This is a genomic window from Photobacterium panuliri (genome assembly GCF_059920555.1).
Genome location: NZ_CP197193.1, coordinates 173,014 through 288,356 on the forward strand (window position 1 = coordinate 173,014; position 115,343 = coordinate 288,356).

The following is a 115,343-nucleotide window of genomic DNA, read 5'->3' on the forward strand; positions in this document are numbered from 1 at the left end:
TGTGGTTATTTGTGATGAGGGTTTGTGTGCTAAATCGCAAGTTGGTCATGTTTATATTTTAAATATATTTATTAGACGTAAATAATGGTGCTTAATCTATGTAAGAGGCAACACATATTCTTGTGTGGATAAAAATTATTAATATTGCTTGAATAAATATACAAAATAAAAATGTGGCTAGACTATGCAGGATGTAATGTGCCAAGTGAAAAGTGTTTTTTTTCATCATGCTTTAGATTCTATAAAATTTGAAAAATCGTGGGTTGGCATAGTAAGAAAAGCATTAATAAGCGCGAAGTATTATGTTGATGATTGTCAATCCCCCCGTTTGTACCTCATCATTAATAATGATTCAGAAGCTATTGTTTTTGGTGAATGTACTGATAGCAGAGTGATGAAATGTCTTGTTAACTTACTTCAATATCATCAAATCATGATAATCATGGCTGATGAAACTATGACAGAAAAATTATCTGCAGCATCATCTTTTTCCTTACTGAGGCGACATTGTTTTGAATTAGTTAAATATGACCCTGATATGGGATTGAAGTTACCGAATGGATATACCGTAGAGCCGATTGGGTTGGCGTTAGCACAGCGTATATCAAGTGAGATTGATCCTGATTTTTCGCTCTATTGGCCTATACCAAAGGACTTTGTAGACGCAGACGGTGATGGGTACTGCTTGATGCGGGGTAATACGATTATTAGTTGTGTGTGGTCATGTTACCCATATCATCAATATACAGACATGATGGTTGCAACTAGACGTGATGAAAGAAATAAAGGCTTTGCTACCTATTTGAGTCAGTATTTTATACTATCAATGCTCTTTGAAAAAAGGATACCATGCTGGAGTTGTTATGATAATAATGACGCTGCAATTTATCTTTCTTATAAACTTGGGTTTAAAAAGACACAAAATTACTATTTTTTATTTCCAGTGTAGCTGTTAATTTAATATATTCTTCTGAATTTATAAAATCTGTAACTACATAATAGTGATTAAAAAGGTATGCAGTAATCTTACAGTGTCGACTGTTTGGAGTGTATGATGTTGTAAGTTGTTGTATATGCGGTTTTTTTGTATGCGGCTGTACTAACTTTTACTGTTATTGATCATTTTATCAAATACTGTGCTAGTATGAGTTTGTGGTCAGATTATTTTGTTGTGTTATTTTAATGACCAAATATGTGGTTCTTTATTTTTCATGAGACGTATCTCGCATAAGTTATGCGTGCATTTTACATGGCAGAATAATTTACATTTCTCTGTCATTTAACTGTCCATATCGTGATTGAATATCTTAGGTGGTTGTTTTTATTATTGATTAAATCGATGACCAAGGAGAAGGTATGAAGGATCATAAGCATATTCGTGCTATCGTAAAGCAGAATTCAATGCGTTTAATTGCCAAAACAAAGCGTAAGCATCTGAGAAATATGACACCTGTTTCGGTTGTACATCCACAATAATCAGAATGTATTTCAACAGGAAAAGTAAGTTTATTTGGCACAAAATATAAGTATTTTGTTTTGATAAAGAATTCATCTGTCACATTTTTTGTCTGACAAATACCGTAGGATACCTCTCCCTAATTTACCTCAAGCCGTCGGATTCAGAGAGTACGAAAACGAGTACTTTGATAGTGCTTGGGGATACATTTTGCTCGATGGGATAATGCTACCAATGAACAACAACACACAGACACTTTTATTCATTCTTAATGATGCCCCTTATGGCTCTGAGCGCTCCTTTAACGGCTTGCGCCTCGCAATCAATCTCAATGAGCAGGATGAGGCCAAAACAGAAATTAAGATATTCTTAATGTCGGATGCGGTGGGCTGTGCTTTGCAGAAGCAAAATCCCAGTGAGGGGTACCATATTCAGCAGATGCTGGAAATTTTGTTGGCCCAGGGGGCGGAAGTCGTGTTGTGTAAGACCTGCTGCCATGCAAGGGGTTTAAGTGACTTGCCATTAGTGGATGGGGTGCAGATTGGTACGTTGGACGATCTGTCACGATGGACGTTGCAGGCTGATAAGGTTGTGACATTTTAGGCCTGGCCGATAATTTTTGAATTATTCACTGATAAAGAGGAGCACTGGCTCCTTTTTTTATTTTTACATTCAGTGATCTGTGATGCTTCTTATGGTTTTGCTGACAGAGCGTATTAACATAGAAAAGCATACTTAACATGGCTATTACCTGCGTCATTGAGTAGAAATCACCCGCATACCCGTAATAAAAGCCCCGAGGGGCTTTGGGGTAATATAATTAACAGGCACATAGTTCAATTCTGATGCTTGGAAAAAGGCACTATTTCTTTTGTCAATGCCTCATAGATATGCTTTGTTTGCCAAATATTATTGGCATTTTGGATGTTAAGCCAAAATTCAGCCGTGTTATTAAATGCAGCTGATAGCTTGGCGGCCAACTCCGGCGTCAGTGCCGTTTTGTTGTTAAGTAGGTTGCTAATAGTGTTGCGGTGAACACCAAGTCTATCAGCCAATTCACTGTTTTTGATTCCCATAGGCTCTAAGAATTCAATTCTGAGGATTTCACCTACAGACTGTGGCTTACGTTTCGTGGTTCTCATGATTCGAACTCTTTAATAGTGATGTACGTGTGCAGTTCAACGTCGTGCATCTGATCCAGTAATATCGACCTCGTTGTACAGCATCATTATTGTTATTGTCCTAATAGGAGGAGTGGGGGATATTCCAACTACCAGCATAAAAACAGAGCCACTTTTTATCAAAGATGGCTCTGTACATATGGCACGATTTACTCTGGCAATAATCCCATAATTTCGTCAGTAATTTCCCGTGATGCCTTATTGCTGACATTGTACTTTTTCATTATCTGCGGTAATACAAATTGTAGCATGTAACGTGCGGCTTTCTTTGGTAGCTTCTGCCTTCCATCCTGCCATTCATTTACACGGCTGTTAGTGTACTTTGCACCAAGAGTTTCATTCATGGCTCTAATGCCGTCAGCAAGAGAGCCATGGCTTTCAATCTCTACTCGCCATATTTTTACGAGTGATTCACTCATGCTTTTACCTTTATGTTGATGAATGGTCGCCATAATGGAAACTGATATGCGAAACGTACGTTCTCGCCAGGTTTCATGTTCTTAGGAACACCAATGGTAACCTCCACATTGTCGTTAATGCGTATATAGGTGTTACTCATAACAATGATGATACCAACGGCCAATGCTGCCAACTTCAGCCAATCCAATATACTTATTTCCAATTATTATCACCTCAACGGTTCCCTTCCTTTGCGGGAGGGGGGCTGTTAGTTTTAGCTAATTTCTATTTCGAGTTTTTCTCATGGCTGTATCGAACTCTAATTTTAACTTTGAGTGCGAGGAATAAACCGACTAAAACCCAAACGGAATCGACTTTGCCACTACAGTTTAAACCACCAGTAAAAAAACAGAGCTACCTATATAGAAGGAGGCTTTGTTTATTAACATGTCGAACCGATAGTCAAAGGAGACCTGCAAGCAAAACACCCGCTCCAACGCTAATGATTACAGCGGCGATATCGACACCTATTGTATGATCTGCAATATACTAGAACATCTTCAGTCTGTTTCCTTAGTCAATTAACTGATCAACACTAACATCCAATGCTTTTGCTGCTTTTTTTAGCATTTCATGCTGTGGATTTGAGTCAATATTTTCCATTTGGCTAACGGCTGCTTGTGAAATACCCATGCGCTGCGCTAACTCTTTCTGACTAATATTGAGGTGTTTACGCCATGCTGTAATGTAGCTGACATCATTAACTAACATAATTTCAGCTACTTCGTGTGGTAGGTACGTTTTGCTATCTGCATCCGTTTCTTGTTTCACCAGCTTTATGTATTCGTGGTATGGGATAACAGCAAAGGCAGGCTGCCCGTCTTGGTGAATGATGCGCACGTTTCGCTTGTCTGTTTTCATTCGCTTTCTCTATTTATCAATAAGATGGCACAATCAAGTAGTAAAGCATGCCTAGGTAAATTCTTATTAACGCGGATATGGGCAATTTCAATGATACTATCCGGATTAGCTGCTTTTGGCGTAGTATTTTTAATGATAAAGCACTTTGTATTCAAGGCATTTTGTTTCCTCCCACACAAAGGTGAGAGAATTTTTATCCATCGAAAAAAGAATCCAGCCATCACATTTTTGCGGCTTAGTTAGGCATACAATTGAATCTACCATTAGATAACTTAGGTTGTTAGGCCATAAGTTTAACGCAATATACCCAAATAACTTCAAGCCACTTACCAAAATTGAACCCTGCACCTTGAAGTAAGGTGGGCATATAAAAAAGAGAATGATGTAGACCAATAACAAGACTGGAGGAAATGATGACAATAGGGAAATATTTGCGCTGGAAAGATGAACACGGCAATGAATTTCGGCCTGTATCATTAACAGGCACCGAACTGTTAAATGATCGGACCCTCAATAAAAGTACAGCGTTTTCATACGAAGAGCGAAAAGCATTTCTGCTAGATGGACTGCTGCCTCCTCGCGTACAGACGTTCGAAGATCAGTTAAACCGGGTATATGACGGTTTTAAAAGTGCTTCGACAGACATTGAAAAATATCTTTTCCTAAGGGCACTGCAAGATCGTAACGAGACGTTATTTTACGCATTGTTATCACGTCATATCGAAGAAATGACCCCGATTATCTATACCCCGACAGTCGGCAAAGCATGTCAGGAATTCAGCCATCGCTATCAAAAGGCGAGGGGGCTGTATATCACAGCTGACAACGTTAAGAAAATGGGGCAATTGGCGCAGCATTTCACCGGCAAAGATATCAAAATTATTGTGGTGACCGATAGCCAAGGTATTTTGGGTATCGGTGACCAAGGCGTAGGCGGGATGGGGATCCCGATCGGTAAGCTGTCACTTTATACGCTCGGAGCGGGTATTCACCCTGCCCATTGTTTGCCTATTGCGTTAGATGTTGGTACGGATAACCAAGATCTGCTTGATGACCCAATGTATTTGGGTGTACCACGTCGCAGAATGCGCGGCGAGGAATACAAGGCATTTATCGGTAAATTTGTCCGTCAGGTTAAGCGTCATTTCCCTAATGCGGTATTGCAATGGGAAGATTTCAGTAAATCTAATGCCTTCGATAACCTGACAGATTATGAGGACACCTTGCCGTCATTCAATGATGACATTCAAGGTACAGGCTCTGTTGTGTTGGCGGGTATTTTGGGAGCTTGTAAGATCAAAGGCGAGTCGTTGGCTGATCAGACTTACGTGGTATACGGCGCTGGCGCCGGTGGGGTGGGTGTCGCCGATCAAATTTATGCTGGCTTGCTCAAAGAAGGGGCTTCGCACGCCGCGGCTCGAGATCGTATATTCATCCTCGACTCACAGGGGTTGGTATTTGATGACCGTCCTGAACTGGACGAATACAAAAAGCGCTATGCTAAGCCTCGTTCGTTGGCCGAAGGCTGGAGTGTTGCGCAGGAAGGTAAGGTGTCGCTGGCTGAGTTAATTGACAATCATCCAGTCACCGTGCTGCTGGGCACTAGTGGGGTCGGTGGGGCGTTTAATGAGAAGCATGTCCAGAAGATGATGGAATATACCTCGCGGCCAATGGTGTTCCCGTTGTCTAATCCGACGGCGAATTGCGAGGCCGTACCGGAAGATATCTATCGCTGGAGTGATGGTATGGCGATTGTTGCAACAGGCAGCCCATTTGCCAATGTTGAATACAATGGTTATGAGTATCGTGTCGGGCAGGGGAATAACGTGTTTATTTTTCCTGGCGTTGGTCTAGCGGCGATTGTGTCGCGGGTGCCGAAAATTAGTTTGGATATGTTTACAACGGCTTCTTATGCGCTGGCGGATATGGTAAGCGAAGAAGATCTGGCTAATGGTTGTATCTATCCGAAAATTAGTGAGCTAAAGACAGTTTCTATTGCTGTTGCGCGACGTATTTTGGAGATGATTCAAGCAACTGAGCCGCATAGCCACCTTGTCAACAAAGATATCAATAAAGAGCTGGCTGAGCATATTTGGGAGCCTGTTTACCTGCCTTACCGTCGAGTGTGACGGCCTTATAAATTAGCCCGGCATGCCCGGGCTTTTTTCTCTTCAGAATATGCGCTGGATCCTTACTTATTCAGTGTTTGATTGTTAAAGTATTCCTATACCCAACTAACCTTAAGGTGTTGGATACAGAACGATTTCTGTATATTTAACACATGGTGAATTTCTGACGCGATGGCTCTTTTTCAAGGATTATTGGCCACGAAGCGAGGGCGCTAAATCGCTTTGTTGTACAAAACGTTGCAATAAGTATTGGTAGAGGCTTGGGTATCATGGTTATCGGAACATTTTGAACAACTGACAGCCCAAATAGGAGGCCGGTTATGCTGATGTCCACTTTGTTAGCCAAAATAAAGCAACTCTTGGTGTTTTCGCTGTTTGCCATTTGTGGTGTTACGTTATGGCTTGCCATGATGTACCACATCTTCCATCGGGCCGCGTAATTGGGAGAGATAGTGGGGTATGCACTGAACTATTTTGAAAAAGCCTGAGTATAAGTTTCAGTGCTATTACGATTGATAATGGTGAAGTATGCCCCACAGTAAAACTTACCTGCCGCGAAAGGTCTGTGAGGTATGCTCACGTCCTTTTACATGGCGTAAAAAGTGGAAAAATTGCTGGGACGAGGTGAAATACTGCTCCTTGCGTTGCCGACGATCCCGTCACGGTAGTAGTTGACAGGGATAGATGTCTCTTTATGCTGTCGTGACTCTATTGAAAAGTAAGTACAGCATGTTAGTCATATCCAACAACGTTACTCTCAGTGATTGGGAAATCGAATTGACCCCTATCCGTGCCCAAGGGGCCGGGGGGCAAAATGTCAATAAAGTCTCTTCCGCTATCCATCTCCGGTTTGATATCGGGCGATCTACCTTGCCTGCTTTTTACAAGGAGCGCTTGTTGGTGCTCAAGGACAGCCGGATCACCAAAGACGGGGTAGTGATAATCAAAGCTCAGCAATATCGAACTCAAGAACAAAACAGGGAGGATGCCCTTGAGCGTCTGGCCGAGTTGATTCGATCTGTTGCACAGGTACAAAAAAAGCGAGTGGCAACTAAACCTACTCGTGGTTCGCAGCAGCGAAGAATGGAGAAGAAAAGCCAGCGCGGGCAAACTAAAGCGATGCGTGGAAAGGTGAGTTGGTAGCTAGAGAATGAAGGTTTTGACCGAGTTAACATTCTGCTAAGTCTTCACTGAGTCTTCATCGAAACTGGCGGTAAAGTAAGGGTTTTGGTAAATCTAGTTGGATGAAAAGGATGTCGGACAAAAAAGCCAAGCAACTTCTGCAATTGTATTACCGTGAATCAGAACGGGTGCGTTTGCTCCCGCTTGATGCCTTGCCAGAGCCAGATAAGAATGAGCAGGCTGACTTTGATGTTTGGCTTGGTATGAAGCGTTCTTTCAATCGCGCTGAAGTGACAGCGCAAGTGTGGATCAAATCGTGCAGTGCCGGGCATGTTACGGAGTTATATTTGTATCCTGATGGTAGGTTGGAAGAATACACGTTGTTTAAGCGGATACGAACCATTGGCCGGTGGGCGTTGGTGCAAGGGATGATAGCTTTGGATATCCAGAGTGGGGATGATCGTTACCAAAGTTGGATTGTCGCCAACCGAAATAGCCGTATTCATTCTGCCATAGAGTACAAGAATGGCGAGTTATATGCCTATCTAAAAGTGGCACAAACCCATCCGATATAATTGTTATGCAAAATTTCTGGAAAAATAAGCAGCAAGCTGGTATCTGTTTGGGTATCTACCACAATAGAGTGAGCCCAAGCTGTGATTACAAGGACGAATAAGATCAAGACTGTTGCCATTGTGGGGGGAACCCACGGTAATGAATTTAGTGGAATTTATTTGCTACGCAAGTGGCAGCAGTCATCGGCATCGATTATTAGGGATAGCTTTGCAACAGAAACGGTATTTGCTAATCCTAAAGCCTATCAAGAGAACAAGCGTTACCTTGACAGTGATATGAACCGCCAGTTTAGCCATACCGATTTGACAGACCCGTTACTGACAAATTACGAGCAGAGTAGGGCAAAGGTACTCAACGCCCAACTTGGGCCAAAAGGCGACGCTCGAACCGATTTCATTATCGATCTTCATAATACGACCAGTAATATGGGACCGTCGCTGATCTTGCTGCAATCTGACGCCTTTAACCGAAAACTTGCCGCATATGTTGTTTCAAAAATGCCAGATGCCGTGATTGTGTTGGAAGACCAAATATCGGTTGCCGAGCATTATTTTCTTAGTTCTATTGCCCCGCAGGGGGTAATTGTAGAGGTGGGCCCTCAGCCGCAATCGGTGATCCGCCAAGATATTCTTGAGTGGATGGAAGAAATGACTGGCCATATTCTTGATTATATTGATTTGTATAACCGGGATGAGTTGCCTGTGCTGCCGTCGAGTTTTGAGGCTTATAAATACCACGAAACCTTGAAGTTGCCTGAAAATGAGCAGGGGGAGCGCATCGGTATGGTCCATCGCAATGTGCAGGATGCTGATTTCAAGCCCCTGCATAATGGGGATCCGATTTTTACCCTGTTTGATGGTTCGATAATTTGTTGGGAGGGAGAGTATGAAGCCTACCCGCATTTTATCAATGAAGCGGCGTATTATGATAATAACCTAGCCATGTCGCTGGCGAAAAAGGTGGTCGTTGAGGTTTAGTACAACGCTGCCGTGACAAGGTAAATGATAAAACGCACCCGAAGGTGCGTTTTTTTGTGGTAGGTAAGTAAGCCGCTCAAGCGTAATGCATTAAGCGTAAGATGAGCGGTAGAGTGACAATTCGCTACGCATGCCAAGTACAAGGCTGACACACATTGCCAATAAGATGAGGGTAAATGGCAAAGCGGTGGAAATAGTACCTGCCTGAAGAGCCTGTATGGCTTCCGTACCGCCTACCCAGAGAAGAACGGCCGCAATAGCGCCTTCGATAGTCGCCCAGAATACACGTTGCGGGATGGGAGCATCGATTTTCCCGCCTGCTGTAATACTATCGATAACGAGCGATGCAGAGTCGGATGAAGTGATGAAGAACACCATGATCAGCACAATTGAAATGACAGACAAAAATGTGCTCATCGGCAGTGCATCGTACAGATGAAACAGCGACAGTGTGACATCGGTGAGCCCGTTAGTGCCCAATTCCCCCACTTTGTTGATGATCTGATCTATCGCAATGCCACCGAAGGCAGACATCCATACCAGTGTAATGAAGGTCGGTATGAGGATAACGGCACTCACGAATTGGCGTACCGTACGCCCTTTGGAAACACGCGCGATAAACATGCCGACACATGGTGACCATGAGATCCACCATGCCCAGTAGAAGACGGTCCAGCCGTGCATCCATGTTTGATCATCCCGGCCGTACGGGTTACTCAATGGCAAAATATTTTCCACATAGCCGATGATCGTTTTGGGTAGGGTTGCCAAGAATGTGGAAAATCCTACGATGATGACAAAGAGCAACAGTGCACAGGCAACCAGAAGATTGGTATTGCTGAGCACTTTTACTCCGCCGTCGATACCACGTACAACTGAAAAAATGGCCAGTGTCGTGACAAAGCCGATCACGATAAGTTGTAGGCCGATGCCTGTTTCGAACCCAAAAACATGGCTGAGCCCGCTCGCAGCTTGTTGGGCACCTAATCCCAGAGATGTGGCTAAACCAAAAAGGGTTGCGAGTACGGCGAGAACGTCAATTACATGGCCAAACCAACCCCATGTACGATCTCCTAGAAGTGGGTAGAAAACCGAACGGATAGACAGAGGGAGCCCTTTGTTAAAGGCAAAAAATGCCATTGCTAATGCAACAACAGCGTACATCGCCCACGGATGCAATCCCCAATGAAACATGGTTGCCCCCAAGGCAACGGTTAGTGCTTCGTCGCTATTGGCGGTGACACCGAGGGGAGTCTCGTACCATCCGGTAAAGTAGGCTACGGGCTCTGCAACACCCCAGAACATCAGTCCGATCCCCATGCCAGCGGCAAAGAGCATGGCTATCCATGAGAGGTTGGAGTGTTCTGGTTTGGCATCTGCCCCGCCGATGCGTATTTTCCCGAAAGGCGAGAGTACAAGCGCGATACAGAAAACGAGGAATAGATTTCCGGACCACATGAACAGGTTGTCAAATGAGTTGATGATTTGCCATTTGATGCCATCAAGCATTGCTTTGGCGGAGGTTGGGTCGCTGAGTAGAAGGGTGATTAAAAATAGAATGATGAGTGCGGCGCTGGTGCCAAAGACTGGGTTATGAACATCAAATCCCCATTTCTGAATGTTGTCCTGACCGACGGTATAGTCGGTACTTTCTATACTGTACTTATCCTTAGTAGCAGTCATTTTTCCTCTCTAGATGTTTAGAGTTCAAATTATTTCTCGGCCGCAATCCTAGCAAAAATAATTATAAATGCCAAATAACTGGTTAATTTTCCGCTTAATGTCTTTTGGGGTGATTTTGATTCACATTGCCTATGCTATGTGTTCAAACTAAATATTGTGGCTGCTTTTATTTCTCGGTTTGATGGGGATATATTGCTATGGAATAGTGCATCAATGTGGTATACCCAAGCTACTTTAAGGTACTCGTTTCAGCGTTCCGATCTTGGTATCAAATACCTGTGATATCTCTTTTTAGGGGCGATTAGGGGGGCTGACGCAGTGATTTCACGGGAGCAAGTATCTTTAGGTCATTCGGGTACACAATAAAATACAGAGTAAAAGGGAGTTATGCATGTCGCTCGTGATACCAATGGTGATTTTCATGCAGCAGCGTTTGGCCGATGCAGGAAAGGCTGAAGACGCCAAGGCAATGCAAGCCTATATGAAAACCACGCAGCCGTTTTATGGTGTAAAAGCCCCAGAGCGAAAGGCGATCTTCAAGCAGGCTCGTTTGCACACTAAAATTAACACGTTTATTGAATATAAGCGGTTGGTACTGTGGCTGTGGTCAGGCGAGAATCGTGAAGAGCAGTATCTTGCGATGGATGTCGCCGAGTATTATCGGCATTTTCGAACTCTAGATGCCTTCCCCGTTTATGAAGAAATGCTTGGTGAAGCGAGCCATTGGGATACCTTGGACAAGATTGCCTCGAATTTGATCGGCCCGTTGGTGGCCGAGCACCGTGAGTTGGAAGAGAAGGTGCGACAGTGGCGGTTGTCGGAAAATATGTGGCTGCGCCGAGCGTCTTTGCTGGTGCATTTGAAACACAAGCAAGCGACAAATTTACCTTTGCTGGAAGAAACCATTTTGATGCTGGCCGAGGAACGTGAGTTTTTTATCCGAAAAGCCATTGGCTGGGTACTGCGTGAATATGCCAAGACAGATCGTGACTATGTGGTTTCTTTTGTGGCTACTCATAAAGATTTGCTCTCTGCGCTAACTTGCAAAGAAGCATTGAAAGGTTGTAGGGATTATAATGGCATTCTTCTTGGGAATGCTACCTCGAAAATAGGGGATGATTGCTAAATGTTATTGAAAGAAAAGTCTCTGTGGGGGACATCAGTTTGTCTGTTCTTGGCTCTCTCTTGTGGTTCTGTCGCGGCAAAAGAATATTCGTCATCAGATATGTCCGGGACATCGACCAAAGCTATCTTTAAGCCTAATTTGACATTAGAAGGCCAGTTAGGACCACAGCGCGTGTGTTATTACAATGGGCAGGCATATTCGCTGGGTTCAGTACTGGCTGTAGAGGGCATTGTATTAGAATGTACGCCCGAGAAGACGTTTGAGACCAATGGTAAGTTGAAATGGTCGAGAATAGAGAAAACGTCGTCTAACTAACATGTTGGTTAAAAATATAAAATGCAGCCATTGGCTGCATTTTTTACAGGCGAAGAATAGTGTGATGCGTTAGCGAACGAGCCTGCCCGAATCAGCACCAAGTTTCCCTGTGCCTCCTTCGTGGTGGTCTCTTTTCGCCCCCATTTCTTGCATCAAGAATTCACGCATAGCTGCAGATTCGCGATCGTTAGACGGCTTCCAATTTGAAATCACGCGCGCTTTGTTGCTTTGCATAGAACGGTTCCTTTTCAGTTCATGGCACATTGTGTGCCTTGTGATTCATATCATGGTATTAGTTTTATACAAAATGCGCTTAATTTCTAGTCCAAATTAGAATAATAGAGATGCTTTGTGTGCATTGTCTTGTTGTGTGCAGGAAATCCGTGTGTATGTATGGCGATATAGCCGGACTTCTTATGGGGAGGTATTTGTTTGCGGGTAAAAAAAACCAGCGAATAAGATTCGCTGGTTTCATAGGCAATGGACGAATTGTGGTTAAATGACAATTCGTACCATAGGAATGAGTTAGCTCATCAGAGAACGTGTTTTCAGTTCGTAGATCAGCTTTTCTGCGCTGCATTCGAACTGGATACGAGCAGTCAACTCTGTGCTTTCTTCTGATAGCGGAGAGATTTCATGTTTGAAGTTTGCATTGACTTCTTTCGCTAGGGCAAGGTATTTATCCAACTCGCTTTCTAGGGCTGCTTTGTTGCCACCGAAGATTTTTACTTCAGCAACATCATCACCTTCTTTGATGATGAAGCCCATCTCTGCAGATACACCACATGCTTCGCAAGTTTGATATTCTTGGGTTTCGTTTGTCATGGCTTTAACTCTTTCTCCATTTATATTCTGCAGATATTCTAAAACGTTGTGACCAAGATCGCTATGGCTAATTGGCATTGGGCTCGTAAAGGGGCGACTTGTAGTTATATCGGTTATGGCATCAGCGACGGATAGAGCTTACAGATACGCTGATGGGTCGATTTGAACGGAATGTGCTCCATCTGGCCGAACCCGCTCATTTGACGGGCCTTGATTTGAACATGGATAGGCATGGCCATGCCGCACAGAAAACGGGTGATTGCTTTGGCACTCGGAGTAACCTGATTCGCAGCGATAAAAGGATCGCACCATGCTTTTAGCATGTTGTCTGATACCTCTACTGGAATTGGCAACTCGGGAAGCGTGGCGGGTCGCCCTTGGCATACTGAGCAGTGGCCGCATTGGACCGGGGCTTTATCATCGGCAAAATACTGCGCTAGCCGATTGCTGAGGCATGTTTGGCTTTCGAAAAATTGCAGCATGTTGCCAAGGCGTTCGATTTCACTCTGCTCTTTGTTTGTGAATAGCGCATGGATATAGCTCGCCCGTTCTTGTAGGTCAAAATGGCTCTGTTTTACCCGGAAGACATCCGTCATTTGTTTGCTTTCAAGGCTGATCCAACCTTTTTCGCTAAAGTAATCGATGGCTGCCACAACACGTTTTCGTTCGGCGCGGCAGGTATGCCACAGTGCATCGAAGTCGACGGTGTGCCACGTGCGGGCTTTGGCTGAACAAGCAAAGATGTTTTGGACAAATGCTTGCCGTTCGCCCTGAAATTGGTTGGTGATATAGTTTTCATCAGCGAGCAGTTTGAAGCGGTAGTCGGCGAAGTAGCTGTACATCGGCTCGATGATGCCGGCAATTTCCAAATAAACCAGCAGGGTTTTGAGCGGCAGCATTCGGATGTTGCTCTCTTTCGAGAGCTTGTTGAGAATGACCTCCCATTGCGGCGAATTGGCTTGGATCTGCTGAAGAACCGCTGTTATGGCCTCGAGATCCGGAGTGTCACCATAAACAAAATTCTCAAGCACCGTGACCCCTGATTTTCCGGCGAGGAAAATGCAATCGGATGCGTGTCCGTCTCTGCCTGCTCGTCCAATTTCTTGGCTGTAGTTTTCAATCGACTTTGGCAAATCAAAGTGGATCACCCTGCGAATATCTGATTTGTCGATGCCCATGCCAAAGGCGATGGTGGCCACAATACAATGTTGCTGCCCGGTCATGAAATCATGTTGGATACGAGTGCGCAGTTCGTTGTCCATTCCCGCATGATAGGCCAGGGCGGGGTACCCCTGATTGGTTAGCCAAGCAGCCAATTGTTCGGCGGATTGCTGCAAAGTGACATAGATAATGGTTGGGGAATTGGCCGATTGGTTAAGAGTATCCAACAGGGCCTGCTGGCGGTCCTTGTCTGGTTGTGGCCGAACCTCAAGGTTGAGGTTCGGACGGTAGAATCCCGTTACAACGATGTTTTCTTCTGGGAGTGCAAACTTAGTGCCCATATCGGCTATAACCGCTGGCGTCGCGGTGGCCGTCAGTAGAAGTACCTGTGGGATATTTAGTTGTTGCTTGTATTGGGGGAGCTTTAAGTAGTCGGGCCGGAAGTTGTGGCCCCACTCAGAAATACAGTGGGCCTCGTCAACCACCAATAATGAAATCGGTATTTGACTGATAAACTGGCGAAAACGTTCGTTGTTTAGTCGCTCAACGGAAATCATCAGTATTTTGGTCTGCCCCTGTCGAATCCGCTGCATGACGGATTGGCTTTCCTCCCAGCTCTGTGTTGAATCGATGGTTGCAGCATCAATGCCTTTGCTGTGCAAAAAAGCAATCTGATCCTTCATCAGAGCAAGCAAGGGAGAGATGACCAATGTGAGGTTCGGCAACGATAGCGCAGGTAATTGGTAGCAAAGAGATTTGCCCGAGCCTGTCGGGAAAATAGCGGCGGCTGACTCGCCGGCAATAACTTTATCGATGACTTGCGCCTGGCCGGGGCGGAGGCTGTCAAAGCCAAAATATTGTTGAAGGTGTTGTTGGTACATGCTGCTATACGCTGAAGGAAATGATGCAGTAATAGTACGTTGAAATTGAAATGGGGAACAGGCGGGTTTTGTCACATTTGTGCTGAATGCGGATAAAACGCTTTCGCAGCAAATTCACAGCACAAGGAGGAAATCTGCATACCCGTTGCAGAGAATGGCACTCAGGTATGCAGCAAGATGGATGCCGAGTATTTAGCGCTATTTGCTGAAGCGGTCAGCGAGTTGGTAGAAGTCGTTGACGTGGGCTTTGAGCACAGTGCTGCTGTGTTCGACGTTGGCAACCTCGGCAAGGTTAGTCTCTGAAACTTGAGCGATTGCATTGACATGCTGGCTAGTCTGTTGAGATTGCTGTTCTTGTTGGGTTGCAGCATCCGCCATTTGCTTTGTTAGGTGGTTGATTGCCTCCATATGATGCTCGATGGTTGCGATGGCCCGAGCTCCTTCGCCAGCCAGTTCGACGCAAGCCTGGGTATCATCACGGTTGGCCTCGATAAGTTGCTGCCATTGCCCAATTGTTGTCTGTATATGGCCGATACTCAGCTGGATTTGCTCGGTAGCTTTTTGGGTGCGGGTTGAGAGTGCCCTCACTTCATCAGCAACGACGGCAAACCCTCGGCCATGATCGCCTGCTCGGGCGGCTTCGATAGCTGCATTAAGGGCGAGCAGGTTGGTCTGTTCGGCTATGCCACGGATCTCGACCATGACATCATTAACTTTGTCAGCTTCCTGCCCAAGTTGATGAGTGGCTTCGGTGGCTTGTTCTGCTTGCTGTGCCAACTGAATGAGTTGTGACTCTGTTGCGCTTAGTTGCTGGTGGGTGTGGCTGCATTGTGTTTTGGTTTGCACGAGTCGGCCTTGGCTTTCCGCAACGTGGTTAGAGACATCTCGCGCGGCCTGTGACATGGCATCCATAGCGGTCGCTATATGCTGGATGTTTTCATTTTGGTCGATAATGGCTTGGTTGACCCGGCCAGCCGCGTTGTTCAGTTCATCGGCGAGGTGGTATAACGGCGTTGCGGAATCGGTCATTCGTCCCAATACCGTGCGCATTTTTGCCGATGCCATCTGCTGGTGGTAATCGGCAACAGAAAAGCTATCCGAGCCGGAGAATACAACCCTGCTGACACTGTCATACTGTTGTTGCCATTGCTTGATGCGTGCCGGTATGGAAAACAGTTCATCTCGAAAACAAAGAGCGAGTGCCGCAATGGGAGCGAGGCTGGCTAAATATGCCGACATTGGGCTGAAGGCGAAGTAATGGCTTGCTACCGGCATACAACCACTCACAGCTAGCAGGCTGTACTTCAATGAGGGGGGGCAGACCCACTGATAGTTCCGTCCTTTTTGTTCTGCGTTGAGCAGAGAGTGGTATATGTTCGCCGCTTTATTTATCAGTGCTGTTTTGGGTTTAACCCGTACTGATTGGTAACCCGTGATTTGGCCATTTTCGTAAATGGGGGTAACAAACGCATCAACCCAGTAAAATCCGCCACATTTGGCTTTGTTTTTTACAATTCCCCGCCAAGCTTTTCCTTCCTTTAGTCGTGCCCAAAGATCGCCGAACGCCCCTTTGGGCATATCAGGATGGCGGATAATGTTGTGATTTTGGCCAAGTAACTCGTGTTCTTGGTAGCCAGCGACACGGCAAAAGGCCGGATTACAGTACGTAATTACACCGGTGAGATCCGTAGTTGAGACTAATTGTTCGCCGTCAGGGAACACAATTTCATGTGCAGCATCGCTTCCGACAGTGTTGAGCGTTGTTGATGTAATGGCCACGATGACTCTCTAATGATTTGATTATTATTTTGACTGCATAATAAAGCATGAAGTTAACAATTATTTCAATATGTTAGTATTTAATTTCTGCTTTTTTGATAGGGCACGCAGTAAAATTTCACGGGTCTATTTTGATTTGGGTGTGATTGTACATTTTTTTTTTCGTGAAATAGCCATGCATTTTGTTGGGTTATTTGTGACTCAATGGCGTGATGTGCGTGGGTGTAATTTGTTCGCAGTGGCTATTTTTTATCAATACGCATCAAGTTTATTAAAAGGTATTTGTTAATTGTTCGAACTATCAAATAAGTTATGGGGCAACGCTTTTGAGCTTGGCGGTCGGTGGAAAATGTTTTTTGGAAACGAATGATCGTGAGGGTTGTTTTTCTTCTCTAATGGGTATTGTGCAATATCACTGAGATGAATTTAAAATCTTTGGATAATTCTTGAGAGTTATTTTAAGTTGTTGCTTTGGAATAACTTTTAATTTCTTCCTGTCACTGCCAGTTAGACGGTTTGGCTATGCTTTTCGCATTTAGGCAATCGACCTTTGAATTAATAAAAAGTAGAGGATGCTGGATGTTGTGGTTCCATAATTTGAGTTTGAAATGGAAGTTTGTTGCCCCATCATTATTAATTGTCATTATTTTTTCATGCCTTTCAGGTTTAGTGATCAAAGTATTTTCGGAGCAGGCTCGCATAGACAAAGTATTGAACCAGCAGTTAGAGCCTGTTCAGGAAAAAATCGCTGAAGGTTATCGTGATCTTTACCAGATCATTACTGCTGGGCAGGGAGTGTTACTTACTCAGGATTACAGTGAGCAACAGGCTCAGTATATTGCGTTATATCATGATGATGAATCCAAGGCGTTAGGGAGACTGACATCGGTAAGTGTTTTGCTTGATGACGGGGTGATCGCAAGGCAGCATCAGTCTATTTTGGATGAGATTAGGCAGAGCTATCAGCGTTGGGTTGAGCACTATGCATATATTGTTGCAAATCCTGTCTCTGCCGAAACGTATTTTGTGAATAACAAAACTCGAATTGACCAAGATTTTTCGGCATTGACTAGTGCGCTCGTTGAGATGCGACAAGTGTTGGCGGACAAAGAAATTGCGCTGCAAGAAGAAGTTAATCAGCAGGTATCGGTGGTTACGCTTATTCTCGAGGTGGGTGTTCTGCTTGTGGCTATTACTTCTTTCGTCTTGGCATGGTTGTTGGCTGGGATCATATTACGTCCGCTCAATCAGCTGTCTAACTCGATGGAAGAGCTTTCTAAAGGTGAAGGGGATCTTACCCAGAGAATTGATATCACCGTGAATGATGAGGTGGGGCAATTGGGTAAATCGTTCAATGGTTTTGTTTCAACTATTCATCGAACAATTCTTGAGGTTAGCAATACGTTGGAAAGCGTTGTGGCCGCGACAAAACGCATTGAAGCGGAGTCGGAAGATGTCATAGCGAAAGTGGTTGATCAGCAAGAAGAGAGCGCGTTGGCAGCTACTGCTGTGAATGAAATGAGCGTGACCAGTGATAATGTGAGCAGTCATGCCAATGCGGCTGCCGAAGCAAGTTTGAGTGCAAGTGCTGAATCATCGCAGGCTAAACATCAGCTTAAGGATGCTGTGTCATCAATGAGTCAACTGGCCAAGGATATTGATGCGTCCAGCCGCGTAATTGGTGATTTGGAACGTGATGTCGATAATATTGCGTCCATTTTGGATGTGATTCGCGGTATCGCGGATCAAACTAACCTATTGGCGCTAAATGCTGCGATTGAAGCTGCACGAGCAGGAGAGCAAGGTCGGGGCTTTGCTGTGGTTGCCGATGAGGTGCGTTCGCTCGCCAGTAAGACTCAAGCAAGTACCGGCGAAATTCAGTCGATGATCGAGCGCTTGCAACATGGTTCAAGGGAAGCCGTACTGGCGATGGCGAGCAGCCGCGATAGTGGTGATCACACAATGGTACTGGCAGAAACCGCCAATGGTTCACTGGATGCCATCAGCGATGCAATTTCGGTGATCAATGACATGAACCTACAGATTGCAACGGCGGCGACTCAACAGAGCCAAGTTAGTGATGAAATCAATCAAAATGTCCAGCATATAGCGAGTAATAGCGAGCAAGTTGTCGGGCAGGTATCGCAGATGGGGACGGCATTCAGTACGTTGACGGGTCAATGCCAGCAGCTACAGCGTCAGTTAGGACGGTTTAAAGTTTAGTAACATCCGTTGAGATGATGGATCTCATTTTAGTAAAAGCCAGCCGTGGGAGGCTGGCTTATTTTTTATGGCCTACGATTGATGTGGATATCAACGAAAATAGGAGGCCATTGTGAATAGTTTGTTGAAAGGGCTTGGTGGACTTGCATTGTTGTTATTGGTTGGCTGTGAGCCGGTTTCTCGGGGCAATACGGCTTCATTCACATTACCTCCCGGTGATGCCAAGCGGGGGGAAGCATTGTTTTTAAAGTATCAGTGTCTAAGCTGCCACAGTTTAGAAGGGTTTGAACGTCCGGCTGAAGTCGATGAGTCAGGCGTTGATGTCGCCCTCGGAGGGCGGGTACCTAAACTGAAAACGTATCAGGAATTGGTTGTTTCGGTAATTAACCCCTCGCATCGGATAGCTAAAGGTTATGACGAGGAAATGGTGAGGCGGTCGGGTGAATCAATTATGCCCAGTTATAATGATGTTATGACAGTGACTGACCTGATCGATTTGATCACGTTCCTTGAAAGTAAGTATGAATTGGAGCCGTACCAATATACGGAATACAGTCTTTATCACTGACGCACGGTGGTCGTACTTGGGTTAGCCATAAAGAAACGGCTGAGATAACCCTCAGCCGTCTGGCGTGGCCGTGGAAGCTATACTTAGAACTTCTGTGGGGCGTAGCCTGTTACTTCAGTTAGACCCATGCTGCGGCCAAGTGCAGTCATAGGGTGAACAACCACCAAACCTTTGACAGACTTCTTCAGTTTGCCCATATCAGCCTGTTCTTGTTTAGTTAGTACACGGTGGAAAGCCATCGACTTTACATCTTTGCTTTCATTGCTAACTTTGGTTGAGCGGCGGTGTTTAACGTTCTGAATCTTTTTATGAAGCTTCTCGATTTCTTCCCTAAACTGCTTGACGATAAGGTCATCATTGCGATTCATGGCGGCGGTCAATTTGCGCTGGCATGTATCCATGCGGTTGTTTAGGTTTTGAAGCTCTTTGTTTAAACTCATTCGATTACCTTTTGCTTGGAATGCTACCTGTTCTATAGAGCCAGATAGAATCTTCATAGTATATCCCAACTTTGAGAGGTATATAACAAGTTGCTGAGTTCTGAGTAAAAGAATCGTACTGAAAAATCTGTGATGAGGTTTTGATTTTTTAGTTGTGATTGGGTAGAAAGGAATACTCATCCGATTTTCTCGGGTTGCACGTGAAGCGATTCGGGAAGATCACATGTTTCAGGGCGTGAAGCGTAAGGTGATGAGAGTAAAGGCGTTTGCCTTTTGGACTTTACTTAGACATGGAAGTAGCTATGCAACCTTATATGCAGTGCCCGGCACACTTATCCCAAGAGTCGGAATTACGCGTTCGTTATAATGATGCCACCCGTGGTGTTTATTTTATCGGCACCACGCCTCCCAAAACCAGTACCGCCCTTGCTGATGTTGCGGGGATAGCCGACAAGCTTGTTGAGCGCATTCAGGATCTTGCTTTTGACGGCCTGATTGTTTACGACATTCAAGACGAAGGTTCGCGTACGAGCAAGCCAAGACCTTTCCCGTTCAAGACGACACATGACCCGCGCTACTATTCGTCCTTGCTCAATCAGAAGACGGGCAGGCCAGTGATCACTTACAAGAGTGTGGTGCAATCAGATGTTGGTGAGTTTGATCATTGGCTCTGTGAAGCGTGGGAGCAATATAACGTTAGAGATATTGTGTTAGTTGGTAGTCCTTCAACTCAGAACCAGATCTCATTGCCGTTGAATCAAGCCTACCAAGCATTGCTCGATAATACTCATCCGTTTTTTACCGGCGGGATTATGATTGCAGAGCGGCATGCAAAAAAAGGCAATGAGCATGAGCGCCTGATAGATAAATATCAGAAAGGGTGTAATTTTTTCATTTCCCAAGCTATTTATGACACTCAGGCAACAATTGATATCTTGACCCGTTATGCGCTTGAATGCCAGTCTCAGGGCATTAAGCCCCAGCGGATTATTTTGACTTTTTCACCTTGCGGCAGCGCCAAGACACTGGAGTTTATTGAATGGCTTGGTGTAAGCGTACCGGAGGCAACCAGTTTACGTATTTTGAATGCAGAAAACCCGCTGCATGAGTCTATTCGCATGTGCTGTGCCAGCCTTAATCAGATTTTGGAGGCCGTGATTGAATATGATTTGCCGCTTGGTTTGAATATCGAAAGCCTAACGAACCGCCGAGAGGAAATTGAAGGTTCTATCTTGCTCTATAAGTTACTGCGTTCAACGATGGACATGTATCTTGCTCAGCATGAGTTTCGTAAGTTGCAGGGCGTCGATAAGGTATTTTGATAGAAGGCCAGAGCAAGCTAAGGCCAGCTCTGGCTTGATCATCAAGGAAAAGCCAGCGGGTCGCAATCACTAACGAGCGCTTTGATTGTCTCTCGTAGCCAAATGGATTTGGGATTATGCTTATTACGCTTGTGCCACATTAGGGTGAAGGGGATCGCAAGCTGGTTTTGTGCCTCTTCATTTAGGGGAAGCGGAAGAGCGACCAGTTCAGGATAGTGGTGCCGGGTAAAATGGCGACAGTAACTGGGTGCTGTGGTCATGAACATGTGTTCACTTTTTGCTGCCATAAAAAGAGATTGCTCAAATGTTGATACAGTGAGGGCAATACTTCTACTACAACCCATGCTGGCTAGTACTTCATCAAGGGCCCAGCTCTCTCTTTGTTCCCATACGATCCCGATATGCCTATAGGCGAGAAAAGTATCGATATTCCATGTTTGCGTCAATGCCGGATGGCTATGGTGCATAAATACCATAGGTTGATCGGTGAACAGGATTTCATAATCAATGTAGTAAGGAAGCAAATCCAATGTTTCTTGTGAACGAGGATGGCTTTCCCTGCCGCTGAAACCAATATCGGCATTGCCATTTATTATCGCTTCAATGGAGTCATAGTCCCAATTGCGAATACCGACGGTTGCATCTTGGTATTGCTGGTGGATGCGTTGCGACAGCTTTTCGAGTGTGACCATATGCAGCGGGGACTCCATCATCAATTGAAAATGGATTCCTTTGGGTGTATCTGAACTGCGTTTTGCTAAGATCTGCGTTGCAACTTGGAACCATTCCGATAGCTCCTTCTCCATACTTAAAGCAAGTGGAGTGGGTTGCAGTCCCTGCGGAGTTCGCACGAAAAGAGGATCATCAAACCACTCCCTTAGCTTATAAAGTGACTTACTCACGGCCGAAGGCGTAACCGACAGTTTTTTTGCTGTCTTGGTGACGCTGCGTTCATGAAGTAGAAGCTGCAAGGTGAGCAGTAGGTTTAGATCTAGGCGATGCAGGGGTCTGCTCATACTTATTGGTTCTCTAGTGTCACGGGCTGGTGGCAAGTCGCGGCATTGATCTCACCAGCGCTGGGGGCTTTTATGGCGATGATCAGTCCGATATTAATCATTCCAGCCGTTACCAACAAGACAATTTGCATACTGGTGGCACTGAGGCCTAGAAGGCTGCTTAGCCAGATGAAAAGTGCTGAAAAGCTGACTTGGCATACCCCAAGAATAGAGCTGGCAAGGCCTGCCCGCGAAGAGTAAAGACTCAAGCCTTGGCTCATCATTGTACCAAACCCCATTGAAAATCCAGCGCAGATAGCGGCGATTGCAAACAGATAGCCATGCTGGCCGTATGCATCCAGCTCAGCTCCAATAAATATGACGGCTGCACATAAGAGCAGGCCTTGAGAGAGCAGGGCGACATTGCGCTGCCCCAGTTTTTCAAGCAAGAGAGGCGTTGTGAAGGATGTCGCCATACTGACCCCTGCCATACCTGCCATTGCAGTAGAGTATTGACCGGTTGTGAAGCCAAGCTGCCCCATAATCAATATTGGCGATGTATTGACATAGGTCAGGATAGCGGAAGCACACAGTGAGGTCATGACAACCCGACTGATAAAATAGGGTTGATTAAAGGACTCTTTCGAGAGGTGTGGCGTTGATTGCTGCGTAGTGCTTGTATGTGGTGGTCGGGTTTCTTTTAGGCCAAATAGGCAAAGTAGGGCGATTAGCACGGCAATAATCAACATTGTGTAGAAAAGGCTCGGCCAGGTAAAGCCTAGTAAGATTAGGTACCCGATTCCCGGGGCTAAGACGGGCACAATGCATGTAATACCGTTGATCATTGAAAGTACTTTGGCTCTGCGCTGCTCGCTGAGGGTGTCGCGCAAGATAGCAAAGGCCACGACATAGCAAAAGCCGGCCCCAATGCCCTGCAAGAAACGGGCTATAAAAAAGATTGTCGTTGTCATGCTGATTGCTGCTAGCCAGCAGCCGACGATAAAAATGCCACATCCCAATAGCGTGATGGGTTTGCGGCCGATTTTGTCAGAGCTATAGCCGCCTGCAAGCATAGTGGAAGCCATGCCAAACAGATATATTGAAAAAGCAAGGTGCAAGGCCTGCTCGTTGGCGTTAAGGCTCTGGGCTATTTCGGGTAATCCCACAAGGTAAAGATCAATTCCTAAAGGGTAAAACAGAACGAGCGAGAAGCAGCAGATAAGAACGAAGGGCATGTGAAAACCTGTAAGTCATGAGATTGCGTGACTTTACGGTGTGGTAGGGGATTTAACGAGTTTCCATTTGGACAACAGTCATTTCCTAGTAGGAAACTAGGGGGACTTGATTATTGTATTGAACGGGTAGGTGATAAATTGACGAAAGTAGATAAATCACAAAGTATATAATGATTATTATTTATAATTGATTTTCTGGTGTTAATCTATTCATTCATAATCTCATTATACTCAATACAATAAAATATCAATAAATAGATAAATTGAAGAATGCCTTAGGTTGTCGATGATAATTTTAATGCCATTAAACCAACGAGCGTATTATACGCTCGTTGGCCGGGGGAATTAAGGCATTAACTTAATTTTGGGTTCGCACCAAATCGGTTACTATCCTGAGTGCCGGATAGGAAACCACATTCAATTATTAGCCAAAAAGAGCCAATCAAAGGAATTAACCCTACCAACATCCACCAACCACTCTTGTTACGGTCATGGAAGCGTTTTACATACAAAGCAGTACCTTGCCATATAGCAAGAATGAACATGACTGCTGTAATTGCAAGGCTTGCTGTGGTCGGGGTATAGGTTTCTGTATTAAAAGTCATCGCCATTAGAGCAAAAAGAATCGCGAACTCAACCATCATTGCTAATGTGCCAAGCCAAAATTGTTTTCTGCTGATTCGACCTTTGAATGAAAACAAAACATGTTTCATGAAATATACCTAGCTATCTTATTGTTGATTTTGAAGTTGCGGATTATAGATTATTATTTTGCTGTTGGTCTACTTGTTTATTGTTTTAATTATATTTAAGTATCTTATTATGGTTGCATTTTTTGGTTTTTAAGTTTCTAAAAATAACAACTTAATATATTAATCAGTATCTTTGAATAATTATTTGCATCAAGGCGTAATCAGAAAATGGTAAAATATACCTATTAAATATAAATAAAAGGGTGGATCTTGAGGTGTATACACTCAGGGTGGGGTTGCTTTTGTTGTCTATGTGATAGTGGTATTTTTAAATATAAAGGCAGAGTATCCACTTCCACGTAATGCATCGATATAGCAGTTATAACGAGTTTGCCCAAAAGGAAAGGAATGAGGGCTCAGGCCGTCTGATACCGCAAGGTGGTTGATATTGGTGATTGCGGTTTGAACTGGCTTTTCCCACAGTCCATCAGGGCTGGATGCCAAACAACAACGAAATAATATTTCACTACGATGGACATGGATGGAGGCACTAACCAGTGTTAAGACGGTGATATTGTGTCTGCTGACGATGTGGAGGGAGTAGCGGGCATTGTCGATGGTATTAGTCGCTTGATCTTCTTTTATGATTCGTTGTGGATCTATTCCTTGCTCTATCAGCCAAGCCTTCATTTGCATGGCTTCTGTCTTACCGTTTACTGCCATTCCCCCGCTGACAATGAGCATGCTTTGGGGATGATTATTCGCGAGCGATAATGCGGTAGCCAGCCTTTGTTCGAGCATCGGGGAGATATTTCCCGTTGGTAGGAGCTTATGCCCGAGTATGACGATAGCGTGCTGTGAGGGGGGAATAGTATTGGGTACAGAAGGGATTTGATAGTTAATTGGAGTATGGATAACCCGTTCGATAGTTGTGATTAATTGATGTGTTCTTGAGGCTTGTAGGGGGAAATCACGCTCTAAGGCATTTAAATATGTGGTGGTGGCTAGATTGTCGTTATTGGCGTGATGCCAGACGGCTAAATAGTTTAGGAGCAACGCGCGTTTGGGATGATTGGCGGGCAAGAAGGTGAGTTGTGTTTGGTATTGTGTGAGTGCGCCTTTGATATCACCTGTGAATGTCATCAGGTTGGCCAAGGTGATGTTGATATCAAGTTGTTCCTCTGGGCTTGCATAGCGATGCGCAGCCTTGAGGTAAAACCGAGCCGCTTCGAGATTGCTAACGTATCTGCCTTGCAGCGGATAGTGCGTGCGTTGTGGGCTGTTATAGGCTTTGATGGCTTGGCTGATGAGGGGGGCTGCGGTCGTATCCTTGACCATGAGTTGTCTCCTTATGAGGATGGATATAGCTCAAGGTAACGTATTCATTTGAATATGGGTAGAGTTATAAAAAAACGCCGGTGCAATACCGGCGTTTTGTTTATTTGATACAGCGTAGCATGTAGTCGATGATCGGGTCGTGATTGTCCTTCATCGCCAAGGCTTTTGGCATGTAACCTGGCTTGTTGAGGATTTCGCGGGCGATCAACTCATCAAGTAATGGCTTGAATTCAAAGCCTGTTTTACCGATGAACAGCGAAGTAAGATCTTCGTTGGCATAGGCATGCAGGGCATCTTTCAGTCCTTTCAGGTACAAATAGTCCTTGGTGAAACCACCCCCACGATACGCTCGCGCAGTGATCGTGAAGGCCAGATCATTGTCCAGTCCGTAGTCATGCTTCAGAACATGGAATGTTTCGTTGAAGCTTTCGCCACGAACCATCATGTCTACCGCAATCACACGCAGGGCCAGTGTCTTCAGGCGATGCAGCGGGAAGCTGCCTGACAAGTGCTCACACAAGATAGCCAAGCCTTCTTGGGTATGCGTATTGCCTGGCAGGCCAAGCTGAAGCACTTTCAGTGGCTGCATTTCTGCGTTGGCGCTGGTAACTAGGTGGACACCAAGTTCGTGGTGGATCAGAGCATTTAGATCCATCTGGTTGAACTTAGCGCCTAGGTTCACCTTGATATTTCGGCCACTGACCATAGCTCGGGCGATAAGCTGCTTCGAACCGGCAATTTTACATTTTACGCCATAGTCTTCAGCCGCTACCTTGAATGCCTGAATAGCCTGCTGCGCAGTGATGGTCTCTTCTTCCGGTGCATCGTATTCACATGCATGCAGAATAAAGTTGGCATTGGCAATATCTTGCTGATCCGGCTGGCCGTAGTAACGCAGTGAGTTATACAGGAACTCATCAGTACCGATGCTGGTTAGCAGGTCGATACGAACAGCTAGCTGATCAATAACCCGGCGGTACATCTGTTGGATATCGGCGTCACGGATTTCCTCTACCGGCAGGCGGTAGAGTTGCTCGCGGAACTTGTACGGGTCCAGATCCAGCTGGCGATACGTGAACGATGGCTGGTAATCATGCGGACGGTGCAAGAAGCGACGCTTTTCCTGCTTGATATTCAGTGGGTTGATATAGCTAAGCGTATTCACACCACGGGCAATCTTGTACAGCTGGCGGTCAAGCTTGAGTACTTCACGAGGAAGCTTGGAACTCAGAATGTCGCTGCTGGTCAGTTTCTTGACCTTGGTTCGGCGCAAAATGGTTTCTGCAGCATGTTCGCTCAATACGGTCTTCATTTCCGCTTTCATCTTTTCGATGACTAGCGGGTAGCTCTCACCACGGAGCTCATCCATGTAGACCTTTTTGATTTCCAGCGGCATGATCAGGGTATTGGCAAAGTTGTTTTTAACAAACGTTGCCTGATAACCCATACCTTGGAAAATATCATTGACCTTGGCTGTCACATCGATGTTTGGTAGCTCGATATTGGACAATTTATCCATCAGGCTATCGATTTCTTTGCGCCAGCGGCGGGTATTCACCTGCTTGGTGCCAAGGTTGAACACTGGTACTTCGCGTTCGTGGCGCTGGTGGTTGTACGAATGCATATCGTACATCAAACACAGACCGAAGCGGCTTTCTAAACTATCGATAAGACAGCCAAGAATGCGGTAGTAGGTGTTGTGTTTTTCCAGCGAAACGGCACGTTCATCTTCGGTAAGGGCTTCTGTCCAAACCGGTTTGCCCCAAGCTTCATCGTAGATACAGTTATCCGGCCCACGGTTGAGATCATACTCATAGCGTGAGTCTTCGCCCTGCAGAACGATAGGCAGAGAAGAAATGAAATCACCGGTAAACGGATCTTCCTCGAAGTAGCGTTCTTCTTCTGTCAGCAGACATTTCGGCATCAGGTCACCGCGTAGGCGGTGACCATGATGGATTGCCGTGGCAATGAACGGCTGAAATTCGCTGATGCGAATTGTCAGGCTGCCGTCATTGAGCTGAGCTTCAAACGGGATCCCTTCGCGGATATTCTCCAGGATCTGCTGTTCAGATAGCTGTAGCATCGGCAATTACCTGACGGAATTCATTTTTACGTGCGATGCTAACTTCTTTTGCTTTAACAACAGTTTCTGCGAAGTCAATCACTTGTGCCTGTAGCTTAGTGCGGTTCAGGCGGTTGATACGGGTAATGCCGCCAGGGCTTAGTACGTTAACTTCAACCAGTTTGCCGTTGATTACGTCTAGACCTACGAAGTACAGACCGTCGCGTACAAGCTTAGGACCAATGTGCTTACATAGACGTAGCTCTTGCTTAGTCAAAGTGTGCTTAACTTCTTTACCGCCAGCGTGGATGTTTGAGCGAACGTCACCCTGTGCTGGTACGCGGCGCATTGCACCGATAGGCTCACCGTTTAGCATCATGATGCGAACGTCACCTTCTTCGGCACCTTCGATGTAGTCCTGAAGGATTACATAGTTCTGGTTGTCGCCGATGTAGAAATCAAGTAGTGACTTAACGCTTGATTTTGCGCTCTTCTCGATCAGGATAACGCCTTTGCCGCCGTAGCCGTTTAGTGGCTTCAGGATCATGCGGTCGTTGGTGCTTTCTTCCAGAACGCGCTCTAGGTAATCACGGTTTTTAGAAACGTGAGTCACCGGGATGAATTCGTTATTTGGATCAGGCAGCGATGTTGTGTATAGCTTGTTGTTTGCTACGCGTAGGCCATCGATATCGTTCATGATGAAAGTTTGATCACGAACAGAATCAAGGAAGTTCAGCGCCATAGTGTCTAGCGGCGGGTTGGCACGCATAAAGATCACGTCGAAACCAGCTAGTGGTAGTTGAGCGGTGTTGAACTCTGCCTTGCGGTAGAAGCTAGGGATGTTTTGTGATACTTCGCCTTGTTTCAGTACGTGACAGAATGCGATAGCTGTGCTGTGGCGCATAGTCAGGTTGTTTGGCGTTGTAATTGCAACCGTGTGACCACGACTTGCTGCTTCGTGGATCATGCGTAGGGTTGAGTCATTCTCTGGCTCAACTTTGTCCCACGGATACATAACAAAACAAATTTTCATATTTACTGTGCCCAATAGCTGTCATTTTGACAGGGTGAAAAGAAGTAAGCCATCACACTCTCGTGGATGGCTTACTGGGTATGGTTTATTTTTTTGGCTGCACCGCAGCACTTTTTTGTTTTTAGATATCCAGATCCGGATCGGAATCTGAATCATCATCTTCGTCATAGCTGCCGCCTGCTTTGCGTTGAGATACGCAAAGGGTGTAGCTACGAACTTTGTTCGAGGTTTTATGGATGTATTTCATCCAACATTTGGCGTAATTGGACTGAAGTTCCGTATCGCCCTTTACTTCGGCAACGAATTCTTGCTCTGCTGGTGTCTCTGGAGACAGAGAACCCTCAGCAAGTCCACGCATTGTGCGGCCATAGTTTTCTAGCAGTTGAGCTTCATTGACGGTGAAGACACCTGAACGGTTGAAGCCTCGCGGGAAATTTTTATCGTCGTAAAATTTGCCTACACTTCTCATTTAATATGCTTCCGTATGAGATTTGCGCTGATATTCTTTCACAGATGCAGAGATGTAAAATGAATTATTTTTCTTTATACGATAAAAATAATTGATTAAGTGATCTTTAATAAGGAATGTATTATCGTTGCTTTACCTCCCCCCAAACTTGTTGAGAGTTAATGTGGATACTGAACTACTCAAAACCTTTCTTGAAGTAACAAAAACTCGCCATTTTGGCCGTGCTGCAGACAACCTTTTTCTGACTCAGTCTGCGGTCAGTTTCCGGATCCGACAGTTAGAGACGCAACTTGGTAATGACCTATTTTCACGACAGCGTGGCAATGTTCATTTGACGCCTGCCGGTGAGCGCCTTCAGCCATACGCTGAAGCCATTTTGCAAACGTGGGGACGAGCAAAACAGGATGTTGCTTTAACTGAGGCTCTGAATCAGCAGGTGACAATAGGTGCATCAGCGCTGATTTGGGAGTTCGATGGGATTGCCGATTGGATCAGTCGTATTTACCAGAGTGTAGATGGGCTGGCCTTGCGTCTTGAATCAATGCCTCGGCAGAGTTTGGTTAAACAGCTGTTTGATAAAACGATTGATGTGGCAATTACGAGTGAGCCGCCGAAGATTGAAAGCCTGCATGTTGCGAAGGTGCGTGATTATCAACTTCAACTTGTTACTCGTGAACAAGGCTGTGGGTTGGAAGACCTGAAGAACAAGCCGCTTGTGTATCTTGATTGGGGCACGCGTTTCTCAATGGAGCAAAGCCGGATCAGTGAATTGCAAAAAACACCGATTATGCATACGCACTCTAGCAAGATGGCACTTGAATTTTTGATCAACCATGACAGCACAGGCTTTTTGCCAGCACCTGTGGTTGCGCAAAGTGTGGTTGAGGGAGTGCTATACACGGTGGATAATGCCCCTGTGATCGAGCAGTCGCTGTACATGGTTTGGCGAGAAGATAGCGAGAAGTATGAGATGCTAGAATCGCTTTTGGCTGTGCCATTTAATCAGGTTGTGGAAAGCATCTAAAAGTAGAGTAATTTTCATCGTAACAAACAAGATTACTTGATTGACAAGGTGTTCAGGTATTCATATTCTCGGCCTATCCCTAGTGTCAGGGATAGGTTTGAGAAAGGCTTGATACCCATCACAAAGTAGTATTTTACTTAGTTGATTGTAAGAATTTTCTTGCTTTTTTATTGGTGGTTGGTATTACTGCTGTATGCAACTAGTTTGCTAAAATTTCTAATTGGTGATGTTCTGGTCGTTGATGCACAAGATTATCACCGGTGTTCAACCAAATTGTACTTATTACATACTCTGGAATAGTTTCAGGAAACAATCATGGCTAAATTAGATCAAAAATTCGCAAAAGGGTCTAAGTCAAAATTTAAATCTGATTTCGAAGACGATTTGCATGACTTCAATCAGGGTTCAAGGAAGAAAAAACGTCGTGTTGCCCGCCAACGTGATGCATACCCGGAGTATGAAGATAGCTTTTAAGACAAAGTAGAAATTCTGTGAGAGGGTGCCTGATGGCACCCTTTTTTTTATTCATCTTAACGTTACATTTATCCTATTTTGTATATTTAGTCGCCTATCGAGTGGCGGTAAGCCAATATCTATCCAAAACGCTCTTAAGTATTGTTTTCTGAATTAAATATTGATGAAAAGTATCAGGTGTTTCTCATGCTCGAAGATACGATGTGCATATTGAGCTTAACATGGTGACGCAATATAAAAATTCACGGTGATCATCAATCGGGCACAGTTGCGGCATCGAGCTTATTCTTTAGGAAGGGGATTGCCATCGTTTAGGTTGGAGACTTAGGAGGTGTTAGATGAATCCACTGTCTATGAAAAACATCCAGAAGCTGATCGGTGAAGAAGTTCAGTTATTTGATAGGGATGGGAGGCGCGGTGCATTTACGGTTGCCTCTGTCGAGGCATTAGAGCGCCATGGTTATGATGATCTAGGTCGGTTTGTGGAGCATTTTTCCATTAAGTTCGATGGCGATGGTTCGACTCATTTCCCTGACGGCCATTATCACTTCAAGCACCCAAAACTGGGTGAAATAGAGCTCTTTGTCTTTCATAAGCATGGTCATGAGTATGAAGTGTTGGTGGATAGTCAACCCGTTGGATAGTTTGGTGTTTAGCTTGAATGGGAATGATAGGTGGCGACTATCTGCATACTGAAGCGAGCATTTTGAGTTGGCTTGGGTATAATGTCGTTTTGGTTAAATTTGATGAGAACGTTTAATGCTTGATAACCTGACCATTCCTGATGATATTGAAAAAGAACCAGAATTGGCGATTCCTTCACTGGAAGAGCAACAGCGTATTGTTGCAGAGCTGAAGCGCTTGGAAGAGGCTGGCGAGCTGACCCCTGAACTACTAGAGGCATACCTGACTGGTAAGCACTCAAGTGTTGCAACAACCACTGAGTAAGTGTGGCTGCAGATTGAATAGGGTATAAGGCTCCGTATGGTGCCTTATGCCCAATCGATGATAGGTTGCGTGTAATTAGAGCTGGATCACCTTGTATCATAGGTTGTTTGCTTTTTCTTAAAGAATCTTGCTGTTTTGGATCGCAAAAGTCGGGTGAAATTTTTACCTAAATATTTATGCGTTATTTTTTCAGTGTTATTGTCATTTCAATCTAATTATCAACCTATGGATAGTTACGATGAAATTGCATCTAAATTTCTCTACACGTAGATATCGCTATAAAATTTCAAAAGAAAACTCCAAATATTATTTATACAAAAGATATTATTTTTGTTTATGGATCAGTGACGGCCGTTATTACGATACAAAGCTCGAAGCCATGAGTACCATCCCTTATATAAACGTTATGAACTGACTTGCTAGATATTAAGCTATTGTTTATAAACGATTTTATTTGTTGCGGCTCGATTGCTCCATCATCTCCTGTCTTATTAGCTATACTCAAGAGTATGGTTATTGAGTCGGGAGTTTGTCGTTTTTAAACGTCGTGTCGGTATATGATGGAGTAATATTAATGGTTGACGAAATTCTATTTTATGAACCTAATAATAAATATGGGTTTTTATCTAACTTTGCGGTATCTCCTATTACTATTGGTGGTTTTAGATGGAAAACCAGTGAGCATTACTATCAGGCGCAAAAATTTACTGATGTTGCTATTCAACAATTGATTATGGAAGCAGAGACTCCGGATGAGGCATTTTTACTAAGCAGGCAATATGAGGCTTTTGTCAAACGTGACTGGGAGGACGTTAAAAATGCTGTTATGCGTTACGTCGTGTTTGAAAAATTTAGGCAAAATGCACGCTTGACCCATTTGCTTGTCAGTACGGGTAAGAAAACGCTGAGAGAGCATTCTCATAGAGATGCGTATTGGGGCGATGGTGGTGATGGTAGTGGCCACAATGAGCTCGGTAAAATACTGATGGATGTACGCGACTATTTTTCGGGGCAATCACCATTTAAATGGGTGAAGTTTGTAGACAGTGCTAAGCTGCCGACCCGGTGGGGAATGTTTAAGATGTATGGTTTTACTGAGACGGCAACGGGAAAAGAGCATCTGGCGCTTGTGTATGGTGAACTTGACTCTGCTACTCCTTCCCTGATTCGCCTGCATTCGGAATGTCTGACAGGTGATGCCTTGTTTAGTGATCGTTGTGATTGTGGCTATCAGTTAGCCAGAGCAATGGAAAATATTGTTAAAGAAGGGAGTGGTGTGCTGTTTTATTTGCGCCAAGAAGGACGAGGGATTGGTCTTATTAATAAAATACGTGCTTATCATCTTCAGGATGATGGTGCTGATACCGTTGAGGCAAATGAAGCACTAGGTTTTTCAGCTGATATGCGAGATTACTCATTCTGTATAGGTATGTTGAGTTTTCTTGGTATTTCTCGAGTCAGACTTATGACAAATAACCCTCGTAAAATTGAGTCTTTAAAACAAATTGGAATTAATGTGATTGAACGAGTTCCGTTGCAGGAGGGAAATAATCCTTATAATTCGAATTATCTTAAGATAAAGGCAAAAAAAATGGGGCATATGTTTGATGAATCATTCATAAAGTGATAAGAGATGAATAAAGCCGCTTTGCGGCTTATTTTTCAAATGGAAATGGTTATTAACGATATTTATCCAGGATTATATTTATTTGACCGTTGTCTTTGATTTTCGTTAGTTTTTTATTGATAAATATTTGTAGGTCATGATCCATGTTTGGTGAAAAGGCAAGATAGATAGGATAGTTTGGAATCACATTGCTAAATGATTGTATGTTATATTGTGATTTGTTCTGATTGGATTTTTTTAGATTGTAGTTAATACGCGATTCCATTTCGACGAATGCTGTATCTTCTGGAAGTTTTTGGAGTACACGAAATGCAGCATCATAGTCTTTAACGCGAAGTTCTTCGATTTTACCCTGATTAAGATAAGGGGCAAGTTGTGGATAATCGAAGCCATGTAACAAAATGATAATTTTATTCTCTATGTCTTCAATATGATTAAATTCGAAGGTTGAGTTTGAATGACTGACTAGAACATGATTGACGGTGTATATTGGTATGTCGGAAAGATTTTCAGCCTGAGGTCCCCCCCATCCAGGGCTCCCATAGGTGATCCAATTTGTATCGTTATCATTTTCTAAAATACTGATCATACGATTGAATGGATAAGTATGGTACTGCAATTTATAGTTCGAGTCTTCGAATATGGCTTGGATGATATCAGTAACAATACCACTATGTAGGTTATCCGTTTCTATCTGAAAGGGGGCTGCTTGTTTTGCGATCACATAATAGTTGACGTTATTGTCATTAGCTGCGAATGCACTTGAAATGAGAAATACTGATGTGGTTAAGTGTGCGATTTTTAACATTTTAAGCCTTCCCTAATATCTTCCCTTATCTAGCTACTATTATGATAGTAGAGATAATCGAAAAAATGAGTTTAGGGATGATAAAATCATTAGATAAACATAGGAATAATAAAAGATTTAGCCTTACTAAGCAGTTGGTACTGGTGATTACAGCTGTAAGTGTTGTGTTTACCTTATTGACGACTGCTATTGGGTTATATTTAGATTATCGGCAAGAGCTATCAATGCTTGACGGGGACTTCCAACAAATAGAAGAGAGTTACTTGTCTAGCCTTACAGCAAGCCTGTGGGTTGAAGATCGTGACCAATTAAAAACACAAGCATTAGGAATAATGAATTTGCCTCACTTGTCCTATTTGTCAATTTCTGACAAAAGTGGTGAGCTTATTAAATTGGGGTCACCACTTGAATCACACAGGATCGAGAAAACATGGCGTTTAGTTTATGAATTATCTGGAAAGCAATTTGAACTTGGACATCTGATTATTCAAGCTGATTTAGATACAGTACACAAAAATCTTCAGGATAAGTTTATTGTATTGTTAGCAGGTCAATCACTGCAGATATTCATCATTGCAATTGTCATTTTAATTTTTGCGTTTAGATTGATAGTCAAACCATTAACTATTATGGCTGAAAGAGTAACTCAGTTCGATAGTAAAAAAGTCCCTAAACAGATAGTTCTGCCAACAAGAATATTTGATGATGAAATTACGATATTGGTGAACCAGTATAATGAAACAGTTGACCATATAAGAGCAAATTATTTGTCGCTAGAGCAGGCTCGTAAACAAGCAGAAGAGGCAAGCCTAAAAAAAAGCGAGTTTTTGGCCAATATGAGTCATGAGATTCGAACGCCAATGAATGGCATTATTGGCCTCTCTGGATTAATGAGAGATATGGATATGAAGGCAGAGCATAAAGAATATGTAAATATGCTTCATACTTCTTCGTTATCACTACTTGATCTGATTAATGATATTCTTGACTTTTCAAAGATTGAAGCAGGCCGGCTTGAGTTGGAAGTTATGCCGCTTAATGTCTTTGAGTTAAGTAAAGAAGTTGAATCGCTATTTATGGTGCGTGCTGCGGAACAAGGGTTGTCATTAAGGTGTACCGTGGATGGGAAAATCAGTCCTATGTTATTGGGGGATGCAACGAAGGTACGTCAGATATTGGTGAATCTTGTTAGTAATGCTTTGAAGTTTACTGAACGAGGATATGTCCATTTACATCTACAGTGCATGGAGGACTTGCCTGAATCGGTTGTTGTTGAGTTTGCTGTTACTGATAGTGGTATCGGTGTTGAGTTTGACAAACAAGATGCGATATTTGATAAATTTCAGCAAGCGGATGGCAGTACGACGCGGAAGTATGGCGGTACCGGATTGGGATTGGCCATATGCCGAGAAATGGTTGCATTAATGGGTGGGAAATTAAAGCTCACGAGTCAGATTGGTAAGGGGAGCCGTTTTTATTTTTCTTTGCAGTTGGATAAAGATGTTATGCACATTGCTGCCCGTGAACAATTGTCGTTGCAGGGATTAAATGTTCTGTTGGTTGATGACAGTATGTTGAACATGCGTATTACAAGTTCGCAGTTGAATGCGCTTGGTGCGACGGCAACTCAATGTGACACCCCGTCAGCAGTACTGTCTCAGATAGAGAAAGCAGAATTGATGGGGCAGCCGTTTGATATTGTTATCGTTGATAAAGTCATGCCGGAAATTGATGGATTTCAGCTTGCTAGCCATTTGCAGCAGCTTGGTTCAAGTTGTCCGAAAATTATGATGATATCTGCTGCCCCGGATGTAGGGGATGCAGAAAAAGCACAAGCATTAGGCATTGTTAGCCTGATCACCAGACCTTATAAAGACAGTACCTTGATAAGAGCGATTGCAAAATGTACCACGGCTCAGCAACCCTGTAGGGTATTGAATGAGAGAGGGGCTGAATTTCAGTATGACCCGGTTGGGGAGGAACGACCTATGGTTGTTGGTTCCGAGTGTCGAACCAACCCTGAGCGGGGATCAAACGAAATTGACGCTGCGGTTCACCAAGGTGAACAATATGAAAATTCAATGATGGACAAGCAGGACAAGCATGTTCAAGAATCAAAAGCGCTGAATATTTTGGTCGTAGAGGATACGTTGATCAACCAAAAAGTATCGAAAATGATGCTGGAAAAACAAGGCGCGACTGTCATGATTGCTGAAAATGGCCAGATAGCTGTTGATCTATTTAGCCAGTATCATTTTGATATGATCTTTATGGATTGCCAGATGCCTGTTTTGGATGGCTTTGAGGCTACTCGGGCGATAAGGTCGCTTGAAGCGAAAAGCGAAAAAGGGGGGCATATCCCCATTATTGCATTGACGGCAAATGTCGTTAAAGAGGAGAGGGACAAATGCTTTGCTGCGGGAATGGATGATTTTGTCTCTAAGCCTGTATCTTTGCAGATTTTACGTGAAAAGGTGCAGAAATACAGGCGTACATTTTCTGATGCCTAGACACTGAAGCGCATGTCAAGTGATGGTTGGCGATATAGGCTCACAATAATTGTTAATGTGTTATTGAGGGTGTTTTCATTCATATCTTGAATAACATAATAATCAGACATCTTGTTCTTGAGCGAACGGTAGACAAGCTGTGATGGGCTGGCATTAATATCACCGGTAATTTCAATTTTTTCGACAAACATATAATTTCCGCATGAAAGCTCTCCCTCAGTTAAATATGATGGAGATGCCTTTGCTTGGCTTACGGATAATAGTGTTAAAGTGAATAGCAGGAAATATAAAGAATGTTTGTTCATGATAGGTGAGTGCGCCAGTTTCCAATAACATTAAGATCTCACGATTATTTGCTTTTAATGTCAGCGAAAGGTAAAAAGCCCCCAGACCAAGTTCAAGGGGCGAATAAAACATCATTTCTTATTAATTTTATCAATGTCTGCTTTGCCGGTTACGGCACATTGGTGAGTTTGCTTCAAATGTTGTGTTTTTGGGATTGGTTTTCCTGCTGCATTTAGGCAAACAGCAACGGTCATGAATGGCGTTGTTGGGATCGGCACGCCTCCAAGTCCATCAGCATGCAGTGTTGAACTAAGTCCTAGCAATACGACGATCAGTATCGTTTTCATCGGTGACCTCACTCTTCGTTCGGATAGCGACTCAAGCTATCTTTAGTTAGATCAATTATTGGTGATGATTGCTAGGTTTTCTAGGTTGCGTGTTGTCGCCGCGAGAGAGCAAGCAGAAGCCTGTGAGCGAGGTAGTTAGTAATCACCCATAAGATCAGTTCCCTGTGTGAGGGACTGATACTATGGGTGGGAGAGGTTAGCGCAAAGAGAGTTTAGGCTGAGGCTTTTAGTGAACGTTTTTTTTCTGCACCGCGAAGCATGGCATGAATAAGCTCATTGGCCTCAAACTTTGTTAGTGCTTCATTCGCACCGACTTGATGAGCTTGAGAGACGCTAATTTCACTCGACAATGATGTGTGAAGAATAATATAGGCATCTCGGAGTTTAATGTTGTTCTGCACTTCGAAGGCTAATTCGTAGCCATCCAGTCCCGGCATTTCGATGTCGCTGACGAGAATATCAAAGGGTGATTTAGCATCGGCGGCATGGATCAGCATATCGAGGGCATCTTGCCCATTGGTGGCAATAAAGTATGGGATTGAGATGCTATCGAGTGCTTGCGATAACTGTTTGCGCGCAACGGCTGAATCATCAACAAGCAATATCTTCAGTGGTCGCAACGTCTCACGTTGGATATCCGTGAGTATAGGTTGCAGGCTGCTTGGATCGTCAGGGAATACTTTTGAGAGTAGTAATTCTACATCAAGCAGTTGGATCAGTTGGTTCTCGACGGTGGTGACACCGGTGACAAAAATATTTTGGCCCAGAGTGCGAGGTGGTGCCTCAATATTGTGCCAATTACATTCGATGATCTTATCGATTCCCCGAACCAAAAAGCCAACAAGCATACGGCGGCAGTCAGTGACCACAATAAAACATTGTTCCAATTCACTGGCAGTCAATGGTGGGTAACCGACGGCTTTAGCCATATCGATAACCGGGATGGTATTTCCGCGTAAGCTAGTGGCACCCAATACCGTTGGGTGAGAGTGAGGAATAGCGGTGAGCGAGGTATAAGGAACGATCTCTTTAACTTTGAGTGTGCCTATCGCAAACCGTTGCAGAGCTGTGAGCCGAAAAAGCAGCATCCCTTGTGATTGGTTCGTCGCATTTTTTAACATCAAGTCTATCCGTATTGCGAAGTCATAGCGCGTAGTTTATCTATATATGGCGGCGGTGCGAAGCCTTACCCGTAATATTTGGTAATTTATTGATCTTGTGCAGGAAATAATTAGATTCCACATTATCGGCATCGCTATATTTCCCACAGTTTAAGGGATGAATAATTAACGTTTATCCTCTTTGTCGAAAGTTATCAAAAATAAAGGATTGGCTAAAGGAAAAAGGTCATAAATGGGCCATATTTTTTTATGCGTCATTTCGGTTAATCCTTGCTGATGAGGGAGAATTTTGAACCGAGAGCTAATTCCGCTGGATTTTTCACACCGTTGTTACATCCCTTTTTTGCACCGTTTTCAAAAATGGTCACGCTCTCTTCGCGAAACAAAAAAACTTGGCTAACACTAGGTGTGCTCGAGTGAGCTAACAACTAGTAAGCATCATTCTTATCGACATTATTTCAACCATTACGTGGAGTAAAAAATGCATAAGGGATTACATCTTAGCAAGATAGCAGCCGCTATGGCTGTTACGCTGATGGCAGGGATGTCTACACAGACAATTGCTGCACCAACCCATGACAAGCAAGTTATCGGTTACATTACCCAGTGGGAAGCATGGAAAGGCACCGACGCGGGTTTCAGTGTGAAAGGTGAAGCAACTCACCTGAACGTAGATATGGATATTTACTCGATCCTAAACTTCTCGTTCTTCGGCGTTGCAAAAGATGGTTCGTTACACAGTGGCGATTTGCGTAACAAAAATATCTACCAGCCTAACTCTGTTCAGGAGCCTGGTCCGCTTCTTCACCCAGATGTTTACTCTAGCTGGGATCTACACATTCTATGGGGTGAACTAGAGTACGTTCATGAGTACCCAGGAAACGAACCGTGGCAAGCAGACTTGCTGGCAAAAGTTCAGGCACAAGGTTTTGTTAAAGATGGCCGTGGTTGGAAACATGAACCAACAGGCGTAACTGGCCAGATGCCTATTCCGCTTAAGAAAGAAGGCGGTGCACCTGGTTTGATCGACCTTGCTGATCAGAAAGGCGTTAAGGTGATGGCATCTATCGGTGGTTGGAGTATGTCCAAGCACTTCCCAGAAATGGCTGCCGATCCGGTTAAGAAAGAGCGCTTCCTGAAAGATGTAGACCGTTTGATGGCGTTGGGTTTCCACGGTATCGATATTGACTGGGAATACCCAGGTTCAGGCGGTATGAACTTCTCCGGTACTGACGCTGACTATGCAAACTTTGAGCAGCTGATGGATGATATCCGTAAGCGTATTGGTCCAGACAAGCTACTAACTGCTGCATTCAAGGCTGTTCCAGCGGCACTTGAAGGCTTCAACTGGGAGCGTCTGTCTAAGTCGATGGACTACTTCAACATGATGACTTACGACCTGAATGGTGGTTGGTCTAATGTTGCAGGTCACAACTCACCGTTGTACCCATATCCAGAAGAAGAGTTTGAAGGTTTGAACCTTGATACACTGAAGAACTGGATGGTTAATGTTCGTGGTATCCCTGCGCATCAGATCAACTTTGGTGCTGCATTCTACGGCCGTGGTGTTCAGACTACAGAGTCAACCGCTTATCTTGGTGCGCCAACAGACAAGCGTAACGTGAACTTCTCAGTTGATGGTCCGACACTTTCAGCGGTTGACTTGGACAACTGGAAAGCATTCGAAGGCCAGCCTAACTACAACTACCTGAAGAAGCAGACTGGCTGGGAGCACATGTGGGACGCTAACGCAGAAGTTCCTTATGCTGTTAAAGGCAAGTACTTCTTGAGCTATGACGATCCTGCGTCAATCCGCAAGAAAGCTGAGTACATCCGCGACAATAACCTAGGTGGTATTATTGTTTGGCAGGTACACGGTGATATCGAGTGTAAAGGCCAATTCATCAACCACGGCACCAAGCTTAAAGAGTGTACAAACCTAAGCTCGCCATTGGCTGAAGAGATCGACAAGGCATTCAGTGCTAACACTGGCCCTGTAAACCAAGCACCAGTTCTGACTGTTCCTGCTGCACAGACTGTAGAAGCAAGCAAAGTGATCAGCTTTGAGGTTTCAGCAACGGATGCAGAAGGCGATGCTCTGAGCTTCACCGTGTCTAATAATGCAACTATTACCGATAATGGTAATGGCAAGGCGACCGTAACGTTCAAGGCACCAGCTACTGATGTCGATCTGCAAGAAACAATTACTGTAACTGTTTCTGATGGCAAGAAGAAAGCGACGAAGACAGTTGTTGTGAATGTTAAAGCTGTTGCAGGCCCAGGTCCAAACCCTGGTGATAACACTGCGCCAGTTCTGACTGCACCAGCAACTGCAACTGTTGATAGCGGTAAGACTGTTGTTATTTCTGTATCTGCTAAAGATGCAGAAGGTGACAAGCTAACTTATTCTGCTTCTGCAGGTACGGTAGCCGCTACAGCAAACGGCGCTGAAATCACATTTACAGCACCGACTGTAACTGCTGATGAAGTGGTTAACGTTGTGGTGACAGTCACTGATGGCAAGCTAACTGACGAAGCAACTGTTGCTGTAACAGTGAAAGCTCCGGAAGTGGGTGGCAATACATGGGATCCAAACAAGGTTTACCATGCTGGTGATACCGTTGTATTTGATGGCGTAACTTATACGGCTAAGTGGTGGACTAAGGGCGAACAGCCTGGAACCAGCGCTGTATGGGAAGCTAAAGATGGCGGCACTGGCCCAGGTACTGGTCCTGGCGAAGGTGGCGGTACAGGTAGTGACTGGTCAGCAGATAGCGTTTACAACAGCGGCGACGAAGTTGTATTTAACGGTGAAAAGTACCGTGCTAAATGGTGGAACCAAGGCGAACAACCTGGACAGCAGTGGGGTGCTTGGGAAAAGATCTAATCCTAAGTTCTGACTGATATCCTTCGAAGCCCGGTGATATTCACCGGGCTTTTTTCATCTTTGTGAGATGACGCTATAGTTATATAGACGCTAAGTCAGTAACTGGGTAGGTAGACGGATATGGAACTACGTAATAAAACAGGTGAAGTTGCTAAATTAGCTGACAACCTGACATTGAAAGAGGTCGTTGATATGGGGTTCTCAATCGATATCTGCGATGAAGCTTACGATCCAAAAGAACACTGGCAGGTGAGTGGGAAAGGAGCGAAGCAAAAAGCTGGAGAGTATCCTGAAAATTAAAGCGAGCTATTACTAACCCCAAGCAATTTCAATCCGTTCGCTATCTGAATTTTGTACATTGACGTTGCTTGGGTATCCGATCCTGTTGAATGATTCCTACCTTTCTTCTTAGTTGTAAATCTCCCTTTTCGGAACAAATGCCACCAAAATAATTGTTAATATTTTGCTCTGGTTTTGATCGTTAATTGTAGGTTTGACGTATACATCATTATGCATTTGTGTGCCTATAATTAATGAAAAAGGGAGGAAGAGTGATGAGAAAGTGGATACTGATCTTGACGCTGTTACTTTCTGGTTGTGCTAACAGTCTGTTCTTTTCTCCGGCGATTATCACGGAACCGCCACCCTCATTCTCTATGCTTTCTTCTCGCTCTGGCAACAACATAGCCTACCAGTGGTTGCCTAGCCAAACCCGTGAAGTAAAAGGTGCTGTTATTCATTTTCATGGCAACAGTGGACATATGGGGAAAACTCAGGAAAAAGTTGATTGGCTTACCGAGCATGGTTTCCATGTGATGGTATTTGATTATTCTGGGTTTGGTGCGTCTTCAGGGGGGGCGACGGATCAAACCGTTTATTACGATGCCATAACGGTGTTGGAGTATGCTCGAACAGTAAAAATGACAAACGATATTCCGATTTATGTTGTGGCGACATCGACTGGCGGGAACATATTTTTACGTGCATTGGTCGATGCTCCTGATTCCGTTGACGGCATTGTGATTGATTCTTCATTTACGAGTTATATTGACACGGCTGAGTATGTGGTCGAGCAGGGGGTACTTGGTCGGTGGTACAGTTGGATAGCCGGTGTTGTGATGCGAGATACCTACTCGTCTAATCAGGTTATCGAAGAGCTTGTCGTCGAGGTACCTACGTTAGTGATGCATTGTGAGCAAGATGCTGTCGTTCCTATTACTGCTGGGAGAGAGCTATTTTCGCAGCTCCAGGCAAAAGACAAGGTTTTCTGGCAACTCAAGGATTGTGCGCATGCCAGAGGGATGACGAAAGCGTACCCTGAAAATCAGCGTAATATCCTTACTTGGTTGGGAGAGGGAGCCACCCCGACAAGTGAGGTGGCTGTTAATACCCAGTTTGAGTGGTTACCTTAGTTAGGGATTATGCGGCTCGCAGTTCAAGCAGGGTATGACCAAGACCAATGTCATCAGTGCGGGTCGCGACTTCGAAGCCTGCTGCTGCAACAATTTCAAGGAAGTCTTCACTGCGGTAAAAACGGCTGTTGCCATTTGCTAGGCAAGTAAAGTAGAGAGACGTTGCATTTAAGCTGAATGCTGCTGCGTCATAGCGTTGGGCATCCCAAAATAGTTCCAGTACGTACACTCGAGCATCATCACTCATGGCGGCGCGAACGCGTTTGAGGATGCTGAGAATTTCCATTGGCGAGAAACAATCTAGGAACTGGCTCATCCACCAGATGTCAGCTCCTTGTGGCAATGGCTGGTTTTGGTCAAGCATATTGGCAGGGTAGCCGTTGATGCGGTCTGCAAAACCATTGGCTTGTGCATTTCCCATCGCCATTTCAATTTGCTGTGGCAAATCGATGATTGTCATTTCAACATCATTGTCGTACTGACAGCATTGAAGCGACCATTTACCCGTGTTGCCGCCGATATCAAAGATTTTTTTAGGTTTAGACTGGAAGATACGCTCAAGCAGAATAGGGAAGGAGCGATCTGAGTAGAAATGGTCGAATTCAAACCAGCTCTGCTTGGCTTTTTCCGGCAATTGGGATAGGCCTTCATAAATAGTTGGCCACGGACCAAGCTCTTTCAGACCAGCAGGCGTACCTTCCTTGATGGCTTCTGTCAGGTGCATCATCGCTGCGTAACAGACATCAGCAGTGAAATCGAGATTGGCGCGTGTCATGCCATCATTGTTCAAGAAATACCCCAAGTTGGCCAACACATAATTAGGGTTGTGCCAAATGACGATATGTGCGCTCAAGGCCATATCAAGCAGGACTTTGACGCCGTATTCTGATACGCCGGTTTTTTCTGCAATTTCACTCGCTGTCAAACCGATTTTTCCTGCGTCATCAAGTACCGACAGTATTCCTAAATCACGTAAAGTACGTGCTGTATGGAAGACGATTGGGGCAAATGCGATTTTTTGCGCTTCGGTTTTTGCTTCTAGAGCATTGAATGGATCGGTTTGATATGATGTCACAAGAAATTCCAACTTTTGAGTGGATAGATCATTAGAAATGATCCTCGTTTGTTTGGAGCCTATTCTGTATAAAACCCTAAGGTGTTTCAAGTAAAGAAGGGAATTGTTTAGTCTTTCATGTGGCTTGAAGAGGGATAATCTGAAAATAGATGTAAAACTTCTTTATAAGCAGTAACTTTGCTAAATAATAGAATATGGAAATATATAAAACATTAGGCGAGGTTTATATTTCTCAGGCATATATTGTATCAGGTAAAGGTATACGACTGTTTGTATATTTCATGTCTTCATCAAATATGTTATTGGTGAATTATATAAGTAACAACTCAGCGATCAATCTGTACACTGTTCTGTTTGTGTTTTGGCAGAGAGTTGAAAATAATATATTTTCTGAGTTGATATTAGCACCAAAGTCGAAACTTACCCGCTGTGCCCTTTGATATCAATGCGTTATGTGGTTGGCTTATTTGATGGAAATCAGGGTAAGGTTGATGCTAAGTATTTGTTGTTTGGAAAGTAAACGCCAAAATGTGAAGTTTGTTGAAAAATTAGTCTAATTGAACTCGAGTTTTAATATTTGATACCAAAAGTCTAAAATTAATATTATCCTAGCTCGATTGGATAGAAGCGAGATGCTGGGAATATGTCAGGTAGTCATCAGTTAACGACTAAACGAATGAATAAAATAAGATTCAATATTGACTGCTGGCAAGCATTATCGCCAGGTCTGTTGACGAAAAGTGACTGGCAGGTATGGGCAGCAAATAATCACGTTTGGCCCCAGCAACTTGATGGCACACCTGCAAATCATATTCCACCGATGCAGCGAAGAAGAATGAGCTCGCTAAGCAAGTTAGCGATTCAGACTGCGATTGAGTTGGTTAACGGTAGCCAAATAGATTTCATTATTTTCTCTAGTCGCCATGGAGAGTTGCAACGCACGGTTAGCTTGTTGAGCGATATTCTTAGTGGCGAAGACGCATCGCCAACGGCTTTTTCGCAATCAGTGCACAATACGGCTGCGGGGCTCTATACCATAGTGACCAAACAGGCGGTGCCGGTGACATCCTTGGGGAGCGGCGATCAAACATTGCATTCAGCATTGATTGAAGCTGCCGCTTATCTATCTGAAAACCCTGAACATCGTATATTAGTTGTGGATTTTGACGAGCCGCTTCCTGCGCCTTATTGCCAATTTGAAACCGGGCAGTATCAGCCTTATGCGTTGGGACTGGTGCTTTCAAGCGGAGACAGTTGTCAGATTTCGTGGAGTAAGTCAGAAACTGACGCGGTGGTTGATATGCCGCACGCCTTTGAGGTCGTGAGTAATCTTGTGAGCAAGCAGTCTGCCTGGACAGTGGTCGGGAAGCGAACCCAGTGGCAGTGGGAATGTGAGTGAATGGAACAGCGAGCTGTGAGCCGAATGAGTCTGTGGCGGCAGGGAGTTCGCCAATTAGATAAATGCTGGCGCGTTTTCGCAACGGGTTTGTGTTTTAGTATTTTTGGGGTTGGTGCGCTGGGATTGACCTTCGTGGCTATTCCGCTTATCGGCTTGCAATCGAAACAAGAAAGAGAAAGGGAAAAGGCTGTACAACACGCAATACAACGCGCTTTTAATTGGTTTTGTCAGATGATGCGCTTTTCCGGCGCGATTGACTATAAAATCGTTGGTGCGGAAACCCTCCGTTCAGATCGTGCCTGCCTGATAGTCGCCAATCACCCAAGCCTTATTGACTATGTATTGATTGGGTCGTGTCTGCCGCATTGTGACTGTCTGGTGAAAGCGGCTATTTGGCATAATCCATTTATGAAAGGGGTTGTCAAAGCTGCGGGGTATATCCCTAATACCGATCCTGAAAGCCTGCTTGAAAATTGTAGTCACCGGTTAAATGATGGCAATGTATTGCTGGTTTTCCCTGAAGGGACACGCACAACGCCGGGGGTAGAGCCTACGTTACAGCGTGGTGCTGCGCAAATCGCGGTACGTACCGGGATGGATGTGCGTGTAGTACATATCACGGTAAGCCCTGATTTCTTGACCAAACAGAAAAAATGGTATCAGGTTCCGGATACAAAGCCTTTTTTCCTTGTCGAGGTTAAAGATAAAATCGACATTAACGGTTTTATTGCGAATTCTGATTCACTATCGGCTGCAGCAAGGCAGCTTAATCAACATTTGGCAGACGTGATATTTCCGGCCAAAGAACATTAAAATTTAATCCAAATAAGAAGGTTACCGTGAAATCATTACAAGACGAAATCAAAACACTGATCATCGATGCGCTGAACCTAGAAGATATCACAATTGATGATATCGAAACGGATGCGCCATTATTTGGCGACGGGTTGGGTCTGGACTCCATTGACGCACTGGAGTTGGGTTTGGCAGTCAAAAAACAATACAATGTCGTAATTGACGCTGATGATGCCAAGGCTCGAGAGCATTTTGCTTCAGTAGCTAGCCTTGCGGCATTTATCTCTAGTAACAAAGCATAACACTGGATAATTGAATAATGAGTGACGTAAAACGCAGTGACGTTTTTGAGCAGGTAAAGTCTGTTTTGGTTGAGTTGTTTGAGTTGAACCCTGACGATGTCACCGCTGATGCTAATCTGTACCAAGACCTTGATTTGGATAGTATTGATGCGGTTGATCTAGTTGTTCACCTTCAAAACGAAACGGGACAAAAAATCAAGCCAGAAGAGTTCAAAGCCGTACGCACTGTTGATGATGTGGTAGATGCGGTAGTCACTCTATTGCAACAAGCATAAATGAACCGGTTTCTCACCGTTCTTTCCGCGACTGCGCTGCTTGCATACCCATTTGCGGTGTATTTTGGTTTACACCGCTGGGGGATCGGCTCAGTCGCCATTTTTTTGGCAGTATTATTCGCACTCCGGGTATTTGTAAGCCGGCAGACTCAGTTGCGAGAACTGCGTAATGTCGCCCTGATCACCGGGGGGGCTGGTATCTTTTTGGCCGTGCTCGGCAGTGTTTTTAAAGAGCACGGTTGGTTGACGTTTTATCCGGTAATCGTGAACGCGACAATGCTGATGGTTTTTGCTTCGAGTCTGACGCAAGAACAAACCTTGGTAGAACGCTTGGCTAGGCTACAGGATCCTGATTTGCCGCCCAGTGGCGTACGCTATACGCGTAAGGTCACGATTGTCTGGTGTGTCTTTTTTATTGTCAACGGCTTGATAGCTCTTGGAACCTGCTTCGCGCCACTGACTGTGTGGACATGGTACAACGGCATGATTAGCTATTTACTGGCTGGTTCGTTGTTTGCCGTAGAATGGTTAGTTCGGCAGAGGGTACAGAGAAAACAAATCAACCAATAAGCGGAGTGCAGTGTTGAATCCAAAACCATACAGTCTGGAATATTCACAACGGTTACCGGAACCTACGCTTGATAATGACGAGTTTGTGTCTCTGTCGAGCTTGCTTTTGGCGAACCGTAGCGGGCAGGCTATTGTAGCCGGTCTGGATAATGATAGCGTTTCTTGGTCCTGTTTCCAGCGTGATGTTCTGGGTCTTGCGGCAACGTTAAAAACGTCTTCTTACATGAAGTGGGCGTTGTGTTTTGACGATAGCTACTATTTCGCCGTTGCTCTTTTCGCTGCTGCCCATGCCGGTAAAGAGATTGTTTTACCGGGTAATCATCAGCCATCTGCACTGGATGAACTGCAAGCGCATTTCGATGCTCTGCTGCATGACAGGCAAGAGCTACTTGGTTTTACCTGCCCCCAGTTGGCGTTGCCATATGACGCGCAACAGCCCGCCCCATCATTTCAGCTGGCCCCATTACAGCCCGGCATGGTTAAGATAACCTTGTTTACGTCTGGCTCGAGTGGCAAGGCCAAAGCCATTGCAAAAACCTTGGTCCAATTGGAAGCAGAGATCACCCAGCTTGAAGCTAACTGGGGGAGCCAGCTTAAGGCCAGCCAAGTAGTTAGCACGGTTTCCCATCAGCATATTTATGGTTTGTTGTTTCGTGTGTTGTGGCCGCTGTGCAGCGGGAGGGTCTTTGCTCGACGTGATTTGATTTATCCTGAGCAGGTTACAGCAAAAGCCGCTTTGGATACCGCATTGATTACCAGTCCGGCGCTTTTGAAGCGATTGGCGGGGGAGGAGACGGGGGATAGCTATCGTGCGGTCTTCTCTTCTGGTGGACCGTTGTCTGAATCGGCAGCCCACGATGCTTTGAAGATACTCGGGCACTTGCCTATCGAGGTGTTTGGTAGCACGGAAACAGGCGGGATAGCATTTCGCCAGCAAGTTGCCGCGACCACGCCGTGGGCATTGTTTGACGTTATTGATGCATCGCTTAACGCTGAAGGGTGTCTAAAAGTTCGTTCGCCGTTTGTTGATCAGGAAAATGACTATCAAACCACTGATCAATGTCAGTTTGTCGGGGATCGCGACTTTATACTTCTGGGACGCACCGATCGCGTAGTTAAAATTGAAGAAAAACGTATATCGCTAACTGAAATTGAACGGCGATTGTGCCAGCTTACATGGATCGAAGAAGCCGCAGTATTGACCCTTGAGCAGGGGGGACGGATCGTCATATCTGCGGTTGTGACCTTGACTGATGATGGCGATCGACATTTACAAGCCTGCGGAAAAGGCAAGTTCTGGATTGAGCTAAGGCAGCAGCTCCGCCGCTGGATTGAACCGGTGGGTATTCCTAGGCGCTTTCGGTTTGTCGATGAGATACCGTTAAATAGCCAGGGGAAACGGCTGGTTAGGGAGCTGGAAGCTCTTTTCGCACAAGATTGAACAGTAATACACAAGCAGAAAAGAACATGATAACAACTAAACGCAAGCCGACAATATTACGTCAGGAAGTTGATGGAAACCATGCTGTTCTCAGCCTGATGGTCGACGCTGATATCGTTGACTTTAAAGGGCACTTTACGTCTCATCCGTTGCTTCCCGGGGTAACGCAAATTCATTGGGCTGTAGAGTTCGGTATCGCACTGCTTGATATCCCTGCGCAATTTGGTGGGATGGAAGTGATCAAGTTTCAGGCTCCGATTCTTCCGGGCGCCGAGATTGAGTTGGAACTTGAATGGAACGCCGAGAAAGAAAAGCTACATTTTTGCTACCGCTCAGTAGATAGCGACGGGGAGCAAGCAGCGGTACATTCGTCTGGCCGTATTAAGTTGGATATGGCTCAATGAGCACCTTCTTTCCCTGTTTCTTGATCCCTTGTTACAATCACGGCAGTACGATAGGTGCGGTATTGGATTCTCTGCAACCTTATCCCTACCCTGTGATTATCGTTGACGATGGCAGTGATGCGAATACCAAAGCGATATTGGCAGAGCAAAGTCGCCGCAATAATGTCACCTTGGTTACGCTTGATAAGAACCAGGGGAAGGGTGGGGCGATGATCGTTGGGATGCAAGAGGCATTTCGCCAAAGCTATACCCACGCCATCCAGATTGATGCCGATGGCCAGCATGACATCAAAGCCTTGCCTAAATTGATCGCGACATCGGCCGAGCATTTGACATCTTTGGTGTCGGGGCAGCCGGTGTATGATGAATCCGTGCCAAAGTCGCGTCTATACGGCCGCTATGCCACCCATATCTGGGTCTGGATCGAAACGTTGTCGTTTGCTATCAAGGACAGCATGTGTGGTTTTCGTGCTTATCCGGTTGCCCGTGTTATTAAAGTACTGGATCGCAATCCGAGGATCGGCCGTCGGATGGACTTTGATACTGAAATCATGGTTCGGATGTATTGGGACGGCTGTGATGTCCGTTTTGTCGATACTCGCGTGATTTATCCTGAAGGTGGTATCTCCCATTTCGATGCACTGTGGGACAACGTAAAAATCAGTGCCATGCATACCAAACTATTTTTGGGTATGTTACCGCGTATACCTGCGCTGCTAAAACGTAAGAACCCTGAGGCTGCGCATTGGTCCTCGCACCGTGAGCGCGGCACGATCCTCGGTATTAAGTGCCTTCTTGCCGTTTACTCTTTGCTTGGTGCGAAGGCGTTTCGTGCTTTACTGAAGTTGGTGATGGCTTACTACCACCGTACCGGAACCACGGCTCGCGATGCTTCAGAGCTGTATTTGACCCAACTTAAGCATTATGCCGACAGCAATAATATAACGCTGCCCGTTGAGGCGTCCTCCCTGACCAGCTACCAACACATGTATTCATTCGGTCTTACGATGCTCGACAAGCTGGCGGCTTGGCGTGGTGATTTTAGTTTTAAAGACTTGACGATTCATGGCCAGGAGCACGTCGATGCGGTATTGGCCAAGCAACGTGGGATCGTTATTCTAGGTTCGCATCTGGGTAATCTGGAGCTGTGCCGAGCCCTGAGCAGTCATTATAAAAATGTGAAAATCAATGCTCTGGTTTTTACCGAACATGCCGAGCGCTTCAATAATGTGATGAAGGCGGTGAACCCCGATTCTGCGCTTAATCTTATTCAGGTTGCTGATATCGGGCCTGAAACGGCAATTCTCCTCGAGCAAAAGCTTGAACAAGGTGAATGGGTGGTGATTGTCGGTGATCGTACTTCCGTGACCAAGCAAGAACGTGCAGTTTGGGCGGATTTTCTCGGCAAACCAGCGCCGTTCCCCCAAGGCCCGTTTATGTTGGGGGCGATATTGAAAGCGCCCGTTTACCTATTGTTTGGCCTGCGTGATGAGAGTCAGCAAAAGGTGCGGTTTAACGTATATTTCGAACCATTCTCCGAACAAATCAAACTGCCGAGAGGGCAACGACAAGAGGCACTCAATGCAGTTGTTGTCCGCTATGCCCAGCGTTTGGAAGCCTACACGCTAAAGGCTCCTCTGCAATGGTACAACTTCTTCAATTTCTGGCGATTGAGTGAAAAAAGTGATGCAAAATAACCAAGAACAAACTGTATTATTCGGTGCAGGGCGACTGACTATCGAAGATGTTGTCGCTATCGCAAACGGTGCTTCGGCTGAAATTAATAGCAGCCCAGAGTATCAGGCAAAAATCGATCGTGGGGTTGCGTTTCTAGAACGCCTACTTAAAGAAGAAGGCGTGATCTATGGGGTTACAACGGGTTATGGTGATTCGTGCACCGTTGCAATTCCGACAAACTTGGTTGACGAGTTGCCGCTCCACCTGACGCGTTTCCACGGTTGCGGCTTGGGTGAAAACCTTGATCACCAGCAGTCCCGTGCCGTTCTCGCAACCCGCTTGTGTTCATTGGCTCAAGGTGTCTCAGGTGTTTCACATGATTTGCTTAACCAGATCATTGCCTTGATCAATCATGATATTTCACCGCGAATCCCGCAAGAAGGGTCAGTAGGGGCAAGTGGCGATTTGACACCGCTATCCTACTTGGCTGCCGCATTGATTGGTGAGCGTGAGGTACTTTACAAAGGGGAGTTACGCCCAACCCTAGAGGTGTTTGCCGAGTGCAATATCACCCCAATCAAGCTCAAGCCCAAAGAAGGTTTGGCGCTGATGAATGGTACTGCGGTCATGACAGCGTTGGCTTGTCTTGCCTATAAGCGAGCGGAGTATCTGGCGCAGCTTTCCACGCGGATCACCGCGATGGTATCTGTTGCGATGAAGGGCAATGATTTCCACTTTGACGAGGCGTTGTTTGCGGTGAAGCCGCATCCAGGTCAACAGCAGATTGCTGGTTGGCTGCGCGCTGATCTGCAAGCTGATCAGCCGCCAAGCAATAGCGACCGCCTTCAGGACCGCTATTCGCTACGTTGTGCCCCGCATGTGATTGGGGTGCTGCAAGATAGCCTGCCTTGGCTGCGTCAGCTGATTGAGAACGAGCTCAACAGCGCCAACGACAACCCGATTATCGACGGTGATAACGAGCGCGTACTGCATGGCGGTCACTTCTATGGCGGCCATATCGCGATGGCGATGGATACCCTGAAGACGGCCGTTGCCAATATCGCGGATTTGTTGGATCGCCAAATGGCACAGTTGATGGACTATAAGTTCAACAACGGGCTGCCTTTCAACCTGACTGGGGCTCAGGGCGAGCGGATGCAGATTAACCACGGTTTCAAAGCGGTACAGATCGGTATCTCCGCATGGACGGCTGAAGCTCTTAAACATACCATGCCTGCGAGTGTCTTCTCTCGCTCGACCGAATGTCATAACCAAGACAAAGTCAGTATGGGGACGATTGCCTCGCGCGATTGCTTGCGGGTGCTGGAGTTAACCGAACAGGTTACGGCTGCATCACTGTTGGCTGCGACACAGGCGATAGAGCTTCGCCGCCGTCAGGAAGAGCTCGATGACAGGCAGATGAGCTTTGCATTGAAGACGATGAACGAAATGGTACTGAGCGAGTTCCGCTTTGTTGAGGAAGATCGTCCACTAGAGCCGGATCTACGTCATTTTGTATCACGGATCCAGCAGCAGTACTGGACACTGTATTAAGTTGTAAAAGGCACACCATGTTAGATAACAAGACATTATTGAGCGCCGAGGTGACCATGGTCACCGCATTTCAGGATGCGGACCCGATGGGGGTGGTTTACCACGGGAACTATTTCCGATTTTTCGAGGAAGCCCGGCGGGTGATGATGGACAAAATTGGCTACGGTTATCGCGAAATGCAAGCATCGGGGTATGTGTGGCCGATTATTGACACCCGGGTTAAGTACGTTAAACCGATCCCGTTTAACCATGAAATCAGAGTGGTTGCTACCTTGACGGAGTGGGAAAACCGGTTGCGGGTGGATTATGTTATCTATGATGCAGAAACGGGAGGGCGAATGACTAAAGCCCATACCATGCAGGTGGCTGTGACTATCGATGGCGGTGAGATGTGTTTTGTCTCACCGACTGCTTTTACCCGTAAACTAGAGGCATGGTATGACAGCCAAGCGTAATCGCTGGCGCGTTATAGCACGCGCCTATATGAACCAGCTAGGCTGTGCTGCAGCCTTGCTGGTTGGTTCTTGCATGATGCCTGCTCATGCCGTAACACTTGATGATATCCAACAGCAGTTAGCTGAGCATCCTGTGGTGAGGGGGGATTTCGAGCAAGAGCGTAAGATGGAGATGTTCAGTGCCCCCTTGGTGTCATCGGGGCATTTTGTTTTGGCCAAAGAGTACGGTTTACACTGGCAGCAGACCCAGCCGTTTCCCGTATCTCTGGTACTGACCCAAGACAAGCTCAGTCAATCCTTTGGTGGCGCTGCGCCAGAGGTCATGGCTGCCGAGCAAAATCCGATGGTGTTTTATTTTAGTCATCTGTTCCTCGATCTTTTCCGTGGGGAAACCGCTCAGTTGAGCGAGCAGTTTGAACTGACATTCAAAGGTTCTGCTGAGACTGCCGTGACAGAGAGCGTTGGCAAACAGCAGTGGCATTTGGTCTTGACGCCTAAAACTGCACCGTTAAATGCGGTATTTACCTCGATTGAGCTCGAAGGGCATGATTTCATTGATCGTTTGGTCCTAACCGAAAAGCGCGGTGATATTACCGTATTGAGTTTTACCAACCAGTCCGCCCTGCCGAATACATTGACCAAAGACGAACAACGTGCTTTTGATTTCTAAACGTGCGGTCTGCTGGCTGATCATCATGCTGGCGACCTTACTGCTTTTGGGTAAGCAGTTCCTCTCTGATCGGCCGTTGCCGATTGAAACAAATATCCTTGCGCTGCTGCCTGCCAATCAGCAGCAACCCTTAGCTGATGCGGCGTTTGAGCAAATTGCCGGTAGCTTGAGCGACAAGGTTATATTTGTAGTTGGCAGTAACGACAAGTCACACTTGTTTGAGGCTGGTCGTGAATTTTCACAGCAAATCGCTTCCATTGGCTTGTTTAAGCAAGTGACCTCGACGGTCAGTGAATCTCAACAGCAGGCTTGGGGGAAACTGTACTTCCCGCATCGTGCGCAGTTGTTGACGACAGAGCAGAGAAACCAGCTGGAAAATACGCCCGAACAGCGTGTGCAGGCAGTCTTGCAGGCGCTTTACAATCCGTTCTCCGGGGTGACGGGGCAGGAGCTGGCCTCCGATCCGTTTTTGCTGTTTCGCGGTTATCTTGGTGAGTTGGGCAAGCGAAGTGGCAATGTGCGGATAGAACAGGGATTTTTGACGACAGATTACCAAGGTAAGCATTATCTGTTGATCACGGCAGATCTATCAGGATCCGCCTATAGCCCAGAGTTGCAGGTCAAGCTTCCGGAATTGGCAGCCATCGAGCATTCCGTTGAAAGCCAGTTCGAGGTGAGCCTGCTGCATACCGGCGTTATCTACTATGCCGCCCATGGCACTAACAGCGCCAAGTCAGAAATCAGTACTATCGGGGTGGGCTCGCTCATCGGAGTGGTACTGTTGCTGGTGGTCGTCTTTCGCAGCCCGTTGCCACTGGTCTTGTCTTTGTTATCGATAGGCTGTGGCTTGTTGGTCGCCTTGGCGACGACGGTTGCCATCTTTGGTAAGATCCATTTGTTCAGTTTGGTGTTCGGAGCCAGTCTGATCGGGGTTTCGATCGACTATTCGCTGCATTTTCTTACCGAGCGACTGGCTGCTGGCAAACAGTGGCAGGCGAGTAAGGGATTGTCCCAAATTTTTGTCGCCATCACGCTGGGTATGCTGATGAGCCTTGTCGGCTATTTGTGCATGATGGCAGCGCCATTTCCCGGCTTGCAGCAGCTCTCCCTCTTTTCTGCGGTGGGCTTGGTCGCGGCTTATGCAACGGTAGTTTGTTGGTATCCTATCCTTGCCGCCAAGTCTGGTGGTGACAGGTTGCTGCCACTTCGCGGGGCGATGGCGGCATGGCTGGCTATCTGGCAACGACCAAGCGTGCGTATCGCACTGCCTGTTTTTTGTGTAGCGATATCAGTGCTAGGGACATTTCGGGCCGGTTATGATGATGATATCCGCCAGTTGCAGGCGCTGCCTGCCGATCTGAAGCAGCAGGAGCAATCGGTCAAGGCCATCACTGGCATGGATGGCGGCCAGCAGATGTTGTTGGTGACAGGCAATAAGCCAGAGCAACTTTTGCAGGCGCTGGAGCGGGTAGGCCAATCGCTTGATGGTATGGTGCGGGATAAGCATCCAGCATTAGCGGGTTATCAGAGCCTTGCCCAGTATGTGCCGTCGGCAAAATGGCAGGAAGAAAATTATCAGTTGGTCAGCAACCTCTACCAGCAGTATGGATCTCAGCTTGCCAACAGTCTGGGACTGCAGAAAACCGTGGAGTTCAAAGCAGATTTTAAACCGCTTACGATGGATGATTTTTTACGTTCACCGGCTTCGGCTCCCCTGCGTTTTTTGTGGCTGGGTAAGCAGGGTGATCTGTTTGCCTCGGTGATTTTGCTCAAGGGCGTTACTCAGCCAGACGTGATTATCAGTTATGCGGCTTCCCAACCGAATGTCCTATATCTGGATAAAGCGCGAGAGGTGTCGTCGCTATTTGGGATCTACCGGCAACATGTTACAGAGCTATTTGCTTTGGCGGCGTTGGGGATCCTGCTGATCCTTTTTTGGCGTTATGGTGTCGTCAAGGGGATCCGTGTGATTTCAGCGCCGGCAATTGCATGTGTTGTTGGGGTGGGAATTGCGGGATTTACCGGTGTGCCGCTTAATCTATTCAACTTGCTGGGGCTGTTTTTGATCCTAGGGATTGGCATTGACTATTCGCTGTTCTTTGCCGAGCGCTCGCAGGGGCAGACAACCTTGCTGGCGATTACCTTGTCTGCGGTAACGACAATATTGTCTTTTGGGTTGTTGTCTCTCAGCGCAACGCAGGCGATACACAGTTTTGGGGTGACGGTGCTGACAGGGATACTAACCGCATGGTTATTGGCACCACTCGCCCGGGATCGCGTGGTCGGCGAAGATACGGCGGGAGCAACAGCCGTGATGGAGAAAGTATGAACAAGCACAGCGTGTTGAAGGCAATCATTCTTGGTTTGCCACTGTGGCTATCAGGGTGCGGTTTGTTATCATCAGAAACGGTGTCGGAGCAGGAAACCGATATGGCCGTGGTCGCCAATAAGGTGGAAGTGGTTGCGGGCAAGTCCGTTGTTTTGCCGCAGCCCTTTCAGTATGGTGCCAATTTGACGGCCAGCCAATTGATCACGGCGACTTGGCAGGAAGAAACGCATCAGCTGCCAGTACAGCTGGAAGTGACACCTGCAAAAATCGTCTTGGCTGGGTTTTCATCTTGGGGGACGAGGTTGTTTAGCCTGGCCTACCAAGATCATCGGTTTGACAGTTATATAATGCCGGGACTCGCGGCAAGCCTGCCGCAACCCGAACAGGTGCTATTTAATATCATGCTGACACTGTGGCCGGTAGAAGCGTGGCAGCCGTTACTGGCTGTACAGGGGATGTCCTTGGTTGATACGCAGGGACGTCGCCAGTTGCTTGATAGCAACCAGCAGGTTGTGATTGATATCCAATATCGGGCAGTACCGCGCCTTGACGGTGAAATTATTTTTAAGAACATGCAGTTAGGATATGTTATTTCTATAAAAACATTAACTTACAGTCAGAATAACGTAGAACAAGGTAATGACTGAGACTATGAATACTAAATATCCATCACCTGTGTACATACATGGATGCGGGTTTAACTCGGCGCTAGGTATCGATGTGCATACCATTCATCACCGCCTTGGCCTAGGTTGTTCACCTGATATGCATCTTGTTTCAAATTGTCTCAATAATGGGGGAGAGACGGTGATTGGCAAGGTGACATCGTCGCTGCCATCAATGCCGGAGAGGCTGAAACAGTATGACACTCGCAATAATCGCTTGGCGATGAGTGCGTTGGCGCAAATTGAAGATAATGTCACCCGTGCGGTCGCCAAGTATGGCACAGATCGTGTAGCGGTCGTGGTCGGTACCAGCACGTCGGGTATTGCCGATGGTGAATTGGCATTGTCGGAGCAGCTCAAGAGCGGCGAGTTTCCCAATCATTACCATTATCAGGTTCAGGAAGTGGGGAATCTTGGTGAGTTTATTGCTGACTATTTTGGTTTAGAGGGGCCGGCATATACGGTTTCAACCGCCTGCTCGTCGAGCGGTCGGGTTTTTCTCTCTGCGCGTCGTTTGCTGAAAGCCGGGCTGGCTGACGCGGTGATTGTGGGTGGTGCAGACTCGATTTGCCAGCTGACTCTAAATGGTTTTAATGGTCTGGAAGCGCTTTCTTCTTCGTTGTGTAACCCTTTTAGCGCAAACCGCAATGGCATCAATATCGGCGAGGCGGCGGCATTTATGTTGCTTTCTTTGGCGGCAGAAGACTCTGAAGAGCAAGGCCCACGAATCGCCTTGTTAGGTGCCGGAGACAGCTCCGATGCTCACCATATTTCAGCGCCCCATCCTGAAGGTAAGGGGGCGGTGGAAGCGATGCAAAAAGCCCTTGCCGATGCTGGCATGACAGCAGATGACATTGGTTATATCAATGCCCACGGTACAGCCACCCCCTTAAATGATGCAATGGAATCCAAGGCGATCTGCCAAGTATTTGCTGATAGGGTGCCGGTAAGCTCAACCAAACCGATGACCGGGCATACTCTTGGGGCTGCCAGCGCCGTTGAGGCGGCAATTTGCTGGCATATCCTGCGCTATGGGCTGCTGTTACCGGTTCAGACCAATGATGGCGAGGTTGATCCTGAATTGGCACCTATCCAGCTAGTGGCAGAAGGTACGGTGTTAGCGAAAAATGCCATCCTCAGTAATTCATTCGCGTTCGGCGGTAATAATATCAGTTTAATTTTTGGGTACGCCAATGACTAACATTCCACACCTTCACCAGTTAATCCCCCATGAGCAACCGATGATTTTGGTTGACGACCTCGTGGCTGTGGATGAGCTGACAGTTCATTGTCGAGTGACGCCAAGCCGTACCGACTTGTTTTTCGACGAGGCAAAAAATGGCGTTCCCGGTTATGTTGGGATCGAATATATGGCTCAGACAATCGGGGGCTGGTCTGGCTATCATGCGTGGCTCAAAGGCGAGGTGTCACCGATAGGCTTTTTATTGGGTAGCCGACGTTATCAAGCCCATTGCCACCAGTTTGACTGTGATGTAATGCTTGATGTTTATGGCGAGAAAGTAATGGAAAACAATGGGATGGCGGTATTTAGTTGTCGAATTGAGCAAAATGGTACGCTTTTGGCAACCAGTCAGTTGAACGTTTTTGTACCCTCCCAAGACAAATTAGACGAAATGCTTAAGTAGGAACAGCGATGATGCGACAGGTACTAGTGACAGGGGCAAGCAAAGGCATTGGCCGTGCGATTGCCAAACAACTTGCTGCAGATGGGTTTACTATCGCGGTCCACTACATGAGTGATGCGGCAGGGGCGCAGGCAACCCTGAATGACATTGAGAGCAGTGGCGGCCAAGGCCGCTTGATTCAATTTGATATTAGCGATCGGGCGCAGTGCCGCGAGGTGCTAGAAGCTGATATTGCCGAGCATGGCGCTTATTACGGTGTCGTGAGCAATGCTGGCATCACCCGTGACACGGCATTTCCTGCGATGACCGAGGAAGAGTGGGATGGCGTGATCCATACCAATCTCGATAGTTTTTACAACGTGTTGCACCCATGCGTCATGCCGATGGTAAAACTGCGCAAAGGGGGACGCATTGTGACCCTTGCATCGGTATCCGGCATGATGGGGAACCGAGGCCAGACTAATTACAGTGCAGCAAAGGCTGGGGTTATTGGTGCCACCAAGGCACTGGCTCTTGAGTTGGCCAAGCGTAAAATTACCGTTAACTGTGTTGCACCGGGCTTGATTGATACCGGAATGGTTGATGAGCATGTCAAAGAGCATGCGTTGCCGCAGGTGCCGCTTCGCCGTATGGGTGAGCCGGAAGAGGTAGCGGGTTTGGTAAGCTACTTGATGTCGGATATTGCAGGTTATGTTACCCGTCAGGTTATTTCTGTTAATGGAGGTTTGATATGAGTCGTCGTGTTGTTGTTACTGGAATGTCAGGTGTGACAGCGTTCGGTAATGATTGGCAAACGGTCGAACCGAAGTTGCGTGCGTGTGAAAACGCGATCCAGTATATGCAGAGCTATGAAGAGTTCAATGGCCTCAATACTAAGCTGGCATCCCCGATAGAGAACTTCGAGCTGCCTTCGCACTATACCCGCAAGCAGGTTCGGGGCATGGGGCGTGTCTCCCGGCTGTCGACAGTGGCTACGGAAAATGCGTTGGCCCAAAGTGGCTTGTTGGGCAGTGAAGTGCTGAACGATGGTTCAACGGGTATTGCATACGGCTCATCAACGGGGAGTACCCCGGCAATTGGTGCATTTGGCGTGATGCTCAATGAAAAAGATACCAGAGCCATTACTGCGACGACTTATGTTCAGATGATGCCGCATACAACGGCGGTTAACGTGGGCCTGTTCTTTGGCTTGCGTGGGCGGGTGATCCCAACCAGCAGTGCATGTACATCAGGCAGTCAGGCAATTGGTTATGCGTACGAGGCGATCAAGCACGGCTATCAGGCGGTGATGGTTGCTGGTGGCGCAGAAGAGCTTTGCCCGACAGAATCGGCGGTGTTCGATACCCTTTTTGCAACCAGTTTGAAAAATGACACCCCGAAGGCCACGCCGCGTCCGTTCGATAGTGATCGTGATGGCTTGGTGATCGGTGAAGGGGCGGCAACCTTGGTGCTTGAGGATTACGAGCATGCGGTTGCACGAGGTGCTAAAATCTACGCGGAAATTGTTGGCTTTGCCAGCAACTGCGATGCTAGTCATGTTACCCAGCCGACAATGGAAACCATGCAGCGGTGTATGGAAATGGCGCTTAGGGATGCCAATTTGCCAGCTCAAGCCATTGACTATATTTCTGCCCACGGTACAGCGACAGAAAAAGGGGATATCGCCGAAACTAACGCTACTGCCAATATCTTCGGTGATAATGCGCCAATTAGCTCGCTGAAGAGCTATTTAGGCCATACTTTGGGCGCGTGTGGTGCTATCGAAGCATGGCTGGGCCTAGAGATGATGCATGCTGGTTGGTTTAACCCGACATTGAATCTGGACGAGATCGATGATCGTTGCGGTAACTTGGACTATATCCGAGGTGAAGGCCGTGAGATTGATTGCCAGTATATGATGAGCAACAATTTCGCATTCGGCGGGATTAATACCTCGATTATTTTCAAACGCTGGCAAGAATAAGCGTCATTATTGAAACAGTAAAAAAGCCCCTAATGGGGCTTTTTTTCGCGGTATTACCAGTTATAAATAACCGTTCCTATAATATTTTGTTGCGGAACAAATCCCCAGTAACGGCTATCTGCGCTGTTGTCGCGGTTATCTCCCATCACAAAAAAGTGGCCATCAGGTACTGTCCATCCTTCATGTTGTGGGGTGTTTGGCGCAAAGTAGCGGTTAGTCAGATCTCTTCGGGAGCTATTTAATAGGATTTGGTACTGATTCGAACCGTTATTTTCAATATACAGCGAGTTTATATCATCGATTTGTTGTGATTTCTCTTTGGGTAATAGTTCGAAATCAGAACACTCTGCTGAGTTGTTATGACACGCCTTTTTTAAGTAAATGTTTTTATCTTTATAGACGATGGTATCGCCTGGCAGGCCAATGATACGTTTTAGGTAAGTGATTTCAGGTTTTGGCGGATATGAGAATACGATGATCTCTCCTCTTTTTAGAGTTGCTGCCGTGTTCTCTGGGGAGAATTTGTATCCCCACTTGTTAACCATAACATGGTTGCCAGGGTTTAGAGTGGGAAACATTGAACTGGCTGGTATTTGGAAAAAATCAAAGAAAAAAGTTCTGAAAGATAGAATTAACGCAGAGGTGAAGACGGCACAGAATAATGTTCTCCACCCATTGGCATACCACATTCTTTTTTTGTTGGTATTATATTTTCGTGCTAACCAAAATGCATGCGCCGGACAAACGAACACTAAAATGAGAAGAAGCGGTGCATGAGTAATCGCTATCCCGACAAAGAGGAAAAAGTAAATAGTAAAAAATAAAATATTGTTTACATATAAAAACGCAAATGGCTGCAAAAATAGCCCAAAGAGAATAGCAATCCACCCTTTAGGTTTCCAAGTATTGTTCAAGAGAGCTCCTTAATGATATTTTATCATTAAGTATTATAAATACATTTGTAATTTATGAATATGATTAATTTGGCCGTTATACCCCAGTTACTTTTTTGTTCTGAACACCAATAAGCTGTAACTGGGGAAATGACGATTAGATGTCGAGTTTATCCCTCATAACATCGGCATCGGTATAGCCGCCAAAGTAGTCATTGATGATTTCTCCACGAACGTTGGTTACCGCGAAATAGGGCACCCCTTTTAGTTTCGCTTTGCGGTAAAAGCGTCCATCATGATCTGTGAGTACATCGAAAGGGTATTTTTTCGCATAAGACTCTACTTCATTGATGCTATCTTTGCCGACGACAACATTTACGCTGATCCCTTCGGATTCCAATTGGTTTACCAAAGAGATAATCATTGGATTGAGCGCATGGCAAGTTGAACACCAAGGGGCGACATATACAGTTAGGCATTTTTCCCCCAAGCAAGGGCCGCCGACGATCTTTTTCCCGTCATTGAACGGTTGTGCACTATAGACATTCAAGTATTCCGTCGGCATTTTATCTGGCCGGTTTGCCAAAAAGACAACGACCACTAAAGCGACTAATAATAAAAGTTTACCCATAATATCCCCAAGCTACCTTAAGTTAATTCGTTCTGTGTAAGTGACTCTTCACTCTCGTTGATTGGCTCAATTTCCGCTGATTCACTTTCTTGCAGCGTGGTTAAAGGTGCATCCAGATCTTTCAGGGCGATGAGTGCATGGGCTTGTTGCGGGTTATCAAACCAAGCGGCAAGGCGATCGCCATCGGTATGGATGGCTTTGCCAGTCAGAAGACGACCGCTGACCGTAGCGTTGGTATCTTCAAGCCTGTCGCTGCCCAGTATTGTTTTGTCGGTTAGTTCAAAGCCGCTTTTTTGCCGGGTTAGGTGGCTGTATTGCCCCCCATAGGCCGAAATGAAATGCTGCTCGTAATTGTTAGCTTTAGCTAACCACTCACGTATTAACTGGCCAAGGAGATAAAGCTCGTTGTGACATACCCGAAGGTGCTTATTGAAATCAGCCGTTTGCGATTCGTAGCTACGGTTGAGCTGTGCCTCGGCATCAGCCACATCGGAGCTGCGAATCTTCTCGATGTCGGGCAACAGGGCCGAGAGCATGGATTTCCACGTGGCTTGCACGATATTGCCTTTGGCATCTTCCAAAGAGTGTTCCAATGATTTGTTGATGGTTTTGATATGAGTTGCAATTTTGTGGAGATTTTGTGCAGTGGATTGGCGTTTGCGCCGCAGTTTTTCACGAAGACCAAGTGCCAATAGCACACCGAATACACCAGCCGTTCCGAGCGCTGTCGAATAGCCAAAACCGATGCCCATCGCAACGATTGATGCAATGCTTACCACGTTGCCCTGTGTGAGGCGGCGGTGGGCAAGATTAACTTGTGTCTTGGCATGGCTGAATTCTTGGAATTGCTCTTTGCGTACCTTCAGGCAGGCGAGCGCTTCGCTCAATGTTGCCGTCAGCAGGTTGTAGTCTTTGTCATGGCGTTCTTTGTCGGCATTAACCTCGGCCTGCCGCTTGCTATATTGGTGAAAGCGGGTTTCTAGCTGGGATGATGCCATCCGCAGTGTGCGATAGTTTTGCCAAATGTAGTGCGATGCGACATAGCTTCGCTGCAATAGCGTGACGTCGTGGGATAACGGCGGGAAGGCGGGTAACGCCAGCCCAAGGTGCTGCTTTGACCAAGATTGATTATCCGCGAGTACCATATAGGCGCGGTGATGAAAGCTATCTATTTTGAGCGTTATTTCATGGTTTACCTGACTAAAGGCTTTGGGATATTTATCAATGAAGCGTTCGGCGGTAAGTACGTAATGGGATAGCCTGAGCTGTAACAGTGAGGTTAGGGTGTCGACCGCTTTTTCTCGCCACTCATTATTATGGCCACTCTCGCCTCGCATCAAATAGGCTTCGGCAAGGTATTCGAGTGATTCGTATGTTTGATATGTTGCTATTGCCTGGTGAAAACACGCCTCGGCATTGCCATAGTCCTGCTGGAAACTGTATGCGCGGCCGAGGTGGGTTAAGTTCAACGACAAGAGAAGAGAGGCTTCTTCGGGAAGTCTCTTTTTCAACAACTCGGCATGCTGTTGGCTGCTTTGCCAGTGCTCTGTCCGTGTCCCGTAAAGGGCAAAGAGCCGGCTAAGCCAAAAGCAACTGAATAAATCAGAGCCGAACTCGTTGTTTGCCTTTTGAAGGTTTTTGATTGCCTGATCTTGGTGGCCATAGGCAAGGCTTTGGTATGCCCACCGTTTGCGTTGGGCAAGGTTTGCTGCATCTGGACTATGAGCAGTACGGGGATCCCCGGGTTGGTAGATAAGGGTCAGTTGTTTACGGATCTCCGTTGGCAGCTGTTTGAGTTGATGGCGTGGAAAACCCGGTATATGGAGCAGATCCAAGGTATGGGAGAGCCGGCCTTCTTCTCCCAGAATCTGCCATATATCATCCTCAATCTTATGGGTAATATGCTGGGCGATGGCATCATGATCCACGGAGGTGACAGTTTCAAAACTTATACGGTTGGGGTGCTGCTTATTGAGCTGTTCAAGTTCAGCAGGCAAAGGCGAGTCATCATCGCTCTGTGAGCCAATGATGAACACAAAGATATCCGCGCTGGCTTCAAGAGCCGATTCAATCTTATGAATCATGCGGAGATCGTTTTTGTTGGCCTTGCTATTTATCTCTTGCCCGAACAGGCACACCAGATAACGGCAATACTCTGCATCGTGTTCGCGGCTTTCTGTTTTTGGGGAGGCAAAAGCAACGTATCGTGTCGTGAGCCCGCATTGCTGAAGCGTTGATGATTGATTCAAGCATTGGGTGATATGTTCGGCAAGTGGGGCGAATTCAGAGAAGGAAAAGCAAAGAGAGATGTTATCCATAACGAGTAGAGATTCCCTTGCGGCAAGGTTATGGTTTGTCTTTCTTTTTCTGGGCAACCTTGCTGATGAATTATCGGGATATATCAGCAACCTTTTCCACCCAAGTCAACGCAATGCCAGCTGTCTTCTCTACGGATAGTGTGTTTCGCGAGTGTGTTGTCACTCTGGTATGAAGTAAATGCGAGTTGTTGCCGAACTATTGAACCTGTACGGTAGCTTGGGTTGGGGCGGCAACTTGGGTATAGGGTGCTTTCTAAGGTATCGTTGACGGATATTCGATATCGCCTCACTCGGCGAATAAAAAGCAAGAACATCAAGATAGAGACAATGGCACTGATAGATGAAAGAACTCCGGTCAATGTCGATATGCTCGCCGCAGACGTAATCGGTATTGCGGCGCGGGTTGGTCGGCATGATTCAGGGATGCACCAGCATCAAAAGGCGCAGCTGCTTTATGCTCCCCAAGGGTGCATGACTATTACGCTAGATGGCATGCAGTGCGTATTGCCCCCGACGCGTGCGGCATGGATCCCCGCCGCCGTGGAGCACTGCGCTGAGATGCGGCAGGTTGTTGAATATCGCTCTCTCTATTTTGCTCCTCACCTGACTGCGCATCTCGAGAACCGGGTGAAAATCATCGAGGTAACCCCTTTGCTTCAGGCGCTGATTGAGCGGATGTCATTTTGGTGCTGGGATAAACCGAATGCAGAAATGCAAAATACCCATGCGCTGTTTTTCGAAGAGCTGGCCTTGGCCCGCGAAGAGCGGCTTGTCCTTTCTATGCCGACAGACCGGCGCTTGACCACTTGGTTGGCGTCATTGGTAGAGGGAGAGGGGATAGCACCGCTTCTCAACGTATTGAGTGAGCAGGTTGGGGCTAGCAGCAAAACAATCAGCCGTATTTTTATCAAAGAGACGGGCATGTCATATCAAGATTGGCGTCAGCAATGGCGTTTGCAACAAGCGATCTTACGCCTTGCAGGTGGCTCGCAGGTTAACGATGTAGCGTATCAACTGGGTTTTTCGAGCGACAGTGCCTTTATTGCGTTTTTCAAACAGCAGACAGGCAAGACGCCCCGGCAATATTGCCATGCTGGTGGGTGAACCCTGACTAGGGTTCTGCCCCCTATCTGATTGTCACAAAACTCAGATATAAAAAAGCCGACAATTAAGCCGGCTTTCTTGAATGTGGCGGAGCTGGGGTCGCACACGACTAGGGATTTACTGCTCGCAGGCTCGCGCCCTTCGGGCTATTGCCTTTTCGCGCCTTCGGCACGGGCAATGTGCTTTTGCTTCGCCTAAATGACATTACAGAGGTTGAACCCTGTCTAGGGTTCTGCACCCTATCTGATTATCACAAAATTCAGATATAAAAAAGCCGACAATTAAGTCGGCTTTCTTGAATGTGGCGGAGAGATAGGGATTTGAACCCTAGATACGCTATTAACGTATGCCGGTTTTCAAGACCGGTGCTTTCAACCACTCAGCCATCTCTCCATGCGGCGTATAATATGGTTTCAGCTCTGAACTGTAAAGGGAAAATCTAAAACATAAGCATCAGTTGCACAAGATAAAAACAAGATGGCTTGCATGGTGTCGTTTTGGTTGTAATCCGATCTTCGTAGTGGTCGATTTCTGTACGTTCTGTTGGTTGTTATGTGTGGGATTAGGAGAGTCGAGAGATTGAGTTAAGGTGTTTTTGCCCCAAAGCTTTCTAGGTTCCCATGACCACTCACTATTTAGAGTAGTGATTCGACCTACTTTTTCTAATCAGTGAAGTCTTACCATTACTCTCAAACCACGCTTCTCAGTCACAAATTTTAGACCGTTGGGTGCGTAATTGCATATGATAAATTACTATATCGCATACTACTTCTACTACATATGACCCATAGTAAAGGGTTGATTGAAGGTATGATTTTGACCTTGCCTCATTGGAGAGAGCGATGTATTTAGAGAAAGTGAAGCTTTGGAACTTTAGAAAGTACGGAAAACAAGGTGAGATAGTTCTGGATGAGCCTCACTTAGAGTTAAACCTTAATAAGGGTGTAAATGTACTTATTGGTGAGAATGACTCAGGGAAAACGGCGATCATAGATGCTATAAAGCTTGTTTTGAAGACTCATAGCTTTGAATGGATTAGACCAGAAGAAGACGACTTTTTTTCTGGTGCTGAAAAGATGAGAATCGAACTCCATTTCGATGACATGGAAGAGCAAGCTTACCATTTTAGTGAGTGGCTTAGTTACAGAGAGCAAGATGGTAAGCTGCACCCAACTCTTAAGTTAGTTTATGAAGTATCCAGCAAAAATGGTCGTATTATCCCTTCAGACATTTATGCCGGAGATAATGGCTTAGAGAAGCAACTTAAATCAGAAGCTAAAGAATATTTAAAAACCACTTATTTAAAACCTTTGAGAGATGCAAGTTCAGATCTAACACCAAAGCAAAACTCGAGATTATCACAGATACTTAAAACGCATGATGCATTTCAGAATAAAGACGGTGATCATTTATTACTTGCTCTTTTTGAAGAATTTAATGCAAACATATCTAACTATTTTGAAGGTAAAGATCATAATGATGATGAGTTAACCGATGACCTTAAAGGCCGTGAACTGAAAAATAAGATTGATAAGTTCATGTCATCATTTGTTGACATGAATACTAAAACATCATTTGAAGTATCTCCAGCAAATCTAAAATCAATTTTGGAGAAGCTATCATTAAAGATTGATAGTACTGTTAAGCCTGGTCTAGGAACACTTAACAAGCTATTCATGGCAGCAGAGTTGTTGCATTTAGATAAAAGTGACTGGACGGGACTAAAATTGTGCTTGGTCGAAGAGTTGGAAGCTCACTTACATCCTCAAGCACAAATGAAAGTGATTGAAGCACTTCAAGCTCAAGATGGAATACAGTTTATTCTCTCCTCCCATAGTCCAAATTTGACGTCAAAGGTTAAACTTGAAAACATAATTCTTTGTCATGAAGGTAAAGTCTATCCTTTGGGAGAGAAATATACAAAGCTTGATAAAAAAGAAGGTGACTATTTGTACCTTGAAAGGTTCTTAGATGTTACCAAGTCTAATATGTTCTTCGCGAGATCAGTAATCATGGTTGAGGGATGGTCAGAAGAAATACTATTACCAGCATTAGCTAAGTTAATGAAAAAGCAAGGAGTGATAGAGAAGGACTTTACTGAATCAGGAGTAGCAATTGTCAATGTAGCAAGTGCAGAATTCATGAAGTTTAGGAAAATATTTCTTAGAAACTCTGGCCCTGAGTTATCTATTCCAGTTTCAATAATAACAGATTGTGACACTCGTGCTTATTCTAGAGATAAAATCGAAAATGATGGGGAAAGAAATAGCTACAATTATGTAAAAGTTGATGAAGTTGAGTTTAATCGTCAGTCAGAAGAAAGAACTAGAAAGATTGAAGCTGACTATAATGATCAAAAAGTAAAAGTTTTTGTAACCAAGTACTGGACTTTAGAATATAGCTTACAGCAGTCTATAGTTTTTCGTGATGTTGTAAAAAAAGTTCTAGTAGAAATGCACTCTCAAATCGATGTCGAAGACATAGAAAAAGAGCTTGCCATTAAGTTATATAATAAATCTCTATGTAAAACTGATTTTGCCTACAAACTAGCTAGATATATTGACCCACATTCTTCAGACCATGATAACACGTTAGACCTTACAAAGGATGATAAGTACATTAAATCATTAATTGATGGGGTAAAGTATGTTTGTGCATGAGATTAAAGATAATGATATCGCTTATTCTGAATCCATACTTATTAATGGTGGGGAGTTTGATAAAGAACGAGTTGATTTTATTAGAAATATGAACACGCTTGATCTCCAGTCAGTTCCGGGTAGTGGCAAAACCACAGCATTGTTAGCCAAGTTGACAATCCTTGAACGATACATGCCTTTTAATGACAATAAAGGTATTGTTGTCATATCTCATACTAATGCTGCGGTAAATGAGTGGAAAGATAAGATAGGAGTGTATTGTCCAAAACTATTTTCATATCCAAACTTTGTAGGCACAATCCAAAGCTTTGTTAACACCTATTTTGCAAGGCCATATATGCAAGTTACGTATAATATTACTGACTTTCAAGTGGATGATGATGCTTTCGAAGAACAAATATTGTCTTGCTTCCATGAAGTTAAAAATGATGAAAAGTATAATAAGGTTTATAACCTATTTTACGGTCGAAATATATTAAAAGCTGAGGAAATTTCTAAAGAAAAAGGAGGGAATAAAAACAAAATATGTGAGAAATTGATATATGAAGAAGTAAAAAAGTTAACATACAACTTCTCTGATGATAAGTTTTATATCAAAGGGAATGCAAGATGTTTGATAGGGAATAAGACAAATCCAAGGTATCAAGGGTTAAAGAAAATACTTGAAGATACCTTTTCCAGGGGGGTAATAACCTATGATTATGCTTATACTTTCGCGAAAAAATTCATAGAATTGAATCCATCGATACTGATTGACATTAGAAAGAGGTTTGGTTTTGCATTTGTTGATGAAATGCAGGATATGGATAGAATGCAATATGATATTCTAGAGTCATGCTTTCATAACGGAGATACAGTGTATCAAAGGGTTGGAGATAGTAACCAGTCAATATACAACGAATATAGTGATAAACCGGATTGGTCAGATAGAAATATTGTCCTAAAAATTTCCGGAAGTCATAGGCTAACACCTCAGGTTTCTAAAGTTGTTAATCAATTTTCTGTCTCAAATGACATTATTATAGGTTTGAATAATAAGACAGAAATAAAACCACATTTAATACACTTCAAATCAGATAATCTAGATAAAGTAATACCCAAATACTTAGAGTTGTATGAAGAGTACAAACAATGTGGCAGCATTCCGGAAGTTGATGATGAGCATGTAGGGGTTATTTCATGGGTTTCAACAGTTAGAGAAGATACCAAGCTAACATTGGCAAACTTCTCTGATTGTTTACCTACAGAGAAACAAAAAGGCAAAACTAAATCCACGCTTCAGAGTGAACTTATATCACTAGGTGATTCAAGTAATTGTAAATTCCCAGAGGTATATGAATGTATATTAGAATCAGTTGTATTTGTTCTAAATAGCAATGATATTGAAATTGATGATAAAAGATGCACTAAGTCAAAATTATTTAGATTTCTAAGAATTGAAGTCCCCGATATTTACGAAGATCTAACTAAGAATCTCTATAAGTGGACGATGAAATTTATTTCTAAAGGAAGTGAGGGATTAGTTGAGGAGATAAAAGAATTTGTAGTTAAGATGTGTAAGGATATCGGCTCAATAGATATTGATTGTCTTGACTATTTTAATATTGATGAAAACTTAGTAGTAGCTCCCGTAGAAAGAAATGTTATCGCAAATAGATGCAGACCAAAGTTAGGTACAATACATTCTGCAAAGGGGCAAACACATACGGCAACACTCTATTTAGAAAGTTATTATAATGGATTTTATGAGACAGAGTTTTTAAATAGTGTATTCTCAGGTGATAGTAATTGCAATGAAATTATCACTAGCTTTAAACATGAGATAAAATGTACTAATGAAGAAATTGAAAATATTAAGAGTAAAGGAAAAACTAGAGGAATAAAAACAAGGAAAACTAAAATAGTTAGTCTGGAAAGTAAAATAATTAAAACCCAAGATTATGCAAAGATGATATATGTTGGCCTTTCTAGACCCAAGTATTTCTTATGTTTTGCTGTTGAAGATACTAGATATCAAGAAATAGACATCGACGAAGATACTTGGAAAGTTGTTAGTATCTAATTAGATTGAAAGTAATCCCTATTTAAGGGAACTCCGATCACTTAAGATGTTTGCGCGAACTGGATAGCGAGTTTTACTCATACGAACGGTTCTCGATTTGGGCCGTTTTTTCGTTCAGGCAGTATGTAATGCTTTACCCGATCCCACATCACTTGAAGTTTTCGGTATGGGATCTGGCGAAGTTATCGCATACCCCGAGTAATCCGTTAAACGCTAATTTACTAATTTACTAATTTACTAATTTATATAACTCAGTTTTGTCCAGTTATGAGTTATGATGCTAGCAGACCGACTGTACGATCTAGTCGTGACTTACCAGTGAATATGTAAGATCGTGTATGAGCCACTACAAATGATGAACGACCACACAGTGCGTTAAATGACCTGACTCCATGGGAATACCTGGTTAAGTCAGAATACTTGGAAAACTCTAATTTAGGGAGCCACTAAAAATGGGATGATTATATTGGGTTTTTCATGTGATTGATGAGGTTTTCCCACATTTATATTCGTGTGTTTACCATTACGTGGTGATTATTGTGTAGGGTGGTTTCGGCGTATAAATGAAAGTATTACCGTTAAAAAATAAGTAATGCAATGGCACCGGCAATCATGGTTAGCCACCATAGCAGTAGATTTTCTATTCTTTCAAGCAATGTGAAATACACAAAAGCGATAACCGATGAAATGGTTAACGGCAAGAATAATGCTGCGGTGAATGAATATTGCATGCTACTTAGTGCCAGCAGGGCCAAGAACCAAAAAACAGTACAGCGCAGAGCATTTTGGCTTTGGGTATGATAGTAAAGTAGCATAATGAGCAATGGGATTTTAAATAACAACGTCTAGTCCTTTTTATTGCAGCCTTTGATATCTCGATGACGAGTATGCCGATGTCGGTGATCGAAAGCAATTAGGGGGCTGAAAGAAATGTGATAAGTGCTTCTAACGGTGGCGAGATAAGGTATTAATAGCGCCAAGTAGGCTGACATATTTCCCATAAACTCGTATTTTTGACGTAACGAGAGAGATAAAACGGAGCACAATAGGTACTCCGTTTTCAGTCATCATTATAACGTGATTTTTTTCACCATTCCGGCTTCCGCATGGCCGGGAATATTGCAGGCAAATTCAACATTCTTGTCACCGTGAAAGTGCCAAAGAAGCTGCTTGGCCTTGCCCGGTTTTACCGTTACCGTGCTGCCACTGTCATGGTTATGGTGATCTTTCATGGTGCGCATCATCTCGCGGTGTTCGAGTTGCTCCTTTGCTGATCCGATTGAAAATTCATGATCGATGTTGCCCGTGTTCATTATTACGAACTGAACGATATCGTTGGGTTTTATATCAACATGTTTTTTGAAACGGATCTTCATGTCGTCACTTAAGAGCACATGAACCACCTTGTCTGGTTTGGCTCCGGGGGCTGGCATGCCTACCGCTGACATGTCCATCATGTTGCTGTGATCCATTTTCGAATGATCCATTTGGCTGTGATCCATGCTTTTGTGGTTCATCGCGCTGTGGTCCATGTGCGAGTGATCCATATTGCCGTCAGCCATAGCAAGCGACGATGATAGCGTGAAGGTTAGGGCGATTAGGGATTTTTTCATTCTACAGTCCTTATTATCTTATCTTTTTACGTTCAGTGCCGCCCCTCCGTGAGGATGAGGGGCGGTCTGGATGGTGTCGGTTAGATATGGGTTAATGCTTTGATTTCTTTGCGCTTCCATAACTTGAAGATGGCCGGAAGCACGAGCAGCGTTAGCAGCAGGGCAGAGGCCATACCGCCAATCATTGGTGCAGCGATGCGCTGCATGACCTCAGAGCCCGTTCCCTCGCCATACATAATGGGGATCAGGCCGATAATCACGGTGAGTACGGTCATCATGACCGGGCGTACGCGAAGTCCGGCCCCTTCGCGAATAGCGTCGGTGAGTTCATCGTTGCCGAGCGATAATGTGCCCGCGATGGCTTGGCGTTTTTTCTCGTCCCATGCTTGGTTGAGGTAGACCAGCATAATGACCCCGATCTCTACCGCGACCCCGGCAAGGGCGATGAAGCCAACCCCGACGGCGATGGAGAAGTTGTAGCCAAGGCCATGCATCAGCCACAGCCCGCCGACCATTGCAAGAGGCAGGGTGCCCATAATAATCAGCACTTCACCGATCCGGCGGAAGCTGAGATAGAGCAGCAGCATGATGATCGACAGGGTGATAGGGACAACCACATTCAGCCGAGCCTTGGCCCGTTCCATGTATTCATATTGGCCTGACCAAGCCAGTGAATAGCCAGCCGGGAGCTGGAGCTGTTTTGCAACGACTTGTTTTGCGTCGACAACGTACGAGCCCAGATCGCGGCCATCGATATCAACGAAGACCCAGCCGTTAGGACGGGCATTTTCGGTTTTGATCATCGGCGGGCCGTCTTCGTAGCGGATATCGGCGACATCACCAAGAGCGATTCTGGCGCCATTGGGGGTGACCAGTGGCAGGCCCTGCAATTTTTCCACCGAGTCGCGGTATGCTTGCGGGTAGCGGACATTGATCGGATAGCGCTCCAAGTCTTCGATGGTTTCACCGACGTTCATCCCGCCGACGGCGGTGGAGATCACCTGCTGGATATCCTTGATGTTGAGGCCATAGCGGGCAGCGGCACGGCGTTTTATATCAATGGTGACATAGCGGCCGCCGGCAACCCGCTCGGCATAGACCGATGTTGTGCCGTGAACCGTATTGAGGATAGGTTCGAGCTGGGCGCCGATATTTTCAATAACCTTGAGATCAGGCCCTGCGATCTTGATCCCGATTGGGGTTTTAATCCCCGTGGCCAGCATGTCAATGCGGGTTTTGATTGGCATTACCCAGGCATTGGTCAATCCCGGAAACTGGATCAGCGCGTCAAATTCCTTGCGCAGCGATTCGGTTGTCACGCCTTTTCGCCATTGCTCGCGAGGTTTGAGCTGGATAACCGTTTCAATCATGGTCAGCGGTGCCGGATCGGTGGCGGTTTCCGCTCGGCCGATCTTGCCCCAAACGGTTTCGACTTCCGGTACGGTTTTGATCAGCTTGTCGGTCTGCTGCAATAGCTCGCGTGCCTTGCCGATGGAGATCCCCGGATAGGTGGTTGGCATGTACATCAGATCCCCCTCATCTAAAGGCGGAATGAACTCGCTGCCCAGCTTGCTGGTAGGGTAGTAGGCCGACGCCATGAGTACGATAGCCAGCCCGATCATGGTTTTGGGGAATTTGAGGCTTAATCCCAGCAATGGGCGGTAGAGTGCGACCAAGCCACGGTTGATTGGGTTTTTATGTTCGGGCATGACGTTGCCACGGATGAAATACCCCATCAGTACCGGAACGAGTGTGATAGCCAATCCGGCGGCGGCAGCCATGGCATAGGTCTTGGTGAAGGCCAGCGGCGAGAACATCTTGCCTTCCTGTCCTTCCAGCGCAAAAACCGGCACGAAGCTCAAGGTAATGATCAGCAGCGAGAAGAACAGCGGAGCCCCGACTTCCTCGGCGGCTTTGCCGATTACCTGCCAGCGGTTTTCGTCCGTGAGCGGGGTGCGTTCGATATGCTTGTGGACGTTTTCTATCATCACGATAGCCCCGTCGACCATCGCGCCAATGGCGATGGCGATACCGCCCAGTGACATGATATTGGCATTGATCCCCTGCCAGTGCATGACAATGAACGCGCTCAGGATGCCAATCGGCAAGCTGATTGCGATTACCAGCGACGATCGGATGTGGAACAGGAACAGGGCGCAAACAAGGGCAACCACAATGAACTCTTCGGCGAGTTTGTGCCAAAGGTTATCAACCGCATTGTCGATCAAGGTTGAGCGGTCGTAGGTGGCGACGATGTCGACGCCGTCAGGCAGGCCGCGCTGTAATTCGGCCAGTTTGGTTTTGACGCGCTCTATCACCGCGCTGGCATTCTCGCCATAGCGCATGACGATGACCCCGCTGACCGCTTCACCTTCGCCATTGAATTCGGAGATCCCACGGCGCATCTGCGGGCCGATATTGATATCGGCAATATCCCCCAGCAGTAAGGGGGTACCCTTGTCAGTGACTTTGAGAGGCAGTGACTGGATGTCTTCGATACTGGTGAGGTAGCCCGTTGTGCGTACCATGTGCTCGGCCTCGGCAACCTCAATCACCGACGCGCCGGTTTCCTGATTACCGTTTTGGATTGCCATATTGACCTGTTGCAGTGTCAGATCGTAGGCACGCAGTTTGGCCGGGTCGATTTGCACCTGATATTGCTTGACCATACCGCCGACGGTCGCGACTTCGGAGACCCCAGCCACGGTTTGCAGTTCATATTTCAAAAACCAGTCTTGCAAACTGCGCAGTTCAGCCAAGTCATGCTTGCCGGTTTTGTCTTGCAGAACGTAGCTGTATACCCAGCCCACGCCCGTTGCATCGGGGCCGAGGGTCGGTTTGGCACTCGGTGGCAGCTTTGGAGCAACTTGGCTGAGGTATTCCAGTACCCGTGAACGAGCCCAGTACATGTCGGTATCATCGTTGAAAATGATATAGACGTATGAGTCCCCGAAGAACGAGTAGCCCCGCACCGTTTCGGCCCCCGGTACGGCAAGCATCGCGGTGGTCAATGGGTAGGTCACCTGGTCTTCTACCACTTGCGGGGCTTGTCCCGGATAACTGGTTTTGATAATAACCTGAACGTCCGAGAGATCCGGGATAGCATCAACCGGTGTGTTCTTTACGCTGTAGAGGCCGCCAAGGGTTAGCACCAAGGTGGCAACCAGTACCAAAAAGCGGTTGCTGATAGACCAGCGGATAATCGCCCCAATCATTGCTGGCCTCCAGTTTGTGCGTTCGTTGCTCTTGGTGTATTGGCAGCTCTGGGTATATCGACGGCTTGGATCTGTCTGAGGACATAATCGCTACCGTTTTTGCTAATCAGCACCCGTACTGCTTGCCCTTCGGCAAAGGGGGCGAGGTCAACACCGTCTGCGGCGGAGAAATTCATCTCGCCGGCCTGCCACTGCCAGTCACCAACGGCCTGATGACTGATAGTCACCATGCCGAAATCGGCCATCAGCAGCGTGATCTTTCCGTCTATCCAGATCTCTGGCGCTTCGCTGCTGTTGGGGGTTTTAGAACCCAAGCGGTAATCGATGATTTCGTATTGGCCGCTTGCGCCTTTTTGCATTTCAAATTCAATCGGCTGGCCTTTTTTCAGCGTCGCCCAGTCGGTGTCTGTCAGTTGAAGATCCTTGCTCAGGGTAAAATTCATGACCATGCCCGGCCAGTTCCATGCAGAAACAGGTTGGTGGTTGATGGTCAGCATTCGATGTCCTTGCATGACATCGGTAATTTCACCGCTGGCCCATTGGATATCAGGCTGGATTAGGGGTTCAATACCGTTGATCCGCGAGAGGTCGGCACTCTGGCTTGATTCTGAGTCAATCATGAATTGGGCCGAGGTCACGATACGATCCGTCTCGCTGAGCCCTTGGAGGACTTCGATACGTTCACCGGCTTCACAGCCGACTTCAATACGTGCTGAACGGTATTTCCCGTTGCCTTCGGCCAGCACAACGCGGGTCATCCCGCCGGAGCGGATCACCGATGAGCGCGGAACAGTGAGTACCGTATGGTCCGTGGTGGGCTGAAGGGCAATATTGGCGAACATGTTTGGTTTGAGGTCACCGTTGGGGTTGGCGAATTTCAGCCGTACCCGCAATGTGCGGGTTTTGGGATCAAGGATCGGGTAGACATAGTCAATCTGCCCCTGCCAGGTTTTGTTCGGAATAGCATCTAGGGTCATGCTGGCCGGGCTGCCGGCTTTCATCCATTGGCCTTGGCGCTCGAAAACCTCGGCATCGACCCAGACATGATCCAGCGGACCTGCGCTGATCACTGCCTGTGCCGGTGACAAATAGCCGCCTTCGCGGATGTTGAGGCTGGCAATGACACCATCGGAGATAGCTTTGATCGCGATCGATTGTGAGGCTCGGCCGCGTTTGAGGATCTGCTTGATTTGATGGCGGTCAACGCCCAGTGTGACCAGTCGTTCGGTTGCCCCTTTGGTCAGCCCGGTGCGGCCTGTCCGGTAGGCATTGAGCAGTTCTTCCTGCGCCTTGATAAGCTCCGGTGAGTAGAGGGTAAACAGTACATCGCCTTTTTTGACACTCTCGCCGACCGCATTGATGAAGAGTTTTTCAACCCAGCCTGCTACCCGGACGTTGGTTTGCCATAGCTGGCTTTCGTCAAAGGCGACATAGCCTACGGTGTCGATGCGCGGGGAAAGCGTTTGCCGTTTTACGGTCTCGGTTTTAACGCCGAGATTATTTTCGACGGCCGGATCGATAGTGACTGTGCCCGGTTTGTCGCTATTTCCCGCGGAGTCCTCGGCGTAGACCGGGATCAGATCCATCCCCATTGGTGATTTTCCCGGTTTGTCCCGCTTGTAGTTAGGATCCATCGGGGCAACCCAGTACAAAGGCTCATGGGTATTCGATGCCTGTGAGTTGTTGGCCGTGGTCAGATCGGCATCTTGGCGGCTGGTGAGATAGTAATGGGAGCCAAACCCGATGGCGGCGCCAACGAACAGGGCTACTGCTGTTATCTGTACGTTTTTCATAGTGTTTCTGCCTTGTTCATTAGTGTTGGGTATAGGGTTGGGTATCAGGGCGCAAAGTCGGTGCTGCGGCTTGGTAGCCAAAGCGGTTTAGCAAAGCGGCAAGGTTGCTCTTTACAATGCTAAGATCGGTCACTAGCCGTTGCTGTTCGAGAATCAGGTTTAGCTCGTCACTGGTGGCGGAAATCACGTCATTGAATTGGGCGGTATTGTTTTGGTAGCTCCGCTCGACAGCTTGGGTCCTCGCCTTGGCTTGGCTGAGCAAGGTGTCCTGATAGCGGGCGAGTCGAAGTTCGAGGTTTTGTTTGTCCACCAGCAAGGCGTTGACCTTGGCGTTCATTTGCGCCAGCAGCAGATCTTTTTGCGATTTTGCCGCACCGACCTGATATTGGGCGGCAGCCTTGTTTTTGTCTTGGCGGTTGTCGGTGAACAGCGGGATGTCCATGGTCAGATAGGCACTGACCAAATCAGAGGCCGGCTCACCACGCATATTGTTTGCCTGACGGTAGCCATACATCACCTCCACGCCGAATTGTGGCAGGTAGGCTTGTTCGGCTAGCTCTACTTGGGTTTGGCCAACGGCAATGCTGGTGTCGGCCATTTTCACCATTGGGTGGTGGGCGAGCAGTGTATAGTGTTGGTTGTCACTGGACTTGGATTGACTGGCGAGAGCGGCATCCAAACGTGGCCAAAGCAGTCGGTTGCTGGTGGTCAAAGATTGATGGGTGTTCAGCCAGTCAGAGCCGAGCCATTCGGAGAGCTGCGACAGCAGTCGACGTTGGATTTGGGTGTTGGCCTGCAGTTTCTCATCGAGTTTGCTGACTTGCAGCTGGGTATTGAGCAGATCCTGGGCTTCGCTTTTGCCGAGGCTGTAGTTGGTGGCAATGACGCGTTCCATCTCTATCATCAGGCGCTGGTTTTCCCGCAGAATGCCTGCAGCAACCTGCTGGTAGCCAAGCTCCAACCATATTTGGGTCATCCGGTTGGCAACATCCAGTTCGCGGGCGGCAATTTGCAGCGCGCTGCCGTCTGCCTGCAAGTTGTTTTTCTTTTGTTGCAGGCTAAGGGTGTCACCCCGCTCAAATTGCTGCATGAGGCCAATTGAGATGTTGGTCATGGGATCATCATCGAACTTGAAGCTGTCAACGGGCAGGCCGCCGATACCGACTTTGAGCTTGGGATCCATAAGGGTAGCGCTGGCAATGGCGGTTTCTCGCATGGCTTGCGACTGAGCAAAGTATTGCTGGCGGTTGGCATCGGCTGCCAGTGCTTGTTCAATCAGGGCATTGAGCTGCTGTGAGGCGGCGGCAAGCTGCGGTTGAACGACCCCATAATGTTGGGGTGCCGACATAGCAGGCATGGCTACCAGCGTGGCTGCACTGATATTCAGTGCCCACAGGCTAGTGTTGTTCATATCAAACTAAATCCATTCTGTGCGCCTGTTTGGCGCGTCATTCAATCACCCAGCGTCACAAACGTCGGGTGTCATCAGGCAGAGCAGGATTTAGGCAATGGGAGGCCGGTAGAGGGACTGAGGGTGAGCCGGTACCATCGCGATTACATCAGGCGTAAAAGGCACTAATTGGGCTTGGCGCACGATAGATTGTTTTAGGCGTGGCAGAAAGGCAAACACGCTAATGCAGGCTGCGCTGCAGCAGTTGTGAGGCATGTCTTGACTGTCGTTACAGTTGGCCATGGCATGCTGGGCGTTGCTTGCGGTGTTACTTGAGCTGGCTGCTGCGGGATGGGCTGGGACTGACGGCGACTCAGCGTGGTGTGTTGCCATCATGGCTGCGCTGCAAGGCGCTTCATGGTGGTGATCGGTTGAGCGGTGATTAGGCTCACGATCGTCTTGGCCTGTAACAGCTTCAAGTGTTGGGATCGCACCATCACTGAGCATTTGGAATGTCATGAGCGGTGCACTCGAGACAATACTGGACATCAGCATCGTAAAGATACTGAAAAGGGCAATCCAGAATGTTCGGTGAGATGTAAAACGCATCATAGACATTGTTAGGGAAAATCCGTGTAACTGTAAAGCCTCCCCTTAGGGGAAGGTCAAGACTTTACTAGTTTAGTGGTTATTTTTTCTTTGTCGTGTCTTAAAAAAGAGCCTAGATGGATCTTAAAAAAGTGACAGCACGGTTACCCACAAGGGTGGGTGTTTGGCGGGAATCAATGATGTATTCAAAAAACGAATAGATGGTATGCAGAAACACAGTCTTATCATTTTTTATGGAATGGATATGATGCAAACCACAAATACATAAGGACTCGCCCATGTACCCTGTTTTCAAGATCTTGCTCTCGGCTTTTTTCCTGTTTGCCAGCTCTATCAAGCTATTGGGATGGCACAAATACATTTTTCAAACTCAGTTGGCGTTTTTCCACAAATACGGCTTGAATCGCCGTCATATGTTCGCCGTAGGGGTCATTGAATGTGCATCGGCCGTGGCCTTGTGGTTACCTATCAAGTATGTCCCGTTCTTGGGGGCTGGAGCATTGGCATTAACCTCGATTGGGGCGATGTTTTTCCATTTTCGTTTTGACCGTTTTCAGGATGCCATTCCTTCAATTGTCACCTTGGTGATTTCAATATTAGTGGGACAGCACTTGTTTGATGTTACTTGGCTGTCTTAGAAATGGGCCGTCCAGCCTAAAAGAAAGCCCTGTGATGCCGTGTTGTAGGCAAAATTGTCTTGGTTATCGTAATCCACCCAGGTCGATTTATAGGCAATATTAATGTCTGACCAATGGTTTATTCGATAACGGACACCGGTCTGGATGGCGCTGGTGAAGTCGGTATCACTACCTAGCCCGGCATCGACACTGACATGGAACAGCCAGTGCTTATTGATAGAATTGATCCAGCGAACACCGACAACGTAGTCGACCCAATTTTCGTCCAAGCTGAATTTGTCGAAAATACGTTGGTTGTCGCGGCGGAAAAACTCGGCACTGATATCATTGTCCCACCAGCGAAGCCCTATCATGTAATCCAGCGTACCGAATGGATAGTGGTAACGTTTGAACCCCTTGGCTTCCAATACCCCCTGGCGAATATCAATGTCGCTTTTGAGAACCAGGTTTTCGGTACTGCTCAGTAAATTGTCGGTCTCGCCGCTGAGTTCCATGAAGCTGTAGTCAAGATAGAATCCCCATTGCTGGTGGTAGATTGATTCCCAGCGAGCCATGGCCCCGATGTCGAGATTATCCATGATGAATTTGGGGTCGACATCAAGATCCAAGGTGCGATTGCGTATGGTGGAATCCCCTCGGATATTCAGTCCCATAAAATACAGCTCTAGGCTGTGTTGCCAATGGGGCGTGGCAGTTTGTGGGCTGGCAGCGGCTGGCATGGCAAGCAAAATGCTCGCCAATCCTAAGGGGCAGAGGGCAACGATACGTTTTGTCATGGGGTGAATTAACCTTGTCTGCTGCAAAAATGTGCCACTTATTAAGCTAGGAGAGCTTGTCTATTTTTGCCAGTGCCAGTGCCAGTGCCAGTGCCAGTGCCAGTGCCAGTGCCAGTGCCAGTGCCAGTGCCAGAGGGGAAGTTGCCGTCAGCCGTATTACGAGCGCAATTTCCGGCGGTATTGTTTCTTGCTGTTCTATGGTTAATGAGATAAGTGGGCAAGCTGAAAGGTGAAAGGAGTGGAAAAATCAGGTTATCAGATCCGTGTAATGAGCAAGGAGGATTTGTCCCTTGCCGTGGAATGGGCGGCAGAAGAAGGCTGGAATCCCGGCCTGCATGATGCGGCGTCATTTTTTGCGGCTGACCCTAACGGCTTTTTGATGGGATATCTGAACGGCGAGCCGATCTCCTCGATTTCGGTGGTGAAGTACAGCAATGGCTTTGGCTTTCTCGGGTTTTATATTGTGAAACCCGAATACCGAGGCAAGGGGTATGGGCTGGCGATCTGGCAGGCTGGGCTTGAATATCTTGCGGGTTGCAATATCGGCTTGGACGGTGTGGTCGATCAGCAAGCCAATTACCGCCGTTCGGGGTTCAGTCTCGCCTATGGCAATATTCGTTTTGAAGGCTTGGGGGGCGGAGTCGCACCGGAACAGGCTGACATTATCTCTATTGATGAGGCCCATTTTAACGAGGTTCTTTGTTACGACAGTACGTTTTTTCCGGTAAGCAGAGATGTGTTTTTGCGTCATTGGCTGAGCCAGCGAGAGTCGGTGGCTCTGGCGATCCGCCGTGGTGGCAAATTGGTCGGTTATGGCGTGATTCGACCATGCCAAGAGGGGTATAAAATCGGTCCGCTGTTCGCTGATGATGTTGCACTGGCAGAAGACTTATTCTTGGCCTTGCGAGCCAAGGCCAGTGCTTATGATCCGGTATATTTGGATGTGCCCGAGTCGAACCATGCCGGTGTTGCAATGGCGGGTAAATATGAAATGGAGCCTGTTTTTACAACCGCTCGGATGTATACCGGCGAGTTTCCAGATATTTCGGTAGAAAGGACATTTGGCGTCACGACGTTTGAGCTTGGTTAGCCCCCTAGTTCTTCCCCTTAAAAAAGGGGAAGAACGAAGAGTTTAAAGTTCAATGACATTATTTCATGGGAGTGGCTAGCAACAGTTGTTTTTTGGCGGTATCGACATAAACCACATACGGTACATTGCCGACTCGGAATCCATATGGCACTAATGCGGCATCTATCGGAATAACACGCTCAACACGGCGGCTGAGCAAATCGACTCGCCAAATGCATGCCTTGGCAGATGTGTTGTCGTAATACATTTCATCAGTGTCACCACCCCACGAAAGATTAGAGATAATCCATTGATTGTCCCAGAAGTTATTAATCACCGTGCTCTTGTAGTTGGGGCTTTCGATGCTCAAATTGCCGTCATTGGTATTAATTTCACTTTGCCTGTCCATTGATACAAGCGGTTCGTTCCATATATCGCCTTTTTTATGTGGCGGTGGCGCATAAGAAACAGCCTGAGGTGACGGCCTATCCATAGCTAGATCAAGCTCGAAGGTGTCACCTTGATCATTGGTGATGTATAGCAATCTTTCTTGAATACTGAATACATGAACGGCTTCAGTCGCGGTGTAAACGATTTTTTTCTCACCTGTCAATAAGTTCAGTTTCTTAATCTCATTGCCCAAATTGTAAATAAGCTCGAAGCGATCGTTATATTGAGCGACCAGAAAATCTTTCTGATCCGTCATTTCTGTGGTGTTGAGCAATGGTTTATGGCTCCACCAATCAGACGGGTCAACGGTAAAACTAGCCGCTACGGCTTGGCCTAATGCAGCCCGTTGTTCAGCCGTGTACTCATTATCGGTCACACTTTGCACCATGTCCTTATTGAGCTGTGCAATTTGCTGCTGCGTTAATTCATTGTCCTGGTACGGGCGTAATGAATAATATTCGGTACGTTCGTTGGCGGCTGGCGGTAGCAGTGTGCCTTTGGTGTTGAACACTTTGGCCACCATCATCGGGCGTTCATTGCTAAGGAAGAGAATACGGTTTTTATCATCATTGGGAATGATGTTTTTTAGGGGAATACGGCTTGTCTGATTGTCTGTGCCTTTTTTGATAACGGTTAATGTGGTATCCGGCGTTAATGTTTTTGGGCCGATACAAAGAACGTCTTCATGGTTGGCGACCTTGTTCTGCCATGAGTCTGGTAATGCGAGGAAATGGTTATCAAGTGCACAGGTTGCTCTATTTAAGGGGGTATCAAGTTGTGATTCAGTTTGTTTTAGTGAGCACAGACTAAGATTGGTTTGTATTGCTTGGGAAATACGAGGATGCTGCTGCAAGACACTTGCATCAATAAGGGATGAGATACTTTCGCAAGTGTTTATATTATTGGTTCGTGATGCAGCAAGAGAATAGTCACTCAATAGCCATAGTGTTTCAGGTGATGGGGTCTGTGTTGAAAATAAGCCGGGACAGCTGTCAGCATAAAGATAAGTTGCATAATAGGCAGCGGTATAATCTTTCTTTTTATAATGTTTTAAAAATAGATCACGCGCATGTGCTGTGGCATTATCGTTACAAGTTTCAATTGGTTGAGCTTGAGTGGTGTTTGAAAGGGTAACAGCACCAATTATTGCGAATGCTAGAATGTTCTTTTTCATTGACCGTTAGTAATAATATTATTAGTGAGCATAGAGTATCATACTTTCTTTACTTAAATACTTAAGTTTATCATTACTAATTCAGTTGAAAATCATCAGGAATATTGTATTAGCACTGTTTTATGGGGATAAGTAACGATATACATATGGCTAATAGCCCCTAAATAAACCCTGTGGCCGTTATGTTGGTGTTTTCTTTTTTGGGGCAGTTATGAATCCCCTAAGTAAGATCAAAATGCAGAGTTATGCATATGATCTATACGCTTAAATTAAGGACAAATATGAGACTCTTTAAATCGTTTCCTGGTTTTCTGGCTATCGTCAGTTTGATAGCGTCACCATGTCAGGCGGGAACGGACAAAATATTGACGTTGAATGAGGAGCAAACAAAAGTCATCACTGTTGATGTCGGGCAGTTAAGAACACTGACCCTCGATGATGTCACGTTCCATGCTAGTACGGGGACTATCGTTGAATATCGTTCAGAGTATAAAAATATTATCATCCCGGACACCTTAAATAATGTCCCGGTTAAACGAATTAGCCGGAAAGCTTTTTTTAATAGTGGGCTAACAGGCCTGATATTACCTGACTCACTCGTGAGCATAGGTGCTTATGCATTTGCTGAAAATGATTTGATGGATCTGGTGATTCCCGCATCCGTTACTGAACTTGGTAAGTTTAGTTTCTCTGATAACTATTTAACCCGTCTTTCACTGCCTGATTCGCTTACGGAAATTGGCTATGGGGTATTCGACAACAATGCATTGCCAAGTGTAGTGATACCAAACTCAGTGAAAAAAATTGGTCGTCGTGCGTTTTCTCAGAATGGTTTAGAGCAATTGCATATTCCTGATTCGGTGGTAACCATTGGAGAGGAGGCGTTTAGGGCCAATGAACTTGTGAGCGTTAAGCTACCGCATTTTGTTACAGACATTGGTGAAAAGGCTTTTGCAGAGAATGAGTTGACGGAAGTGGTGTTGCCGAATAGTTTGACGTTGATTAAAAGTCGTATTTTCATGGATAACCCGCTTGAGCATGTGGTGCTTCCGAATGCTGTTACAGAGATTGACGATGCAGCATTCCATGGCAATAAACTTGTCAGTATCACAATTCCAAATACGGTTACTCGTATTGGTAATTATGCTTTCGCCGCGAATAAACTTACTCAGGTCATTATTCCTGATTCTGTAACTCGCTTGGGAGTGAGTGTTTTTTCCTATAACAAGTTATCTTTGGTTTCATTGCCCAAAACACTGTCAGCGATCCCTGAAGAGGCTTTTAGGCATAACGTGATTACCAAGATAACATTGCCTGATTCCATCACAACGATTGGTGAACAGGCCTTTGCAGAGAATAAGTTAGCGGAGATCAACCTTCCTCGCTCAGTGACGTCTATCGGTGAAGAGGCATTTGCCCATAATGCGCTAGCGGGTGTGACTATTCCAGCGTTAATAACGATCATTCGCAGGGGGGCATTTGCCGATAATGCTTTGACTTCGGTATCGATTCCAAACACTGTCACCACGATTGAGCACGAGGCGTTTATTAGTAATGAGCTAACCACCTTGGTTCTTCCCAATTCGATTAAAGAATTAGGGAGTTATGCATTTGCTAAGAACAAACTAAAGAGCGTGACATTGCCTGATGATTTGCGTGAAATTCCGAATAATTTGTTTTTTCGTAATCAGTTGACGCAGGTGGTGATCCCTGAAACGGTGAAGGAAATTCACCATGGTGCATTTTTAGAAAATGCGTTAACCACGATAGAGATTCCAGACTCGGTGACCGAAATCGGCTCTTCTGCATTTAGAGGGAATGCGCTTACGAGCGTAGAGATCCCAAGCTCGATCTCGGAAGTTGAAACGCAGGCGTTTTCCAAGAACAAGCTCAAGCGAGTGATATTGCCTAATTCCTTGAAAACGATCGGACAGAGCGCTTTCTCTTATAATGAATTAACAGAAATATCCATTCCAGACTCTGTGATTATCATTAAGCAAGAGGCCTTTAGGGATAATGCGCTAGCCAGTATCACCATTCCTGATGCGGTAGAGACCATTGGTCGTGGGGCGTTTAGAGGGAACAAGTTAACCACGGTAGCTATCCCTGCTTCAGTGACTAACATGAATGATTATGCCTTTGATCGTAATGTTGCGGTCAGTAAGCAGTAATAAGGTTCCAACAGTAGAAGCGGGATGATCATATCCCGCTTTTTGTGTGTTTTTGTACTTTGAATCGTGGATCTTGTGGTGTGTGGGCGCTAAATGACGTGATATTTAGGCGTCTGCACCATCAAGAATGATACAATCTGGAAATGCATCGCGAAAATCTTGCGGTACAGTCACAAGGTCATATTTGGTTTGGTAGTCACCGAAAATGTCGGGCTGACTTGCACGTCTAAAGTCGAGCTTTTTCAGTGACTTCAATTTGTATAATATCGCCGGAAACTCGTAGAAATGATTGTAAGATAAATCAAGCTCTTCAAGTTTGGTCAGTTTTTTGAGGCTGGCGGGCAATTCCGACAGGTGATTGAAACGCAGGCTTAATCGAGTAATGTCAGTATAATGCTCGAACCCTTTTGGCAAGGCCCCCAGATTACAGTTCTCAAGGTTAAGTTCGCGAATAGTGCGTTCTTTAGGTAACCATGTTGGTAATACCGTTTTTAGATCTGTCACATAGCCATCAGTTAAATAATATTGTGGTCCTTGGTGACAATCTTGCCGTTGTTTCTCATTGGCATTTGCGAGCACAAGGTGAAAACCGCATCCTCGATGCCAATTGAGCGTCTCGCCCTCAACTAAATCATTAATCGCATCGACACGTATTGGCGATTCTTCGTTACGAGGTAATTCTTTACGAGATAAAAGGAATAACAAACCATCACCATGATGATGGAAATATTCGCGAGAAAACGCCAAGCATAGATCTTCACCCCAATGTTTCACCCGTCGAGACAACCGCTTATAAAATTCCCCCTCACCAGCAGGCATGCCTACATCGTTCAAGTCACGTACGTCATGGAACATCACTTTGTCGTGAACGGCCTTCTGGAACATCCCGCAGCCTTTGCCTTTGAGTAACTCACGCATTTTATTGCGAAAGGCTTTATCTGCACTGGTTTTTAGCACATAAAACATCGGCATTAACATCTCATCGGTAACACCGCCTTGTTCGAGCATCGCAATAGCTACCAGATGGGCGCTCTGATCCGGTGAGCGCAGCATGGCGATAATATTATCGATCATGCCTTGCTTGCTTGATTCAGGCTGTTGCATAAACTTGGGGGCTTGGTGCTCAAACCACTCATTCAATGCCGTGTCATCAATGAGGGTATGAATAGCGAGATCAATTTGAGCGGTGGAGACAGGATCCTTACCGATCACTACATGGGTTACTTGATCGTCGAGCTGCTTGGCAAGGGTGAATTGGTATTCTTTGGCTTTTTTATTGAGTTCTGCCTGCTTAAGGTAGCTCTTGCCACAGATAAACAGTCGGCTATTGGCATCCAGTGGCTTTGCTTGCAGGTTGCGCTTTGCCTGTTCACCAAGCCATTTCATTGTACCGGCATGCAGAGGTTTATAGCCTGCTTCCAAGAAGGTTAGATGCAATAGCGGATCGTCACAGACTAGCTGTGCAAGATTGGTTGTGTTGTAAAGCAGGGTGAATAAACGCGATTTGGTTGCATCTGGTAAATCGCTTTGCTGGAGAATACGGCTTTCATCAACTAGCTGTGCACCCCGGCGTGCCATTTTAGCCCGTTTAAGGGTAATGTTGTGTGCGTATAATCTTCCGTGTAAGTGCCTTAACATTTCAATCGGTTGCGATTGTGGGTGCGGTTCTAGTTTGACGGATTTTAAATCGGATACGGTGAGCAATTCATTAAACGTCATCTCTCTCGCAGCATCCGATTTTGCGTCCATAAAAATATAGGCGTACTTGAGATCGCTCATGGATGAGAGATCCCCCAAGCCAGAAAGGGCACAGTTGGTTAATGTTAAGTAGCATACGTTTTGGTGTGCTCGCAATCCGGCTGGAAGTTCAGTACCCACAGCTTTGTCGATAGATAGCGAAACGAGCGATTGCATCTGAGGCCAAATGTCGCCATTCATCGCCTCGCCTGTTATTTCTAAGTTTCTAAGCTGGGGGGCTGCGGTAAGTGCGCCGATGTTGGCCAAACTAAGCGTTGGCGCAATAAGTTTTTCAAGATCTGTGCATCGAGTGAGCAGAGGATGTAACGTCGTATAGGCGACGTCTTGCATCAGAGTCAGTTCGTACTTGATTGTCTCGATGCCTGACAAAAACGCAGGGGGGATTTCGCCAGCCACACCCGGAAGAGACAACGAAAGATAATTTATATGCTTAAGATCCGGATATAGATTTTCGGGTATGACTTTTCCGGCTAAGTGAAAGTTGAATTTGTCGCATTCAGCCAGCCCATTGATTTGAATCTCGCAGCCTTTTTGGAGCGACTTAATGCCGAAATCCAAATGTTTCATCTTCTTGGGCGATTCAATCTTTGTTTCGCCAAGTTTGTGGACTTGCAGTAACAAACTGTCAAATTGGCGAGGCATTTTGTACGTTAATGAAAGTGGTGCTTTGCTTTTGGGTTGATTGATATTGAGGTGTTTCAGGCGATCACATAGTGAGAAATCAAAATCGACATTGTCTACATCCACTAAATTCAATGACAGTTGATGTACTCGGGGTATCTCTTCTTTGGGGATGGCAATATCACCAGACAATACCGTTACCGAAAGTACTTTGTCCTGGCATCGGCTTAAAAATAGCCCTAGATCTGCGCCATTATTTAAAATGGCATCACCAAGCATATTGGTAATGAGGGGCATTTCGTCCGTATTAAGCCCCGTCAGGTCAAGTGCTGCATCTGTTGCTAGTTCGTTTAAGTTAGGGAAGGCACGGAAAAAATCAGCATTGAGAGTGCGAGGCGCACACGTCACGCGGTCTAAAATCTCCCTGACATTCGGGAATGCAGCGCCAATGTCGCTCCACACAGGTTGCTCTGCTGTACCAAAATATTCAATGGTTTTGATTTTTGGGTTGCAGACGAGGCAATCAGCTATGAGTGCATCAGTGAGTTTTATTTTAGTCATTTTGTACCGTGCAGTTATTATAAAATTCAAGTGGTAGATGTAAGTTTTATTACTCTCATAATTACATGTCGGTAACAAAATAAATATTGAGACAATAAAGCAATCGAGGAACATTATAAATAATATAAATATTTATTGGGATAGACCATCAACGTAAAGTTGTTCTATCGTGATGGCGGTGGATATTGAATTCTTGCGTTATCTTGGATTCTATATGAAATAGATTAGCTAATAGGTTCGTATTATGAGTAAGTCAGTCCAGCAACAAATCGGTAATGTTGCGCTTGTTGTTGAAAATTATGATGATGCCATTGATTTTTACACAAAAAAGCTACAATTCACGCTGATTGAGGATACCGATTTAGGTGGCGGGAAGCGGTGGGTACAGGTATCACCGCCGAATTCAAACGGGACGAATTTACTATTGGCCCAAGCGAGTACAGAAGAGCAATTGAAGTCAGTAGGTAACCAGACCGGTGGCCGTGTCTTTTTATTCTTGCAGACGAATGATTTTTGGCGAGATTACGAACACATGAAAGCAAATGGGGTGGTATTTAACGAAGAACCGCGTGTCGAGGAATATGGCACTGTTGTGGTATTCCAAGATCTCTATGGCAATAAGTGGGATTTGCTGCAACTCAAGTCTCGTTGATTTTAGCTCGATATCTTCCCCCTCTGACTCTCCCTTGACCTTGAAAAAAAGGAGAGTCAGAGTCGATTTTCTAGGGAATCAGTCGCCTGTTATTTCTGCGCTTGTTCGATGGCTACAGCAACGGCTACAGTCGCACCGACCATCGGGTTGTTGCCCATGCCGATCAGTCCCATCATTTCAACGTGGGCTGGTACGGATGAAGAACCGGCAAACTGGGCGTCGGAGTGCATCCGCCCCATAGTGTCTGTCATACCGTATGAGGCTGGGCCCGCAGCAACGTTGTCTGGGTGTAGGGTACGGCCTGTACCGCCACCAGAGGCAACAGAGAAGTAGGCTTTGCCTGTTTCGAGGCGTTCTTTTTTGTAGGTACCTGCTACTGGGTGCTGGAAGCGGGTCGGGTTGGTGGAGTTGCCGGTAATTGAGATGTCGACATTTTCCCGGTGCATGATCGCAACGCCCTCGCTCACATCATCAGCTCCGTAGCAGTTGATCTCGCCGCGTGGGCCTTGTGAGAAGCGACGTTCTTTAACAACGCGCAATTCGCCGGTGTCATAGTCATACTGGGTTTGTACGTAGTTGAAGCCGTTGATACGGGAGATCAGGTAGGCGGCATCTTTGCCTAGGCCATTGAGGATCACGCGCAGCGGCTGTTGGCGTACTTTGTTGGCATTAAGGGCGATTTTGATTGCCCCTTCGGCAGCCGCATAGGATTCATGGCCGGCAAGGAAACAGAAGCATTGGGTTTCCTCGCTGAGCAGGCGTGCGCCCAAGCGGCCGTGGCCAAGGCCGACTTTGCGTTGGTCTGCAACGGATCCCGGAATACAAAAAGCCTGCAGGCCTTCACCGAGATAGTCTGCGGCTTGGGCGGCTGTTGTCGCGCCTTCTTTTAGGGCAATTGCTGCACCTAGGACATAGGCCCAAGACGCATTTTCAAATGCAATCGGCTGGGTTTCCTTGACGATCTGGTATGGGTCTACGCCTTGCTCCTTGCAGTATGCCTGAGCCTCTTCGAGTGATTGGAAACCGTATTTTTCCAGTACTGGGGTGATTTGGTTAATGCGGCGGTCGTAGCTTTCAAATAGTGCTGCCATGATGATGTCCTCGATAAATCGTTGTCGTTAGCTGGCTTGGTGACGGTGTCACAGTCAATGATGCAGGTTGCACATCATCACTCATGGCGCGGGTCGATAGTGCGAACCGCTTCGTCGAATCGGCCGTATTGGCCCGTAGCCTGCTCCATTGCTTGCTCGGCGGGCGTACCTTTACCGATGGATTCCATCATTTTTCCAAGATTGACAAAGCGGTAGCCGATGATTTCGTCGTTTTCATCGAGGGCCAGTTTGGTGATATAGCCTTCCGCCATTTCCATGTAACGTGGCCCTTTGGCGCGTGTGCCGTAGTGGGTGCCGATTTGGCTGCGTAGGCCCTTGCCTAAGTCTTCCAGCCCGGCGCCAATTGGCAAGCCGTCCAGCGAGAAGGCGGTCTGGGTACGGCCATAGACGTACTGAAGGAAAATTTCACGCATTGCAACGTTGATGGCATCGCACACCAAGTCGGTGTTGAGTGCTTCGAGGATAGTTTTGCCGGTGATGAGTTCAGAGGCCATTGCTGCCGAGTGGGTCATGCCTGAACAGCCGATTGTTTCGATAAGGGCTTCTTCGATAATGCCGTTTTTCACGTTCAAGGTCAGTTTGGCTGCGCCTTGTTGCGGGGCACATGTGCCAACACCGTGGCTGACACCGGAAATGGCAATTACATCTTTCGGGCTCACCCAGCGGCCTTCGACAGGGATAGGGGCTGACGCATGTTGTGGGCCACGTTGGATCGGACACATATTTTGAATTTCAGTGGAATATTGCATTGCTCTTGCTCTCAGTGTCAGCTTGAAATAGTGAGCAAAGAATGGGGGAGGATATATGAACGCTAACAACATTCCGCTTTGTTGATGAGAACAAAGACAGATCCCCGGCCATTCAGTGCCGTGTTGCTAGACGTCATTATCCTTTTTGAGCAAATGGCACAAGGCCGATCAAGAAAGGCGGTTAAAGGAGGAACATCATCTCCCGCCAAGCGGTAGGGCGCTTGGCATGGTTGTGGGTATTGCCGCAACCGATAGATAAACTATACGCCAAATTATGAAAAATGAACGTGTAATAATGGCAATACTAGATTGCATTATTGAGTGACGGATACGGAAGTGCTGCATAACTAGGGGCGAGTTAATCAACCTGCGACGAAATAAAATTTGCCAAATCCTGACGTAGTTTTACATTAGCCGAACATTGTTTTTAATTTGGGGAGCTATCCTGAGCCCAATTGTTTAGGAGAGACCCTATGAAAAAATTTGCTATCGTCCATTCTGCCTCCCCTCAGAGCGTTCCTGCCACATCAGCAAGAAAGCCGAAGCGGGCGGTGGCAATGGTTGTTGCGGCGCTGGTGATGTCGCTTGGGATGCCGGGCATAGCTGAGGCGGGTGGCCGTCATCATCATAAACACCACAAGCACAAGCATAAACACCATCATCACCACCACCATCATCACCATTACAAGAAGAAGGTTGTGGTCGTGCACAAAGAGCCGAGGCATCACCATTATCATCGAAGCCGTTTGCCGGAGATCGCGACATTTGCCATTATCGCCGGTGCAACATATGCCATTATTGACAACCATTACTACAAAAAACGTGGTGATAGCTATGAATATGTCGCCAAACCCCGCTAATACCGCTTTGCCATTGCCACCTTCACGGGTGGCAATGAGAAAGTTACCAAACGAAGCATTTGAAGATAAGCAGGATCACGGTAACGGTGATCAGCCCTAGCCATCCTAATGTTTTGGTGACTGTTTCAGGTGAGTGTGAATTGAAGTGAGGGAATAAAATCGCCCCGAAGCTGATCATCGGAAGAAAACCGTACAGCTGGCCGAAATGGCTTGAGGTTCCGATGGGAAAGGGCGGGACAAGTGTATGAATGACAATGTAAATGCCATAGACTGCCATCGCCCAATAGGCTTCCCTGCGGGATGGATTGTCCTCGCCTGACCAGAAATAAAATCCGCTTAACACGAAAAGTGTAATAAAACTCAGCAACTCATCGCTCCATCTTATCAATGGCTGTTTGCGGTATAGGTTGAATAGTAGATATCAACCTTTATAGGCAAAAGCGCATTGATACCCCCAAGTTTTTCTACCACGGATGCAAACGCACCCTGTTGGCCGAAGTGCTGGCAGAGTTGCTCATAGCGGGTTGATGAAGAAAATAAGATATGTGCGAGCTGCTGTGCACTGACATCCAGCGTTAATTGGCTGGTTATGATCTGACGTTCAACAAGTGTTTTGTAATCACTCAGGTTGATGGCGTGATCATAGTTGGATGGGGTTGCCGCAGTCTCGATGCCTAGCAGAGACATATATTCGCAGAGCAATACCTCGAAATCGTATACAATGACGGTGGCATTGGCGGCGCAGACCCGCTTAAGCTCCGTCACTAAGGCATCAGACTTGGCATAAGAGAGCGAACCGGCGAAGGTGACGACATCGGCACAATGGTCGGGTAATGGTAGGTGTTCCCCTGAGCCCTGTGAGTAATGGATGCCATCTGCGGGCTTAGTTTGATCCAGCATATCTTGGCTTGGATCGATACCGTAAACGTTTTGGCAGTAGTGGCTAAGCGCAACGGTTGAAATGCCCGTTCCACAACCAATATCAATGCCGCAGGCAAGGTGCTGTCCGGCCAGGATCTCGTTGAGGATCATCTGGTGGAGCGGTGGCCGATAGGCAGCATAATGCTGTGAAATTTCGCTGTTGTATTGTTCGCTCATGGGCTTTCGTCCTTGTGATCTACTTAATTAGCGGTTTAGTGATTTGTTTGACGCTTTGGTTTTATCTGCATGATTTTAAGTCTGAAAATCACCAAGTCAAACGGTTAGCCATCAGGTATTTCGAGCCAAGGAGCAAGTGGCTTGTGTGCATTGCTTATGGGTAAAGTGCTAGGACTTTGCCAAGGGAGAATAAAGATATTTGTATAAGAAGTCTTGATAGCTGTGAGTTGCGTAAATATGGTTATAAAACCACCAAACACGGTACATTTTGATGCTTGCGGCAGTAAACATCGTTTAAGTCACTAAAAAATAATAACAAGCTGGTTACACTGGTGATAAGTACCTGTTTATGGAGGGAGCCATATGAGTATTACATCGCTAGGCAGTGACAAACTGTATCGCGCTTCTGAGTTGAATGGCTTGCCCGAAGACTGCAAGTCAACCAAAAATCTAACCCCGCTTGATGAGATCGTCGGTCAGGAACGTGCCCAGAAGGCCGTTGAGTTTGCCATGTCGATCAAGGAGAAGGGTTACAATATCTATGCCATCGGCCGTAATGGTTTGGGTAAGCGAACCATGGTATTGCGCTACCTGAACCGCCATGATCCTAACGGTAATGGTCACCCTCTTTATGATTGGTGTTACGTGGCCAACTTTGACGAGCCTCGCAGCCCTCGTATTCTGACGTTGCCAGCTGGGCATGGTCAGGCATTTAAAAAAGATATCGAAAAGTTGATGACCCGTCTGGTCAAGGCGCTGCCAATGGCTTTCGATAACGAAATGTATTTCAGTCGTTCGGAAACGCTGAAAAATCAGTTGGCGGAAAAGCAGCAAGGGGCATTGCTGTCGTTGACCAAGGAAGCACAGGAAAAAAGCGTGAGTCTGTCGGTAACGCCAGCAGGTGATTACCAGCTAGTGGCGCTTAACGGAGAGCAGCCGCATACCGAGGAGTCGTTTGCCCAACTGACCGCCGAACAGCAGAAGGCGTTTGAAACAGTCATCAATGACTTGGAATACAAGCTGCGTGGCATTGTTCGTGAGCTAACAGAGTACGAAGAAGAATTCTCTGACAAAATTCAGAAGCTCAACGAAGAAGTTGCGCTGGATGTGGTTACCCACTTTATTAAGCCGTTGCTTGAGAAATACAAGCCGTTGCCGGATGTGAAGAAGTACCTCAAGGCGATGCAGGCTGACATTCTTGATAATCTTGAAATCTTTCTTGAAGAAAGCGAAGAGCAGGTGGCACTGGCCTATGCTGCCCTCGATAAGAAGATGCCTCGGCGCTACCAGATCAATGTGTTGGTCAATCAGGGCGAAGAGCAGTTTCCTATCGTGGTGGAGGAAAGCCCCAACTACCACTCTATTTTTGGTTATGTCGAAAATGCGACCTTCAAAGGCACGGTGTTTACCGACTTCTCTTTGATTCGAGCGGGCAGCCTGCATCGTGCCAACGGTGGGGTTTTGCTGATGGATGCGGTGAAGGTGCTTGAGCGGCCGTATGTTTGGGATGGCCTTAAGCGTGCGCTGCGTTCGCGCAAGCTCAGCGTCAGCTCGCTGGAGAAGGAAGTGACCCTGTCCGGCACGATTTCCCTCGATCCTGAGCCGATCCCGCTTAATGTGAAGATCATTTTGTTCGGCGACTACCAGACTTACCAGTTGCTGCAACACTATGATCCTGAATTTAGCGAGCTGTTCCGGGTGACTGCGGATTTTGAGGATGAGATGCAGCGCACTGATGAGTCGGAGGCGCAGTACGCCAAGTTTATCTCCAGCATCGTAAATGATAACAATATGTTGCACTGTGATCGCAAGGCGATCGCCAGGATCATCGAATACAGTTCTCGCCAGGCCGATGATCAAAACAAATTGTCGCTGCACTCGGCCGATATCGCCAATTTGCTGCGCGAATCCAATTACGTTGCTAAATCCTCCAATGCAACCATGATCCGGGCGACCCATGTTGAGCAGGCGTTGCAGAGCCAAGAGAAGCGAGTCAGTCGGCTTAAAGATCATGTCATGCAAACCTTCACTAATGGTACGACGCTGATTGACACTTACGGTGAAGTCGTCGGGCAGATCAATGGTCTGTCGGTGATTTCAACGTCCGATTATCAGTTCGGTGCTCCGAACCGGATCACGGCAACCACGGCGTATGGGGCTGGTGGGGTATTTGATATCGAGCGCAGCGTTGATTTGGGCGGGCGTATTCACTCGAAAGGGGTGATGATCCTATCGGCATACCTTGCGTCGATGTTCGGCCGTGAGAACCGGATCCCGCTGACGACGCATATCACGTTCGAGCAGTCCTACGGGGGCGTTGATGGTGATAGTGCTTCAATGGCCGAGCTGTGTGCGATTGTTTCTGCCTTTTCACAGGTTCCTCTACGTCAAGGCGTGGCCATTACCGGCTCGATGAACCAGTTTGGTGCCGCCCAGCCAATTGGTGGGGTGAATCAGAAAATTGAGGGATTCTTTGATGTGTGCAGCATCAAGGGGCGCGAGTCTGGGCAGGGGGTGATTATTCCGGCCTCCAACGTGCATAACCTGATGCTGCGCAAAGACATTGTGGAAGCGGTTGAGCGCGGTGAGTTCCATATCTGGGCCATTAGCCACGTCAAGGAGGCTATCTCGATTTTGACGGGCCAGCCAGCCGGTGAAATGGCACTGGACGGCAGCTATCCTGTAGATAGCGTATTGGGACAGGCTCAGCTTAAGCTCAATGCGCTAAGGCGTTAGTGGCTGGCGTATTGATCGCACTGGCTGAATATTATTGATAGAAAATCCCGGCATAGTCCGGGATTTTTTTATTTTTATCCATCCTGTTTTGTTTTCAACGTACTGAAAATAAAGGGCTCTGTTGGCGATTTAAAAGAGTGAACAGAATATGAATATCAGCCTCAAGAAAGGTTAATACACCGTATCGTATCGTTGAGGGTAACAAAGTACAGAATACTGGGAGAAGCTCATGATTAGTGTCGTAATTATTACCCTGAATGAAGAAAAGCGTATTGGCCGTTTGTTGGAGGATTTGTCTAACCAGACGTACCGTGATTTTGAAGTGGTTGTGGTCGATTCCAACTCCGAGGACAAAACCTGCGAGGTTGCCCGTGGGTTCGGAAAGGCTTTTCAAAACTTGATTGTTCACCGTATGGATGGCCGTGGTACATCGCTTGGCCGTAATACGGGGGCGGAGCTGGCAACCCATGAGCGCTTGCTGTTTCTTGATGCCGATGTGCGGTTGGCGCCGGATTTTCTTGCTAAGGCCATGCATCAGTTCAAGAAGAAGCCGCTGGAAGTGGCAGGCGTCTATATGAACGGCGATGAGCTGGCATTGGGTTACTGCTTGGGTTACGGCCTGTTCAATGCGGGTTTGTTGACAACATCGTTCTTTTTCCCGACGGCGGTAGGTGCGTGCATCTTTTCAACCAAGCATGCCCACCAGAGAATCGGTGGTTTTGACGAGAAAATAGTGCTTTGTGAAGACTGCGATTATGTCAGACGCGCTTCCCAGACGTTCAAATTCCGGATGCTGCCGCTGACGTTCAGTTTTGATCCGCGCCGCTTGGAGCAAGAAGGCTTTTTCAGCATGGGGCTGACGTACTTCAAGGCCAATGTCCGCCGCTTCTTCTTTGGCGAAATGCGCAACAACGAAATGGATTACCAGTTCGGCCATTATGAGGATCAGGCTAAGAGTACAGCGGCACAGCAAGGCGGAGCGGCGTAATGCTGTCTTGGTGGGTACTGTTTGGCGGCGCCCTGTTGGACGCCGTCATCGGTGCGAATTTTTTTGTCCACGGCGAACCGTTTTTTGTGGGCGCTGGATACCTGCTTAGTACCGGGGTCTACTATGGGATACCGGCAGTGCTGATCGGGGGCTTTCTGGGCGATCAGATCAGCTACATGATTGGGCGAAAGTACGGCATGCAGGGGCGGCGTTACGTTACGGCAAAGTTTCCCAAATCTCGGCGCGCTTTTGCCAGGGCAAAGCTGGAGCTCAACAAACGCGGGGTATTGGTGATTGCAATGGCAAGATTGCTGGGGGCCGTGGCATGGGTGATGCCGTTCTTGGTGGGATCCTACCGAGTATCTTGGGCCAAATTTACCTTGTGGTCGAGCGTCGGGCTGGTAGTGGGCATCGGCCAGTTTATTGCGCTGGGCTATGTTGGCAGCAAGGGGATATCGTTTTTGCCGCCTTGGTCTGATATTCAGCTGGTTCTTCAGGAAAACGCCATATTGCTGTTCGGTGTGGTGGTGGCTGTCATTTTCAGTGTGGTGTGTTACCGCCGTTTTCGCCGCCATAAGGCGAAGTTCGGGGCGATTGTTGCCAGTTGGCTATTGGCAATGCTTGGGGTGAATTATATCCACTTTTTCAACTCTTCTGCCTACCAGTTTGATGAGCCGCTGGAGCCTCATACTCAAGCGGTGAGCTCATTGGGGCAGCTCGACTACCATGTTTACTCTGGCCTGTCGGCGGTTTATGACGACTCACAGCCCATGAATATCGTATTAATTGGCGCATCGCCTCAACAGCTGATGAAGGAGCTGGGCTGGATTCAGAACAAGACCTTTTCGCGTGACGAGATCAGCTTCAGCGTGTACTTGGACTTGCTGCGTCGTCAAGAGCCCCCGATATCCGATCTTTATTGGAACAAACAGCCGCAGCGATTGGCTTATCAGGAAAAAGGGGATTTAGTTAAACGCAACCATATGCGCTGGTGGTTCGCTGGGGTAGATGCTGTAACGCAGCAAGATATCTGGCTGGGAGCGGTGAGTTACGATAACCGTCTGGAGCTGTCTTTCTACAAAGGGATATTAACGGTGCTACACGGTATTGACCCGTATGTGGATGTCGAACGGGACAGGCTGGCCGAACGGGCGCAGGCGCAGGGATGGCAGGTTTCCACCTACAAGGTGAGTGAGCCGATTAACTTTACGCAGGATCACGAATTTTATACTGACGGTCATGTTGTAGTGATAAAAAATAGTGCTTGAGTGATTGTCACTACCGTGGGACTCATGGGAAGATGGATACGCCCAAGTTACCTTGCTTGGGGATCTCTTTTTTAAGCGCGGCTTGTCTGCCGTCGTCCCATTTTAGGAACTATTGATATGATGCAGGCAGAACGCCGTGCTGACCTCATTTTGCTCGCGACCACCGTATTGGCTGCCGCAGGATGGATTTTTTCGAAGGAAGCGATTGCCGGATTGCCGCCGTTTGGCTTTATCGGGTTGAGATTTTTTATTGCCTCTTTGTGTCTGCTACCCTTTTGCTGGCGCTCGTTTCGACATGTGAGTCGCTCGGACATCGCGAAAGCCATGGGGGTGGGGTGTTTGCTAGGTACCGCGCTCTTGATGTGGATTTATGCGATTTCAGCCAGTGATACGCTGGGGGAAGGAGCATTTATCATGAGTTTGTCGATGCTGTTTGTGCCTTTGGTAGGCTGGCCGCTGTTCAAGCAGGCACCGCCAAGAATCTTCTGGCTCGCGTTGCCTATCGCCGTGATGGGACTATTGATGCTCTCGTTAGGGGGCGGTAATGGTTGGCAGTTCTCCTTGAGCCAGAGCTATTTTATGGCGGCGGCCGTGATGATTGCCGTGCATTTCAATTTCAACAGCAAGTATGCCCGCCGCCTGCCGACATTGGTGCTAACCAGCTTGCAGTTGTTTGTTACCGGTTGCCTTGGTTTGTTGGCCTCACTGTTTTTTGAATCTGCACCTGTGAGTGTCAGCGCGGAGATCTGGGGTTGGTTCTTGCTAAGTACCTTGGTGGCAACCAGCCTGCGCTATGTGATGATGACCGCCGGGCAGAAAGACAGCAGCCCGGTTAATGCGGCGATTATTATGATTTTGGAACCAGTTTGGACGGTGGTTCTAAGTGTGGTGTGGTATGCCGAAGCCATGCCGGATTATAAGCTGATGGGCTGCGCATTAATCTTGACGGCCTTGTTCACCTACCGTGGTGCGCCGCTGATTTGGCGATATCTAAAACAACGCCGAGTTGTCCAGCAGCAAGAGCGTGAAACCCAGCAGGCATAATGAATAATGGGACAATCTGTTAATGCCATTATTGGCAGATTGTTCCTATCGTGTAACGACTAATCCCTCAAAATCTGTCCCATCAAAATCATCTTGTTTCTAAAGAACCTTTCCTTGTCGGTTTCAGCGACATCCCTCAAGCCTTGTAGCAATAAACTGTATATAACCACCGTTAGAATGTTCTATCCCGAAATCTACAAAATTGATTCTCTATTAACGAGCCCCCACTGGCTCACTTTTGCTCTTGCTATTTATTTAAAATACTGATTTATATTAGTTTATTTTGTTGTCTTGTATGTATGTGAGATCTCGTTAAATCCGAATTCTTACTCTGCGTGGGGCTAAAAAACGCTTCATGAGAATATGCATCAATGTTAAGCTGCTGAATATAAAGGATTGGATTAGCTGTGAGTTCTGTGGAAGAGCGTGTTTAAGCCGTGGTTTAAACGAGAATTCAGGGTAATAAGCTGTTAACCGTATGACTAAGAAAACTCGATTATCAATTCAAGATGATAGTGGCAATCATATCTTAACCTCCTATGTGGCGGTGCCAGGTTGTGACTATGAGGGTGCCGATTTATCAGGTTTATTTTTCATTGGGCAGAAAGGCTTACGTGGCCGATGCTTCAGGCATTCGATTCTTTACTGGGCTAATTTGTCGAATTCAGATTTTAGCGGATGTGATTTTCGTAATTGTGATTTGAGAGGTGCTATTTTGTCCGGTGCATTATTGACGAATTGTGACTTCAGAGGCGCGAAGCTGGGAAAAGACAATTTAGGTGGTGAAACCGAAGTTGATGGTGCTAACTTTGAAGGCTCACTATATGACAAAAATAGTGAGTTTCCTGAAGGGTTTAGTCCGAAATATGCAGGAATGCACTATCAAGTAAACGGTTAACAAACGACTATGGCGTCAATAGCTAATTTCTGGCTATGTTTTTGTTCCACATGACGCCATCTCGAATCATCGCATTTAAGATCACAACCATCTTTCCTTACATACGCAATAATGGCGACTTTTTTCGGTTTCCCTGCATCGCAGACATCATAGTCATGTAGAGCACGGTGCGTACATGTGCTCGTCCCCCTGAATGACTCGCTTGCCGTTATAGCGTTGATTCTTTCGATTGATGGGGGCAATACCAATTAGTGCAGCGGCTTGTTTGTTACTAATAAGCCCATAAATAAACAAGACACCCATAGTTTTGTAATTGGAACTGCCGCAGGCTTTCATTCCGATAATGGCAGGCGGCAAGTTAGCAAAAATTGTGAGTACCATTGCTCGAGATATTGTTTTGTGGATCAGGGGGTTGCCATTGGCATTCTCGCCGTGGATACTGAAGGAATGATTTGGCTAAATCAATCCCATAGATAGAAAGTGACATGGTGGCCTCTGAACGTTTTCTTATTCAGACTCATTAGGTGTGGCAGAGTCTGGATGAGGGGGAGTCCATGTCATTCGTTATCTTTCTATTAACTATCGAGAAGTAAATTAAAGGCTAATCTAATAATGTCAAAGAGTTTTCTTATTGTTTTAAAATCAAGTCTTAACAAAGAGTTGATAAATGAGTTTGAAATAGATGAAGGATTAATCGCTTTACATAGAGAAGGAAGTTCAGTATCACCTTCCATTCGATTAATACCTACAGATAGAAACATCAACAAAGATATTGCACAAGATATCGTTGAAGGATTTCTAACGGATCAATTTAGTGTTATTGAATCAAAAATCATGGAAGATAAATATCATTATCATATGGAAGTTATTTTTCAGTTTATTTTTGAAGATTTTGTTCAAGTTACGCTATCAGGCTCAAATCTCTTCTATAAAGAAGGAGATGTGGAATATTTCTATAGTATTGAAGGTTGCTTCTGCAAGGCATTTGCTCATTCACTCACACAAAATATCAATACAGGCTTCCCTATATCTATTACTTGTGAAAAACCGACAAAAATTAGTTGACTTAAAATATCACTTTAAAGTGCAGAAATGTAGCAGGTAAATAAATATAACAACACGCCCTGAAAGGCGCTACATATTTTGATACCATGATCTTAGCAGTATGGCCGAGCTTGATTAACTTCCGCACCCAGTAATGAGAACCGCCGCTGGCTTCCATCCCGACAATGGTAGGCTGTAAATTGACAAAGAACCAAGATGGCATGGAAAAAAGACTTTCTGTGCTGGAAAATGGTTAGAATAGATAAAATTATTCAGTTGGTTGGTAAGTTATGATTGCTGTTATCTTTGAGGTACAAGTTGCAGAAGGTAAAACTTCAGAATATCTGGATATTGCAAGTGAAATTAGGCCACTGCTTTCAGAAATTGAAGGCTTTATTTCAATAGAACGTTTCCAGAGTCTTACAAACAATGGCAAAGTATTGTCGCTATCTTTTTGGAAAGATGAAGCATCTATCCAGGAGTGGCGTCGTTTAGAGGCCCATCGGTTTGCGCAAGTCAAAGGGCGAAGTGGAATATTCGAAAGCTATAGACTGAGAGTGGCGGGTGTTATTCGCGACTACAGCATGGACGAACGTACTGAGGTACCGACAGATAGCATCAGAGTGCATGGATAGAGACTAAATGTCATTGATGAAATGGAGCCGTTTATGGGTGATTATGAGACGTTATTTGAATGTACAAGGCCAGAATTTATTTCTGAGTTAACAGTGAGCCGAGTAAAAGAACAGGGCATGATAAAGGTTCGTCTTCAGAGCGAAAACACTGTCCTTGAGCTGTTTGGTTCTGAGGATTTGGCTGATTCTATTAGTACTATGCTATCGGCAGAGAGAGTAGTCATTTCAGAAGAGCTCAATACTGGCAACAAAGAGTTTGGCACTATTAGAATCGAATGTTGGGCGGATGAAAGTTACTCAGAGTATTGGTGTGATAGTGCAAAACTAAATCCAATATAACGTTAAATTTGGGTGTAAGTAGCGTTGTTAGGTTCTTGAGGGAAAGCCCGGTCTTCTGGAACTTACATATAGCCATAAGCGCCCGATTAATTCGGGCGTTTTGTTATGCCGTCTTCGCTAGTCTTGTTGCTAATAGTGATGGGGTGCCTGAAAAGCATAAACAAGATTTTTATCCCGATAATGAGGGGAAAGTTGGCAAAAGAAGTGACATGGTGGCTCCTGAACGTTTTTACCCAGAATTACCAAGTATGGCATGATCTAAATGGGAGAGATCATGCCACTTGATGTGCATTTGGTTTAATATGTTATACTCAACTGATAGAATTGGTTTATGTTTATAAGTTAAGTAAAGAATATGAAATTTGTTTTTGTTGATGAAGAAAATATAGGCTTCAAAGAATTGGAATCAATTGACTTCTCAGTGCTGGATAAGGTCTTTGTTTTCTCAAATAACAGTGTTGTTAAGGACTTGTGCGAGAAGAGGTTATATCTCTCTGTTTCCGGTTACCCTCAAGGTTCAAATCAAGCTGACTTTTATATAATCTCATATTTATCAAAAGTAATATCAACTATCTCTTTTGAAGAGAAAGAGTTGTTGGAATTAGTGTTGTATACAAAAGATAAGTCACTGATTACAGCATTTGAATATCAGTGTAAATTAGTAAATATGTCCTGTAATTTCCCTATGAATGAAGTTATTACAAAGCCTGTATCAAACTGTTCAGTAGAAGATATGATTTTATCATCATTGAATAAACCACGAAGCTCAAATGAAATAATGAATTTACTAAATCTACAGTTATCTGATTTTACATCACCAATTAATTCATTAATTAATGACGGTAAGATAATAAGAAATCCTCTAGATAAAAAGCAGTGGGTTTTGTCACCAAAGGCATAACAGATAAAGATATGTGATGAATAAGTCTAAGCTTTTATGTAGGTAAATATTTCGAATGACGAGGATGGTACTCAAACTGAAGTGGTGATGTGCATGTTGGGTCAGGTGTCAGCATCCTTATGGTTCTTTGCGGCCAAGTAAGGCCGCAAGAGCCCCGTTATTCGCTTGTAATATTGAAAAGTTTAGAGTTCGTCTAGGGTATAAATTAAATAATCTTTTGAATGAGTTTTTGGGATATCATCGAAGTGATACTTATCCTAATATTCAAAAAATATTGGAAGCTGGTTTTATTAAATTCTGGCGAGTTTATTAAAGAAGATGTGGACTTTATTGAGTATTGTTAGTTGTTCTATCAGCGATGGTAATTCCGCACCAGCCGTAATCTATTGGGCAACATATGCTGCACTATGAACCACAGGCATTTCACCATCGGCAAGGTGCGGATTTTCATTGTTTGTGTTTGGCTGTTATGGTCGCGAAAAGCGACCAGCCCATTTCTATACGATTGCCGTTTTAGCGTGATGCTCAAATAACCGCTAGCGTATTGTTCAGTACATCGGTAAGTCGTCTTACCGCTTCTTGTAATTCCTCGGCAGTTGCGTTGGTAAAGTTCAGTCGCAGGGCGGCCTGGGCTGGGTGTGCTTCGGGATAGAAGACAGGGCTGGGAACAACGGCAACACCATTGGCAAGCAGGGTTTTGGCGAGTGCAAATGTGTCACATTCTGGCAGGGTCACCCAAATAAACATACCTCCCTCTACGCTGTTCACCCCGCAAGTAACGGGTAGTTGCTGTTGCAGCGCGTCAAATAATACTTGGTAGCGGGTTTTGTACAGCGCACGGATCTTGTCGATATGTAAGCCAAAGTTATCATGTTGAAGCAAGCCGAGCAGCAGTGCCTGCATCGGTACGCTTGAATGGAGATCGGCCCCTTGCTTGACTTTGATCAGTGGGTCAAGGAAGGCAATCTTTCCGCTGACCGCACCAAGACGCAGCCCCGGTGAGGCGATTTTGGAAAAGGATCGCAGGACGATAGAATGCTCAGGGCAGAAATCAGAAACTAGCGGGATCGGGTTACCGGAAAAGCGCAGTTCGCGATAAGGCGCATCTTCAATAAAGGCCACATTGTATTTGATGCAAAGCGCTGCGACTTGCTGGCGGGTTTCTAGCGACCAGCATACTCCTGTTGGGTTATGGAAGTCGGGTACCGCATAGAACATCTTTGGGGATTGCTGTTCGAAGCACTGTTCCAATTGCACCAGATCTGGCCCGTGGGCGTTTTGTGCAATGGTAACGATATTGGCGCTAACCAAGCCAAATACCTGCATCGCTCCAAGATAGCTAGGGGCTTCCATTACCACGGTGTCACCGGGGTTGATATAGGCGCGGGCGATAAGATCCAGCCCTTGTTGGGAGCCGGTACACATCATGACCTTATGGCTATCAGGCAGTGCGAAATGGCATTGGAGGAAGTCAAGAAGCGGGCCGTAACCAGCAGTAGCCCCATATTGGAATACATTGGGCATCTCGGCCAGTTGTGCCAGCGTGGGTCTCATCAGGTCAATCGGGAAGGTTTGTTCGTCCGGCAGTCCGCCAGCGAGTGAAATAACGTTCTTGTTGCATGCCGCACTCAGGATCTCTCTGATATACGATGATTGGATTTGTTGTAGTGACTGCGCTATTTCCATGATGATTCCTGTGTTTGCATAATTATTTTACGAATAAGTATGAAACGATAGTACTCGTGATTGCGCGGAAATAAGTTGTCCGTTTATGCTGTAAAACATGTCCATTTATGCGATTTTGAAGTATGAGCAGGGAAAGCCAGTCACGACAGCATCAATCTCGGATCAACGATGTCCTTTTTTATATTCATCAGGATATAAGTAGGGCGCTGCCCGCCAGAGAGTTGGCGGATATAGCGGCCTATTCCGAGCAACATTTTCACCGTATATTCAAGCAAGTGGTGGGGGAGTCTATCCATCAGTATATTCGCCGTACCAGAATGGAGTATGCCGCTAATCAGCTGATGTTTGATCCCAAGTCTTCGGTTGCCGATATTGCCAATGACTGCGGATTTAACTCTGTATCATCGTTTAACCGTGCGTTCAAGGCGACGTTTACGATGTCTCCGGGAGAGTGGCGTAAATACGATTTGCAGTTGGCCGACAAGCCCTACCAGAAAGATCCGGACGTTGCCGCGGGCTATCTCCGAATGGCACACACACCATTACCAGATCCTAAAATTATGGAGGTACCGCCACGGTTAGCCGCTTATGTTCGCCACGTCGGCTACAATCGCTCCATCCGTTATGCCTGGTTGGTACTCAAGGCATGGGCTGCCGAGGAAAAGCGATGTTTTTCTACCCAGTTTGGCTTGCATCATTCAAATCCGGCTTGGGTTGATTTGGACAAAAGTCGCTATGTGGCTTGCATTGAAATCGATCGCCCGCTTAAGTTGCGGGGTGTCGTTAATCAAATGGTTATCCCCGGTGGTTTGCATGCTGTATTTCGGCTAGAAGGGAGATACGGTGATTTATTGCCGCAAATTAGCAAGGTGATGGCGCAGTGGCTGCCTAAATCGGGGTTCAAGTTACGATCAACGCCCGCCTATGTCCATTATTTGCAAAACCACTTTATTCATGAAAGTGAAGTATTCGTTTTGGATTATTATGTACCTATTAGTTTTAGCGTGAACTCAGGTTCTGCTTACCATAGGGAAAAAGTACTATAATCGCTCGTATTTGCGCCACATTGATAGGTGTGTTGATAGATTATGGAATAAAAGTTCCAAAGTAATTGGGTGCTGTGAGCCTTTTTCTGGGGGATGGATTTCGCCATGATAGCGCTATTGAAATAGACAACATCCCAAGGTTTACAGGAGTGCTTGCAATGACTGAAGCGACTAAAACAAACGATCTTCAAAAGCAAATTATTGACGCCTTCAACTTCCGTCATGCGACCAAGGTGTTCAACCCTGACCGCAAGATCAGTGACGATGAATTTAACACTATTTTGGAAGCGGCCCGTCTATCGCCTAGCTCGTTTGGTTTTGAACCGTGGCAGATGCTGGTTGTGCAGTCACCTGAAAAGCGTGAGCTGTTCCGTGACTTTAGCTGGGGTGCAAACGGTGCATTCAATGGAACGGCGGGCCAGTTGGGCACTGCGAGCCATTTTGTGATCTTCCTTGCGCATACTGACGCAACCATGAAGCACAACTCCGAATACCAACAGCAGTTCATGAAGGAAGTGAAGCAACTGCCGGATGACGTCATTGGCTTCATGAATCAGGCATTCCAGAAATTCCAAGAGCACGACTTCCATATCGAAGGCGAGAGACAGATCACCGATTGGTCAGGCAAGCAGGCTTATATTGCGATGGGTAATATGATGAGTGTTGCGGCTATGCTGGGTATCGACTCATGCCCAATCGAAGGTTTTGAAGTGGATAAGGCTACCGAGGTATTGGAGACACACTTTGGTGTTGATCCTAAGCTTTACCGCCCGGCTGTCATGGTTGCTTTTGGGTACCGTGCTGGTGAGCCAGCTTACGACAAAACGCGCCGTACAACTGAGCAGATGGTTAAGTGGTTCTAATCGACTAATATAAATACCCCCAGAAAAGGTCGGCTACGATGTAGTCGGCCTTTTCTTGTTTATGGCCTGCTATCTCGTCTTTGACATCCTTGGTATGAGGCCCTGTTTGGGGATATTAAGGGAGTTGGCGTATTATGGAGAGCAAAAGCCAGTATCGACTGGATGATAGAATGTGTGGAGGATAGTGTTTGTCTTTAACTCAGCAGTTAGCCCTGTTTTTGGATGTTGTACAGCAAGGTTCATTCAGTAAGGCCGCCGTAAAGAATGAGATGGATAACTCTTCGCTATCCAAGCAGATAAAAAAGCTAGAAGCAGAATTGGGTGTGAGGCTGCTCAATCGTTCGACCCGGTCATTCTCATTGACGCCTGCCGGAGAAGAGATTTTGGCCCAGACCTATACCTTGGTCGATACGTTGGGGCAAATCCGAAGTATTGCCGATTCTTACCTGTCGATGCCGAAAGGAATGCTTCGTATCACATCACCGGTGTTTTTCGGCCAGCAGTACCTTCAACCGGTTATTAGCCGATTTATGAAGATGTATCCGGAAGTTCGGATCAACCTATGGTTGGATGATAAGAAAAACGACATTATTGCCGATCATTTTGATTTGGCATTTCGGATTGGCAAAATGGCTGATTCGAACTTAGTGGCAAAGAAAATCGTTGATGCCCATTATGCCTTGGTGGCCTCGAATGAATTTGTAGAGCGCTACGGGATGCCAGATAGCCCCGAAGCCCTCTCTCAACTCCCGGCTGTGATATATAGCAACGGCATTTTCAATCTGGATCAAATGGGCTTCATTGATGCAAGTCATGCCGAGGGAATTAAGCGCTATACCATGCAGGGTAACTACAAGGTCAGTGATTTGCGGGTATTAATGGACGCGGTCAGAGATGGCCTTGGCTATGGTATAATCGATGTGTTTTTCCTAGAGCGGACGCTCAAGGAGATGGGGCTGGTTCCTTTACTCACGGACTACCCGTTATCGAACATGGACAGCGGAATCTATGCTGTTTACCCCCATCGCAAACAAACGATGTTAGTTACCGAGTTTATTAAAGCCGTTCAGGCTTATATTGGTACACCGCCATTTTGGTTGGATTATATTGAAGAATATGGGCAACTGTACCCAAGCTCCTAGATAGGTGGCGTCACGGCCGAAGAAGCCTGGGCATCATTTTGGTTAACGCATGCAGTCAACGTACAAAGCTGGGTTGTTAGTTAATTAATGAGTCCAACTTTGCTTCTATTGCACTTACCACTTCCAATGCCTTGCGATCATCCAGAGCATCAGCATGGGGATCGCCAAATTGACCGATGTCGTTGTCAAAGTATTTGCCACCGGCATCGGCAAACTCGTCTGAAAGTGCGGCTCTGACTAGAATGTCCGCACCATCCTTGATATCCCCGCCTGCAATGCCAAAGGCATCTTTGACCATTTTGCTGCCCAGCAATGATTTAGGATTAACGGCAACGACCATCGGCCCATGTTGTTTTAGAGCCTCACCCATGAGTCGAGACCACATTGTTAATGCCAGTTTGCTTTGAGCGTAGGCATCGCCGTCAGCCATTGGTTGAAAATGGCTCAGAGCCTTCAGATCGACACTGGCTTGTGCGGCAGACGAAAGGTTGATAACTCTGCCGCCTTCGCCGAGTAAGGGTAACAGTTCACGGGTTAGCAAAAATGGGGCGTAGGTATTAACAGCAAAGCGGCTATCCAAGCCGTCATTGGTACGGGGAGCGGGGATATTGAATATACCAGCATTATTGATTAGAACATCAATTGTCCCGAAGCGTTGGGTTATCTCCTTGATCATGTTATTGACATCTTGTAACCGGGAGAGATCTGCGACAATGGTTTCAATTTGGCCGCTATTGCCTATGGCTGATAACGCTTTTTCGACGTCGGCAAGCTTCGTTGGATTACGGCCATGCAGAATAACCAGATGCCCATCGCTGACAAGTTGTTTTGCTGTTTCGAGTCCGATGCCATCTGTAGCACCTGTGATAAGAATAGTTTTGGGCATGATATGTTCCTTAGTGGTTTTCTGTCATCACTCTGTTGCGCATAGGTATTAGTCTAGGCAAAAGTTAGCCATATCTGTCTCTATTTTCCCGTAATGAATTATTAATTCTCAGTATATTAAGTTCATATGGGGAGAAGGTCGAAGAGAAACTGTTTCAATGAAACCTTGAGAATTGAAAGAGGCGGACGTTATGTATGGCTCGGGGATGACTTGAACAGTGGCAAAGCGCCGTCCACACTCATAGATTGATATCTTGTTAGGTGATCATTATGAGGGAGTGATTATGGCAGTCTCAGCAAAGTTAAAGGCGGGTGACAGTTTCCCAACCATTGAGGCAACTTTGCTTGATGGTAATAAGGTGAGATTAGGCCAACCGCAAGGGGAGGTGACATGGCAGGCTGTTTTTGTTTACCGAGGGAAGCATTGTCCGCTTTGTACAGCGTATCTTAATGAACTGGAAGGTTACAGGCAGGCATTTTCTGATGCAGGGGTTGATATCTTGGCGGTTTCAGGTGATGCCAAAGAGCAACTGGAAGTACACCTAGAAAACTTGAACATTTCATTTCCTATCGCTTATGGATTGACAGAAGCACAAATGAAAAGTTTGGGGCTGTATATTTCCTTGCCACGTTCTGAGCAAGAAACGGATCATAATTTCTCTGAGCCGGGATTGTTTGTGATCAATGAGCATGGAAATTTACATGTGGTGGATATTTCGAATAATCCTTTTGTCCGCCCTGAGCTTGGAGCGCTGTCCAGAGGATTAGCCTGGATTCGCAATCCGGATAATAATTATCCTATTCGCGGTACGCTTGATTATTAATGAGTGTATTTTACCCGGTTGTTTAGTACCTATTACGATTAGTGATAGGTACACTTAGTTGAGAAAACTGCATAGTTAAACGTTTTTATGATCTTTGGATAAATGGATATTTGACGCATATGAGTAAAGTTGGAAATGAAATATTTATTTCATAGCCAATTTATAGGAAAAATTCTTATTTTATCCAATCTCCCGTGTCGATTTTGACTCAAAATAGCGTAATGAGAGCAATCGAGTGAAACATTTTGATACAAATTGGTATTATCTTGAAAAAACAATGCTATTATCGATAGGTTAATCACAAGATTTTTGCTTGAAAAATAATCAGCAATCTTAGTGAGAAAGCGTTTATTGCATTTTAATAATATGACTTCTTCTGCCAAGCCATATTTAAACGGAGCTTGATTCATGCGTTTTAATAACCTTTCTGTTGGTAAAAAGATAGGTGTCGGGTTTGCGATTGTCTTTTTTTCTGTTGTCGCTATGGGCATTTTTCTTGTTTCTGAAGTTACAAAGTTGAAAGAGAGTATATTGGTTTTTACTGATGCAACTTTGCCAAGCATTGTATTGGTAAAAGACATGCAGTTGGACTCCGAACATATACGTCGGCAACAGTTTTTTTTGGTCTCTAACGTAAATAATTCAAATATTGTTCAGTCATTGAATGATTACGCGGAACAACTGGGAGATATGGCCAAGAAAGTCAAAGAATACCAAGATAGTGTTTGGGAAGAAGAGGATCGTCGTTTTTCTTCTGCTGTGACGAAAGCATGGCAAAATTATTCGTCAGATCAAAGTGAGTTTATAACGGCGATAAAAAATAAAAATATAACGAAAGCAAATGCGATGGTTGTTAATAGCCTTGATAGTTTTAATAGCTTAATTAAATCGCTGGATAGTTTGCTTGAATTAAATCAGTCTTATGTTCACTCGGATCGTAAATTGGTTCTAGAGCAGGTCTATCAAACCTATATGCTGACGATCGGAGGTATTGTCGCCATTATGCTCTTTACGATTTTTATTACGACACGAATTACCCGTCAGATTTGTATTCCTCTTAATAAAGCGAAGGATATGGCTGAGCGCATTGCGATGGGGGATTTGACATCTGAGTTGGATCGCAGCTTGTTAGGTCGTGATGAACTGGGACAGCTCTCATTGGCATGTATTGGGATGCAAGATAAGTTAAGGGACTTGTTGCACGAAATTTCAAGTGCTGCAACTCAGTTAGGGGCTGCAATTGAAGAGGTAAGTACGGTTTCCGAGCAAACGTCACAAGGTATGAAGCAGCAGCAAGATGATATTATTACCATTGCTACTGCGATGAATCAGATGCAGGCAACCGTGAATGATGTTGCAGCTAATACAGAAGAAGCATCGAATTCAGCTAGCGCAGTGACGGATAGTGCTGTTCAGGGCGGTAATAATATTCGCCAGAATATTGATAGCATCCAGACTGTGGCTAAGGTGGTTGCCGATACAGAGAGTATTGTGACTTTGCTGGAGAAAGATTCAGCGAGTATCGGGATGGTCGTGGATGTGATTAATAGCATTGCAGAGCAGACGAACCTGTTGGCATTGAATGCGGCTATTGAAGCAGCCCGAGCTGGTGAGCAAGGCCGAGGTTTTGCCGTTGTTGCTGATGAGGTAAGAACTTTAGCGGGTAGAACACAGGCATCCACAACAGAAATAACATCGATTATTGAGCAGCTTCAGGCGCGTGCAGTAAAAGCTGGCGACGCAACAAGGCATAGTAGTCAGTTGATTAATGACTGCGTCTGTCAGTCAGAAGAAACTGGCAAGAATATTACTGAAATTGAAGAAGAAGTTCGTCAGATGGCGTCGATGAACATTCAAATTGCCAGTGCATGTAGTGAACAAAACTCTGTTACTGAGGACTTAGGCAGGAATGTTGAAAATATTAGCCTAGCATCTTCACAGATAGCATCAGGAGCAGATCAAACCGCTCAGGCTTGTGTCGAATTAAGTCAATTGGCGACAAACTTACAGGATAATGTTGGTCGATTCCGTTTGGTTTAAGTGTACTGATTGAAAATGAATGGACACCAGCTTCGAAAGAGGCTGGTGTTTTTTTATGGGAACTTAAATTTCATTTTCAGTATCACTTTAATGTTTTGTTATTTATATCTATATGGTTTTCATATGACTGTTACATGCTAATGGCAGCCGAGATAGATAGAAAATTGAATAAAAAGTGAAGAAATACCCGATATAACCTAAAAATTATTCATGGTGGAATAATTTACACATGGTTATTTTAAATATGAAAAAAAGAATTCTTAAATAGGATTATAAAAAGTAGGAATATTTCCCATAAGATTGAGATTGCGTCATGATTATCTCAAAATGCGTGTTTTTATCTAAAATTGAGGACGTAAAGCGACACGTTATTGAATTTTCTTAAATGGGTAATTTGATTATTGCTACCTACATCACGAATGGGATGTTTGATAATTGAACAAGTACAAGCAAAAAATAGCATATGGCTCATTTTCTAGAATCTGACTGAAACAAAGTCATTGATTAACGGAGTTGAACTGATGCTTTTTAAGAACCTTTCGGTCGGTAAGAAGATCGGCACCGGGTTCGCGATTATCTTTATCGCAGTGATTGTCTTGGGTGCATTTCTGATATCAGAAGTAACAATGTTTAAAAATAGTGCGCTCGCACTCACCGATAAAACGCTGCCAAGTATCTTTCTGGTGAAGGACATGCAAAAAGACTCGGAGCATATCCGACGAGAGCAGTTTTTTCTTGTTGCCAACATTGATAATAAAAGTGTCGATAAGGTACTGAGTAATTATGAGGTTATGCTTCAGGAAATGGAGCAGAAATTAGCAAGGTACAAAGATAGCCTATGGGACGAAGAAGATGGAAGGTTGTTTGCTGATGTGAATACCGCATGGCAAATGTACTTGGCTTCTCAGAATGATTTCATCTCGGCGGTGAGGGCGAAAAATAGTGTCGAGGCGAACTCCTTGGCGATGGGGAGTTACCGCGGTTTTAAAATGCTGAATGACTCGTTAGAGAAATTATTAAAATTGAATGAGTCGCAGACGCAAGCCGATCGCCAATCGGTGCTGGATCGTGTTGCTCAGGCTTACCTTCTGACGAGCAGTGGCGTTATCGTTATTATGATCTTTATTATTGTCATGACAGTCTTTTTGACCCGTCAGATTTGTACCCCCCTTCGGGCAACGATCAATATGGCAGAACGCATTGCCAAAGGGGATTTGACCTCTGAGTTGGATCACAGCTCCCTTGGGCATGATGAGCTAGGACAGCTTTCTCTTGCCTGCGCCGGTATGCAGGATAGATTGCGAACGCTACTGCAGGAAATATCCAGAGCCGTCACCCAATTGAGTGCTGCGATTGAAGAGATGAGCTCAGTTTCAGAGCAGACGTCGCAGGGAATGAGGCAGCAGCAAGACGACATTACCATGATAGCTACTGCGATGAATCAGATGCAGTCAACGGTCAATGATGTCGCGGCCAATACCGAGCATGCATCCCATTCGGCCAATGCCGTAACGGAGAGTGCGGCTAAGGGGGGCGGTAATATTCGCCATAATATCGAGAATATCCAAAGTGTGGCTAAGGTGGTTTCTGATACCGAAACAATCGTGGCACTGCTTGAGAAAGACTCGGCCAGTATCGGTATGGTGGTGGATGTGATTAACAGCATTGCCGAGCAAACAAATTTGTTGGCGCTGAACGCGGCAATAGAGGCGGCGCGTGCTGGGGAGCAAGGTCGCGGATTTGCCGTAGTTGCCGATGAAGTCAGAACGCTGGCAGGTCGAACACAGGCTTCAACAACGGAAATCACCACGATTATAGAGCAGCTGCAAACTCGAGCAGGGAAAGCGGGTGAGGCGACAAGGCAGAGCAGCCAGCTGATTAATGCGTGCGTTGGTCAATCCCAGGAAACTGGACAAAATATCGCTGAAATTGAAGAAGAAGTGCGGCAGATGGCGTCGATGAACATTCAGATTGCCAGCGCTTGTAGCGAACAGAACTCGGTGACCGAAGAGCTGGGACGAAATGTTGAAAATATCAGTCTTTCGTCGTCACAAGTTGCGTCAGGTGCTGAGCAGACTGCGCGTGCTTGTGTGGAGCTGAGTCAGTTGGCCGCAAATCTACAGGACAACGTTGCCCATTTCCGCTTGGCATGATTGCGCATTAGGCTTCCCCTATAACATGTTCTTTTTAGGCTGGTGTTATAGGGGGAGATGCGAGACTGTACCTGAAATACTAGTTAATTGGGGTCATTTCATTGACGACAAAGCTCTCGACTGCACCGTCGGTGGCTTGCAGATACTCAGCCAGATGCTGATTGTTCATGTGAGCCTGCCAGAGTTCGCGTGAGGCCCAGTTTTCGTAAAATAGGAAGTGTGCTGGGTTTTCGTTGTCTTGATGGAGGTCGTAGTTGATACAACCGGCTTCTGCACGGGTGATTTCGATAAGTTTGAGGAGTTCGCTTTTGACGAGCTCGATACTGTCATTTTTTGCGATAATGTTGGCGACAATGGTCAATTGGGTCATGGTATTTTCCTTTAAGTAAATACAGAATAAGTACCTTGAAGTCAGAGTTCTTCGTTGTTGGATGATTGCACTTGGATATAACCCAGTGTAGATGACTATGGTTGATGATCCTGAAAAACCCACCCGAGGCCATTATGGCCTCGGGTGGGTTTATTGATATTAGAGCGATAGTTAGAATGAAGCTGCTTGGTTGCCTAATTGGCGTTGCTGTATACGGTCGAGCCTTCCGCTAAAGCCGGTTAGTCCAAGGGCAATGAGTACCACAACGGCTCCGACCCAAGGGGTTTGCATTACTCCGGCTTCGGCGACGATGTGACCACCACTCCATGATCCCAGAGCGATGCCAACGTTGAAGGCTGCGATATTAAGCCCCGAAGCGACATCAATAGCATCCGGGGTATATTTCTCCGCTAGGCTGACAACATATACCTGTAGCCCTGGCACGTTGCCGAATGCAAAAGCACCCCATACCAAGATCGTCAGTACTGCTGTTATCGGATTGTGTGCCGTTACCGTAAAGGCGAGTAGAACCATCGCCAATCCGGAAAAAATGATTTTCAGTGCTTTGACCGGCCCCATTTTGTCGGCCATCTTTCCTCCCCAGATATTGCCGACGGCAACAGACACACCATATACCAGCATAATGAGGCCGATGGCATTGGCGCTAAACCCTGATATATCTTGCAAAATAGGTGCAAGGAAGGTGAAGGCAGTAAATGTGCCACCATAACCCAATGCGGTTATTGCATACACCAGCAGGAGTCTGGGCTGGGTGAGTACCTTAAGCTGTGCCGACAGTTTCGTTGCTGGTGGCTGTTTTAGATTTTTCGGCACGAGGAAGGCACTGCCAATCAAGGCAATGAGCCCCAGTAGCGCGACAACCAAGAAGGTGGCTTGCCAGCCAAATGTTTGGCCGATGTATGTTCCAAGAGGCACGCCTGTCACCAATGCCACGGTTAAGCCGGTGAACATAATCGCAATGGCGCTTGCAGCCTTGTCTTTGGCGACGAGTCCGGTGGCGATGGTTGCCCCGATGGAAAAGAAGACACCGTGTGCCAGTCCGGTCAGGATCCGTGCCGCGATCAATGTGCTGTAGTCTGGCGCCTGCCAGGCCAAAAGGTTACCCGCGACAAACAGAGCCATTACGGCCAGTAGGACATTTTTTCGTTTCCAGTTCCCTGTTAATGCTGTCAGTACCGGAGCCCCGATGGCGACACCGAGAGCGTAGAGGCTGACAAGCAAGCCTGCGGATGGTAGCGATACGTTTAGATCCGCTGCCATGGTGGGTATGAGCCCGACAATGACAAATTCTGTCGTGCCGATGGCAAAGGCACTGAGTGTCAGAGCGAGTAGTGCTAGTGGCATAGTTTTAAGCCCTCAAGATAATGAGTGCAGGGCATACAGCCGAGTGAGGCGCCCTGCGGAATGGGCGCATTATTGGAGATATTGCTTTTGCGAAAAACAGCGTTATTGGCAAATGACTTTTGTCAAAAATGACAGTTAAGCGCGTGCGGGGCAGTTTCTAGGAAAGAGTGCATTTAATCGCCTTTTTAAGCAGAGTTTTGCCGTCACGCCGGGGGCTTTTATGCAGATCGAATTATCTGAGGATCGTTGATCACACCTAAGTTGTTTTAAGTTTCAGGATTTAGACAACATGAGGGAATATATAACTATGAGTCGAAATAGCACTGAAGCGGAAAAAGGATGTTTCCATGTTGATATTCAATTGCACAAAAGCGGCGGCGGAATTTTTTAGCAAGATGCGCAAAGGCGTTAAAACAGGCCCCATTCAGCCAACCCCTGATGAACCATTGATAGGGCGTGTCGGTTGCCTTGACTCTGCCTGGTTGGTTCATGTTGTGCGTGTCTACCGTAAGCCAACTGTCATTGCGATGCATATAGAGACCCGTTACTGCATGTTTTTTAACGGCGTGCGAAAAGGAGACTCAGATGCATTCATCAATATGCTTCTAGAGAGGCTGATTAATAATATGCAGCGCCTTGGTGAGGCTGTGTCTGTGATGGATGACTCGACGCTTAATCCGATGGCTGACACATTCTTGCAATCTCACAGGGAGTGTCATTTTTATCTTCGTGGTGATCGGCGTACTCAAGGCAATCTTAACGAGGCGGTTTGGATGTACAAGTATCATTTGATGGAGATGGGCGATATTCCTCAAGGCGGCGAGCATGCGGCAATGCTCGATACCTTGATCAACCATCAATTACGTAAAGCATATCTGGGCAAAGACTATATTTTCCCAGATGAAGAGATGGTTGTGAGGTGGCTAGGTGACTATTGTCGGGTATCGGAGACGATGCAGAGTCAAGTTAGGCAGCGTTTTCGTTACTTGCGCAGAGAGGCTTATGATGAACAAGTTATGCATTGATTGATGGGTAGATATGGTTGGTTGCTTGAAGGGGTCAAAGTATGTTGACTCGATCTGATGATTTGTCGATTTTGCTGACGGTGGTTGATACTGGCGGTTTTTCTGCGGCCGCGCATGCTCTGGACATTCAGGTGGCCAAGGTTTCGCGGGCGGTAAGTCGAGTTGAGGCCCAATTGGGGGTGTCAATTTTAAATCGGACAACTCGACGGGTTGGATTAACGGAAGAGGGGCGTCAGTTTGTCGATGCCGTGCGGGATGGCCTGGCGCTTATTGAGAAGGCAGAAGAAGATCTGACATCCCACGGTGAGCGACCCAAAGGGCGTTTACGGGTGGATGCGGCAAGTCCGTTTGTTCTGCACCAGTTGGTTCCGTTGGTTCAGCCTTTTAAAGCGGCTTATCCGGATATTGAGCTGGAATTGACCTCGAATGAAGGCTTTGTGGATTTGTTGGAGAAAAGAACCGATGTGGCTATTCGTATTGGGCGGTTAACAGATTCGACCTTGCATGCGCGTCCGCTAGGCAAAAGTCAGCTCTATATTGTGG

At 46.0% G+C, this 115,343-nt stretch carries 106 protein-coding genes, 1 tRNA gene, 1 pseudogene and 1 riboswitch (1 of these 109 running past the window's edge); of the genes and pseudogenes, 64 read left to right on the forward strand and 44 right to left on the reverse strand.

Going from position 1 to position 115,343, the window contains the following annotated elements; genetic code table 11:
- Positions 1–184: 184 nt before the first annotated feature.
- Positions 185–949 (forward strand): GNAT family N-acetyltransferase, encoded by a 765-nt coding sequence (locus ACSF8X_RS16905; protein ID WP_500851746.1) that lies wholly within the window; start codon positions 185–187, stop codon positions 947–949.
- A 741-nt stretch (positions 950–1,690) separates the two neighbouring features.
- On the forward strand, positions 1,691–2,059 hold the full coding sequence (locus ACSF8X_RS16910; RefSeq protein ID WP_047880010.1) for a DsrE/DsrF/TusD sulfur relay family protein: 369 nt from the start codon (positions 1,691–1,693) through the stop codon (positions 2,057–2,059).
- Between the two features lie 233 nt (positions 2,060–2,292).
- On the opposite strand, the gene ACSF8X_RS16915 is transcribed toward ACSF8X_RS16910, so the two are convergent.
- The 3 genes from ACSF8X_RS16915 to ACSF8X_RS16925 all read right to left on the reverse strand — a co-directional run bounded on the left by ACSF8X_RS16915 (position 2,293) and on the right by ACSF8X_RS16925 (position 3,957).
- A complete protein-coding gene (locus tag ACSF8X_RS16915) occupies positions 2,293–2,598 on the reverse strand; it encodes a HigA family addiction module antitoxin (RefSeq protein ID WP_500851747.1) in 306 nt (101 codons plus the stop codon).
- Between the two features lie 188 nt (positions 2,599–2,786).
- A complete protein-coding gene (locus ACSF8X_RS16920; RefSeq protein WP_500851748.1) occupies positions 2,787–3,056 on the reverse strand; it encodes a hypothetical protein in 270 nt (89 codons plus the stop codon).
- A gap of 553 nt (positions 3,057–3,609) precedes the next feature.
- The gene (locus tag ACSF8X_RS16925) at positions 3,610–3,957 is read right to left on the reverse strand and encodes a helix-turn-helix domain-containing protein (protein ID WP_500851749.1); all 348 of its coding nucleotides are present in this window, start codon (positions 3,955–3,957) and stop codon (positions 3,610–3,612) included.
- 410 nt (positions 3,958–4,367) lie between these two features.
- Between ACSF8X_RS16925 and ACSF8X_RS16930 the strand changes: the two genes are divergently transcribed.
- The 5 genes from ACSF8X_RS16930 (at position 4,368) to ACSF8X_RS16950 (ending at position 8,761) form a co-directional block, all read left to right on the forward strand.
- A complete protein-coding gene (locus tag ACSF8X_RS16930; RefSeq protein WP_500851750.1) occupies positions 4,368–6,086 on the forward strand; it encodes an NAD-dependent malic enzyme in 1,719 nt (572 codons plus the stop codon).
- 528 nt (positions 6,087–6,614) lie between these two features.
- The gene (locus ACSF8X_RS16935; protein ID WP_500851751.1) at positions 6,615–6,761 is read left to right on the forward strand and encodes a DUF2256 domain-containing protein; all 147 of its coding nucleotides are present in this window, start codon (positions 6,615–6,617) and stop codon (positions 6,759–6,761) included.
- A 54-nt stretch (positions 6,762–6,815) separates the two neighbouring features.
- Positions 6,816–7,229, forward strand: coding sequence for an alternative ribosome rescue aminoacyl-tRNA hydrolase ArfB (gene arfB, locus ACSF8X_RS16940; RefSeq protein ID WP_047880011.1), 414 nt, complete (start codon positions 6,816–6,818; stop codon positions 7,227–7,229).
- A 110-nt stretch (positions 7,230–7,339) separates the two neighbouring features.
- Complete coding sequence (locus ACSF8X_RS16945) at positions 7,340–7,783, forward strand: hypothetical protein (protein ID WP_047879809.1); 444 nt, start codon at positions 7,340–7,342, stop codon at positions 7,781–7,783.
- Positions 7,784–7,864: 81 nt separating this feature from the next.
- Complete coding sequence (locus ACSF8X_RS16950; RefSeq protein WP_084722323.1) at positions 7,865–8,761, forward strand: aspartoacylase; 897 nt, start codon at positions 7,865–7,867, stop codon at positions 8,759–8,761.
- Between the two features lie 90 nt (positions 8,762–8,851).
- Here ACSF8X_RS16950 and ACSF8X_RS16955 read toward each other — a convergent pair whose 3' ends face one another.
- Positions 8,852–10,444, reverse strand: a complete 1,593-nt coding sequence (locus ACSF8X_RS16955) for a BCCT family transporter (RefSeq protein ID WP_500851752.1) — start codon at positions 10,442–10,444, stop codon at positions 8,852–8,854.
- Positions 10,445–10,835: 391 nt separating this feature from the next.
- Here ACSF8X_RS16955 and ACSF8X_RS16960 point away from each other — a divergent pair, with 391 nt between their 5' ends.
- Both ACSF8X_RS16960 and ACSF8X_RS16965 read left to right on the forward strand, forming a co-directional pair.
- The gene (locus ACSF8X_RS16960) at positions 10,836–11,570 is read left to right on the forward strand and encodes a DNA alkylation repair protein (RefSeq protein ID WP_500851753.1); all 735 of its coding nucleotides are present in this window, start codon (positions 10,836–10,838) and stop codon (positions 11,568–11,570) included.
- Positions 11,571–11,669: 99 nt separating this feature from the next.
- Positions 11,670–11,885 carry a DUF1496 domain-containing protein gene (locus tag ACSF8X_RS16965; RefSeq protein WP_157037878.1) on the forward strand — a complete coding sequence of 72 codons (216 nt, stop codon included), beginning with the start codon at positions 11,670–11,672 and terminating at the stop codon, positions 11,883–11,885.
- A gap of 69 nt (positions 11,886–11,954) precedes the next feature.
- Here the strand turns inward: ACSF8X_RS16965 and ACSF8X_RS16970 are convergent, their stop codons facing one another.
- The 4 genes from ACSF8X_RS16970 to ACSF8X_RS16985 all read right to left on the reverse strand — a co-directional run bounded on the left by ACSF8X_RS16970 (position 11,955) and on the right by ACSF8X_RS16985 (position 16,531).
- Positions 11,955–12,119: a hypothetical protein gene (locus ACSF8X_RS16970; protein WP_169753934.1), complete on the reverse strand. Its 165-nt coding sequence runs from the start codon at positions 12,117–12,119 to the stop codon at positions 11,955–11,957.
- Positions 12,120–12,410: 291 nt separating this feature from the next.
- Positions 12,411–12,710, reverse strand: a complete 300-nt coding sequence (locus tag ACSF8X_RS16975; RefSeq protein WP_047879813.1) for a YfcZ/YiiS family protein — start codon at positions 12,708–12,710, stop codon at positions 12,411–12,413.
- Positions 12,711–12,823: 113 nt separating this feature from the next.
- Positions 12,824–14,752 (reverse strand): RecQ family ATP-dependent DNA helicase, encoded by a 1,929-nt coding sequence (locus ACSF8X_RS16980; RefSeq protein WP_500851754.1) that lies wholly within the window; start codon positions 14,750–14,752, stop codon positions 12,824–12,826.
- Positions 14,753–14,950: 198 nt separating this feature from the next.
- The gene (locus ACSF8X_RS16985; RefSeq protein WP_420835129.1) at positions 14,951–16,531 is read right to left on the reverse strand and encodes a methyl-accepting chemotaxis protein; all 1,581 of its coding nucleotides are present in this window, start codon (positions 16,529–16,531) and stop codon (positions 14,951–14,953) included.
- A 579-nt stretch (positions 16,532–17,110) separates the two neighbouring features.
- On the opposite strand from ACSF8X_RS16985, the gene ACSF8X_RS16990 reads away from it, so the two are divergent.
- Both ACSF8X_RS16990 and ACSF8X_RS16995 read left to right on the forward strand, forming a co-directional pair.
- On the forward strand, positions 17,111–18,754 hold the full coding sequence (locus ACSF8X_RS16990) for a methyl-accepting chemotaxis protein (protein ID WP_500851755.1): 1,644 nt from the start codon (positions 17,111–17,113) through the stop codon (positions 18,752–18,754).
- Between the two features lie 112 nt (positions 18,755–18,866).
- Positions 18,867–19,322 (forward strand): c-type cytochrome, encoded by a 456-nt coding sequence (locus ACSF8X_RS16995; protein WP_500851756.1) that lies wholly within the window; start codon positions 18,867–18,869, stop codon positions 19,320–19,322.
- 83 nt (positions 19,323–19,405) lie between these two features.
- Here the strand turns inward: ACSF8X_RS16995 and ACSF8X_RS17000 are convergent, their stop codons facing one another.
- Positions 19,406–19,762, reverse strand: a complete 357-nt coding sequence (locus ACSF8X_RS17000) for a YibL family ribosome-associated protein (protein ID WP_047880014.1) — start codon at positions 19,760–19,762, stop codon at positions 19,406–19,408.
- Positions 19,763–20,064: 302 nt separating this feature from the next.
- Here ACSF8X_RS17000 and ACSF8X_RS17005 point away from each other — a divergent pair, with 302 nt between their 5' ends.
- Positions 20,065–21,084, forward strand: a complete 1,020-nt coding sequence (locus ACSF8X_RS17005) for a methylenetetrahydrofolate reductase (RefSeq protein WP_047879816.1) — start codon at positions 20,065–20,067, stop codon at positions 21,082–21,084.
- A 41-nt stretch (positions 21,085–21,125) separates the two neighbouring features.
- On the opposite strand, the gene yidZ is transcribed toward ACSF8X_RS17005, so the two are convergent.
- From yidZ to ACSF8X_RS17040, 7 genes are all read right to left on the reverse strand, one after another.
- The gene (gene yidZ, locus ACSF8X_RS17010; protein ID WP_500851757.1) at positions 21,126–22,100 is read right to left on the reverse strand and encodes an HTH-type transcriptional regulator YidZ; all 975 of its coding nucleotides are present in this window, start codon (positions 22,098–22,100) and stop codon (positions 21,126–21,128) included.
- Positions 22,101–22,102: 2 nt separating this feature from the next.
- On the reverse strand, positions 22,103–23,314 hold the full coding sequence (locus ACSF8X_RS17015) for an MFS transporter (RefSeq protein WP_500851758.1): 1,212 nt from the start codon (positions 23,312–23,314) through the stop codon (positions 22,103–22,105).
- Between the two features lie 353 nt (positions 23,315–23,667).
- On the reverse strand, positions 23,668–24,027 hold the full coding sequence (locus ACSF8X_RS17020; protein WP_500851759.1) for a DUF805 domain-containing protein: 360 nt from the start codon (positions 24,025–24,027) through the stop codon (positions 23,668–23,670).
- Between the two features lie 288 nt (positions 24,028–24,315).
- Complete coding sequence (locus ACSF8X_RS17025) at positions 24,316–25,344, reverse strand: YdcF family protein (RefSeq protein ID WP_500851760.1); 1,029 nt, start codon at positions 25,342–25,344, stop codon at positions 24,316–24,318.
- Positions 25,345–25,444: 100 nt separating this feature from the next.
- Positions 25,445–27,427: a flavohemoglobin expression-modulating QEGLA motif protein gene (locus ACSF8X_RS17030; RefSeq protein ID WP_047879821.1), complete on the reverse strand. Its 1,983-nt coding sequence runs from the start codon at positions 27,425–27,427 to the stop codon at positions 25,445–25,447.
- Positions 27,411–28,439, reverse strand: a complete 1,029-nt coding sequence (gshB, locus tag ACSF8X_RS17035) for a glutathione synthase (RefSeq protein WP_047879822.1) — start codon at positions 28,437–28,439, stop codon at positions 27,411–27,413. Before gshB ends, ACSF8X_RS17030 begins: the two co-directional genes overlap by 17 nt.
- 121 nt (positions 28,440–28,560) lie before the next feature.
- A complete protein-coding gene (locus tag ACSF8X_RS17040; RefSeq protein WP_047879823.1) occupies positions 28,561–28,908 on the reverse strand; it encodes a MaoP family protein in 348 nt (115 codons plus the stop codon).
- Positions 28,909–29,071: 163 nt separating this feature from the next.
- Here ACSF8X_RS17040 and hdfR point away from each other — a divergent pair, with 163 nt between their 5' ends.
- The 5 genes from hdfR to ribA all read left to right on the forward strand — a co-directional run bounded on the left by hdfR (position 29,072) and on the right by ribA (position 32,981).
- Entirely contained in the window at positions 29,072–29,932 is an 861-nt protein-coding gene (gene hdfR / locus ACSF8X_RS17045) for an HTH-type transcriptional regulator HdfR (RefSeq protein ID WP_047879824.1), read from the forward strand.
- Positions 29,933–30,247: 315 nt separating this feature from the next.
- Positions 30,248–30,406 (forward strand): hypothetical protein, encoded by a 159-nt coding sequence (locus ACSF8X_RS17050; protein ID WP_169753936.1) that lies wholly within the window; start codon positions 30,248–30,250, stop codon positions 30,404–30,406.
- A 338-nt stretch (positions 30,407–30,744) separates the two neighbouring features.
- Positions 30,745–31,050: a DUF6916 family protein gene (locus tag ACSF8X_RS17055; RefSeq protein ID WP_047879825.1), complete on the forward strand. Its 306-nt coding sequence runs from the start codon at positions 30,745–30,747 to the stop codon at positions 31,048–31,050.
- A gap of 115 nt (positions 31,051–31,165) precedes the next feature.
- The gene (locus tag ACSF8X_RS17060) at positions 31,166–31,354 is read left to right on the forward strand and encodes a restriction endonuclease subunit S domain-containing protein (RefSeq protein WP_047879826.1); all 189 of its coding nucleotides are present in this window, start codon (positions 31,166–31,168) and stop codon (positions 31,352–31,354) included.
- A 574-nt stretch (positions 31,355–31,928) separates the two neighbouring features.
- Positions 31,929–32,981, forward strand: a complete 1,053-nt coding sequence (ribA, locus tag ACSF8X_RS17065; RefSeq protein ID WP_500851761.1) for a GTP cyclohydrolase II — start codon at positions 31,929–31,931, stop codon at positions 32,979–32,981.
- 52 nt (positions 32,982–33,033) lie between these two features.
- On the opposite strand, the gene ACSF8X_RS17070 is transcribed toward ribA, so the two are convergent.
- Positions 33,034–33,789 carry a substrate-binding periplasmic protein gene (locus ACSF8X_RS17070; protein ID WP_500851762.1) on the reverse strand — a complete coding sequence of 252 codons (756 nt, stop codon included), beginning with the start codon at positions 33,787–33,789 and terminating at the stop codon, positions 33,034–33,036.
- Between the two features lie 77 nt (positions 33,790–33,866).
- Between ACSF8X_RS17070 and ACSF8X_RS17075 the strand changes: the two genes are divergently transcribed.
- Positions 33,867–36,299, forward strand: coding sequence for a response regulator (locus ACSF8X_RS17075; protein WP_500851763.1), 2,433 nt, complete (start codon positions 33,867–33,869; stop codon positions 36,297–36,299).
- On the opposite strand, the gene ACSF8X_RS17080 is transcribed toward ACSF8X_RS17075, so the two are convergent.
- The 3 genes from ACSF8X_RS17080 to ACSF8X_RS17090 form a co-directional block, all read right to left on the reverse strand.
- The gene (locus ACSF8X_RS17080; protein WP_053062517.1) at positions 36,296–36,490 is read right to left on the reverse strand and encodes a hypothetical protein; all 195 of its coding nucleotides are present in this window, start codon (positions 36,488–36,490) and stop codon (positions 36,296–36,298) included. The two genes, ACSF8X_RS17075 and ACSF8X_RS17080, sit on opposite strands and share 4 nt — an antisense overlap.
- A 225-nt stretch (positions 36,491–36,715) precedes the next feature.
- Entirely contained in the window at positions 36,716–36,931 is a 216-nt protein-coding gene (locus ACSF8X_RS17085; protein ID WP_047879829.1) for a hypothetical protein, read from the reverse strand.
- 212 nt (positions 36,932–37,143) lie between these two features.
- Positions 37,144–38,052, reverse strand: a complete 909-nt coding sequence (locus ACSF8X_RS17090) for a chemotaxis protein (RefSeq protein ID WP_500851764.1) — start codon at positions 38,050–38,052, stop codon at positions 37,144–37,146.
- A gap of 481 nt (positions 38,053–38,533) precedes the next feature.
- On the opposite strand from ACSF8X_RS17090, the gene ACSF8X_RS17095 reads away from it, so the two are divergent.
- From ACSF8X_RS17095 to ACSF8X_RS17105, 3 genes are all read left to right on the forward strand, one after another.
- Positions 38,534–40,939, forward strand: a complete 2,406-nt coding sequence (locus tag ACSF8X_RS17095) for a glycosyl hydrolase family 18 protein (RefSeq protein WP_500851765.1) — start codon at positions 38,534–38,536, stop codon at positions 40,937–40,939.
- Positions 40,940–41,059: 120 nt separating this feature from the next.
- On the forward strand, positions 41,060–41,239 hold the full coding sequence (locus ACSF8X_RS17100) for a hypothetical protein (RefSeq protein ID WP_047879832.1): 180 nt from the start codon (positions 41,060–41,062) through the stop codon (positions 41,237–41,239).
- Positions 41,240–41,493: 254 nt separating this feature from the next.
- The gene (locus ACSF8X_RS17105; RefSeq protein ID WP_500851766.1) at positions 41,494–42,351 is read left to right on the forward strand and encodes an alpha/beta hydrolase; all 858 of its coding nucleotides are present in this window, start codon (positions 41,494–41,496) and stop codon (positions 42,349–42,351) included.
- Between the two features lie 7 nt (positions 42,352–42,358).
- Here ACSF8X_RS17105 and ACSF8X_RS17110 read toward each other — a convergent pair whose 3' ends face one another.
- Positions 42,359–43,426 carry a methyltransferase gene (locus ACSF8X_RS17110; RefSeq protein WP_500851767.1) on the reverse strand — a complete coding sequence of 356 codons (1,068 nt, stop codon included), beginning with the start codon at positions 43,424–43,426 and terminating at the stop codon, positions 42,359–42,361.
- Between the two features lie 676 nt (positions 43,427–44,102).
- On the opposite strand from ACSF8X_RS17110, the gene ACSF8X_RS17115 reads away from it, so the two are divergent.
- From ACSF8X_RS17115 to ACSF8X_RS17195, 17 genes are read left to right on the forward strand one after another with little or no spacing between them, the layout of a single operon-like run.
- Positions 44,103–44,825 carry a beta-ketoacyl synthase chain length factor gene (locus ACSF8X_RS17115; RefSeq protein WP_500851768.1) on the forward strand — a complete coding sequence of 241 codons (723 nt, stop codon included), beginning with the start codon at positions 44,103–44,105 and terminating at the stop codon, positions 44,823–44,825.
- Positions 44,826–45,638 (forward strand): lysophospholipid acyltransferase family protein, encoded by an 813-nt coding sequence (locus ACSF8X_RS17120; RefSeq protein ID WP_500851769.1) that lies wholly within the window; start codon positions 44,826–44,828, stop codon positions 45,636–45,638.
- A 26-nt stretch (positions 45,639–45,664) separates the two neighbouring features.
- Positions 45,665–45,922, forward strand: a complete 258-nt coding sequence (locus tag ACSF8X_RS17125) for a phosphopantetheine-binding protein (RefSeq protein WP_047879837.1) — start codon at positions 45,665–45,667, stop codon at positions 45,920–45,922.
- Between the two features lie 17 nt (positions 45,923–45,939).
- Entirely contained in the window at positions 45,940–46,197 is a 258-nt protein-coding gene (locus ACSF8X_RS17130) for an acyl carrier protein (RefSeq protein WP_047879838.1), read from the forward strand.
- On the forward strand, positions 46,198–46,767 hold the full coding sequence (locus tag ACSF8X_RS17135) for a COG4648 family protein (RefSeq protein ID WP_500851770.1): 570 nt from the start codon (positions 46,198–46,200) through the stop codon (positions 46,765–46,767). It abuts the gene before it with no gap.
- Between the two features lie 34 nt (positions 46,768–46,801).
- On the forward strand, positions 46,802–48,208 hold the full coding sequence (locus tag ACSF8X_RS17140; protein WP_500852159.1) for an AMP-binding protein: 1,407 nt from the start codon (positions 46,802–46,804) through the stop codon (positions 48,206–48,208).
- A 26-nt stretch (positions 48,209–48,234) separates the two neighbouring features.
- A complete protein-coding gene (locus tag ACSF8X_RS17145) occupies positions 48,235–48,612 on the forward strand; it encodes an ApeI family dehydratase (RefSeq protein WP_500851771.1) in 378 nt (125 codons plus the stop codon).
- Complete coding sequence (locus tag ACSF8X_RS17150) at positions 48,609–50,309, forward strand: glycosyltransferase family 2 protein (RefSeq protein ID WP_500851772.1); 1,701 nt, start codon at positions 48,609–48,611, stop codon at positions 50,307–50,309. The genes ACSF8X_RS17145 and ACSF8X_RS17150 overlap by 4 nt, the downstream gene beginning before the upstream one ends.
- Complete coding sequence (locus ACSF8X_RS17155; protein WP_047879841.1) at positions 50,299–51,843, forward strand: HAL/PAL/TAL family ammonia-lyase; 1,545 nt, start codon at positions 50,299–50,301, stop codon at positions 51,841–51,843. Before ACSF8X_RS17150 ends, ACSF8X_RS17155 begins: the two co-directional genes overlap by 11 nt.
- Positions 51,844–51,860: 17 nt before the next feature.
- The gene (locus ACSF8X_RS17160) at positions 51,861–52,298 is read left to right on the forward strand and encodes an acyl-CoA thioesterase (protein WP_047879842.1); all 438 of its coding nucleotides are present in this window, start codon (positions 51,861–51,863) and stop codon (positions 52,296–52,298) included.
- A 28-nt stretch (positions 52,299–52,326) separates the two neighbouring features.
- Entirely contained in the window at positions 52,327–52,968 is a 642-nt protein-coding gene (locus ACSF8X_RS17165) for an outer membrane lipoprotein carrier protein LolA (protein WP_500852160.1), read from the forward strand.
- Positions 52,952–55,297: an MMPL family transporter gene (locus ACSF8X_RS17170; RefSeq protein WP_500851773.1), complete on the forward strand. Its 2,346-nt coding sequence runs from the start codon at positions 52,952–52,954 to the stop codon at positions 55,295–55,297. The genes ACSF8X_RS17165 and ACSF8X_RS17170 overlap by 17 nt, the downstream gene beginning before the upstream one ends.
- The gene (locus ACSF8X_RS17175; protein ID WP_500851774.1) at positions 55,294–55,944 is read left to right on the forward strand and encodes a DUF3261 domain-containing protein; all 651 of its coding nucleotides are present in this window, start codon (positions 55,294–55,296) and stop codon (positions 55,942–55,944) included. The genes ACSF8X_RS17170 and ACSF8X_RS17175 overlap by 4 nt, the downstream gene beginning before the upstream one ends.
- A 4-nt stretch (positions 55,945–55,948) precedes the next feature.
- On the forward strand, positions 55,949–57,163 hold the full coding sequence (locus ACSF8X_RS17180) for a beta-ketoacyl-[acyl-carrier-protein] synthase family protein (RefSeq protein ID WP_500851775.1): 1,215 nt from the start codon (positions 55,949–55,951) through the stop codon (positions 57,161–57,163).
- Positions 57,156–57,608, forward strand: coding sequence for a hotdog family protein (locus tag ACSF8X_RS17185; RefSeq protein WP_500851776.1), 453 nt, complete (start codon positions 57,156–57,158; stop codon positions 57,606–57,608). The genes ACSF8X_RS17180 and ACSF8X_RS17185 overlap by 8 nt, the downstream gene beginning before the upstream one ends.
- Positions 57,609–57,616: 8 nt before the next feature.
- Entirely contained in the window at positions 57,617–58,342 is a 726-nt protein-coding gene (locus tag ACSF8X_RS17190; RefSeq protein WP_500851777.1) for a 3-ketoacyl-ACP reductase FabG2, read from the forward strand.
- Positions 58,339–59,571 (forward strand): beta-ketoacyl-ACP synthase, encoded by a 1,233-nt coding sequence (locus ACSF8X_RS17195; protein WP_500851778.1) that lies wholly within the window; start codon positions 58,339–58,341, stop codon positions 59,569–59,571. Before ACSF8X_RS17190 ends, ACSF8X_RS17195 begins: the two co-directional genes overlap by 4 nt.
- Before the next feature lie 53 nt (positions 59,572–59,624).
- Here the strand turns inward: ACSF8X_RS17195 and lepB are convergent, their stop codons facing one another.
- The 3 genes from lepB to ACSF8X_RS17210 all read right to left on the reverse strand — a co-directional run bounded on the left by lepB (position 59,625) and on the right by ACSF8X_RS17210 (position 63,413).
- Positions 59,625–60,485, reverse strand: a complete 861-nt coding sequence (gene lepB, locus ACSF8X_RS17200) for a signal peptidase I (protein WP_500851779.1) — start codon at positions 60,483–60,485, stop codon at positions 59,625–59,627.
- A gap of 136 nt (positions 60,486–60,621) precedes the next feature.
- Positions 60,622–61,095 (reverse strand): TlpA family protein disulfide reductase, encoded by a 474-nt coding sequence (locus tag ACSF8X_RS17205; protein WP_500851780.1) that lies wholly within the window; start codon positions 61,093–61,095, stop codon positions 60,622–60,624.
- 17 nt (positions 61,096–61,112) lie between these two features.
- On the reverse strand, positions 61,113–63,413 hold the full coding sequence (locus ACSF8X_RS17210) for a tetratricopeptide repeat protein (protein ID WP_500851781.1): 2,301 nt from the start codon (positions 63,411–63,413) through the stop codon (positions 61,113–61,115).
- Between the two features lie 327 nt (positions 63,414–63,740).
- Between ACSF8X_RS17210 and ACSF8X_RS17215 the strand changes: the two genes are divergently transcribed.
- Complete coding sequence (locus tag ACSF8X_RS17215) at positions 63,741–64,517, forward strand: AraC family transcriptional regulator (protein ID WP_500851782.1); 777 nt, start codon at positions 63,741–63,743, stop codon at positions 64,515–64,517.
- 302 nt (positions 64,518–64,819) lie between these two features.
- Here ACSF8X_RS17215 and ACSF8X_RS17220 read toward each other — a convergent pair.
- A tRNA-Ser gene (locus ACSF8X_RS17220) sits at positions 64,820–64,910 on the reverse strand.
- 449 nt (positions 64,911–65,359) lie between these two features.
- On the opposite strand from ACSF8X_RS17220, the gene ACSF8X_RS17225 reads away from it, so the two are divergent.
- Together ACSF8X_RS17225 and ACSF8X_RS17230 are read left to right on the forward strand one after the other, a co-directional pair.
- Positions 65,360–67,177 (forward strand): ATP-dependent nuclease, encoded by a 1,818-nt coding sequence (locus ACSF8X_RS17225; RefSeq protein ID WP_500851783.1) that lies wholly within the window; start codon positions 65,360–65,362, stop codon positions 67,175–67,177.
- Positions 67,164–69,239, forward strand: coding sequence for a UvrD-helicase domain-containing protein (locus tag ACSF8X_RS17230; RefSeq protein WP_500851784.1), 2,076 nt, complete (start codon positions 67,164–67,166; stop codon positions 69,237–69,239). Before ACSF8X_RS17225 ends, ACSF8X_RS17230 begins: the two co-directional genes overlap by 14 nt.
- Before the next feature lie 578 nt (positions 69,240–69,817).
- Here the strand turns inward: ACSF8X_RS17230 and ACSF8X_RS17235 are convergent.
- The 6 genes from ACSF8X_RS17235 to ACSF8X_RS17260 form a co-directional block, all read right to left on the reverse strand.
- Positions 69,818–70,081 (reverse strand): hypothetical protein, encoded by a 264-nt coding sequence (locus tag ACSF8X_RS17235; protein WP_157037873.1) that lies wholly within the window; start codon positions 70,079–70,081, stop codon positions 69,818–69,820.
- Positions 70,082–70,309: 228 nt separating this feature from the next.
- The gene (gene copI, locus ACSF8X_RS17240; protein ID WP_500851785.1) at positions 70,310–70,852 is read right to left on the reverse strand and encodes a copper-resistant cuproprotein CopI; all 543 of its coding nucleotides are present in this window, start codon (positions 70,850–70,852) and stop codon (positions 70,310–70,312) included.
- Between the two features lie 80 nt (positions 70,853–70,932).
- On the reverse strand, positions 70,933–74,067 hold the full coding sequence (locus tag ACSF8X_RS17245; RefSeq protein WP_500851786.1) for an efflux RND transporter permease subunit: 3,135 nt from the start codon (positions 74,065–74,067) through the stop codon (positions 70,933–70,935).
- The gene (locus ACSF8X_RS17250) at positions 74,064–75,860 is read right to left on the reverse strand and encodes an efflux RND transporter periplasmic adaptor subunit (protein WP_500851787.1); all 1,797 of its coding nucleotides are present in this window, start codon (positions 75,858–75,860) and stop codon (positions 74,064–74,066) included. Before ACSF8X_RS17250 ends, ACSF8X_RS17245 begins: the two co-directional genes overlap by 4 nt.
- Before the next feature lie 19 nt (positions 75,861–75,879).
- A complete protein-coding gene (locus ACSF8X_RS17255) occupies positions 75,880–77,208 on the reverse strand; it encodes a TolC family protein (RefSeq protein ID WP_500852161.1) in 1,329 nt (442 codons plus the stop codon).
- A gap of 153 nt (positions 77,209–77,361) precedes the next feature.
- Complete coding sequence (locus tag ACSF8X_RS17260; protein WP_500851788.1) at positions 77,362–77,868, reverse strand: hypothetical protein; 507 nt, start codon at positions 77,866–77,868, stop codon at positions 77,362–77,364.
- Between the two features lie 269 nt (positions 77,869–78,137).
- Here ACSF8X_RS17260 and ACSF8X_RS17265 point away from each other — a divergent pair, with 269 nt between their 5' ends.
- Positions 78,138–78,497, forward strand: coding sequence for a DoxX family protein (locus ACSF8X_RS17265; protein ID WP_500851789.1), 360 nt, complete (start codon positions 78,138–78,140; stop codon positions 78,495–78,497).
- Here ACSF8X_RS17265 and ACSF8X_RS17270 read toward each other — a convergent pair.
- Positions 78,494–79,273, reverse strand: coding sequence for a hypothetical protein (locus ACSF8X_RS17270; protein WP_500851790.1), 780 nt, complete (start codon positions 79,271–79,273; stop codon positions 78,494–78,496). The two genes, ACSF8X_RS17265 and ACSF8X_RS17270, sit on opposite strands and share 4 nt — an antisense overlap.
- 56 nt (positions 79,274–79,329) lie before the next feature.
- On the opposite strand from ACSF8X_RS17270, the gene ACSF8X_RS17275 reads away from it, so the two are divergent.
- Entirely contained in the window at positions 79,330–79,506 is a 177-nt protein-coding gene (locus tag ACSF8X_RS17275) for a hypothetical protein (protein ID WP_500851791.1), read from the forward strand.
- A gap of 5 nt (positions 79,507–79,511) precedes the next feature.
- Positions 79,512–80,363, forward strand: coding sequence for a GNAT family N-acetyltransferase (locus ACSF8X_RS17280; protein ID WP_500851792.1), 852 nt, complete (start codon positions 79,512–79,514; stop codon positions 80,361–80,363).
- A gap of 58 nt (positions 80,364–80,421) precedes the next feature.
- Here the strand turns inward: ACSF8X_RS17280 and ACSF8X_RS17285 are convergent, their stop codons facing one another.
- Entirely contained in the window at positions 80,422–81,966 is a 1,545-nt protein-coding gene (locus tag ACSF8X_RS17285) for a hypothetical protein (protein WP_500851793.1), read from the reverse strand.
- A 281-nt stretch (positions 81,967–82,247) separates the two neighbouring features.
- On the opposite strand from ACSF8X_RS17285, the gene ACSF8X_RS17290 reads away from it, so the two are divergent.
- On the forward strand, positions 82,248–84,137 hold the full coding sequence (locus ACSF8X_RS17290; protein WP_500851794.1) for a leucine-rich repeat domain-containing protein: 1,890 nt from the start codon (positions 82,248–82,250) through the stop codon (positions 84,135–84,137).
- Between the two features lie 105 nt (positions 84,138–84,242).
- Here the strand turns inward: ACSF8X_RS17290 and ACSF8X_RS17295 are convergent, their stop codons facing one another.
- Complete coding sequence (locus ACSF8X_RS17295; protein WP_500851795.1) at positions 84,243–87,077, reverse strand: leucine-rich repeat domain-containing protein; 2,835 nt, start codon at positions 87,075–87,077, stop codon at positions 84,243–84,245.
- A gap of 244 nt (positions 87,078–87,321) precedes the next feature.
- Between ACSF8X_RS17295 and ACSF8X_RS17300 the strand changes: the two genes are divergently transcribed.
- Positions 87,322–87,729 (forward strand): VOC family protein, encoded by a 408-nt coding sequence (locus ACSF8X_RS17300; protein ID WP_500851796.1) that lies wholly within the window; start codon positions 87,322–87,324, stop codon positions 87,727–87,729.
- 89 nt (positions 87,730–87,818) lie between these two features.
- On the opposite strand, the gene ACSF8X_RS17305 is transcribed toward ACSF8X_RS17300, so the two are convergent.
- Both ACSF8X_RS17305 and ACSF8X_RS17310 read right to left on the reverse strand, forming a co-directional pair.
- Positions 87,819–88,820, reverse strand: coding sequence for a GGGtGRT protein (locus ACSF8X_RS17305; protein ID WP_500851797.1), 1,002 nt, complete (start codon positions 88,818–88,820; stop codon positions 87,819–87,821).
- Between the two features lie 77 nt (positions 88,821–88,897).
- Positions 88,898–89,590 (reverse strand): iron-sulfur cluster assembly scaffold protein, encoded by a 693-nt coding sequence (locus tag ACSF8X_RS17310; RefSeq protein WP_500851798.1) that lies wholly within the window; start codon positions 89,588–89,590, stop codon positions 88,898–88,900.
- A gap of 120 nt (positions 89,591–89,710) precedes the next feature.
- A riboswitch (Fluoride riboswitch) is annotated at positions 89,711–89,802 on the reverse strand.
- A 261-nt stretch (positions 89,803–90,063) separates the two neighbouring features.
- Here ACSF8X_RS17310 and ACSF8X_RS17315 point away from each other — a divergent pair.
- The gene (locus ACSF8X_RS17315; protein WP_500851799.1) at positions 90,064–90,450 is read left to right on the forward strand and encodes a hypothetical protein; all 387 of its coding nucleotides are present in this window, start codon (positions 90,064–90,066) and stop codon (positions 90,448–90,450) included.
- A gap of 43 nt (positions 90,451–90,493) precedes the next feature.
- Here the strand turns inward: ACSF8X_RS17315 and ACSF8X_RS17320 are convergent, their stop codons facing one another.
- A complete protein-coding gene (locus ACSF8X_RS17320; protein WP_047879869.1) occupies positions 90,494–90,817 on the reverse strand; it encodes a hypothetical protein in 324 nt (107 codons plus the stop codon).
- Positions 90,818–90,834: 17 nt separating this feature from the next.
- Positions 90,835–91,548, reverse strand: a complete 714-nt coding sequence (locus ACSF8X_RS17325; protein ID WP_500851800.1) for a class I SAM-dependent methyltransferase — start codon at positions 91,546–91,548, stop codon at positions 90,835–90,837.
- Positions 91,549–91,911: 363 nt separating this feature from the next.
- Between ACSF8X_RS17325 and ACSF8X_RS17330 the strand changes: the two genes are divergently transcribed.
- The 5 genes from ACSF8X_RS17330 to ACSF8X_RS17350 all read left to right on the forward strand — a co-directional run bounded on the left by ACSF8X_RS17330 (position 91,912) and on the right by ACSF8X_RS17350 (position 98,482).
- On the forward strand, positions 91,912–94,284 hold the full coding sequence (locus ACSF8X_RS17330) for a Lon protease family protein (protein ID WP_047879871.1): 2,373 nt from the start codon (positions 91,912–91,914) through the stop codon (positions 94,282–94,284).
- A 229-nt stretch (positions 94,285–94,513) separates the two neighbouring features.
- Complete coding sequence (locus ACSF8X_RS17335; RefSeq protein WP_500851801.1) at positions 94,514–95,272, forward strand: glycosyltransferase family 2 protein; 759 nt, start codon at positions 94,514–94,516, stop codon at positions 95,270–95,272.
- Positions 95,272–96,540, forward strand: a complete 1,269-nt coding sequence (locus tag ACSF8X_RS17340) for an LssY C-terminal domain-containing protein (RefSeq protein WP_500851802.1) — start codon at positions 95,272–95,274, stop codon at positions 96,538–96,540. The genes ACSF8X_RS17335 and ACSF8X_RS17340 overlap by 1 nt, the downstream gene beginning before the upstream one ends.
- 120 nt (positions 96,541–96,660) lie before the next feature.
- Entirely contained in the window at positions 96,661–97,584 is a 924-nt protein-coding gene (locus ACSF8X_RS17345; RefSeq protein ID WP_500852111.1) for a DMT family transporter, read from the forward strand.
- A gap of 478 nt (positions 97,585–98,062) precedes the next feature.
- Positions 98,063–98,482, forward strand: a complete 420-nt coding sequence (locus ACSF8X_RS17350) for a pentapeptide repeat-containing protein (RefSeq protein WP_500851803.1) — start codon at positions 98,063–98,065, stop codon at positions 98,480–98,482.
- A gap of 22 nt (positions 98,483–98,504) precedes the next feature.
- On the opposite strand, the pseudogene ACSF8X_RS17355 reads toward ACSF8X_RS17350, so the two are convergent.
- Positions 98,505–98,764, reverse strand: a pseudogene (locus ACSF8X_RS17355) (transposase); the annotation flags it as partial.
- Positions 98,765–99,094: 330 nt separating this feature from the next.
- On the opposite strand from ACSF8X_RS17355, the gene ACSF8X_RS17360 reads away from it, so the two are divergent.
- The 4 genes from ACSF8X_RS17360 to ACSF8X_RS17375 all read left to right on the forward strand — a co-directional run bounded on the left by ACSF8X_RS17360 (position 99,095) and on the right by ACSF8X_RS17375 (position 101,401).
- Complete coding sequence (locus ACSF8X_RS17360) at positions 99,095–99,547, forward strand: hypothetical protein (RefSeq protein WP_500851804.1); 453 nt, start codon at positions 99,095–99,097, stop codon at positions 99,545–99,547.
- A 269-nt stretch (positions 99,548–99,816) separates the two neighbouring features.
- The gene (locus ACSF8X_RS17365; protein WP_500851805.1) at positions 99,817–100,161 is read left to right on the forward strand and encodes an antibiotic biosynthesis monooxygenase family protein; all 345 of its coding nucleotides are present in this window, start codon (positions 99,817–99,819) and stop codon (positions 100,159–100,161) included.
- 33 nt (positions 100,162–100,194) lie between these two features.
- Complete coding sequence (locus tag ACSF8X_RS17370) at positions 100,195–100,500, forward strand: hypothetical protein (RefSeq protein WP_500851806.1); 306 nt, start codon at positions 100,195–100,197, stop codon at positions 100,498–100,500.
- A 355-nt stretch (positions 100,501–100,855) separates the two neighbouring features.
- A complete protein-coding gene (locus ACSF8X_RS17375; RefSeq protein WP_500851807.1) occupies positions 100,856–101,401 on the forward strand; it encodes a hypothetical protein in 546 nt (181 codons plus the stop codon).
- A gap of 352 nt (positions 101,402–101,753) precedes the next feature.
- Here the strand turns inward: ACSF8X_RS17375 and ACSF8X_RS17380 are convergent, their stop codons facing one another.
- On the reverse strand, positions 101,754–101,852 hold the full coding sequence (locus tag ACSF8X_RS17380) for a hypothetical protein (protein WP_500851808.1): 99 nt from the start codon (positions 101,850–101,852) through the stop codon (positions 101,754–101,756).
- 74 nt (positions 101,853–101,926) lie between these two features.
- Entirely contained in the window at positions 101,927–103,087 is a 1,161-nt protein-coding gene (locus ACSF8X_RS17385) for an aminotransferase-like domain-containing protein (RefSeq protein ID WP_500851809.1), read from the reverse strand.
- Positions 103,088–103,209: 122 nt separating this feature from the next.
- On the opposite strand from ACSF8X_RS17385, the gene ACSF8X_RS17390 reads away from it, so the two are divergent.
- The 3 genes from ACSF8X_RS17390 (at position 103,210) to ACSF8X_RS17400 (ending at position 106,138) form a co-directional block, all read left to right on the forward strand.
- Positions 103,210–104,133, forward strand: a complete 924-nt coding sequence (locus tag ACSF8X_RS17390; RefSeq protein ID WP_500851810.1) for an AraC family transcriptional regulator — start codon at positions 103,210–103,212, stop codon at positions 104,131–104,133.
- Positions 104,134–104,291: 158 nt separating this feature from the next.
- Positions 104,292–104,996 (forward strand): NAD(P)H-dependent oxidoreductase, encoded by a 705-nt coding sequence (locus ACSF8X_RS17395; RefSeq protein ID WP_500851811.1) that lies wholly within the window; start codon positions 104,292–104,294, stop codon positions 104,994–104,996.
- 188 nt (positions 104,997–105,184) lie between these two features.
- Complete coding sequence (locus ACSF8X_RS17400; protein WP_500851812.1) at positions 105,185–106,138, forward strand: LysR family transcriptional regulator; 954 nt, start codon at positions 105,185–105,187, stop codon at positions 106,136–106,138.
- Positions 106,139–106,214: 76 nt separating this feature from the next.
- Here ACSF8X_RS17400 and ACSF8X_RS17405 read toward each other — a convergent pair whose 3' ends face one another.
- Positions 106,215–107,024 (reverse strand): SDR family NAD(P)-dependent oxidoreductase, encoded by an 810-nt coding sequence (locus ACSF8X_RS17405; RefSeq protein WP_500851813.1) that lies wholly within the window; start codon positions 107,022–107,024, stop codon positions 106,215–106,217.
- A gap of 283 nt (positions 107,025–107,307) precedes the next feature.
- Between ACSF8X_RS17405 and ACSF8X_RS17410 the strand changes: the two genes are divergently transcribed.
- The 3 genes from ACSF8X_RS17410 (at position 107,308) to ACSF8X_RS17420 (ending at position 112,040) form a co-directional block, all read left to right on the forward strand.
- Positions 107,308–107,847, forward strand: coding sequence for a redoxin domain-containing protein (locus tag ACSF8X_RS17410; RefSeq protein ID WP_500851814.1), 540 nt, complete (start codon positions 107,308–107,310; stop codon positions 107,845–107,847).
- Positions 107,848–108,255: 408 nt separating this feature from the next.
- Positions 108,256–109,887 carry a methyl-accepting chemotaxis protein gene (locus tag ACSF8X_RS17415; protein ID WP_500851815.1) on the forward strand — a complete coding sequence of 544 codons (1,632 nt, stop codon included), beginning with the start codon at positions 108,256–108,258 and terminating at the stop codon, positions 109,885–109,887.
- Positions 109,888–110,408: 521 nt separating this feature from the next.
- The gene (locus ACSF8X_RS17420) at positions 110,409–112,040 is read left to right on the forward strand and encodes a methyl-accepting chemotaxis protein (RefSeq protein ID WP_500851816.1); all 1,632 of its coding nucleotides are present in this window, start codon (positions 110,409–110,411) and stop codon (positions 112,038–112,040) included.
- Between the two features lie 79 nt (positions 112,041–112,119).
- On the opposite strand, the gene ACSF8X_RS17425 is transcribed toward ACSF8X_RS17420, so the two are convergent.
- Together ACSF8X_RS17425 and ACSF8X_RS17430 are read right to left on the reverse strand one after the other, a co-directional pair.
- Positions 112,120–112,410, reverse strand: coding sequence for a putative quinol monooxygenase (locus ACSF8X_RS17425; RefSeq protein ID WP_500851817.1), 291 nt, complete (start codon positions 112,408–112,410; stop codon positions 112,120–112,122).
- 171 nt (positions 112,411–112,581) lie between these two features.
- Positions 112,582–113,775 carry an MFS transporter gene (locus tag ACSF8X_RS17430; RefSeq protein WP_500851818.1) on the reverse strand — a complete coding sequence of 398 codons (1,194 nt, stop codon included), beginning with the start codon at positions 113,773–113,775 and terminating at the stop codon, positions 112,582–112,584.
- Positions 113,776–114,122: 347 nt separating this feature from the next.
- On the opposite strand from ACSF8X_RS17430, the gene ACSF8X_RS17435 reads away from it, so the two are divergent.
- Together ACSF8X_RS17435 and ACSF8X_RS17440 are read left to right on the forward strand one after the other, a co-directional pair.
- On the forward strand, positions 114,123–114,800 hold the full coding sequence (locus ACSF8X_RS17435; protein WP_500851819.1) for a DUF6933 domain-containing protein: 678 nt from the start codon (positions 114,123–114,125) through the stop codon (positions 114,798–114,800).
- Between the two features lie 41 nt (positions 114,801–114,841).
- A protein-coding gene (locus ACSF8X_RS17440; RefSeq protein WP_047879891.1) for a LysR family transcriptional regulator crosses the window boundary here: on the forward strand, positions 114,842–115,343 show its 5' portion. The gene runs 380 nt beyond the window's last position; 502 of the gene's 882 nt are visible here — the first part of the coding sequence; it begins with the start codon at positions 114,842–114,844; its stop codon lies beyond the right edge, outside the window.

Excerpts from the sequence above, each read along its gene's own strand:
- ACSF8X_RS17030 (WP_047879821.1), bottom strand. The coding sequence starts at position 27,427 with ATGCTACAGCTATCTGAACAGCAGATCCTGGAGAATATCCGCGAAGGG.
- ACSF8X_RS17310 (WP_500851798.1), bottom strand. The coding sequence starts at position 89,590 with ATGCAATATTCCACTGAAATTCAAAATATGTGTCCGATCCAACGTGGC.
- ACSF8X_RS17335 (WP_500851801.1), top strand. The coding sequence starts at position 94,514 with ATGATTAGTGTCGTAATTATTACCCTGAATGAAGAAAAGCGTATTGGC.
- ACSF8X_RS17155 (WP_047879841.1), top strand. The coding sequence starts at position 50,299 with ATGCAAAATAACCAAGAACAAACTGTATTATTCGGTGCAGGGCGACTG.
- ACSF8X_RS17290 (WP_500851794.1), top strand. The coding sequence starts at position 82,248 with ATGAGACTCTTTAAATCGTTTCCTGGTTTTCTGGCTATCGTCAGTTTG.
- ACSF8X_RS17420 (WP_500851816.1), top strand. The coding sequence starts at position 110,409 with ATGCTTTTTAAGAACCTTTCGGTCGGTAAGAAGATCGGCACCGGGTTC.
- ACSF8X_RS16960 (WP_500851753.1), top strand. The coding sequence starts at position 10,836 with ATGTCGCTCGTGATACCAATGGTGATTTTCATGCAGCAGCGTTTGGCC.
- ACSF8X_RS16955 (WP_500851752.1), bottom strand. The coding sequence starts at position 10,444 with ATGACTGCTACTAAGGATAAGTACAGTATAGAAAGTACCGACTATACC.
- copI (WP_500851785.1), bottom strand. The coding sequence starts at position 70,852 with ATGAAAAAATCCCTAATCGCCCTAACCTTCACGCTATCATCGTCGCTT.
- ACSF8X_RS17295 (WP_500851795.1), bottom strand. The coding sequence starts at position 87,077 with ATGACTAAAATAAAACTCACTGATGCACTCATAGCTGATTGCCTCGTC.
- ACSF8X_RS17410 (WP_500851814.1), top strand. The coding sequence starts at position 107,308 with ATGGCAGTCTCAGCAAAGTTAAAGGCGGGTGACAGTTTCCCAACCATT.
- ACSF8X_RS17285 (WP_500851793.1), bottom strand. The coding sequence starts at position 81,966 with ATGAAAAAGAACATTCTAGCATTCGCAATAATTGGTGCTGTTACCCTT.
- ACSF8X_RS17115 (WP_500851768.1), top strand. The coding sequence starts at position 44,103 with ATGAATAAAATAAGATTCAATATTGACTGCTGGCAAGCATTATCGCCA.
- ACSF8X_RS17080 (WP_053062517.1), bottom strand. The coding sequence starts at position 36,490 with ATGTTTGTCGAAAAAATTGAAATTACCGGTGATATTAATGCCAGCCCA.
- ACSF8X_RS17185 (WP_500851776.1), top strand. The coding sequence starts at position 57,156 with ATGACTAACATTCCACACCTTCACCAGTTAATCCCCCATGAGCAACCG.
- ACSF8X_RS17340 (WP_500851802.1), top strand. The coding sequence starts at position 95,272 with ATGCTGTCTTGGTGGGTACTGTTTGGCGGCGCCCTGTTGGACGCCGTC.
- ACSF8X_RS17230 (WP_500851784.1), top strand. The coding sequence starts at position 67,164 with ATGTTTGTGCATGAGATTAAAGATAATGATATCGCTTATTCTGAATCC.
- ACSF8X_RS17300 (WP_500851796.1), top strand. The coding sequence starts at position 87,322 with ATGAGTAAGTCAGTCCAGCAACAAATCGGTAATGTTGCGCTTGTTGTT.
- ACSF8X_RS17135 (WP_500851770.1), top strand. The coding sequence starts at position 46,198 with ATGAACCGGTTTCTCACCGTTCTTTCCGCGACTGCGCTGCTTGCATAC.
- ACSF8X_RS17210 (WP_500851781.1), bottom strand. The coding sequence starts at position 63,413 with ATGGATAACATCTCTCTTTGCTTTTCCTTCTCTGAATTCGCCCCACTT.
- yidZ (WP_500851757.1), bottom strand. The coding sequence starts at position 22,100 with ATGAGCAGACCCCTGCATCGCCTAGATCTAAACCTACTGCTCACCTTG.
- ACSF8X_RS17175 (WP_500851774.1), top strand. The coding sequence starts at position 55,294 with ATGAACAAGCACAGCGTGTTGAAGGCAATCATTCTTGGTTTGCCACTG.
- ACSF8X_RS17070 (WP_500851762.1), bottom strand. The coding sequence starts at position 33,789 with ATGTTAAAAATCGCACACTTAACCACATCAGTATTTCTCATTTCAAGT.
- ACSF8X_RS17395 (WP_500851811.1), top strand. The coding sequence starts at position 104,292 with ATGACTGAAGCGACTAAAACAAACGATCTTCAAAAGCAAATTATTGAC.
- ACSF8X_RS16970 (WP_169753934.1), bottom strand. The coding sequence starts at position 12,119 with ATGCAAAGCAACAAAGCGCGCGTGATTTCAAATTGGAAGCCGTCTAAC.
- ACSF8X_RS17390 (WP_500851810.1), top strand. The coding sequence starts at position 103,210 with ATGAGCAGGGAAAGCCAGTCACGACAGCATCAATCTCGGATCAACGAT.
- ACSF8X_RS17025 (WP_500851760.1), bottom strand. The coding sequence starts at position 25,344 with ATGGTCAAGGATACGACCGCAGCCCCCCTCATCAGCCAAGCCATCAAA.
- ACSF8X_RS17430 (WP_500851818.1), bottom strand. The coding sequence starts at position 113,775 with ATGCCACTAGCACTACTCGCTCTGACACTCAGTGCCTTTGCCATCGGC.
- ACSF8X_RS17415 (WP_500851815.1), top strand. The coding sequence starts at position 108,256 with ATGCGTTTTAATAACCTTTCTGTTGGTAAAAAGATAGGTGTCGGGTTT.
- ACSF8X_RS17345 (WP_500852111.1), top strand. The coding sequence starts at position 96,661 with ATGCAGGCAGAACGCCGTGCTGACCTCATTTTGCTCGCGACCACCGTA.
- ACSF8X_RS17315 (WP_500851799.1), top strand. The coding sequence starts at position 90,064 with ATGAAAAAATTTGCTATCGTCCATTCTGCCTCCCCTCAGAGCGTTCCT.
- ACSF8X_RS17145 (WP_500851771.1), top strand. The coding sequence starts at position 48,235 with ATGATAACAACTAAACGCAAGCCGACAATATTACGTCAGGAAGTTGAT.
- ACSF8X_RS17305 (WP_500851797.1), bottom strand. The coding sequence starts at position 88,820 with ATGGCAGCACTATTTGAAAGCTACGACCGCCGCATTAACCAAATCACC.
- ACSF8X_RS16975 (WP_047879813.1), bottom strand. The coding sequence starts at position 12,710 with ATGACAAACGAAACCCAAGAATATCAAACTTGCGAAGCATGTGGTGTA.
- ACSF8X_RS17375 (WP_500851807.1), top strand. The coding sequence starts at position 100,856 with ATGAAATTTGTTTTTGTTGATGAAGAAAATATAGGCTTCAAAGAATTG.
- ACSF8X_RS16945 (WP_047879809.1), top strand. The coding sequence starts at position 7,340 with ATGTCGGACAAAAAAGCCAAGCAACTTCTGCAATTGTATTACCGTGAA.
- ACSF8X_RS17015 (WP_500851758.1), bottom strand. The coding sequence starts at position 23,314 with ATGCCCTTCGTTCTTATCTGCTGCTTCTCGCTCGTTCTGTTTTACCCT.
- ACSF8X_RS17050 (WP_169753936.1), top strand. The coding sequence starts at position 30,248 with ATGGCTAAATTAGATCAAAAATTCGCAAAAGGGTCTAAGTCAAAATTT.
- ACSF8X_RS17365 (WP_500851805.1), top strand. The coding sequence starts at position 99,817 with ATGATTGCTGTTATCTTTGAGGTACAAGTTGCAGAAGGTAAAACTTCA.
- ACSF8X_RS17000 (WP_047880014.1), bottom strand. The coding sequence starts at position 19,762 with ATGAGTTTAAACAAAGAGCTTCAAAACCTAAACAACCGCATGGATACA.
- ACSF8X_RS17075 (WP_500851763.1), top strand. The coding sequence starts at position 33,867 with ATGATAAAATCATTAGATAAACATAGGAATAATAAAAGATTTAGCCTT.
- ACSF8X_RS16930 (WP_500851750.1), top strand. The coding sequence starts at position 4,368 with ATGATGACAATAGGGAAATATTTGCGCTGGAAAGATGAACACGGCAAT.
- ACSF8X_RS17380 (WP_500851808.1), bottom strand. The coding sequence starts at position 101,852 with ATGAAAATCCGCACCTTGCCGATGGTGAAATGCCTGTGGTTCATAGTG.
- ACSF8X_RS17325 (WP_500851800.1), bottom strand. The coding sequence starts at position 91,548 with ATGAGCGAACAATACAACAGCGAAATTTCACAGCATTATGCTGCCTAT.
- ACSF8X_RS17160 (WP_047879842.1), top strand. The coding sequence starts at position 51,861 with ATGTTAGATAACAAGACATTATTGAGCGCCGAGGTGACCATGGTCACC.
- ACSF8X_RS16990 (WP_500851755.1), top strand. The coding sequence starts at position 17,111 with ATGTTGTGGTTCCATAATTTGAGTTTGAAATGGAAGTTTGTTGCCCCA.
- ACSF8X_RS16905 (WP_500851746.1), top strand. The coding sequence starts at position 185 with ATGCAGGATGTAATGTGCCAAGTGAAAAGTGTTTTTTTTCATCATGCT.
- ACSF8X_RS17385 (WP_500851809.1), bottom strand. The coding sequence starts at position 103,087 with ATGGAAATAGCGCAGTCACTACAACAAATCCAATCATCGTATATCAGA.
- ACSF8X_RS17330 (WP_047879871.1), top strand. The coding sequence starts at position 91,912 with ATGAGTATTACATCGCTAGGCAGTGACAAACTGTATCGCGCTTCTGAG.
- ACSF8X_RS17150 (WP_500851772.1), top strand. The coding sequence starts at position 48,609 with ATGAGCACCTTCTTTCCCTGTTTCTTGATCCCTTGTTACAATCACGGC.
- ACSF8X_RS16980 (WP_500851754.1), bottom strand. The coding sequence starts at position 14,752 with ATGTACCAACAACACCTTCAACAATATTTTGGCTTTGACAGCCTCCGC.
- ACSF8X_RS17265 (WP_500851789.1), top strand. The coding sequence starts at position 78,138 with ATGTACCCTGTTTTCAAGATCTTGCTCTCGGCTTTTTTCCTGTTTGCC.
- ACSF8X_RS16910 (WP_047880010.1), top strand. The coding sequence starts at position 1,691 with ATGAACAACAACACACAGACACTTTTATTCATTCTTAATGATGCCCCT.
- ACSF8X_RS17195 (WP_500851778.1), top strand. The coding sequence starts at position 58,339 with ATGAGTCGTCGTGTTGTTGTTACTGGAATGTCAGGTGTGACAGCGTTC.
- ACSF8X_RS17060 (WP_047879826.1), top strand. The coding sequence starts at position 31,166 with ATGCTTGATAACCTGACCATTCCTGATGATATTGAAAAAGAACCAGAA.
- ACSF8X_RS16925 (WP_500851749.1), bottom strand. The coding sequence starts at position 3,957 with ATGAAAACAGACAAGCGAAACGTGCGCATCATTCACCAAGACGGGCAG.
- ACSF8X_RS17425 (WP_500851817.1), bottom strand. The coding sequence starts at position 112,410 with ATGACCCAATTGACCATTGTCGCCAACATTATCGCAAAAAATGACAGT.
- ACSF8X_RS17225 (WP_500851783.1), top strand. The coding sequence starts at position 65,360 with ATGTATTTAGAGAAAGTGAAGCTTTGGAACTTTAGAAAGTACGGAAAA.
- ACSF8X_RS17190 (WP_500851777.1), top strand. The coding sequence starts at position 57,617 with ATGATGCGACAGGTACTAGTGACAGGGGCAAGCAAAGGCATTGGCCGT.
- ACSF8X_RS17350 (WP_500851803.1), top strand. The coding sequence starts at position 98,063 with ATGACTAAGAAAACTCGATTATCAATTCAAGATGATAGTGGCAATCAT.
- arfB (WP_047880011.1), top strand. The coding sequence starts at position 6,816 with ATGTTAGTCATATCCAACAACGTTACTCTCAGTGATTGGGAAATCGAA.
- ACSF8X_RS16935 (WP_500851751.1), top strand. The coding sequence starts at position 6,615 with ATGCCCCACAGTAAAACTTACCTGCCGCGAAAGGTCTGTGAGGTATGC.
- ACSF8X_RS17020 (WP_500851759.1), bottom strand. The coding sequence starts at position 24,027 with ATGAAACATGTTTTGTTTTCATTCAAAGGTCGAATCAGCAGAAAACAA.
- ACSF8X_RS17090 (WP_500851764.1), bottom strand. The coding sequence starts at position 38,052 with ATGTTAAAAAATGCGACGAACCAATCACAAGGGATGCTGCTTTTTCGG.
- ACSF8X_RS16920 (WP_500851748.1), bottom strand. The coding sequence starts at position 3,056 with ATGAGTGAATCACTCGTAAAAATATGGCGAGTAGAGATTGAAAGCCAT.
- ACSF8X_RS17245 (WP_500851786.1), bottom strand. The coding sequence starts at position 74,067 with ATGATTGGGGCGATTATCCGCTGGTCTATCAGCAACCGCTTTTTGGTA.
- gshB (WP_047879822.1), bottom strand. The coding sequence starts at position 28,439 with ATGAAAATTTGTTTTGTTATGTATCCGTGGGACAAAGTTGAGCCAGAG.
- ACSF8X_RS17270 (WP_500851790.1), bottom strand. The coding sequence starts at position 79,273 with ATGACAAAACGTATCGTTGCCCTCTGCCCCTTAGGATTGGCGAGCATT.
- ACSF8X_RS17085 (WP_047879829.1), bottom strand. The coding sequence starts at position 36,931 with ATGAAAACGATACTGATCGTCGTATTGCTAGGACTTAGTTCAACACTG.
- ACSF8X_RS17130 (WP_047879838.1), top strand. The coding sequence starts at position 45,940 with ATGAGTGACGTAAAACGCAGTGACGTTTTTGAGCAGGTAAAGTCTGTT.
- ACSF8X_RS17250 (WP_500851787.1), bottom strand. The coding sequence starts at position 75,860 with ATGAAAAACGTACAGATAACAGCAGTAGCCCTGTTCGTTGGCGCCGCC.
- ACSF8X_RS17105 (WP_500851766.1), top strand. The coding sequence starts at position 41,494 with ATGAGAAAGTGGATACTGATCTTGACGCTGTTACTTTCTGGTTGTGCT.
- ACSF8X_RS16965 (WP_157037878.1), top strand. The coding sequence starts at position 11,670 with ATGTCCGGGACATCGACCAAAGCTATCTTTAAGCCTAATTTGACATTA.
- ACSF8X_RS17040 (WP_047879823.1), bottom strand. The coding sequence starts at position 28,908 with ATGAGAAGTGTAGGCAAATTTTACGACGATAAAAATTTCCCGCGAGGC.
- ACSF8X_RS16915 (WP_500851747.1), bottom strand. The coding sequence starts at position 2,598 with ATGAGAACCACGAAACGTAAGCCACAGTCTGTAGGTGAAATCCTCAGA.
- ACSF8X_RS17260 (WP_500851788.1), bottom strand. The coding sequence starts at position 77,868 with ATGTCTATGATGCGTTTTACATCTCACCGAACATTCTGGATTGCCCTT.
- ACSF8X_RS17120 (WP_500851769.1), top strand. The coding sequence starts at position 44,826 with ATGGAACAGCGAGCTGTGAGCCGAATGAGTCTGTGGCGGCAGGGAGTT.
- ACSF8X_RS17205 (WP_500851780.1), bottom strand. The coding sequence starts at position 61,095 with ATGGGTAAACTTTTATTATTAGTCGCTTTAGTGGTCGTTGTCTTTTTG.
- ACSF8X_RS17100 (WP_047879832.1), top strand. The coding sequence starts at position 41,060 with ATGGAACTACGTAATAAAACAGGTGAAGTTGCTAAATTAGCTGACAAC.
- ACSF8X_RS17095 (WP_500851765.1), top strand. The coding sequence starts at position 38,534 with ATGCATAAGGGATTACATCTTAGCAAGATAGCAGCCGCTATGGCTGTT.
- ACSF8X_RS17360 (WP_500851804.1), top strand. The coding sequence starts at position 99,095 with ATGTCAAAGAGTTTTCTTATTGTTTTAAAATCAAGTCTTAACAAAGAG.
- ribA (WP_500851761.1), top strand. The coding sequence starts at position 31,929 with ATGGTTGACGAAATTCTATTTTATGAACCTAATAATAAATATGGGTTT.
- ACSF8X_RS17005 (WP_047879816.1), top strand. The coding sequence starts at position 20,065 with ATGCAACCTTATATGCAGTGCCCGGCACACTTATCCCAAGAGTCGGAA.
- ACSF8X_RS17370 (WP_500851806.1), top strand. The coding sequence starts at position 100,195 with ATGGGTGATTATGAGACGTTATTTGAATGTACAAGGCCAGAATTTATT.
- ACSF8X_RS17180 (WP_500851775.1), top strand. The coding sequence starts at position 55,949 with ATGAATACTAAATATCCATCACCTGTGTACATACATGGATGCGGGTTT.
- ACSF8X_RS17165 (WP_500852160.1), top strand. The coding sequence starts at position 52,327 with ATGAACCAGCTAGGCTGTGCTGCAGCCTTGCTGGTTGGTTCTTGCATG.
- ACSF8X_RS17435 (WP_500851819.1), top strand. The coding sequence starts at position 114,123 with ATGTTGATATTCAATTGCACAAAAGCGGCGGCGGAATTTTTTAGCAAG.
- ACSF8X_RS17215 (WP_500851782.1), top strand. The coding sequence starts at position 63,741 with ATGGCACTGATAGATGAAAGAACTCCGGTCAATGTCGATATGCTCGCC.
- ACSF8X_RS17255 (WP_500852161.1), bottom strand. The coding sequence starts at position 77,208 with ATGTCGGCACCCCAACATTATGGGGTCGTTCAACCGCAGCTTGCCGCC.
- ACSF8X_RS17055 (WP_047879825.1), top strand. The coding sequence starts at position 30,745 with ATGAATCCACTGTCTATGAAAAACATCCAGAAGCTGATCGGTGAAGAA.
- ACSF8X_RS17405 (WP_500851813.1), bottom strand. The coding sequence starts at position 107,024 with ATGCCCAAAACTATTCTTATCACAGGTGCTACAGATGGCATCGGACTC.